The sequence below is a fragment of the Butyricicoccus sp. AF18-9LB genome (assembly GCF_027684505.1).
GTDB classification, from domain to species: Bacteria; Bacillota; Clostridia; order Oscillospirales; family Butyricicoccaceae; genus Agathobaculum; species Agathobaculum butyriciproducens.
On record NZ_JAQCWA010000002.1, the window covers coordinates 57,672 to 173,014 of the forward strand.

General features: G+C 56.0%; 113 protein-coding genes, 1 pseudogene and 1 other annotated feature (2 of these 115 cut by a window edge). Of the genes and pseudogenes, 88 read left to right on the top strand and 26 right to left on the bottom strand.

Annotation, left to right across the window (positions count from 1 at the left end):
• The 4 genes from PGY33_RS02170 to PGY33_RS02185 form a co-directional block, all read left to right on the top strand.
• Positions 1-1,076 carry the 3' portion of an NAD(+) synthase gene (locus PGY33_RS02170; protein ID WP_270477117.1) on the top strand. 850 nt of this gene lie to the left of the window's left edge, so the window shows 1,076 of its 1,926 coding nt (coding positions 851-1,926); the start codon falls outside the window, past its left edge; the stop codon is at positions 1,074-1,076.
• A 66-nt stretch (positions 1,077-1,142) separates the two neighbouring features.
• Entirely contained in the window at positions 1,143-1,796 is a 654-nt protein-coding gene (locus tag PGY33_RS02175) for a VanZ family protein (protein WP_270477118.1), read from the top strand.
• A gap of 106 nt (positions 1,797-1,902) precedes the next feature.
• Positions 1,903-2,739 (top strand): prephenate dehydrogenase, encoded by an 837-nt coding sequence (locus PGY33_RS02180; protein WP_270477119.1) that lies wholly within the window; start codon positions 1,903-1,905, stop codon positions 2,737-2,739.
• A 262-nt stretch (positions 2,740-3,001) separates the two neighbouring features.
• Complete coding sequence (locus tag PGY33_RS02185) at positions 3,002-4,402, top strand: uracil-xanthine permease family protein (RefSeq protein WP_118753466.1); 1,401 nt, start codon at positions 3,002-3,004, stop codon at positions 4,400-4,402.
• Positions 4,403-4,885: 483 nt separating this feature from the next.
• On the opposite strand, the gene PGY33_RS02190 is transcribed toward PGY33_RS02185, so the two are convergent.
• On the bottom strand, positions 4,886-5,566 hold the full coding sequence (locus PGY33_RS02190; protein WP_270477122.1) for a nucleotidyltransferase family protein: 681 nt from the start codon (positions 5,564-5,566) through the stop codon (positions 4,886-4,888).
• Entirely contained in the window at positions 5,493-5,834 is a 342-nt protein-coding gene (locus PGY33_RS02195; RefSeq protein ID WP_119189248.1) for a winged helix-turn-helix domain-containing protein, read from the bottom strand. The genes PGY33_RS02190 and PGY33_RS02195 overlap by 74 nt, the downstream gene beginning before the upstream one ends.
• A gap of 137 nt (positions 5,835-5,971) precedes the next feature.
• On the opposite strand from PGY33_RS02195, the gene PGY33_RS02200 reads away from it, so the two are divergent.
• From PGY33_RS02200 to PGY33_RS02210, 3 genes are read left to right on the top strand one after another with little or no spacing between them, the layout of a single operon-like run.
• Entirely contained in the window at positions 5,972-6,736 is a 765-nt protein-coding gene (locus PGY33_RS02200; RefSeq protein WP_118360064.1) for an FAD binding domain-containing protein, read from the top strand.
• A gap of 12 nt (positions 6,737-6,748) precedes the next feature.
• The gene (locus PGY33_RS02205) at positions 6,749-7,222 is read left to right on the top strand and encodes a (2Fe-2S)-binding protein (protein ID WP_270477123.1); all 474 of its coding nucleotides are present in this window, start codon (positions 6,749-6,751) and stop codon (positions 7,220-7,222) included.
• A complete protein-coding gene (locus tag PGY33_RS02210) occupies positions 7,219-9,513 on the top strand; it encodes a xanthine dehydrogenase family protein molybdopterin-binding subunit (RefSeq protein WP_270477124.1) in 2,295 nt (764 codons plus the stop codon). Before PGY33_RS02205 ends, PGY33_RS02210 begins: the two co-directional genes overlap by 4 nt.
• A gap of 156 nt (positions 9,514-9,669) precedes the next feature.
• Here the strand turns inward: PGY33_RS02210 and PGY33_RS02215 are convergent, their stop codons facing one another.
• The 4 genes from PGY33_RS02215 to potA are packed head-to-tail and all read right to left on the bottom strand — an operon-like array spanning position 9,670 to position 13,410.
• Entirely contained in the window at positions 9,670-10,707 is a 1,038-nt protein-coding gene (locus tag PGY33_RS02215; protein ID WP_270477126.1) for an ABC transporter substrate-binding protein, read from the bottom strand.
• The gene (locus PGY33_RS02220) at positions 10,704-11,513 is read right to left on the bottom strand and encodes an ABC transporter permease (protein WP_270477128.1); all 810 of its coding nucleotides are present in this window, start codon (positions 11,511-11,513) and stop codon (positions 10,704-10,706) included. Before PGY33_RS02220 ends, PGY33_RS02215 begins: the two co-directional genes overlap by 4 nt.
• Positions 11,510-12,361 (bottom strand): ABC transporter permease, encoded by an 852-nt coding sequence (locus PGY33_RS02225; protein WP_270477130.1) that lies wholly within the window; start codon positions 12,359-12,361, stop codon positions 11,510-11,512. Before PGY33_RS02225 ends, PGY33_RS02220 begins: the two co-directional genes overlap by 4 nt.
• Positions 12,358-13,410: a spermidine/putrescine ABC transporter ATP-binding protein gene (gene potA / locus PGY33_RS02230; RefSeq protein ID WP_270477131.1), complete on the bottom strand. Its 1,053-nt coding sequence runs from the start codon at positions 13,408-13,410 to the stop codon at positions 12,358-12,360. Before potA ends, PGY33_RS02225 begins: the two co-directional genes overlap by 4 nt.
• A 190-nt stretch (positions 13,411-13,600) precedes the next feature.
• Between potA and PGY33_RS02235 the strand changes: the two genes are divergently transcribed.
• From PGY33_RS02235 to PGY33_RS02295, 13 genes are all read left to right on the top strand, one after another.
• Complete coding sequence (locus PGY33_RS02235; protein WP_270477133.1) at positions 13,601-13,726, top strand: hypothetical protein; 126 nt, start codon at positions 13,601-13,603, stop codon at positions 13,724-13,726.
• Positions 13,727-14,094: 368 nt separating this feature from the next.
• A complete protein-coding gene (locus PGY33_RS02240; RefSeq protein WP_270477135.1) occupies positions 14,095-15,015 on the top strand; it encodes an FUSC family protein in 921 nt (306 codons plus the stop codon).
• Between the two features lie 765 nt (positions 15,016-15,780).
• The gene (cysS, locus tag PGY33_RS02245; protein ID WP_118564226.1) at positions 15,781-17,196 is read left to right on the top strand and encodes a cysteine--tRNA ligase; all 1,416 of its coding nucleotides are present in this window, start codon (positions 15,781-15,783) and stop codon (positions 17,194-17,196) included.
• 342 nt (positions 17,197-17,538) lie between these two features.
• Positions 17,539-18,924: a citrate/2-methylcitrate synthase gene (locus tag PGY33_RS02250; protein ID WP_118760762.1), complete on the top strand. Its 1,386-nt coding sequence runs from the start codon at positions 17,539-17,541 to the stop codon at positions 18,922-18,924.
• Positions 18,925-18,978: 54 nt separating this feature from the next.
• Positions 18,979-19,142: a sequence feature (ribosomal protein L10 leader region), on the top strand.
• Positions 19,143-19,152: 10 nt separating this feature from the next.
• Complete coding sequence (gene rplJ / locus PGY33_RS02255; protein WP_308744113.1) at positions 19,153-19,722, top strand: 50S ribosomal protein L10; 570 nt, start codon at positions 19,153-19,155, stop codon at positions 19,720-19,722.
• A 78-nt stretch (positions 19,723-19,800) separates the two neighbouring features.
• Positions 19,801-20,172, top strand: a complete 372-nt coding sequence (rplL, locus tag PGY33_RS02260) for a 50S ribosomal protein L7/L12 (protein WP_116704748.1) — start codon at positions 19,801-19,803, stop codon at positions 20,170-20,172.
• A gap of 166 nt (positions 20,173-20,338) precedes the next feature.
• A complete protein-coding gene (rimO, locus tag PGY33_RS02265; protein ID WP_270477139.1) occupies positions 20,339-21,673 on the top strand; it encodes a 30S ribosomal protein S12 methylthiotransferase RimO in 1,335 nt (444 codons plus the stop codon).
• Between the two features lie 6 nt (positions 21,674-21,679).
• Positions 21,680-22,339: a CDP-diacylglycerol--glycerol-3-phosphate 3-phosphatidyltransferase gene (pgsA, locus tag PGY33_RS02270; RefSeq protein WP_270477142.1), complete on the top strand. Its 660-nt coding sequence runs from the start codon at positions 21,680-21,682 to the stop codon at positions 22,337-22,339.
• A 363-nt stretch (positions 22,340-22,702) separates the two neighbouring features.
• Positions 22,703-23,830: a Gfo/Idh/MocA family protein gene (locus PGY33_RS02275; RefSeq protein ID WP_118360053.1), complete on the top strand. Its 1,128-nt coding sequence runs from the start codon at positions 22,703-22,705 to the stop codon at positions 23,828-23,830.
• 116 nt (positions 23,831-23,946) lie between these two features.
• Positions 23,947-24,840, top strand: a complete 894-nt coding sequence (locus tag PGY33_RS02280) for a TIM barrel protein (protein WP_118360052.1) — start codon at positions 23,947-23,949, stop codon at positions 24,838-24,840.
• Between the two features lie 203 nt (positions 24,841-25,043).
• A complete protein-coding gene (locus tag PGY33_RS02285; protein ID WP_270477145.1) occupies positions 25,044-26,063 on the top strand; it encodes a sugar ABC transporter substrate-binding protein in 1,020 nt (339 codons plus the stop codon).
• A 206-nt stretch (positions 26,064-26,269) separates the two neighbouring features.
• Positions 26,270-26,401, top strand: a complete 132-nt coding sequence (locus PGY33_RS02290) for a hypothetical protein (protein ID WP_270477147.1) — start codon at positions 26,270-26,272, stop codon at positions 26,399-26,401.
• Between the two features lie 4 nt (positions 26,402-26,405).
• Positions 26,406-28,001, top strand: coding sequence for a solute:sodium symporter family transporter (locus PGY33_RS02295; protein ID WP_118477990.1), 1,596 nt, complete (start codon positions 26,406-26,408; stop codon positions 27,999-28,001).
• Between the two features lie 273 nt (positions 28,002-28,274).
• On the opposite strand, the gene PGY33_RS02300 is transcribed toward PGY33_RS02295, so the two are convergent.
• Together PGY33_RS02300 and PGY33_RS02305 are read right to left on the bottom strand one after the other, a co-directional pair.
• Positions 28,275-29,126 carry an AraC family transcriptional regulator gene (locus PGY33_RS02300; RefSeq protein WP_118477992.1) on the bottom strand — a complete coding sequence of 284 codons (852 nt, stop codon included), beginning with the start codon at positions 29,124-29,126 and terminating at the stop codon, positions 28,275-28,277.
• Positions 29,127-29,239: 113 nt separating this feature from the next.
• On the bottom strand, positions 29,240-30,418 hold the full coding sequence (locus PGY33_RS02305; RefSeq protein ID WP_118477994.1) for an iron-containing alcohol dehydrogenase: 1,179 nt from the start codon (positions 30,416-30,418) through the stop codon (positions 29,240-29,242).
• A 120-nt stretch (positions 30,419-30,538) separates the two neighbouring features.
• On the opposite strand from PGY33_RS02305, the gene PGY33_RS02310 reads away from it, so the two are divergent.
• The 4 genes from PGY33_RS02310 to mfd all read left to right on the top strand — a co-directional run bounded on the left by PGY33_RS02310 (position 30,539) and on the right by mfd (position 37,241).
• On the top strand, positions 30,539-31,534 hold the full coding sequence (locus PGY33_RS02310; RefSeq protein ID WP_118477996.1) for a putative ABC transporter permease: 996 nt from the start codon (positions 30,539-30,541) through the stop codon (positions 31,532-31,534).
• Positions 31,535-31,764: 230 nt separating this feature from the next.
• Positions 31,765-33,006 carry a cysteine desulfurase family protein gene (locus tag PGY33_RS02315; RefSeq protein ID WP_110435446.1) on the top strand — a complete coding sequence of 414 codons (1,242 nt, stop codon included), beginning with the start codon at positions 31,765-31,767 and terminating at the stop codon, positions 33,004-33,006.
• 117 nt (positions 33,007-33,123) lie between these two features.
• Entirely contained in the window at positions 33,124-33,558 is a 435-nt protein-coding gene (gene nifU, locus PGY33_RS02320; RefSeq protein WP_118477998.1) for a Fe-S cluster assembly scaffold protein NifU, read from the top strand.
• Between the two features lie 218 nt (positions 33,559-33,776).
• Positions 33,777-37,241, top strand: a complete 3,465-nt coding sequence (mfd, locus tag PGY33_RS02325) for a transcription-repair coupling factor (RefSeq protein ID WP_118478000.1) — start codon at positions 33,777-33,779, stop codon at positions 37,239-37,241.
• Positions 37,242-37,688: 447 nt separating this feature from the next.
• On the opposite strand, the pseudogene PGY33_RS02330 reads toward mfd, so the two are convergent.
• The 4 genes and pseudogenes from PGY33_RS02330 to PGY33_RS02345 form a co-directional block, all read right to left on the bottom strand.
• Positions 37,689-38,495: pseudogene (locus PGY33_RS02330) on the bottom strand (PSP1 domain-containing protein); the annotation flags it as partial.
• Between the two features lie 29 nt (positions 38,496-38,524).
• Entirely contained in the window at positions 38,525-39,406 is an 882-nt protein-coding gene (locus PGY33_RS02335; RefSeq protein WP_270477153.1) for a hypothetical protein, read from the bottom strand.
• Positions 39,403-39,726 carry a cyclic-di-AMP receptor gene (locus tag PGY33_RS02340; protein ID WP_110435421.1) on the bottom strand — a complete coding sequence of 108 codons (324 nt, stop codon included), beginning with the start codon at positions 39,724-39,726 and terminating at the stop codon, positions 39,403-39,405. The genes PGY33_RS02335 and PGY33_RS02340 overlap by 4 nt, the downstream gene beginning before the upstream one ends.
• Before the next feature lie 61 nt (positions 39,727-39,787).
• On the bottom strand, positions 39,788-41,233 hold the full coding sequence (locus PGY33_RS02345) for an aminotransferase class I/II-fold pyridoxal phosphate-dependent enzyme (protein WP_270477156.1): 1,446 nt from the start codon (positions 41,231-41,233) through the stop codon (positions 39,788-39,790).
• A gap of 341 nt (positions 41,234-41,574) precedes the next feature.
• On the opposite strand from PGY33_RS02345, the gene serC reads away from it, so the two are divergent.
• From serC to PGY33_RS02365, 4 genes are all read left to right on the top strand, one after another.
• On the top strand, positions 41,575-42,666 hold the full coding sequence (serC, locus tag PGY33_RS02350) for a 3-phosphoserine/phosphohydroxythreonine transaminase (RefSeq protein WP_270477180.1): 1,092 nt from the start codon (positions 41,575-41,577) through the stop codon (positions 42,664-42,666).
• Between the two features lie 104 nt (positions 42,667-42,770).
• Positions 42,771-43,922 carry a 3-phosphoglycerate dehydrogenase family protein gene (locus PGY33_RS02355; RefSeq protein WP_118478010.1) on the top strand — a complete coding sequence of 384 codons (1,152 nt, stop codon included), beginning with the start codon at positions 42,771-42,773 and terminating at the stop codon, positions 43,920-43,922.
• A 197-nt stretch (positions 43,923-44,119) separates the two neighbouring features.
• Positions 44,120-45,154 (top strand): tyrosine-type recombinase/integrase, encoded by a 1,035-nt coding sequence (locus PGY33_RS02360; RefSeq protein ID WP_158574617.1) that lies wholly within the window; start codon positions 44,120-44,122, stop codon positions 45,152-45,154.
• A 164-nt stretch (positions 45,155-45,318) separates the two neighbouring features.
• The gene (locus PGY33_RS02365; protein ID WP_118478014.1) at positions 45,319-47,586 is read left to right on the top strand and encodes an S-layer homology domain-containing protein; all 2,268 of its coding nucleotides are present in this window, start codon (positions 45,319-45,321) and stop codon (positions 47,584-47,586) included.
• Positions 47,587-47,763: 177 nt separating this feature from the next.
• Here the strand turns inward: PGY33_RS02365 and PGY33_RS02370 are convergent, their stop codons facing one another.
• Positions 47,764-48,840, bottom strand: coding sequence for a DUF4179 domain-containing protein (locus PGY33_RS02370; RefSeq protein WP_118478016.1), 1,077 nt, complete (start codon positions 48,838-48,840; stop codon positions 47,764-47,766).
• Positions 48,824-49,315 carry an RNA polymerase sigma factor gene (locus tag PGY33_RS02375; RefSeq protein WP_118478018.1) on the bottom strand — a complete coding sequence of 164 codons (492 nt, stop codon included), beginning with the start codon at positions 49,313-49,315 and terminating at the stop codon, positions 48,824-48,826. The genes PGY33_RS02370 and PGY33_RS02375 overlap by 17 nt, the downstream gene beginning before the upstream one ends.
• 496 nt (positions 49,316-49,811) lie before the next feature.
• Between PGY33_RS02375 and PGY33_RS02380 the strand changes: the two genes are divergently transcribed.
• Together PGY33_RS02380 and PGY33_RS02385 are read left to right on the top strand one after the other, a co-directional pair.
• Complete coding sequence (locus tag PGY33_RS02380; protein WP_270477298.1) at positions 49,812-51,335, top strand: 4Fe-4S dicluster domain-containing protein; 1,524 nt, start codon at positions 49,812-49,814, stop codon at positions 51,333-51,335.
• Positions 51,336-51,447: 112 nt separating this feature from the next.
• Complete coding sequence (locus tag PGY33_RS02385; protein WP_442865559.1) at positions 51,448-51,786, top strand: TIGR04076 family protein; 339 nt, start codon at positions 51,448-51,450, stop codon at positions 51,784-51,786.
• A 40-nt stretch (positions 51,787-51,826) separates the two neighbouring features.
• Here PGY33_RS02385 and PGY33_RS02390 read toward each other — a convergent pair whose 3' ends face one another.
• From PGY33_RS02390 to PGY33_RS02400, 3 genes are all read right to left on the bottom strand, one after another.
• Complete coding sequence (locus tag PGY33_RS02390) at positions 51,827-52,870, bottom strand: alcohol dehydrogenase (protein ID WP_270477183.1); 1,044 nt, start codon at positions 52,868-52,870, stop codon at positions 51,827-51,829.
• Positions 52,871-52,945: 75 nt separating this feature from the next.
• Complete coding sequence (locus tag PGY33_RS02395; RefSeq protein ID WP_118478024.1) at positions 52,946-53,689, bottom strand: DUF554 domain-containing protein; 744 nt, start codon at positions 53,687-53,689, stop codon at positions 52,946-52,948.
• 69 nt (positions 53,690-53,758) lie between these two features.
• The gene (locus PGY33_RS02400) at positions 53,759-54,925 is read right to left on the bottom strand and encodes a tRNA(Met) cytidine acetate ligase (RefSeq protein WP_270477185.1); all 1,167 of its coding nucleotides are present in this window, start codon (positions 54,923-54,925) and stop codon (positions 53,759-53,761) included.
• Between the two features lie 165 nt (positions 54,926-55,090).
• On the opposite strand from PGY33_RS02400, the gene PGY33_RS02405 reads away from it, so the two are divergent.
• The 53 genes from PGY33_RS02405 (at position 55,091) to eno (ending at position 100,115) form a co-directional block, all read left to right on the top strand.
• Complete coding sequence (locus PGY33_RS02405) at positions 55,091-56,302, top strand: acetate/propionate family kinase (protein ID WP_270477187.1); 1,212 nt, start codon at positions 55,091-55,093, stop codon at positions 56,300-56,302.
• A 75-nt stretch (positions 56,303-56,377) separates the two neighbouring features.
• On the top strand, positions 56,378-57,271 hold the full coding sequence (locus tag PGY33_RS02410) for a CPBP family intramembrane glutamic endopeptidase (RefSeq protein ID WP_270477189.1): 894 nt from the start codon (positions 56,378-56,380) through the stop codon (positions 57,269-57,271).
• A 12-nt stretch (positions 57,272-57,283) separates the two neighbouring features.
• A complete protein-coding gene (locus PGY33_RS02415) occupies positions 57,284-58,087 on the top strand; it encodes a PHP domain-containing protein (protein ID WP_270477191.1) in 804 nt (267 codons plus the stop codon).
• Between the two features lie 19 nt (positions 58,088-58,106).
• Positions 58,107-59,009: a 4-(cytidine 5'-diphospho)-2-C-methyl-D-erythritol kinase gene (gene ispE / locus PGY33_RS02420; protein WP_270477193.1), complete on the top strand. Its 903-nt coding sequence runs from the start codon at positions 58,107-58,109 to the stop codon at positions 59,007-59,009.
• A gap of 64 nt (positions 59,010-59,073) precedes the next feature.
• A complete protein-coding gene (locus tag PGY33_RS02425; RefSeq protein ID WP_119214600.1) occupies positions 59,074-59,292 on the top strand; it encodes a hypothetical protein in 219 nt (72 codons plus the stop codon).
• A gap of 68 nt (positions 59,293-59,360) precedes the next feature.
• The gene (locus PGY33_RS02430) at positions 59,361-59,867 is read left to right on the top strand and encodes a DUF4330 domain-containing protein (RefSeq protein WP_116704737.1); all 507 of its coding nucleotides are present in this window, start codon (positions 59,361-59,363) and stop codon (positions 59,865-59,867) included.
• 5 nt (positions 59,868-59,872) lie between these two features.
• Complete coding sequence (locus PGY33_RS02435) at positions 59,873-61,471, top strand: O-antigen ligase family protein (RefSeq protein WP_270477194.1); 1,599 nt, start codon at positions 59,873-59,875, stop codon at positions 61,469-61,471.
• 922 nt (positions 61,472-62,393) lie between these two features.
• Entirely contained in the window at positions 62,394-63,296 is a 903-nt protein-coding gene (locus PGY33_RS02440) for a substrate-binding domain-containing protein (RefSeq protein ID WP_270477195.1), read from the top strand.
• 65 nt (positions 63,297-63,361) lie between these two features.
• Entirely contained in the window at positions 63,362-64,228 is an 867-nt protein-coding gene (pstC, locus tag PGY33_RS02445; protein WP_270477196.1) for a phosphate ABC transporter permease subunit PstC, read from the top strand.
• Positions 64,229-64,260: 32 nt separating this feature from the next.
• Positions 64,261-65,106: a phosphate ABC transporter permease PstA gene (gene pstA, locus PGY33_RS02450; protein WP_270477300.1), complete on the top strand. Its 846-nt coding sequence runs from the start codon at positions 64,261-64,263 to the stop codon at positions 65,104-65,106.
• Between the two features lie 13 nt (positions 65,107-65,119).
• Entirely contained in the window at positions 65,120-65,872 is a 753-nt protein-coding gene (gene pstB / locus PGY33_RS02455; protein WP_442861199.1) for a phosphate ABC transporter ATP-binding protein PstB, read from the top strand.
• The gene (gene phoU / locus PGY33_RS02460; protein ID WP_270440403.1) at positions 65,872-66,540 is read left to right on the top strand and encodes a phosphate signaling complex protein PhoU; all 669 of its coding nucleotides are present in this window, start codon (positions 65,872-65,874) and stop codon (positions 66,538-66,540) included. Before pstB ends, phoU begins: the two co-directional genes overlap by 1 nt.
• Before the next feature lie 20 nt (positions 66,541-66,560).
• Positions 66,561-67,244, top strand: a complete 684-nt coding sequence (locus PGY33_RS02465; RefSeq protein ID WP_270477197.1) for a winged helix-turn-helix domain-containing protein — start codon at positions 66,561-66,563, stop codon at positions 67,242-67,244.
• Positions 67,241-68,890 carry a sensor histidine kinase gene (locus PGY33_RS02470; RefSeq protein ID WP_270477198.1) on the top strand — a complete coding sequence of 550 codons (1,650 nt, stop codon included), beginning with the start codon at positions 67,241-67,243 and terminating at the stop codon, positions 68,888-68,890. The genes PGY33_RS02465 and PGY33_RS02470 overlap by 4 nt, the downstream gene beginning before the upstream one ends.
• A gap of 1,137 nt (positions 68,891-70,027) precedes the next feature.
• The gene (gene rpsH / locus PGY33_RS02475) at positions 70,028-70,426 is read left to right on the top strand and encodes a 30S ribosomal protein S8 (protein ID WP_110435396.1); all 399 of its coding nucleotides are present in this window, start codon (positions 70,028-70,030) and stop codon (positions 70,424-70,426) included.
• Between the two features lie 14 nt (positions 70,427-70,440).
• Positions 70,441-70,986, top strand: coding sequence for a 50S ribosomal protein L6 (rplF, locus tag PGY33_RS02480; RefSeq protein WP_117489841.1), 546 nt, complete (start codon positions 70,441-70,443; stop codon positions 70,984-70,986).
• A gap of 21 nt (positions 70,987-71,007) precedes the next feature.
• Positions 71,008-71,367: a 50S ribosomal protein L18 gene (gene rplR / locus PGY33_RS02485; protein WP_110435394.1), complete on the top strand. Its 360-nt coding sequence runs from the start codon at positions 71,008-71,010 to the stop codon at positions 71,365-71,367.
• A gap of 17 nt (positions 71,368-71,384) precedes the next feature.
• Entirely contained in the window at positions 71,385-71,888 is a 504-nt protein-coding gene (gene rpsE / locus PGY33_RS02490; RefSeq protein WP_054326956.1) for a 30S ribosomal protein S5, read from the top strand.
• Between the two features lie 17 nt (positions 71,889-71,905).
• Positions 71,906-72,088 carry a 50S ribosomal protein L30 gene (gene rpmD, locus PGY33_RS02495; RefSeq protein WP_110435393.1) on the top strand — a complete coding sequence of 61 codons (183 nt, stop codon included), beginning with the start codon at positions 71,906-71,908 and terminating at the stop codon, positions 72,086-72,088.
• Between the two features lie 3 nt (positions 72,089-72,091).
• Complete coding sequence (rplO, locus tag PGY33_RS02500) at positions 72,092-72,532, top strand: 50S ribosomal protein L15 (protein ID WP_110435392.1); 441 nt, start codon at positions 72,092-72,094, stop codon at positions 72,530-72,532.
• Position 72,533: 1 nt separating this feature from the next.
• Positions 72,534-73,835 (top strand): preprotein translocase subunit SecY, encoded by a 1,302-nt coding sequence (gene secY / locus PGY33_RS02505; RefSeq protein ID WP_118478046.1) that lies wholly within the window; start codon positions 72,534-72,536, stop codon positions 73,833-73,835.
• A gap of 19 nt (positions 73,836-73,854) precedes the next feature.
• Positions 73,855-74,484 (top strand): adenylate kinase, encoded by a 630-nt coding sequence (locus PGY33_RS02510; protein ID WP_270477203.1) that lies wholly within the window; start codon positions 73,855-73,857, stop codon positions 74,482-74,484.
• A gap of 1 nt (position 74,485) precedes the next feature.
• Positions 74,486-75,250 carry a type I methionyl aminopeptidase gene (gene map, locus PGY33_RS02515; protein WP_118478048.1) on the top strand — a complete coding sequence of 255 codons (765 nt, stop codon included), beginning with the start codon at positions 74,486-74,488 and terminating at the stop codon, positions 75,248-75,250.
• On the top strand, positions 75,250-75,528 hold the full coding sequence (locus PGY33_RS02520) for a KOW domain-containing RNA-binding protein (RefSeq protein WP_110435388.1): 279 nt from the start codon (positions 75,250-75,252) through the stop codon (positions 75,526-75,528). Before map ends, PGY33_RS02520 begins: the two co-directional genes overlap by 1 nt.
• A gap of 19 nt (positions 75,529-75,547) precedes the next feature.
• Positions 75,548-75,766, top strand: a complete 219-nt coding sequence (gene infA, locus PGY33_RS02525; protein WP_110435387.1) for a translation initiation factor IF-1 — start codon at positions 75,548-75,550, stop codon at positions 75,764-75,766.
• A 129-nt stretch (positions 75,767-75,895) separates the two neighbouring features.
• The gene (gene rpmJ, locus PGY33_RS02530) at positions 75,896-76,009 is read left to right on the top strand and encodes a 50S ribosomal protein L36 (RefSeq protein WP_031472205.1); all 114 of its coding nucleotides are present in this window, start codon (positions 75,896-75,898) and stop codon (positions 76,007-76,009) included.
• 317 nt (positions 76,010-76,326) lie between these two features.
• A complete protein-coding gene (gene rpsM / locus PGY33_RS02535) occupies positions 76,327-76,695 on the top strand; it encodes a 30S ribosomal protein S13 (protein ID WP_031472203.1) in 369 nt (122 codons plus the stop codon).
• 16 nt (positions 76,696-76,711) lie between these two features.
• The gene (gene rpsK / locus PGY33_RS02540) at positions 76,712-77,116 is read left to right on the top strand and encodes a 30S ribosomal protein S11 (RefSeq protein ID WP_031472201.1); all 405 of its coding nucleotides are present in this window, start codon (positions 76,712-76,714) and stop codon (positions 77,114-77,116) included.
• A gap of 18 nt (positions 77,117-77,134) precedes the next feature.
• Complete coding sequence (gene rpsD, locus PGY33_RS02545; protein ID WP_110435386.1) at positions 77,135-77,728, top strand: 30S ribosomal protein S4; 594 nt, start codon at positions 77,135-77,137, stop codon at positions 77,726-77,728.
• Between the two features lie 84 nt (positions 77,729-77,812).
• Complete coding sequence (locus PGY33_RS02550; protein ID WP_110435385.1) at positions 77,813-78,760, top strand: DNA-directed RNA polymerase subunit alpha; 948 nt, start codon at positions 77,813-77,815, stop codon at positions 78,758-78,760.
• Positions 78,761-78,939: 179 nt separating this feature from the next.
• Positions 78,940-79,284: a 50S ribosomal protein L17 gene (gene rplQ / locus PGY33_RS02555; RefSeq protein WP_110435384.1), complete on the top strand. Its 345-nt coding sequence runs from the start codon at positions 78,940-78,942 to the stop codon at positions 79,282-79,284.
• 185 nt (positions 79,285-79,469) lie between these two features.
• The gene (locus PGY33_RS02560) at positions 79,470-79,847 is read left to right on the top strand and encodes a DUF2500 domain-containing protein (protein WP_442865557.1); all 378 of its coding nucleotides are present in this window, start codon (positions 79,470-79,472) and stop codon (positions 79,845-79,847) included.
• A gap of 101 nt (positions 79,848-79,948) precedes the next feature.
• Entirely contained in the window at positions 79,949-80,179 is a 231-nt protein-coding gene (locus PGY33_RS02565; protein ID WP_270477215.1) for a hypothetical protein, read from the top strand.
• A 123-nt stretch (positions 80,180-80,302) separates the two neighbouring features.
• Complete coding sequence (locus PGY33_RS02570; RefSeq protein ID WP_270477216.1) at positions 80,303-81,001, top strand: copper amine oxidase N-terminal domain-containing protein; 699 nt, start codon at positions 80,303-80,305, stop codon at positions 80,999-81,001.
• 34 nt (positions 81,002-81,035) lie between these two features.
• Positions 81,036-81,209 carry a hypothetical protein gene (locus tag PGY33_RS02575; protein WP_270477218.1) on the top strand — a complete coding sequence of 58 codons (174 nt, stop codon included), beginning with the start codon at positions 81,036-81,038 and terminating at the stop codon, positions 81,207-81,209.
• Between the two features lie 199 nt (positions 81,210-81,408).
• Positions 81,409-81,873: a ribosome maturation factor RimP gene (rimP, locus tag PGY33_RS02580; protein WP_242988106.1), complete on the top strand. Its 465-nt coding sequence runs from the start codon at positions 81,409-81,411 to the stop codon at positions 81,871-81,873.
• Positions 81,874-81,894: 21 nt separating this feature from the next.
• Positions 81,895-82,959 carry a transcription termination factor NusA gene (gene nusA / locus PGY33_RS02585; RefSeq protein ID WP_110435381.1) on the top strand — a complete coding sequence of 355 codons (1,065 nt, stop codon included), beginning with the start codon at positions 81,895-81,897 and terminating at the stop codon, positions 82,957-82,959.
• A gap of 22 nt (positions 82,960-82,981) precedes the next feature.
• Complete coding sequence (gene rnpM / locus PGY33_RS02590) at positions 82,982-83,263, top strand: RNase P modulator RnpM (protein WP_117489855.1); 282 nt, start codon at positions 82,982-82,984, stop codon at positions 83,261-83,263.
• Positions 83,253-84,065, top strand: a complete 813-nt coding sequence (locus tag PGY33_RS02595; RefSeq protein WP_270477220.1) for a ribosomal L7Ae/L30e/S12e/Gadd45 family protein — start codon at positions 83,253-83,255, stop codon at positions 84,063-84,065. Before rnpM ends, PGY33_RS02595 begins: the two co-directional genes overlap by 11 nt.
• A gap of 211 nt (positions 84,066-84,276) precedes the next feature.
• Positions 84,277-86,586 carry a translation initiation factor IF-2 gene (infB, locus tag PGY33_RS02600; RefSeq protein WP_118478056.1) on the top strand — a complete coding sequence of 770 codons (2,310 nt, stop codon included), beginning with the start codon at positions 84,277-84,279 and terminating at the stop codon, positions 86,584-86,586.
• A 250-nt stretch (positions 86,587-86,836) separates the two neighbouring features.
• Positions 86,837-87,208, top strand: coding sequence for a 30S ribosome-binding factor RbfA (gene rbfA / locus PGY33_RS02605; protein ID WP_270477222.1), 372 nt, complete (start codon positions 86,837-86,839; stop codon positions 87,206-87,208).
• A complete protein-coding gene (locus PGY33_RS02610) occupies positions 87,205-88,164 on the top strand; it encodes a DHH family phosphoesterase (protein WP_270477223.1) in 960 nt (319 codons plus the stop codon). Before rbfA ends, PGY33_RS02610 begins: the two co-directional genes overlap by 4 nt.
• Positions 88,151-89,068, top strand: a complete 918-nt coding sequence (gene truB / locus PGY33_RS02615; RefSeq protein WP_118478060.1) for a tRNA pseudouridine(55) synthase TruB — start codon at positions 88,151-88,153, stop codon at positions 89,066-89,068. Before PGY33_RS02610 ends, truB begins: the two co-directional genes overlap by 14 nt.
• Before the next feature lie 151 nt (positions 89,069-89,219).
• Positions 89,220-90,128 carry a riboflavin biosynthesis protein RibF gene (gene ribF / locus PGY33_RS02620; RefSeq protein ID WP_118478062.1) on the top strand — a complete coding sequence of 303 codons (909 nt, stop codon included), beginning with the start codon at positions 89,220-89,222 and terminating at the stop codon, positions 90,126-90,128.
• Positions 90,129-90,258: 130 nt separating this feature from the next.
• The gene (locus tag PGY33_RS02625) at positions 90,259-90,780 is read left to right on the top strand and encodes a hypothetical protein (RefSeq protein WP_118478064.1); all 522 of its coding nucleotides are present in this window, start codon (positions 90,259-90,261) and stop codon (positions 90,778-90,780) included.
• Positions 90,781-91,438: 658 nt separating this feature from the next.
• The gene (locus PGY33_RS02630) at positions 91,439-92,005 is read left to right on the top strand and encodes an RNA polymerase sigma factor (protein ID WP_118478066.1); all 567 of its coding nucleotides are present in this window, start codon (positions 91,439-91,441) and stop codon (positions 92,003-92,005) included.
• Positions 91,926-92,846: a hypothetical protein gene (locus tag PGY33_RS02635; protein WP_118284635.1), complete on the top strand. Its 921-nt coding sequence runs from the start codon at positions 91,926-91,928 to the stop codon at positions 92,844-92,846. The genes PGY33_RS02630 and PGY33_RS02635 overlap by 80 nt, the downstream gene beginning before the upstream one ends.
• A gap of 175 nt (positions 92,847-93,021) precedes the next feature.
• Positions 93,022-93,507 (top strand): tRNA (uridine(34)/cytosine(34)/5-carboxymethylaminomethyluridine(34)-2'-O)-methyltransferase TrmL, encoded by a 486-nt coding sequence (gene trmL / locus PGY33_RS02640; protein WP_270477224.1) that lies wholly within the window; start codon positions 93,022-93,024, stop codon positions 93,505-93,507.
• Positions 93,508-93,518: 11 nt separating this feature from the next.
• A complete protein-coding gene (locus tag PGY33_RS02645; RefSeq protein WP_118360007.1) occupies positions 93,519-94,397 on the top strand; it encodes a DegV family protein in 879 nt (292 codons plus the stop codon).
• A gap of 223 nt (positions 94,398-94,620) precedes the next feature.
• The gene (locus PGY33_RS02650; RefSeq protein WP_118360006.1) at positions 94,621-95,811 is read left to right on the top strand and encodes a phosphoglycerate kinase; all 1,191 of its coding nucleotides are present in this window, start codon (positions 94,621-94,623) and stop codon (positions 95,809-95,811) included.
• 112 nt (positions 95,812-95,923) lie between these two features.
• Positions 95,924-96,694 carry a triose-phosphate isomerase gene (gene tpiA / locus PGY33_RS02655; protein WP_110435367.1) on the top strand — a complete coding sequence of 257 codons (771 nt, stop codon included), beginning with the start codon at positions 95,924-95,926 and terminating at the stop codon, positions 96,692-96,694.
• 116 nt (positions 96,695-96,810) lie between these two features.
• On the top strand, positions 96,811-98,544 hold the full coding sequence (gpmI, locus tag PGY33_RS02660) for a 2,3-bisphosphoglycerate-independent phosphoglycerate mutase (protein WP_270477225.1): 1,734 nt from the start codon (positions 96,811-96,813) through the stop codon (positions 98,542-98,544).
• A gap of 251 nt (positions 98,545-98,795) precedes the next feature.
• The gene (eno, locus tag PGY33_RS02665) at positions 98,796-100,115 is read left to right on the top strand and encodes a phosphopyruvate hydratase (RefSeq protein WP_117489732.1); all 1,320 of its coding nucleotides are present in this window, start codon (positions 98,796-98,798) and stop codon (positions 100,113-100,115) included.
• Between the two features lie 350 nt (positions 100,116-100,465).
• On the opposite strand, the gene PGY33_RS02670 is transcribed toward eno, so the two are convergent.
• The 9 genes from PGY33_RS02670 to PGY33_RS02710 all read right to left on the bottom strand — a co-directional run bounded on the left by PGY33_RS02670 (position 100,466) and on the right by PGY33_RS02710 (position 108,650).
• Positions 100,466-101,512 carry a hypothetical protein gene (locus PGY33_RS02670; protein ID WP_118478072.1) on the bottom strand — a complete coding sequence of 349 codons (1,047 nt, stop codon included), beginning with the start codon at positions 101,510-101,512 and terminating at the stop codon, positions 100,466-100,468.
• Positions 101,513-101,528: 16 nt separating this feature from the next.
• Positions 101,529-103,349, bottom strand: a complete 1,821-nt coding sequence (locus PGY33_RS02675) for a hypothetical protein (RefSeq protein WP_118478074.1) — start codon at positions 103,347-103,349, stop codon at positions 101,529-101,531.
• Positions 103,349-103,717: a hypothetical protein gene (locus PGY33_RS02680; RefSeq protein ID WP_110435363.1), complete on the bottom strand. Its 369-nt coding sequence runs from the start codon at positions 103,715-103,717 to the stop codon at positions 103,349-103,351. Before PGY33_RS02680 ends, PGY33_RS02675 begins: the two co-directional genes overlap by 1 nt.
• A gap of 119 nt (positions 103,718-103,836) precedes the next feature.
• Positions 103,837-104,868: an FN3 associated domain-containing protein gene (locus PGY33_RS02685; RefSeq protein ID WP_117751069.1), complete on the bottom strand. Its 1,032-nt coding sequence runs from the start codon at positions 104,866-104,868 to the stop codon at positions 103,837-103,839.
• 48 nt (positions 104,869-104,916) lie between these two features.
• Entirely contained in the window at positions 104,917-105,408 is a 492-nt protein-coding gene (locus PGY33_RS02690; RefSeq protein ID WP_118478076.1) for a hypothetical protein, read from the bottom strand.
• Positions 105,377-106,942, bottom strand: coding sequence for a hypothetical protein (locus PGY33_RS02695; protein ID WP_118478078.1), 1,566 nt, complete (start codon positions 106,940-106,942; stop codon positions 105,377-105,379). Before PGY33_RS02695 ends, PGY33_RS02690 begins: the two co-directional genes overlap by 32 nt.
• Entirely contained in the window at positions 106,932-107,123 is a 192-nt protein-coding gene (locus PGY33_RS02700; RefSeq protein ID WP_117489718.1) for a hypothetical protein, read from the bottom strand. Before PGY33_RS02700 ends, PGY33_RS02695 begins: the two co-directional genes overlap by 11 nt.
• 19 nt (positions 107,124-107,142) lie before the next feature.
• Positions 107,143-108,417, bottom strand: a complete 1,275-nt coding sequence (locus PGY33_RS02705) for a phage terminase large subunit (RefSeq protein ID WP_117489716.1) — start codon at positions 108,415-108,417, stop codon at positions 107,143-107,145.
• 20 nt (positions 108,418-108,437) lie between these two features.
• Positions 108,438-108,650: a hypothetical protein gene (locus PGY33_RS02710; RefSeq protein WP_118478080.1), complete on the bottom strand. Its 213-nt coding sequence runs from the start codon at positions 108,648-108,650 to the stop codon at positions 108,438-108,440.
• 163 nt (positions 108,651-108,813) lie between these two features.
• On the opposite strand from PGY33_RS02710, the gene PGY33_RS02715 reads away from it, so the two are divergent.
• From PGY33_RS02715 to ppdK, 5 genes are all read left to right on the top strand, one after another.
• Positions 108,814-109,635, top strand: coding sequence for a Cof-type HAD-IIB family hydrolase (locus PGY33_RS02715; RefSeq protein WP_118478082.1), 822 nt, complete (start codon positions 108,814-108,816; stop codon positions 109,633-109,635).
• Between the two features lie 150 nt (positions 109,636-109,785).
• Positions 109,786-112,353 carry a DNA translocase FtsK gene (locus PGY33_RS02720; RefSeq protein WP_270477228.1) on the top strand — a complete coding sequence of 856 codons (2,568 nt, stop codon included), beginning with the start codon at positions 109,786-109,788 and terminating at the stop codon, positions 112,351-112,353.
• Between the two features lie 97 nt (positions 112,354-112,450).
• The gene (locus PGY33_RS02725; protein ID WP_118564200.1) at positions 112,451-112,945 is read left to right on the top strand and encodes a flavin reductase family protein; all 495 of its coding nucleotides are present in this window, start codon (positions 112,451-112,453) and stop codon (positions 112,943-112,945) included.
• A 124-nt stretch (positions 112,946-113,069) separates the two neighbouring features.
• On the top strand, positions 113,070-114,785 hold the full coding sequence (locus tag PGY33_RS02730) for a trypsin-like peptidase domain-containing protein (RefSeq protein ID WP_270477229.1): 1,716 nt from the start codon (positions 113,070-113,072) through the stop codon (positions 114,783-114,785).
• A gap of 220 nt (positions 114,786-115,005) precedes the next feature.
• On the top strand, positions 115,006-115,343 hold the start of the coding sequence (gene ppdK, locus PGY33_RS02735) for a pyruvate, phosphate dikinase (protein WP_118478090.1). It continues 2,296 nt past the right edge of the window; 338 of the gene's 2,634 nt are visible here — the first part of the coding sequence; it begins with the start codon at positions 115,006-115,008; the stop codon falls past the right edge of the window.

The window sequence follows — 115,343 nt, forward strand, 5'->3', positions numbered from 1 at the left end:
AGCGCATGAACACATTCGAGTCTATCGAGGGCAGCGTGTTCTCGTTCTCGCTCGAGCCGGTGGAGAACGACCTTGTTGACCGGACCTTCCCGCGCACGCCATTCGTTCCGGCGAACAAGGCGCTCCGCGACGAGCGCTGCGAGGAGATTCTCACGCTTCAGGCCACCGGTCTGGCGACCCGTCTGCGCCATACGCACGCGAAAACGGCGGTCGTCGGCCTGTCCGGCGGACTGGATTCCACACTCGCGCTCATCGTGCTCGTACATGCGTTTGATATGCTCGAACTCGACCGCAAGGGCATTCTGGCTGTCACCATGCCGTGCTTCGGCACAACCGCCCGTACCAAGGGCAACGCAGAAAAGCTGGCGGAAGCCTACGGCGTTACGCTCGAGACCGTGGACATCAAGGCGGCGGTCGATCAGCATTTCATGGATATCGGCCAGTCCAAGGACGATCTGTCTGTCACCTTTGAGAACGGTCAGGCGCGCATGCGCACGCTGGTACTGATGAACCTCGCCAACAAGAACGGCGGCATGGTTGTCGGTACGGGCGACCTGTCCGAGCTGGCGCTCGGCTGGGCGACCTACAACGGCGACCATATGAGTATGTACGGCGTGAACGGCTCTATCCCGAAAACGCTGGTGCGCTACCTTGTCGCTTACGAGGCAGACCGCACCCTCGGTGAGCTGTCCGACGTGCTGCAGGATGTGCTCGATACCCCGGTATCACCCGAGCTGCTGCCGCCTAAGGACGGCGAAATCAGCCAGAAGACCGAGGATCTGGTCGGTCCGTACGAGCTGCACGACTTTTTCCTGTATTACATGCTGCGTTTCGGCTATCCGCCGCGCAAGATCTTCCGTGCCGCACACAAGACCTTCGAGGGCGTGTACGATGACGCGACCATCAAGAAGTGGCTGACGACCTTTATGCGCCGCTTCTTTACGCAGCAGTTCAAGCGCTCCTGCCTGCCGGACGGCCCGAAGGTCGGTACCGTAACGCTTTCGCCGCGCGGCGACTGGCGTATGCCGTCGGACGCAGTGTCCGCGCTGTGGCTCAGGGAAGCGGAGAGCCTGTAACAGAATTTTTGACATAGGGCGGGTACTCCCGCCCTATGATATTCCAACACAAAGGAGAATCTCCTTTTGAAGAATTTAATTCGCGGCATAGCGGTACTGCTGACAGCGGTATTTCTGTGCTTCAACATCTATTATGAGTTAGCACCCGGAATCACCGTTGCACCCGAGCAGAAATTCGTGTTTGCAGCGATTTTTGCGGTACTTTTGCGTGCTGCGCTGTTCTGCGGCGTGCCGGACAATACGCGTCCGATACGGCGGCGGCTGTACATGCTGGCGCTGTTTCTGTACTACATATGGGTGCTGCTGAATGTGCTGTTTTTCGATAACGCGTTCGGCCGCGGATTTGGTCATACCTCGCTCGATATGGTGAATCTGGAGCCGCTCCGTACGGTGAAAAATTACCTGCTGGCCTACGGCTACGGCAATATCTCGCTGCGGCTTGTGGTGCTCAATCTGGCAGGCAACCTGATCGCGTTTGCGCCGATGGGCGTATTTCTGCCCGCACTGTTCCGCTGGCAGAGAAGCATTTTCTTTTTCACGGCGTCGCTCACGCTGAGCATCACGGCGGTGGAAGTGCTGCAGGTGTACACCGGAACGGGCTCGTGCGATGTGGATGATCTTATCCTCAATCTGGCAGGTGCGCTGCTCGTGTTTATTATCTGCCGGATTACGCCGTTGTGGCACCGGATTTGCAGTGTCAATCCAAGACCGAAGAAATAATGAAATGACAACCGGCTGCAAAGGCAGTCGGTTTTTCATTGACAAACCCTGTCTGCCGTTATAAACTTTAACTGAATAAAAAACAAAAGACAGGGGGAACCCATTTATGTTTGATACCGTACTCATCGCCGGTCTGGGCCTGATGGGCGGCTCGATGGCGAAAACCATCAAGGCGCGCACGCTCAGCCGCGTTTTGGGCTGGAACCGTACGCGTGCAACTGCAGAGCAGGCACTGGCTGACGGCTCGATTGACGCGATTGCGACCGAAGCGCTGTACAAGGAGGCTGACCTTGTTATCATCGGTCTGTACCCGCAGGCAACGGTAGACTGGCTGCTTGAGAACATGTCGAAGATGAAAAAGGGCTGCGTGATCGTGGATATGGTCGGCGTCAAGCAGTTTATGGTCGATCATCTGGAGCAGGCGGCGCTCGACGCCGGTGTGCACTACGTCGGCGGCCATCCGATGGCGGGCCGTGAGTTCTCCGGTCTGGATTTTGCCCTGTCGACCCTGTTTGACGGTGCGAGCATGATCTTTGTGCCGACAAAGAGCAGCACCGAGCGTGTGCTTGAGCAGCTGGAAGCGTACTTCATGTCGCTCGGCTTCGGTCAGACCGTGCGCTGTACCGCGCAGCAGCACGATCACATGATCGCGTTTACCTCGCAGCTGGCGCATGTGGTTTCCTCGGCGTACATCAAAAGTCCGGAGGCGGACAAGCACAACGGCTATTCGGCGGGCAGCTACAAGGATCTGACGCGTGTTGCCAAGCTGAATGAGACCATGTGGAGCGAGCTGTTCCTGTGCAACGCAGAGCCGCTCGCGGAGGAGATTGATGAGGTTATCAAGCACCTTGACGAATACCGCAAGGCCATCCGTGCAGGAGACCGCGAGGAACTGACCATTCTGCTGAGAGACGGACGTGAGCGCAAGGAAAGACTGGGTTAATCAGGAATTCGGAACGATACGAAAGGGACAATGCCTGTGTGCGTTGTTCCTTTCCTTTTGCGCAGATTCGGGAAATTGTTAAGGAAACAGGTCGCAGAACGTAAATTTTTGCGCATACCTCCAAAATCCTGCGGCTGTCCGCGCAATCCATTTACATAGGAATTTGTTTTTGTTATAATTTATTTGCATGAAATCAGAAAGTGTTTTGCTAAGGGGAATGAATGGCACGGCACTTTACAGGACAACACAAAGGAGTGTGGGTATGCAAGAGAAAATTTCTATGGACGCAGCGCACGATTTTGAGGCAAAAATGCCTCTATCGCGCAAGATTCCGCTGGGACTGCAGCACGTTTTTGCGATGTTCGTCGGCAACCTGACACCGCTGCTCATCATCATGGGTGCGTGCGGCATTGCAGGCGGCGAGTTCGCGGACCTGCAGGTAAGCGTTCTGCAGAACGCGATGTTTGTGGCCGGCGTGGTAACGCTGGTGCAGCTGTTTTCCATCGGCCCGATCGGCGGCAAGGTGCCGATCATCATGGGTACAAGCTCGGGCTTTATCGGCGTGTTCAACAGCGTTGCGGCTACCATGGGCGGCGGTGTGATTGCCTATGGCGCGATTATGGGCGCGTCCATTCTCGGCGGCCTGTTTGAGACGGTACTCGGCTTTTTCCTCAAGCCGCTGCGCAAATTCTTTCCGGCGGTCGTTACCGGCACGGTCGTGCTGAGTATCGGTCTGTCGCTGATCTCGGTCGGCATCAATTCCTTCGGCGGCGGCAACTCCGCGAAGGATTTCGGCTCGATGGAAAATCTGCTGCTGGCGCTGTTCGTGCTGGTGGTTATTCTGGTCGTCAAGCACGGCTGCAAGGGCTTCCTTGGTTCGTCCGCGATCTTTGTCGGCATTATTGCAGGCTACATTGCGGCAATCATCATGGGTTTTGTTCTGCCGACCACCGCAGTTGATGCGGACGGTGTAGAATTCACCAAGGCATGGGTACTCAACTGGGACAAGGTAGCACAGGCCGGCTGGTTTTCCATCCCGAAGCTGATGCCGGTAAAGCCGGTGTTTGATCTGCGCGCCATCCTGCCGGTGCTGGTTATGTTTATTGTTACCGCAGTCGAGACCGTCGGCGATATTTCGGGCGTTATGGAAGGCGGCATGGGCCGTGAGGCAACCGACAAGGAGCTGTCCGGCGGCGTAGCCTGCGACGGTATCGGTTCGTCGTTTGCGGCGCTGTTCGGCGTACTGCCGAACACCTCGTTCAGCCAGAACGTAGGCCTTGTTACCATGACCAAGGTCGTCAACCGAGGCGCACTGGCCGTCGGCGCGATCTTCCTCATTCTGTGCGGTCTGATTCCGAAGCTGGGCGCGATCGTGTCCATTATGCCGCAGTCCGTGCTCGGCGGTGCGGCTGTTATGATGTTCTCGTCCATCGTTATCAGCGGTATCCAGCTGATCACCAAGGAGGAGATGACGCCGCGTAATCTGACCATCGTGTCGGTTGCTCTGGGTGTCGGCTACGGCATGGGTGCCAATATGACCATTCTGGCACAGGCGCCGCAGGCGGTTCAGCTGATTTTTGGCGGCTCCGGTATTGTACCGGCAGCATTTGTTGCGATTCTGCTCAATATCGTGCTCCCGAAGGATAAGAAAACCGAAGCATAATGCAAAACCCCGGAAAGAAGTTCTTTCCGGGGTTTGAGACTGTCGAAAAACTAACGTTTTCCGAGCAGTCTCTCGCTCGAAACCACGCTTTCGAGCGAATTCCGAAGAAAAACCGCGCCCTGACGGGCACATTTTTTCTTCCCTTGTATAAATTCCGAGATACATGCTCCCGGAATTTATGAATTTGCTTCGCAAATTCTATTTTATGCGTGCTGCCGCACGAAGCGTAAAAATTAAAATAATACTTTTTTGACAGACTGAAACCCCGGAAAGAAGCTCTTTCCGGGGTTTTTAATTGCGAATGGAGAATTGAGGATGGAAAATGATTGTAACGGTCAACCATTCGCCATTCCGATTGAGCGAGACGTAAAATGATACTGCAGGGTGCGACGGGCCGCGGCGCACCGTGTAAACTGACTGCACAGACGTAACCGTAGGGGCGCACAAGGTGCGCCCATGTAACGCCACATCAAATGGTTGGCATTACCGATAAAATGAATCGTTTTGAAAAATCATTTTTAATTCTGCGAGAACGTCCGGTGTATCCGCGTCCATCAATTCCGCCGGATGCTTTGCGGGAAACAGCGTAACCTGTTCCGCATGCCGTTTGACAACTACGCCGCCGCCCTTGCCTTCGGGAAGAGAGCGCAATTCCTCAAAATAATCCGCGCCGAACAGCACGGGACTGCCCGGCGTGCCGCTTTGCGGTTCGCACAGACGAAAAATCCGTGATCGTTTCCTCGGTTGCGCGCAGAATGCCGATATCATATCGCAGAGCGTTTTCCTCGTCAGCAGCGGCTGATCGCCCGGCAGAAACACGCAGCCGGACATGGACGGAAACCGCGGCAGCAGGTACTCCAGTCCCAGCCGCACGGTGTCGCTGCGAAAGGAAAGGGCATGGTGCAGGACGGGAATGCCGCATTCTTCACACAATGCCTGCACCTCGGTCGAGCGGGTAACGACCACGCGGTGCAACCCCTCTGTCACGGCAAACGCACGGCAGAGCAGCGGTTTTCGGTCAAATTCGGCGAGCAGCTTGTTGGAGCCAAACCGTTTTGCCAGGCCGGATGCCATGATCACACATCCGATTTCACTTTTCATCGGGGAAAAACTGTGGATAGAGCTGTTTTCCTGCCTGTTTGCAGGCGTCACGATACTGCTCATAGCGATAGAGAAACTCCTTTGCCTCGTCGGTGAGTATGCTGCCGCCGCCGCCTTTGCCTCCGATTTTGCGCTCGGTGAGCGCAAAACCGAGCACCTGCTCAGCATGACGGACGAGTCCGAGCGCCTTGGTATATGCCATCTGCATGGACTGCGCGGCGGCGCGAAGCGATCCGGTCTGCTCGATGGCATGCAGCAGGCGGCACGGTCCCTCACCGAAAAAGCGTTCGCCGTCCTCATCGAACAGCATCACGCGGATATTTGGCTGCATGGCGGCTCCTTTCCCACAACTTTTTCTTTTCGTTGTATTTTGATATTCACAACGGCATTATAGCAGATTTTGTGGTAAAATAAAAGTAGTATACTGAAAAGATAACACATTCCCCTGAAAGAGAGAGGATATAACGTATGTTGACGATACGGGAATACAAAAAAGCCGAGTCGCTCGAGGAAGCGTATGCGCTCAACCAGAAAAAGTCCAACCGTGTGATCGGCGGCATGATCTGGCTCAAAATGGAGACGCTGAATGTCGGCACGGCAATCGACCTGTCCGGTCTGGGACTGGACACCATCGAGGAGACCGACACCGAGTTCCGGATCGGTGCGATGGCCTCGCTGCGCGCGCTGGAGCTGCACGAAGGACTGGCAGCCTACACGAACGGTGCGATGCGCGAGTCTGTGCGCCATATTGTCGGCGTGCAGCTGCGCAATCTTGCGACGGTCGGCGGCAGCCTGTACAGCCGGTTCGGCTTTTCCGATGTGCTGACCATGTTCCTCGTGCTGGATGCACAGGTAGAGCTGTACAAGGGTGGCATTGTGCCGCTTTCCGAGTACGCCGAAAGACCCAAGGACCGCGATATTCTGGTGCGCGTGATCGTTCCCAAGCGAAAGGCGAAGTTCAATTACCAGTCTGTGCGCATCAGCCAGACCGATATTCCGGTGCTGACCTGTGCGTCTGTCAAGGATGAGAACGGCTATCGGTTCGCCATCGGTGCCCGTCCGGCGCGCGCACAGATTTATGCACAGCCTGTGGATAAAACGGCGGAGCAGATGGCGGAAGCCGTTCGGGCGGAAATCAAGACCGGCAGCAGTCTGCGCGGCAGTGCGGAATATCGCAGACACCTCGCGGGTGTGCTGGTGCGCCGCGCGGCACACGCGCTCGATGCAGAGTAAGGGGGAACGGATATGCTGATCACAATGACATTGAATGGAAAGAAAGTAGCAGACGATGTGGCGGCGGACACGCTGCTCATCGACTTTGTGCGGGAGCATGGCTGCCTGAGCGTCAAGCGCGGCTGCGAGACCGCAAACTGCGGTCTGTGCACCGTATTTATGGACGAAAAGCCGGTGCTGTCCTGCTCGGTGCTGGCAGCGCGTGCAAGCGGACATACGATCACGACCTTGGAGGGCTTGCAGGGCGAAGCCGCCGAATTCGGCGCGTTCATCGCGGATCAGGGGGCGGAGCAGTGCGGCTTCTGCAATCCCGGCTTTATGATGAACGCGATCGCGCTGTTCCGCGAAAAGCAGGACCCGACCGATGAGGAGATCAAGGAATATCTGGCGGGCAATCTGTGCCGCTGCTCGGGTTATGAGGGACAGCTGCGCGGTATCCGCGCCTATCTTGACTGGAAAAAGCAGAGAGAGGAGGACGCACAGTGAAGGTAGTCAATCAGCCGCTCCGCAAAAAGGATGCGATGCAGCTCGTCACCGGCCAGCCGGTGTATGTGGACGATGTAACGCCGCGCGACTGCCTGTGCGTCAAGCTGCTGCGCTCGCCGCACGCGAACGCCATCGTCAAGTCTATCAACAAGACCGCCGCGATGAAAGTCCCCGGCATGGAGGCCATCTTCACATGGGAGGACGTAGACCAGGACGGCCGCCGCTACACACAGGCCGGTCAGACCTATCCGGAGGCCAGTCCGTATGACCGCCTTGTTATCGACCGCCATGTGCGCTTTGTAGGCGATGTGGTTGCCATCCTCGCCGGTGCGGACGAAAAATGCGTTGATAAGGCGATGAAGCTGGTCAAGGTGGAGTACGAGGTGCTCGAGCCGGTGCTCGATTTCCACACCGCAAAGGACAATCCGGTGCTCGTGCATCCGGAGGACAACTGGGAGAGCCTTGCGCCGGTCGGCGCGGACAACAGGCGCAACCTGTGCGCGCACGACGAGTGCGGCAGCGGCGATATCGATGCGGTCCTCGCGGACTGCGATGTCGTTATCGACCGCGTGTACCACACGCAGGCATGCCAGCAGGCGATGATGGAAACCTTCCGCACCTACTGCGAGATCGACACCTACGGCCGTCTGCACATCATCAGCTCGACCCAGATTGTGTTCCACACCCGCCGAATCGTGGCGAACGCACTGCATATCCCGAAAAGCAAGGTGCGTGTCACCAAGCCGCGCATCGGCGGCGGCTTCGGCGCCAAGCAGACCGCGGTCAGCGCGGTGTATCCGGCGTTTGTCACCTGGATGACAAAGAAGCCGTCCAAGATCATCTTCAGCCGCGTGGAGAGCCAGATTGCCTCCTCGCCGCGTCACGAGATGGAAATGCACGTTCGTCTGGGCGCAAACAAGGACGGCATCGTGCGCGGCATCGACCTGCACACGCTGTCCAACACCGGCGCGTATGGCGAACACGGCCCGACAACGGTCGGTCTGTCCGGTCATAAGTCGATTCCGCTGTACGGCAAGGCCGAGGCGTTCCGCTTTACGAGCGACGTTGTGTACACCAATCACATGTCGGCGGGCGCGTACCGCGGCTATGGTGCGACGCAGGGCCTGTTCGCGGTGGAGAGCGCGGTGAACGAGCTGGCGAACATTCTCGGCATGGACCCGTTCAAAATCCGAGAGATGAATATTACGCACGAGGGCGAGATCATGCCCGCGTACTACGGCCAGCTGAACACAAGCTGTGCGCTCGACCGCTGTCTGGCGCGCGTGCATGACATGATCGACTGGGATAACAAGTATCCGTGCCGGGACATGGGAAACGGCAAGATTCGTGCGGTCGGCATGGGCATGGCAATGCAGGGCTCGGGCATCACGAGCATGGACGTCGGCAGTGCGACCCTCAAGGTCAACGATGAGGGCTTTTACACGCTGCTCATCGGCGCGGCGGATATGGGCACCGGCTGTGATACCACGCTTGCGCAGATTGCGGCAGAGGTGCTTGAGTGTCCGCTTGACAACATCACCACGCTGAGTGCGGACACCGACTGGTCGCCGTATGATTCCGGCTCGTATGCCTCGAGTACAATCTATGTCACCGGCAAGGCGACCGAGAAGTGCGCGCTCGAGCTGCGCGGCAAAATCTGTGCGCTCGGTGCAAAGCTGCTCGGCTGCGACAAGGCGCAGGTCAGCTTTGACGGAAAGGAAGTCCGCGTAGAGGAAGGCGAAAATGCAGGCAAGACCATTAACCTGAGTGATATTGCGACGGCTTCCATGAACGGCAACAGCATCGAGCTGCAGGCAACGGTTACGCATTCGTCCGAGATTTCGCCTCCGCCGTATATGGTCGGTGCGGCTGAAATCGAGGTGGATACCGAAACCGGCGAGGTAACCCTGCTGGATTACGCTGCGGCAGTGGACTGCGGTACGCCCATCAATCCGAACCTGACGCGCGTGCAGGCCGAGGGCGGCATTGCGCAGGGCATCGGCATGACGCTGACCGAGAGCGTCACCTACGATGACCGCGGCTATCCGATGGAGAATTCGCTTTTCCAGTATAAGATTCCCGCACGCGTGGATATCGGCAAAATCCGCGTGGAGTTTGAGAACAGCTACGAGGGCGAAGGCCCGTTCGGCGCAAAATCCATCGGCGAGGTTGTTATCAATACACCGCTGCCGGCGATTTCGGATGCAATCCGAAATGCCGTAGGCAAGCGGTTCTATGAGCTTCCCATCACGCCGGAAAAGATTGCGATGGCAGCGCTGGAGCAAAAGTAAGTGCAAAAAAGAACGTATCCGATCGGATACGTTCTTTTTCTTTGCCGCAGATGTCAAAATCTGTAGGGCGCGACGACTCGGCGCGCCGTTGTAACGGGTTGCAGATGGTTTACACGGCGTGCCGAGGTCGTCACGCCCTACGGCAAACATATTAAATCACGTTAAAATATCAACCCAAAGGTCGTTGTAATACTGGTTGATTTCCGTCGGCAGGTTGGTATAGGCCTCGGTCGGATACTGCGTAATATCTGGGAAATACAGCGGGTCACTGGTGATTTCCTCGTCCAGTTCGTTATAGACCTCAGTCTGCGGGCTGGAATAGCCGACATACTCCCAGTTTGCCATCGCCGCCTCGGTCGAGCACATGAAGTTGATGAACTTCTCCGCGCCCGAAACGTTCTTCGCGTTCTTCGGGATACACATGGCATCTACAAACAGGTTGGTGCCCTCCTTCGGAACGTAGAATGCGAGGTCGGGATTTTCGTCTATCATCGTGACGGCATCGCCATTATAGTACGGTGCGGCCACAATTTCCTCACTCGGCAGTTTTTCGAGAATCTGGTCCATCCAGATGCCCTGATACACCGGCTTCCCGGCGATAATGAGGTCGGCTGCCTGCCGAAGCTCAGCCTTATCGGTGGTATTGAGGGAGCAGTCAAGATACATCAGCGCAATGCCGAGCGCATCACGTGAGTTGTTGAACATCGCGGTGCGGTTGGTGTACTTGGGATTCCACAGCAAATCCCACGAGCCAATATCCGCTTTATCAACGTACTTGGTGTTGTACACGATGCCGACCACGCCCCAGGTGTAGGGCACGGAATACTTCTGCTCGGGATCGAAGTCCAGATGGGTGTATTTCTCGTCGATCAGCTTCATGTTGGGAATGTGGTCGTAGTTGAGCGGCTGAAGCATATCCTCGTCGATAAAGCGCGAAATCGCGTAGTCGGACGGGATAATGACGTCGTAGCTCGTGGTCTGGATGCGCGAATACAGGTTTTCGTTGGAATCAAAGGTGTTGTAGATAACCTTGATGCCGGTTTCCTCCTCGAACCGGTCGATAAGGTCGGTGTCGATGTACTCGCCCCAGTTATACACGTTGAGCACCTCCGCCGAGGATGCATTGCCGCAGCCGGAGAGAAGTCCGGTGCACATCGCGCCGCACAGCAGCAGGGAAAGCATACGTTTTTTCACGGCTGCATCGCTCCTTTCCGACGGGCGGCTTCGCGGCGTTTCTCGTCGCGGGACTGGCGCATATTGATGACGAGGAGCAGCACCAGCACGATCAGAAACAGAATGGTCGAGATGGCGTTGATCTTCGGTGTCATGCGGTGGCGCGTCATGGAGTAGATCACGACCGACAGCGGCTGACTGGTCGTGCCGGCGGTAAAGTAGGACACCACGAAATCGTCGATCGACATGGTGAATGCCATGATAGCGCCCGTGACGATGCCCGGCATAATCTCCGGCAGGATGACCTTGTGGAGCGCCTGATGCGGTGTAGCGCCGAGGTCGAGCGCGGCCTCATAGGCGTTTTTATCCAGTTGGCGCAGTTTGGGCATGACGTTGAGCACGACATACGGCGTGCAGAACGTAACGTGCGCGAGGATAAGGGTCAGGTAGCCCTTGTCCAGACCGATGGCGGCAAACAGCAGCATGAACGTTACACCCATGATGGTATCCGAGGAGGACATCGGGATGTTGTTGACGGTCAGGTAAGCCGCCTTGGCTCTGCGGCCCATGTTGTGGATGCCGATGGCGGCAATCGTGCCGAGCACGGTTGCAATCGCGGCAGCGGCAACAGCCACGAGCAGCGTGACATACAGCGAATGGAGAATATCCGCATCCTGAAACAGCTCGACGTACCAGCGGGTCGTGAAGCCGTTCCACAGGCGGCGCGACTTGGAATCGTTGAACGAAAAAATCATCAGCACAACGATAGGCGCGTACAGGAACAGGAAGATCAGCAGCAGATAGAAGTTCTTGAAAAACTTTTTCACAGCAGCAGCCCTCCTTCCTCGGAGGAGCCGTCATCGAACTTGTTCATGATCCACATGCAGATGAAGATGAGAATGATCATCACGAGCGCGATAGCCGAGCCGAGATGCGGGTTGTACGCACCGCCCATGAACTGAAGGTCGATCAGGTCGCCGACGAGCAGGTTTTTGCCGCTGCCGAGCATCTGCGAAATAACGAAGGTGGAGACAGACGGCACAAATACCATTGTAATGCCGGAAATCACACCGGGAATGCTCAGCGGGAAGATTACACGGCGGAATACAAGGTGCGTCGGCGCGCCGAGGTCCTGTGCGGCTTCGATCAGCTTGCGGTCGAGCTTGATGAGAACGGTGTAGATCGGCAGCACCATGAACGGCAGAAAGTTGTACACCATGCCGAGCACAATCGCGCCCTGCGTGTTGATGAGCGGAATATAATCCAGCGAATAGCCGAAATGGCTCTGCAGGAACGAGATAAGTCCGATGGAGCGGAAAAACTGGTTGATAAAGCCGTTGTTCTCCAGAATGGACATCCATGCGTAGGTGCGGAGCAGGAAGTTTATCCACATCGGGAGCATGATGAGCATCATGCACAGGCTTTGGCGGCTGGCGGACAGGCGGCTCATCAGATACGCCATCGGGTAGCCGAGCACGAGGCACACCACCGTTGAGAGAAACGCCAGCCAGAACGACCGTCCGAAAATCGGCAGGAAGCCGGGCAGATAGCTGAAATTATGCAGGGTAAAGCCGCCGTCCGCGTTAAGGAACGCATAGACAACGACCATGAGTATGGGCGCGAGGATGAACACCGCCAGCCACACGCCGTAGGGATAGGCAAAGGATTTTTTCACGCTTCCGCCTCCGCACTCTTGTGCATGATGTGGATGTCAAACGGAATGACGGACAGACCGACCGTCTTGCCGACCGACTCCGCCATGGTGGAATGCACCATGAAGGTGAAGAACTGGGTGCGAACCATCATCTCGTAGTGCACGCCCTTGAATACGATGGACTCAACAACGCCCTGCAGCAGACCGTCACCGGCGTAAACGATTTTAAGATCCTCCGGACGGATAACGACATCGACCGGCGCATTCGTCTCGAAGCCCTTGTCCACGCACTCGAAGGTGCGGCCGCAGAACTCGACCTTGCAGTCCTCGAGCATCACGCCGTCAATGATATTGGATTCGCCGATGAAATCTGCGACAAAGGCGTTGACCGGCTCGTTGTAGATGTCGGTCGGGCTGCCGACCTGCTGGATAACGCCGTGGTTCATAACGACAACGCGGTCACTCATCGTCAGCGCCTCTTCCTGGTCGTGGGTGACGTAGATAAAGGTGATGCCGGTACGCTGCTGAATGCGCTTCAGCTCGATCTGCATGTCCTTGCGCAACTTGAGGTCGAGGGCACCGAGCGGCTCGTCGAGCAGCAGCACACGCGGCTCGCACACCAGTGCACGCGCGATGGCGACACGCTGCTGCTGACCGCCGGAAAGACTGGTCACATCGCGGTTTTCAAAGCCGCGCAGACCAACCAGCTCGAGCATTTCTGCGGTTTTGCGCTTGATGTCTGCGCGGTCCAGCTTTTTGATGTGCAGACCGAAGGCAATATTCTCCGCAACATTCAGGTGTGGGAACAGCGCATAACGCTGGAATACGGTGTTGATCTCGCGCTGATACGGCGGAACATCGTTCAGGCGCTTGCCGTCAAAGAATACATCGCCGGAATCCGGCTGCTCAAAGCCGCCGATGATGCGCAGTGTGGTCGTTTTGCCGCAGCCGGACGGACCGAGCAGGGTCACAAACTCGCGGCGCTTGATGGACAGCGAAATGCCGCGCAGCACAGGCGTTCCGTCAAATTCTTTTTTCAGGTTTTGCAGATCGACCAGATTTTGATTCAATCCTCATCACTCTCCCCAAACAGGTAGCAGCCCCAAACCGAGCGGGTCAGGCTCGGTTTGGGGTCGCGCTATATATTGTAGCAAATAAATTTTTATCATATAATAGTATAGGGAAATGTCGTAAAAGTCAAGGTGATACGCAGATTCTGCTCGCAAAAAAGCAGGGAAATTCGAGGGGAGGATGCTCGATTTGGAGGATTTGCCAGATTTATTATATAAAGCGTACAAGCTGAAATGGTTTGATTTGTACACTTCGCAAACTGATACTGTTGAATATGCACAAAAAGATGGTGCTTCGATTGGTGAAGGTTCATAAAATATGGCTCTTGTAACAGAGGCGGTTATCGTGTATTATAATACCTGTGATCAGGAAATGATCCAAACACAAAAACGTAATTTAGTCATTAACTTTTAAGGAGTTGTATATATCATGATGAAGGGTTTCTTTAATGGTCTGGTAAGCGCACGCATGATGGAGCTGGATAGCGGCCGTGCTTTCGCTAAGGCTCGCAAGGCTGAGCGCACTGCTAAGTAAGCGGTAATCAAACCGAATTTATAAAGGCTTCCCGGAACAGATGGCCGGGAGGCCTTTTTTCTTTGTGTGACAGGATTGTGTTGGCTTTTACCGATAGAATGTGGTACACTTAAAAACATACGGTATTCAGGGGTAAAGGGGATAGGACGTTGCAGTTTATCAAACGGTTTCGGGTAGGTCAGCGCGCCATCAAGACTGCGATATCGGTCGGTCTGGCGCTTGCACTGGCGATGGTGCTGGGTTCGAGCCTGCCTATTTTTGCAGCCATCGGTGCGATCTCGGTGATGAGCCGTACCTGGGTAGATTCGCTCAAGGAGAGCCTTAATCAGATAGCGGGTACATTTCTCGGCTATCTGATCGCATGTGTGTTTGTTACCGTGCTGCCCAATCCAACGTTTTTCGTGTGGATGGCGCTCGGCGTGCTGTGTGTGATTTCACTGTGTATCGGTCTCAAGCTGAATTTTGCGATTCCGCTGGCGAGCATTGTGTTTGCGGATGTGTGCCTGTATACCGGCGGAGATTCAATTGTGTACGGCTTCCACCGATTTACCGATACACTGGTCGGTCTGGTCGTGGCGCTGCTCGTCAATGTGGTAATCCGGCCGTATAACAACCGTCAGAAGATCATCAATATGATGAACGAGATTCAGAAAATGTTTCTGCCGCTGCTGCAGTCGCGTGTGCTCGAGCATCGTTATCCGGATCTGACGCCGCTGACAGAGAAAATGACCTCGCTTGCGTCCGAGCTGCGTATTTTCGAGAAGCAGCCGGTAGCGCTGTGGCAGCATGCCGTGCGTGTTGCCGCCCGACGGCAGGAGGCTGCCTATCTGCGCGGCTGCGAGCAGCTGCTTGCCAAAATGTGCGGTGAGCTGGCGGCGCTGTGCAATATGGACTCCAATCCGGCACCCGGAGAGGAGAGTATAGAGCGGCTGGAGGCACATGGTCTTACCGCGCCGGAAAACCTTAAGGATTACTGCCGGTGCTCGCCGGTGGATGCACAGGTTATGGATTTTCATATCGGCAATCTGCTCGATGCGTATGATTTTCTGACTGCGTTTCATCATGTGTAAAAATATACCGCAGGTGCACGAACTGTTAAAATCGTGCACGCTGCGGTGTTTTTATAGTTATACAGCGCATAGACAAAATACGCCTTAATCTGCTATACTGTTGTTTAAGGATATATACACGCTGTTTTTGTATGGCGGTCAGCCCTTTCTTTCCCCGCGGTCTGCGGTGGAAAGGAGGTGGGCGCAGATGAAGAAGAAAGCACTTCAGCTTTTTATTTGTGCGGTCATTGTACTGTACATTTTCTTCGTAAAAGCGCGATGACCGCTCGGCTGGTCCCCGAACGGTCATTAGCATAAAACTTTTGATTCGATAAAGGGCTGACTGCATAGACAGCGTCCCTGTATATCCATAGTATACCGCGGAAAGCGCTGTTCGTCAAGATGGTGCTCTCTGCGGTGTATTTAATTTTGCGGAAAGCTGTGGTCTGCACCGATCGGCTTGACTTCTCCTCACAAAATGGTTATAATAAAATCATTATAATCGTTATTTATGCGATGACGCAGGAAAAGTAACCGGATCGCCTTGCGCGAAAGAGAGAAGCTCCTCGGCTGAAAGGGCTTTGCGCGGGAAACGGTGAAGTGCGCCTGCCGAGCAACAGGGTCAAACGCCCTGCGGAAAGTGCCCGTTACCGCACTGCACGAGCGAAAAATCGGAGTGGAACCGCGTTTGTACGCCTCCCGAGGGAAGAATATTCCTTGGGAGGCTTTTTTATTCCCGAAACTCCGCATAGCTTTCCTGAAAACCATCAAAAGGAGATAAAAATCATGAAACTCTACAACACGCTGACCCGTCAGAAGGAGGAATTCGTTCCGATCACGCCGGGCGAGGTAAAGATGTATTCCTGCGGTCCGACGGTATACAACTATTTCCATGTCGGCAACGCACGTCCGTTCATCATTTTCGATCTGCTGCGCCGTTACTTCGAGTACCGCGGCTACAAGGTTGAGTTCGTTCAGAACTTCACCGACATTGACGACAAGGTAATCAACAAGGCGAACGAGGAAGGCGTGGACTTCAACACCATCGCTGAGCGTTATATTAAGGAATATTTCGTTGATGCACAGGGTCTGGGCGTCAAGAAGGCGACCGTGCACCCGCGTGCGACCGAGACCATGGACGCTATTATTGATATTGTTGAGCGCCTGATTGAGAACGGTCACGCTTATGTTGCTGAGAACGGCGACGTATACTTCCGCACCAAGTCCTTCCCCGAGTATGGCAAGCTGTGCCACCAGCCGATGGAGGAGCTGCAGGCCGGTGCCCGCATCTCGGTCGGCGAGGTAAAGGAAGATCCGATGGACTTCGCGGTCTGGAAGGCTGCAAAGCCGGGTGAGCCGGCTTGGGATACGCCGTGGGGCAGCAAGGGCCGCCCGGGCTGGCATATTGAGTGCTCGGCTATGGCGAACAAGTACCTCGGCAAGACCATCGACATCCATTCCGGCGGTCTTGATCTGATTTTCCCGCATCACGAGAACGAGATCGCACAGTCCGAGTGTGCAAACGGCTGCACCTTTGCGCATTATTGGCTGCACAACGGCTTCCTGACCATCGACAATGAGAAAATGTCCAAGTCCAAGGGCAACTTCTTCATGGTCCGCGACGCAGCAAAGCAGTTCGGCTATGAGACCATCCGCATGTTCATGCTGAGCGCGCACTACCGCACTCCGCTTAACTACTCCGCTGAGTCGCTTGAGATGAACAAGGCCTCGCTTGCCCGTCTGTACGAGGCCCGTAATAATATGGAGTTCCGCATCGAGAAGGCATCCGGCGACACCATGACCGCCGAGGAGACCGAGAAGCTGGAGGCTCTGAAGGGCTACAAGCAGAAGTTCATCGATGCAATGGACGACGACCTGAACACCGCAGACGCACTGTCCGCTATCTTCGAGCTGACCCGTGAGATCAATGCGTACAACGGTGCACATCAGGATGCAACCAAGGCATTCCTGACCGCAGCGCATGATCTGTTCATGGAACTGACCGGTGTGCTCAATCTGGTGCAGAACCGTGACGATGCGGTTGATCCGGACGCAGAGAAGATCGAGGAGCTGATCGCGCAGCGCGCCGCAGCCAAGAAGGAGAAGAACTTCGCTGAGGCAGACCGTATCCGCGGTGTGCTGGCTGATATGGGCGTTACCATTAAGGATACTCGTCAGGGCACGCAGTGGAGCCGCAATTAAATTGCGAATCCCGACTATTTGATAGAGAAAGTCCTCTGTTCGTGTGTGAATAGAGGACTTTTTGCGTGTTTTCGCACTGGCAGAGCATCTTGCTGACGCAGCCCGCGTGTACCGGTCAACCGGTGATAAGGCAACACTGCAGGCGACTTTTTCACTTCAAATTGATAAAATCTTTGCACGCCGCGCACAAAAAACTTGCGTGCTATCAGGATGAACAAGCGGAAAACCTGCGAAAAAGCGGTTTTTGTCGGTTTATACAAGTGTCGTTGATTGACATTTTTGCAGGATTGCGGTACAATATATTCATTATCTGATTTATTGGGACGGAAAGGAGAAGGCGGAATGACGATTCAGCCTGATTATGTAAAGGAAGAACTTTTGCATGAACTGAGTGAGAGCTTTCGTATGCACAACCAGCTCCCACCTGATCTGTTTACGCGCTACCGCATCAAGCGCGGCTTGCGTAACGCGGACGGTACCGGTGTTCTGGTCGGTGCTTCTCATCTGGGCAATGTACACGGTTATATCGTCAACGAGGGCGAGCGTGAGCCGATCGAAGGCCGCCTGACCTATCGCGGATATAATGTATATGACCTGATTCACGGTCTGGAGCAAGAAAACCGCTTCGGCTTTGAGGAGATCGGTTATCTGCTTATGTGCGGCAAGCTGCCGAGCCGCCGTCAGCTGGCGGAATTTCAGCATACCATTGGTCTGGAGCGTGCCCTGCCGGACAACTTCACCGAGGATATGATCATGCGTGCGCCGAGCCGCGACATCATGAACAAGCTGGCAAGCGCAACGCTGGCACTGTATTCCTATGATACGAATCCGGATGAAACCACGGTCGAGAACATCATGCGTCAGGGCATCAGCCTGATGGCCAAGTTCCCGGTTATCATTTCGCACGCGTATCAGGCAAAACGCCGCTACTTTGATAATGATTCCATGTTCCTGCATGTGCCGGATTCGAACCGTTCGACTGCAGAGAATATTCTGCACCTCATCCGTCCGACCGGCGAATTCAACGATGACGAGGCTAAGCTGCTCGACCGCTGTCTGATCCTGCATGCCGAGCATGGCGGCGGTAACAACTCGTCTTTCACCGTGCGTGTTACTTCTTCGTCCGGTACGGATACCTATTCGGCGATCGCGGCTGCGGTTTCCTCGCTGAAGGGCCCGCGCCACGGCGGTGCAAACCTGCGTGTCGTCAAGCAGTTTGAGGAGATGAAGGAGAATATCCACAACTGGAAGGATGAGACCGAGGTCGGCAATTATCTGCGTAAGATTTTGAATAAGGAAGCCGGTGACGGCTCCGGCCTGATCTACGGCATGGGCCATGCGATTTACACCTTGAGCGACCCGCGTGCCGTTGCACTGAAGAAGGCTGCTCGTCCGCTGGCGGAAAAGACCGGCTATTCGGACGAAATGGATCTGATCGAGCTGGTAGAAAAGCTGACGCCGGGTGTCTTTGCCGAAATCAAGGGCAGCGACAAGCCGATGTGCGCGAATGTCGATATGTATTCCGGCTTTGTTTACAAAATGCTCGGACTGCCCAAGTCGCTGTATACGCCGCTGTTCGCTACCGCGCGTATCGTCGGCTGGATGGCACATCGCCTTGAGGAAGTTACCACCGGCGGTAAGATCATCCGTCCGGCGTATAAGCCTGTTGCGAAGAATGTCGAGTACGTTAATATTGATGAGCGGAATGACGGTCCAATCAATGATTGATTTTTAATTTTTAGTTTTTTTGAAAAAAGTGTTGACAACCTGCTTTATATGCGTTATACTAAATGAGCTTGGTCAAAGACAGCTGGTGCCGCAAGGCTTAAATGGCGATTTGTTCGCCGCCCGCCGAGGTCAACACGGACATGTTATTATCATATTTGATTATGTTTTCTGTGTACCCTCCCTGTGTCTTTGCACCGGGAGGGTATTTTTATTTTACAGGAGGTGAAAATGATGCCGAACGCAAAGATTCTGGAAGAGAAGAAGGCTCTGGTCGCTTCCCTGGTAGAGAAGATTAAGAATTCTCCGGCAGGTGTACTGGTCGACTATAAGGGCATCAACGTAGAGGATGATACCAAGCTCCGCAAGCAGCTCCGTGAAGCTGGCGTTGAGTATGCTGTCATCAAGAACACTCTGATCCGCTTTGCAGCTAAGGAACTGGGTTTTGACGAGCTGGATGCGTGCCTGCACGGTACCACCGCTCTGGCAATCTCCACCACCGACGACGTTGTCGCTCCGGCGAAGATCCTGGCTGACTTTGCTAAGACCCACGAGAACTTCACCCTGAAGGCTGGTTACCTGGAAGGTAAGGCCATCGGTGAGGACGAGGTCAAGAAGCTGGCTGCTATGCCGAGCAAGGAAACCCTTATCGCTCAGGTACTGTACAGCTTCAACTACCCCATTATGCAGCTCGCTATTGCTTGCGATGCTATCGTTAAGAAGGCAGAGGGCAATGAGGAAATGAAGGTTGCTGAACTGGTAGCCCCGAAGGAAGCTGCAGCAGAAGAAGCTGCTGAGTAATTTCCCCGCACTGACTGATTTATTCGGTCAGGAACACATTTTAACTTAAAAATTATCTAAAATTGGAGGTTTAATCCCATGACTGTTGCTGAGATTATGGAAGCTGTAAAAGAGCTCAAGGTTATGGAGCTCTCTGAGCTGGTAAAGGCTCTCGAGGAAGAATTTGGTGTATCCGCTACGCCGGTAGCTGTTGCAGGTGCTGTAGCAGGCGGCGACGGCGCAGCTGCTGCTGACGCTAAGACCGACTTCGACGTAGTTCTGGTTGACGCTGGCTCTTCCAAGATCAACGTTATCAAGGCTGTTCGCGAGATCACCGGCCTGGGCCTGAAGGAAGCTAAGGAGAAGGTTGACACCGCTCCGCAGACCATCAAGGAGGCTGCTCCGGAGGCTGAGGCTAACGAGATCAAGGAGAAGCTCGAGGCTGCTGGCGCTAAGGTTGAGCTGAAGTAAGGTTTCCTTACCGAACCAACTGCTTGCAATCAAGCAATTCCAAAGACGCAGAGTGTTTGCTCTGCGTCTTTTTCTATGCCAAATTTTCCGTCAGTCAGTGGTGACAAACCCGAAATTGTGCGGTATAATAAAATAGAATAATAATGTGGACAAGAAGGAGAATCTCATGCCGAAATTAGGACTTATTTCGCTCGGCTGCGCGAAAAACCTCGTGGACAGCGAGCACATGCTGGCCCGGCTGCGGGACGCAGGCTGGGAGATCACCGAGGATATGACCGAAGCAGACGTTGGCGTTGTCAACACCTGCGGCTTCATCGAAGCCGCTAAGACCGAGGCTATCGAAACCATTCTGGAGACCGCCCAGAACAAGCAGACCGGCAATATGAAGGGTCTGGTCGTGACCGGCTGTCTGGTGCAGCGCTATGCTGACGAGATGCGCGCTGAGCTGCCCGAGATCGACGTATTCTGCGGAACGGGCAGCTATGATGACATTGTGGACGCGGCCAATGCGGCGCTCAAGGGGCAGCAGGCGGCGTACATGGCCGATATGACCTCTGCTGCACTCGACGGCAGCCGTGACCGCCTGACACCCTCGTACACCGCATACTTTAAGATTGCGGAGGGCTGCTCGAACACCTGCGCGTACTGTATCATCCCCAAGCTGCGCGGCCGTTACCGCAGCCGTGAGATGGCATCGCTGCTCGAGGAAGCGCGTACGCTCTCTGACGCAGGCGTTAAGGAGCTGATCGTCATCGCGCAGGACATCACCAAGTACGGTATGGACCTGCCCGAGCACAAGCGTCTGCTGCCCGAGCTGCTGCGCGAGCTGTGCAAGATGGACTTTACTTGGATTCGTCTGCACTATCTCTATCCCGACCAGATTACGGACGAGCTGATCGACGTGATTGCGGATGAGCCGAAAATCGTAAAGTATCTGGATATTCCGCTGCAGCATGTCTCTAAGCGCATTCTGCGTGCCATGCACCGTCCGGGTGACGGCGCGGAATTTACCAGGCTGATCGAGGATATGCGCGAGCGTATTCCGGGTCTTGTACTGCGTACAAGCCTGATCGTCGGTCTGCCGGGCGAGACCGAGGACGAGTTTGCCGAGCTGTGTGAGTTTCTGCAGAATGTCGGCATTGAGCGCGTCGGTGTGTTCGAGTATTCGCCGGAGGAAGGCACGGAAGCTGCAGAGCTGCCCGACCAGATCGACGACGAGACCAAGCAGAACCGCCGCCTGATCGTCGAAGAGCTGCAGTCCGGTGTGCTTGACGACTACAATACCTCCCGCCATGGTGAGGTCATGCAGGTGCTCTGCGAGGGATTTGACGAGGAGCAGGGCCTGTGGTATGGCCGTACCTACGCGGATTCGGTCGAGGTAGACGGCCACGTCTACTTTGACGCGGCGGATAACGAACCGGCGGAAGGCGATTTCGTGTCCGTGCTCATCACTGAAAGCCTTGGCCCCGACCTGCTCGGTGTCCGTCAGAAGGAGGCATAATTTCCTATGACAACCGCAAATAAAATCACGCTGACCCGCATTGCGATGATCCCATTCTTCATCTATTTTGCGGCGCAGCCTATGCTGAATGCGGATACGACCGCTGCACAGGTGTCGTTTCCGACCTGCACGCTGATTGCGCTCATTCTGTTCTGCGTGGCATCGTTCACGGATTTTCTGGACGGCTATGTGGCGCGAAAGTACAATCAGGTGACGGATTTCGGCAAATTTGTCGATCCGCTGGCTGATAAGCTGCTCGTAGCCTCCGCGCTCATCCTGTTCGTGGAGCAGAAGGCAATGGCAGGCTGGATGGTCTGCGTTATCCTCGCGCGTGAGCTGATCATCACGTCTCTGCGCGTGGTTGCAGCCAATAAGGGCGTTGTTATGGCTGCGACGTGGACGGGCAAGGTCAAGACCTGTGTGCAGATTGGCGGCATCATCGTCATTTATCTGTATTATATCATCATGGGTGCGCTGGCAAACGGTATCGCCTTCGCGGACGGCGATGGTGTTACCGCTGTTATGTTCATCCCTCATGCGGATGGTATGCCGCTGCTGCTGACCATCGTCGGCTGGGTGGTAACGCTGGTTACCATTTACTCCGGCTATGATTATCTCAAGAAGAACTGGGATCTCATCAAGGACGGCGCGGTAAAGGCAAAGTAAAACCGCATACTGTTTCAGCCTCAGAGGTGCACTTCGGTGCACCTCTTTTTTATTATTTCCTCTGGTGCGGGAACAGGACATATGTGAAAATTTTCTTATTTTGAAAGACTTTTCTACGCTAAATCGGTATTCGTTCAAGGTGTGCAAACGCACACATCCGGCTCTGTGCAAGCTGTACAAGAGGGAAAATAAAAGAGTAATTTTTGTATAGAACAGAGTTACACAGTGCATTGTGATATAACCTATTCGCGGATATAATATAGTCAAACAAACGAAAACACCGAAAGTTAAAACAAAACAAAAACTTCTGGTAAATCGTGAAAAGAGTATGTCTAAGACTTAAATGTCAAGGAGGAAATTATCATGAAAGAAATCCGTATTGGTCTGGTAGGTTCCGGCTGGATGGGCAAGGCTCATTCCTCTGCACTGGCTGACGCTGAGATGCTGTTTGGCCCTGACTACGGCACCGCATCCTTCGAGATCGTAGCTGACGCTAACGAAGAGGCTGCAAAGTCCGCTCAGAAGAAGATCGGCTTCAAGCGCATCTCCACCGATTGGCACGATGTAGTTACCGACCCGAACGTAGACCTGGTTGATATCGCTACCCCGAACGCTTTTCACTATGTAGTTGCTAAGGCTGCTCTGGAGAACGGCAAGAACGTATACTGCGAGAAGCCGCTGTCCATCTCCGCTGAGGAGTCCAGAGAGCTGGCTGAGCTGGCTGCCAAGAAGGGCGTAGTTAACTACGTTGGCTTCAACAACACCCAGAACCCGGCAAACGCTTACGTTCGTGAATTGGTTCAGTCCGGCGCTCTCGGTAAGATCATGCGCTTTACCGGCACCTACGATCAGGACCAGCTGCTCGACGAGTCCCTCCCGATCACCTGGCGCCACATCAACAAGCTGGCTGGCTGCGGTGCTCTGGGCGACCTCGGTTCCCACCTGCTGTCCATCTCTCAGTTCATCATGGGCGACATCACCAAGGTAAACGCAGTTGCTACCACCGTATTCCCGAAGCGTCCGAAGTCTGCAGGCTCCACCGAGATGGTTGACGTTGAGAACGAGGACATCATGACCTTCATGGCTGAGTATGCTAACGGCGCTATCGGCCAGATTGCTTGCTCTCGTGTTGCTACCGGCCGCAAGAACTACCTGACCTACGAGATTCAGGGTACCAAGGGCTCTGTTCGCTACGATCTGGAGCGCATGGGCGAAGTTCAGGTTTACTTCCAGTCTGACAACGAGCGCGACCGCGGCTTCCGCACCGTACTGCTCAACCCGCTGATGAAGGGTTACTCCGCATTCCAGCCGGCAGGCGGCATCTCCATCGCTTACAACGACATGAAGATCCTCGAGGTTCATGCTCTGTTCGACGCTATCACCAATGGCGCTGACTATGTAACCGACTTCGAGTTCGGCTACAAGATCGACCGCACCGTAGCTGCTGTTATCGAGTCCTCCAAGACTCACGAGTGGGTTGACGTTAAGTAAGTTGCCCGTTTACATCAATTAAAACATAATGCCGAAACGGTCTCCGGCGGGAGTGATTCCGCCGAGACCGGAAAGGCTGACAGTTTCCTGAATAATTTGACAGGGAGGATAAAATTATGGCTATCAAGATTGGTATTGCACCGGACTCCTGGGGCGTCTGGTTCCCGGCAAGTGATCCGAACAATGCAAAGCAGCCCCAGTGGTGGCGCTGTCTGGACGAAATGAAGGTTGCCGGCTACGAGGGCTGCGAGATCGGTCCGTGGGGCTATATGCCGAACGACGATCCCAAGGTGCTCAAGAACGCTATGGACGCGCGCGGCCTGACTCTGGTAGGCGCTACCGAGGGCGGCAACTTCCTTGATGACGCGGCTGTTGAAGGCATGCTCAAGGACATCGACGATATCTCCAAGCTGCTGAAGGCTTTCCCGAGCGCGAAGTATATCGTTCTGCTGCCTCCGATGTACACCAACCTCGCTACCGGTGAGCTGGAGATGAATCCGGAGCTGACCGACGAGGAGTGGTCTACTTACTGCAAGAACGTGCAGAAGTGCGCGGACCGCTGCGCAGCGAACGGCTTTATCGGTCTGTTCCACCCGCATGTAGACAGCCACGTTCAGACTGAGGAGCAGATCGAGCGCTTCCTGAACGACACGACCGTCGACCTGTGCTTCGACACCGGTCACCATGTGTACGGCGGCGGCGAGCCGATTTCCTTCTACAAGAAGTGGGCGAAGCGCATCCCGTACATCCACTTCAAGGACTGCGATCTGGCAGTCAAGGCTAAGATGGACGAAAACAAGTGGTCTTTTGCCAAGGCTGTAACCGAGGATATCATGGTTGAGCCGGGCAAGGGCAGCATCGACTTCACTGCAATGCATAAGGCACTCGACGAGTGCGGCTATGACGGCTGGTGCGTTGTTGAGCAGGACCTGTTCCCGGTAAAGTCCTTCGACGTACCGCTCGAAAAGGCGACCATCGGTCGTGAGAACCTCCGCAAGGCGGGTTTCTAATTAAGTAGTAATCGCAATACCCATTTTACAATCGCATCTACACCATTCCCGTTTTCATTATTTTGTTATCCGGTCCCTCTTGAATTTCCGCTCCAACAGAAAATCAAGAGGGACTGCTGATAAAGAGTACACGCAAGTGCGAAATACACAAGCGTAAAAGGGCGCTGAGAGAGCAGGGCCCGGAAAAAGAAAGGAGAAAAATTATGAACAAGAAGAGAGTGTTAGCGATGTTGCTGGCAGGTGCGATGGCATTATCGATGACCGCATGTGGCGGCGGTAATTCTGCCTCGACCGATGGCAGCAGTAATGACGGTGGCGCATCCGCTTCCGGCGGCAGCTACAAGGTCAGCGTTATCCTGAAGACCCTGGCGGCCGAGTACTGGCAGTATGTAAAGTCGGGCGCTGAGGACTATGCTTCCGAGCATTCGGGCAAGGTTACGGTAGAGGTTAAGGGTCCAAGCTCTGAGACCGCTTTCGATGAAATGCAGAACATGATCGAGACCGACCTCAGCTCCGGCAGCTATGACGGCGTTATTATCTCTCCGCTGCAGTCGGATACCGCGGCGCAGCTCGTCAGCGGCACCAAGCTGCCGATTGTTGCTATCGACACCAACTTCACGGCACCAGAGGTTAAGTCCTTCGTAGGTACCGGTAACGAAGCTGCTGCCAAGAAGGGCGGCGAGGCTGCTGTAGAGGCTGCCAAGGCTGCCGGCTGGACCGATATCAAGTGCATTGAGATCGCAGGCGTACAGGGCGACCAGACCAACACCGCTCGCATGAACGGCTACAAGGCTGGCGTTGAAGAAGCAGGCGGCACCTTCCTGAGCGACGAAGTACAGTACGCAGACGCAACTGCTGACCGCGCTACCACCGCTATGGAAGCTATCATGCAGACACATCCGGAAGGCATCGCAATCATTTGCGCAAACAACGACGATATGGCTATGGCAGCAGCCCGTGCAGCGCAGGGCCATGACGCATACAAGAACACCATCTTCCTCGGCTTCAACGGTGACCGCGCTGCTTGTGAAGCAATCCTGGCCGGCCAGATGACGATGTCTGTTGCCCAGATGGCTTACGAGATGGGCTACAAGGCTGTTGAGACCATGGTTCAGGTTCTGGACGGCGAGACCGTTGACGAGTTCGTTGACTCCGGTTCTGACGTAGTTACCCCGGACAACGCGCAGGAGCGCCTGGGTACCCTGAAGACGCAGCTCCACTAAGAAAACTGCATTCCGCATAAACGCAGATTGTGCGATAATGTTCACGCGTAAGATCCTCTCTCCGGATCGGCAGGAAAACGCTCCAACGTTCTGCCAATCCGTAATGGATAAACGCAAATTTCAAAGATCCTTTCTCTCATTCTATTTCTCTATATGGTGGTGCCCCCTGCTCCTGCCCAAGCAGGATCAGGGGGCATTGCTATGGAATGAAGTTGGATGAGATAGACAAAATTAGCAATTCTGTACAGATTATCCTGCAGGCTGCAGAGAAAAAGAGGGACACGCTGCTGCAAACACCCGTGGCAGCGTATTTACACAGCAAACAAGAGGGGGTTTAAGAAAATGGTATTTACACTGGGTTCATTTGTGCTTGTCACCGTAGCGGTGGCATTCGTAAGCTGGCTTAAAACCAAGGGAACGGACGAGACCAGCAAAGACGGTTACTTCCTTGGAGGCCGAAGCCTGAGCGGTCTGGTTATCTTTGGTTCTCTGATGATGACCAACCTGTCCGCGGAGCAGCTGGTAGGCCGCAACGGTCAGGGCTATGCAGCCGGCATGACTGCAATGGGCTGGGAGACCATGTGCCCGATCGCATTGACGCTGATGGCACTGTTCTTCATCCCGAAGTATTTCAAGCTCGGCATTTCCACTATCCCGGAATTTCTGGAAAGCCGCTTTGACCGCGCAACCCGCGTCATTGTATCGTTCATTTTCCTTGTCGCTTATATTGTAACCATGCTGCCGCTGGTGCTGTACGCAGGCTCGGTAGCGATGGAGCGTATCTTCGGCATTACCGCACTGATGGGCGGCAACCGTTTCATGGCAACCACCGTAATGTGCGTTGCACTCGGCATAATCGGCGGTATCTATGCAATCTTCGGCGGCCTGAAGGCCGTAGCCGTATCGGACTCTCTGAACGGCATCATCTTTATCATCGGCGCGGTCATCCTGATCCCGGCTCTGGCATTTATCGCACTGGGCGACGGCAGCATCGCAGAAGGCATCCGCATTTTCGCTACATCCTCTCCGGAGCACCTGAATGCGATCCAGCCTGCTGACGCACAGCCGCCGTACATTCCGTGGCCGATGATCGTACTTGGCTGTGGTATCAACCACATCTCTTACTGGTGCACCAACCAGTCCATCATGCAGCGCGTACTCGGCGCTAAGAACCTGAAGGAAGCACAGAAGGGCTCTCTGCTGACCGGTCTTACCTGCGTATTCTGCCCGATCTTTCTGGTAGCGCCCGGCGTTATCCAGTTCATCCGTGACGGCGGTGTACTGACCGACTTCGATATGGCGTACCCGTCTCTGATCAAGGACATCCTGCCGACTCCGGTACTGGGCTTCTTTGCAGCAGTCATGTTCGGTGCGATCCTGTCCTCCTTTAACTCGGTACTGAACAGCTCCATGACGCTGTTCACCCTGGACATCCTTCCGGTTATCTCCAAGAAAAAGCGCACGGACGCGCAGCTGATCACCATTGCAAAGCGCTTCGGCATCGTGCTGTGTCTGGCGTCCATCGTCATCGCACCGTTTCTGCTGTATCTGCCGGCCGGCATCAGCACCTTCCTCAATCAGATGTGGGGTTACTACGGCGTTCCGGTTCTGGTCATCGTTGTTATGGGTATTTTGGCTCCGCGCATGCCGAGCTTTGCGCCGAGGGCTGCCATCATTGTCCATATCGTATGCTATGGCCTGATGATGAACCTTCTGCCGTTCCACTTCCTGTACTTTGAAGTAGGCGCATTCGTAATTGACCTGATCCTGATGGCGATTCTGACCAAGGCTGCACCGCGCAAGGAAGCATATGTACTGCCTGATCTTGAGGTTGTTGATATGACCCCGTGGAAGTATCGCAAGCCGGTCATTGCAGTTACGTTCATCCTGCTGGTAGGCATTCATGTGCTGTTCTCTCCTCTGGGTCTGGGCGGCTAAAGGCTTCGCCTCGATTGAAACCACGGTTTCAATCGAATTTCGACGAAAAACCGCGTCCTGCGGACACATTTTTTCGTCCCTTTATAAAAAGGCAGGCGCTATCCTTGCGCGACTTCTCGGTCGCGCTGCGCGTACACGCCTCGCCTTTTTATGAATTTGCTTCGCAAATTCGATTGAATGCGTGCTGCCGCACGAAGCACATTGCGGACAGCCGGAATTACGATTTACAAGAAGAAAAGACAGACCGTTTTGCGGTCTGTCTTTTTTGTGCGTTTAGAAGGAAATTGCGCGGAATGCCGTTGGAGAGATATCGGTTTCCTGCCGGAATGCCCGCGCAAAGTGCGACGCACTGTTGAAGCCGCAGTCCTCGGCAATCTGCTCAACGGTCAGGTCACTGGACAGCAGCAGACGCTTGGACTGACGCAGACGGTATTGCAGCAGATACTCATGCGGCGTACAGCCGACGTATCGCTTGAAGCTGCGGATAAAGTGGGATTTGCTGATGCCGCACATCTCGGCAAGGTCGTTCAGCGAAATGTCATCGGCAAAATGACCGTGAATGTACGCCAGTGCCGGTGCAAGCAGCTCACTGATGACGGTGGTTCGCACGGTCTGCGATGCCAGACCGCCCAGAATGCTGTGGACGGCAATGGAAATCTGGTGCTCGTTCATGGAGGCAAACTGCGTGCTCATGCCGTACTGCGCCGAGTGCACAACCGTGCGGAACTGGTCCTTGAGCGACAGCATCGGCTGCTTTTCGTGCACAAGGCCAAAGCGCTCGGTCAGATATTCGGTGTACTGCTTGCTGCTTGCACCGTTGAAGTGAAACCAGTAGAAGTCAACCTTGTCCGGACACCAGTAGCAGTGCGGCTTGCGGCAGTCGAACAGCGCTATTTCGCCCTCATGCGCCTCAGCGGTCATACCGTCTGTGCGGATGCAGAGCGAGCCGCTGTTGATGTAGATCAGCAGGTATTGGTCAATGCCGTTTCGTTCGATCCGGTAATCGCTGTTGCAGATGAACTGACCGAACTGCGGGCAGTAATACAGCGCACTTTTCGCAAATTCGGACGGCAGTGAGAAGTCCATGAAGGACGGAGTCAGTACGCCGGTATCTACAATTTGCATAAAATCCCTGCTTTCATTTGGTCTCGATAGCGATGAGATACAGGGGGCGGCTGCTGCACAGCCTTCCCTTCGCAGCTGTTACGCTTATTGCGCTGCCTTTGTCACAGGCGGTTTTACTCCGCCAGCTTATAAATCTCGATGATAGCCTGTTCATCAAGTGCGGAATAGCTCTTGACCGGACCCTGGACCGTGCGGACGGTATTTGCGGCCAGCTGTGCGTAATTCTCCGGTTTGATGCCAAGCTGCGACAGATGCGTCGGCATGCCGATCTCCTCAAAGAAGCGCTTCATGGTCAGGATGCCTTCGCGTGCGGTGCGCTCAGGATGGTGGAAATCCATCTCCACGCCAAATACGCGGTTCGCCAGCTGAGCAAAGCGCGGAAAATCGTTCTTCATCTCGTACAGCGCCCAGGCTGGGAACAGCACGGACAGACCGGCACCGTGTGCAATTTCATCGCGGAACGCGGACAGCTCATGCTCAAGCTTATGCACCGGGAACAGGCGCTTGCGGCCGCAGCCGGTGTAATCGTTATGCGAAACGCTGCCGGCCCACATCAGGGACGCACGCGCCTCATAATCGCGCGGATTGGCGATTGCCCGGCGGCCGGCATCGCGCACGGCAATGAGCAGACCTTCGGCAATGCGGTCGGTCATGTCGCTTTCGCCGCCTTCCGGCGTGAGGTAACGCTCGAGCGTGTGCATCATGATGTCCACAATGCCGCAGCCGGTCTGGAATTTGGACACAGTATAGGTGTTCTCCGGATCAAGGAAGCTGATGCGCGGACGGTTGGTCTCGCTCGTGATACCGCGCTTCTCCTTGGTCTCCTCATTGGTGAGTACGCAGGAGTTGCTGCTTTCCGAGCCGGAGGCTGCCAGCGTCAGTACAGTGCCGACCGGCAGGGTGGTATCCGGCTTTGTGCCGGTAGATGCAAACTGCCACGGATCAGTTTTGGTGGCAACGCCCATGGCGATGGCCTTCGCCGAGTCGATTACCGAGCCGCCGCCGACTGCCAGCACAAAGTCGATGCCCTCTCGCTCTGCCAGTGCAATGCCCTTGCGGACAAGCGATACCTTCGGGTTCGGCGATACACCGCCCAGTTCAACAAAGGCAAGACCCGCCGTAAACAGGCTCTTTTCCACACGGTCCAGCAGACCGGTCGTGCGTGCGCTCGAGCCGCCGAAGTGCACTAAAATGCGGTGCACTCCCAGCTCTTTCAGACGCGGGCCGATCTGTTCCTCAATATCTTTACCAAATACAATCTCAGTCGTGGTGTGCAGATTAAAATTCAGCATTAGGCGTTCCTGCCCTTCCTATTAAAATAGTATGATTCTATTATATCGTTCCCCTTGCAAAAAGTCAAAAAATTCGATAAAATAGATAAATACGAAATCCGAATCGTGAGGAGTGAGAGCGTGTATTACAGTTATTCCGCCGCCCAGTGGCTGCTGGTTTTCTACCTGTACTGTATGCTCGGCTGGTGCTTTGAGTCCACCGTGGTCTCGGTAGGACAGCGCAGACTGGTCAACCGCGGCTTCCTGCGCGGCCCCATGCTGCCGATTTACGGCTTCGGCGCCGTGATCCTGCTGCATGTTTCGCTACCGTTAAAACAGCATCCGGTGTGGCTGTATCTGGCGAGCATGATCGCGGCGACCGTGTTTGAATACATCGTCGGCGTGGTGATGGAGAAGATATTCAAGGTAAAATACTGGGATTACTCCAAGCAGAGATTCCAGTTTCAGGGCTATATCTGCCTGCGCTCGTCGCTATGCTGGGGCTTTCTCGGCCTGATCCTGACGAGCGTCATTCATCCGCCGATTGAAAAGCTGGTGCTCGGTCTGCCGTTTATCGGACTGATCGTGATCGACGTGCTGTTTTCGGCGGCATTTATCAGCGATGTGATCGTATCCGTACGCAGCGCACTCGATCTCGCCAAGGTGCTCGAGGAACTTGACCGTCTGCGCGAGCAGGGAGCCGAGCTGCGTCAGCAGCTGTCCGAGACTGCGCTTGTCGGTCTGACCAACCTGTCCTACCGTGTAGAGGAAGCGCACGGCGAGTTCACCGAGAAGGTGGGCGAGGCGAAGGCGCAGTTCTCCGAGAAAATAGATGATGCGAAGGAACAGCTTGCCGACGCAAAAGCGCAGCTCTCCGAAAAAATGGACGATGCAAAGGAACAGCTTGCCGCCGTGCATGAGATGCGCTCCGACGAGCGCAGGGCGCAGACCGCAGCTGCACGCGAGCAGCTGCAGGCTAAGCTCGACGAGCTGCAGCGCCGCTTTGACGAGCGGGCAGCCGCACTCGGCCGTACCCGCAAGAGCCTGCTGCGCGGCAACCCGACCGCCCGCTCCGAGCGTTACACTGAGGTGCTCGAACGGCTGAAAAAACGCCTCGATACACACACGCACCGGTAAAACACAGCTAACTTCCTTATAAAACTACACAAAATGCACAAACTAATGCAAAATGCAGCAGGATATGCTTGCTGTTTCGTCAGTTTTTCACTTGCTAAAATACCCGTTTCGGGTGTATATTAGTAGTACCCGCTGAACCTATCATTTTACTCGGGTTTTCGCGCGTCGAAAACCGCCTGTTCAGCTTGTATTTAAGACAACCTTTTTGGACAAAGAAAGGCAGATATACTATGGAAAAGAGATTCGTATATGCGGATAACGCGGCGACGACCCCGATGTCCGAAACTGCGTTCAACGCTATGAAGCCGTGGCTGACCGAGAACTACGGCAACCCGTCTTCGCTGTACCGCATCGGCCGTGCGGCAAAGGAAGCGCTTAACGATGCGCGCACCGTTGTCGGCAAGTGCCTGAACGCGGCAGAGCCGGTAAACGAGAAGAACGACTATGCACCGGGTGAGATCGTATTCACCGGCGGCGGTTCGCAGGCGGACAACCTTGCGATTCGCGGCTTTATGCACGGTCCGTCCTCCAAGGGCCGCAAGCACATCATCACCTCCAAGATCGAGCATCATGCAGTGCTGTACACCTGTGAGGCGCTTGAGAAGGAGGGCTACCGCGTTACCTATTTGAATGTGGATAAGGAAGGCCGTGTAGATCTTGAGCAGCTGAAGGCAGAGCTGTCCGAGGACACCGCACTGGTTTCCGTTATGGCGGCAAACAACGAGATCGGCACGATTCAGCCGATCAAGCAGATTGCCGAGCTGGCGCATTCGGTTGGCGCAAAGTTCCACACCGACGCGGTTCAGGCTGTCGGCCATATGCACATCGACGTACAGGAGATGGGCATCGACATGCTGTCCCTGTCCGGTCATAAGTTCCGCGGTCCACGCGGCACCGGCGTGCTGTATGTGAAGAAGGGCATCACCCTTGAGCCGCTGGTATACGGCGGCGGCCAGGAGCGCGGTCTGGTTTCCGGCACCGAGAACACCGCAGGCTGCATCGGTCTGGCAGCAGCGATGAAGGAGGCCGTTGAAGGTCTGGATGAGAAGATGGGCTACGTCAAGAAGCTGACGGACAAGCTCGTTAAGGGCATTATGGAAAACATTCCGTACTCCCACTATACCGGCGATCCGGTAAACCGTCTGCCGGGCACCGCTTCGTTCGTCTTTGAGGCGATTGAGGGCGAGGGCCTGATCCTGCGACTGGATAACGCAGGCGTATGCGGCTCCACCGGTTCGGCATGCTCCACCGGTTCGCTCGATCCGTCTCACGTTCTGATGGCGATCGGTCTGCCGCACGAGATCGCGCATGGCTCTCTGCGCCTGACCCTGGGTGAACAGAACACCGAGGAGGACGTTGATTATATCATCGAGACGGTTACCGATGTTGTTAAGACCCTGCGCTCGATGAGCCCGGTTTGGGAGAACGGTCATCCTAACCTGACCGCTGCAACCGAGCTGCACGCACATTAAGATAAACGGAAACGTATCCCGTAGGGCGCGACGACTCGGCGCGCCGGGGTCGTCGCGCCCTACGATTGATTTTCCTGCAATATATTCATTTGATTGGACAAAAAGGAGATAGATTTTATGCAGTACAGTGAAAAGGTGCTCGACCACTTTACGCATCCGCGCAATGTTGGCGAGATTGAGGACGCAAACGGTGTCGGCGAGGTCGGCAACGCAAAGTGCGGCGATATTATGAAGATTTACCTCAAGGTGTCGGACGACGGCATCATCGAGGACGTTAAGTTCAAGACCTTCGGCTGCGGTGCAGCGATCGCAACCAGCTCGATGGCTACCGAGATGGTAAAGGGCAAGAGCCTGGAGGAAGCGCTCAAGCTGACCAACAAGGCCGTTGCTGAGGCTCTGGACGGTCTGCCGCCGGTAAAGATGCACTGCTCCGTGCTGGCAGAGGAAGCGCTGCGCTCTGCAATTTCCGACTATTACAAGCGTCTGGGCAAGGATCCGTCTGAGATTCTCGGCTGCGATGCAGACTGCGAGACCTGCCACAAGGCAGACTAACACGCATATTTCGCAAAAAATACGCATAACATTAGGGCAGATTGAGAAATCTGCCCTTTTGGTGTCTCAATAATTAAGAATGGAGAATTGAGAATTAGCGCTATCCTTGCGCAGACTTCAGTCGCGCTGCGCTGGTATCTTGCTTTGCGCAATTATTCAAATAACCGCCTTTACAGGCGGACTCCTCCATTTTCCATTATGAAAGGGAGGTGAACCTCTTGAACGAAATTACAAAAAGTATAACTTATCTAAAAGAATACAAACAGTTAAAACAAGCCGTTGATGAGGGCAAATCTCCGGTGCTGGCGGTCGGTCTATCTGCCATCCATAAGGCGCACCTCGCGGCGGCTCTGGGTCTGGACACCGGCCGTCCGGTGCTGGTGCTGACCGATGACGATAACGCCGCGAACCGCTTTGCCGCCGACCTGCGCGGCTTTGCCGAGCGTGACGTCGTGCTCCTTCCCTCGCGCGAGCTAGTTATGGCGGACGTGGTCGGAGTGTCGCGCGGCTACGAACAGCGCCGACTTGCCGTACTGGACGAAATGCGCGAGGCGCGTTTCGCGGTCGCGTCCGTGCAGGCGGCAGCACAGCGCACCATGCCGCCCGAACTGCTCGTGCAGTCGGTTGTCACCCTCGCGGCCGGTGAAACTGCGCCGTTGGACGAACTGGCGCAGTCGCTCACGCGCGCAGGCTACGAGCGCTGCGTACAGGTCGAAGGCACCGGTCAGTTTTCCATTCGCGGCGGTATCCTCGATGTGTTTCCGCCGCAGGCGGAGCACCCGTACCGCGTGGAATTCTGGGATGATGAGATTGACTCGATCTCCACGTTCGACGTCGGCAGTCAGCGCCGATTGGAGCAGTGCGAGTGCCTGCGCTGTCTGCCGTGTATGGAATCCATTCCGGCACTGGCGAAGGGCGGTGCGGCAGGACTGGCAAAGGCTGTTCTGGCACTCACCTCGACCCGCCGGAAGAAGCAGCACGCAGATTTGCAGGCTAATCTCGAACGGGACGCGGAACGTCTGCGCGAGACCGGTTCGCTGCCCGCAGCGGACAAGTATATGCCGCTCATTTGTCCCGAGATGGCGACCGCGTTCGACTATCTACCCGAAAATGCCATCGTCATCATCGAGGACACGCCCCGTCTGCGCGACGCGGTGCGCGATTTCCACGCGCGTGTAGCCGACGACGTAACTGCTCTGCTCGAGCGCGGCGAAATGCCGCCCGCCCTCGGTGAGTATGCGCTCGATTTTGTCGGCGTATGCAGCGTGAAGCGCCAGATTCTGCGTCTGGACAGCTTTCTCAACAACGTAGCCGAACTGACACCGCAGCATCTGGAAAACTTTATCGCCAACCAGATGAACGCCTACGGCGGCAATCTCGACATGGCGTCTGCCGACATCCGCAGCTATACCGAGCAGGGACGCGCGGTGGCGGTCGTGTGCGGCAGTGCGCTGCGCTGCCGGAACATGCTGGATGCGCTGACCGACACCGGTCTCAACGTAAAAATCAGCGATCTGCTGCCCAAGGGCGGCTGTGTCAACATCATGGAGGGCACGCTGTCCGCCGGCTTTGAGTATCCCGATCTCGGTCTTGTTGTCATGACCGAGGGACAGGTTCTTGCCCGGCGGAAGAAAACGCAGGTCAAGAAGTCCAACCGTGATAAGGTGAAGTCGTACACCGACCTGACACCGGGTGATCTGGTCGTGCATGAGCACCACGGTATCGGTCGGTTTATCGGTATGGAGCGCATGACGGTGGACGGTTCCGAGCGCGATTTCATCAAAATTGCGTTTGCGGGCACGGATTTTCTGTATGTTCCGGCAACCTCGCTCGACCTCATCTCCAAATATATCGGCGGCGGCGACAACGAGCGCGTGCGGCTGAACAAGCTCGGCGGCGCGGACTGGAGCAAGGCGAAAGCACGCGCCAAGGCGGCGGCAAAAGAGCTGGCCGAGGGTCTCATCAAGCTGTATGCCGAGCGCGCCAAGGTCAAGGGTTACGCCTTCCCGCCGGATGACGCGTGGCAGCGCGAGTTCGAGGAGGATTTCCCCTACGAGGAGACCGACGACCAGCTGCGCTGCATTGCCGAGATCAAGGACGATATGCAGTCCGACCGCCCGATGGACCGCCTGCTGTGCGGCGATGTCGGCTTTGGCAAGACCGAGGTCGCGCTGCGTGCCGTGATGAAGTGCATTCTCGCGGGCAAGCAGGCGGCTATCCTCGTACCGACGACCGTGCTTGCGCGGCAGCATTACCTGACCGCGATGCAGCGTTTTCAGGGTCACCCGATCACGATCGAGCTGCTCACGCGCTACAAGACCGGCTCGGAGCAGACTGCGCTGCTCAAAAAGCTGGAGGCGGGCTCGGTCGATCTGGTTATCGGCACGCACAAGCTGTTCAACAAAAAGATCAAGTTCAAGGATCTCGGTCTGCTCGTCGTGGACGAGGAACAGCGGTTCGGCGTCGGGCACAAGGAAACGCTCAAGGAAATGAGCAAAAACGTGGACGTGCTCACGCTGTCGGCAACGCCGATCCCGCGCACGCTCAACATGGCGCTGTCCGGCATCCGCGATATGTCCTCCATCGAGGAGCCGCCGCAGAACCGCCATCCGGTGCAGACGTTCGTGCTTGAGCAGAACGACGGCGTGCTGCTCGATGCCATCCGGCGTGAGCTGGGACGCGGCGGGCAGGTGTACTACCTGCACAACCGTGTGGAGTCCATCGAGCGATGTGCGAACCTGTGGCAGCAGCGGCTTCCGGATGCGCGAATCGGCATCGTTCACGGCAAAATGGGTCAGAAAGAGATTGCAAAGGTTATGAACGAGATGGCAGACGGCGAGATCGATATTCTGGTCTGCACCACCATTATCGAGACCGGCATTGATATCCCGAACGCGAACACGCTCATTATCGAGAACGCAGACAATATGGGTCTGGCGCAGCTGCACCAGATTCGCGGCCGTGTAGGCCGCTCGTCGCGCCACGCCTACGCCTACCTGTGCTACCGGCACGGCAAGGCGCTGAGCGAGATCGCGCAGAAGCGGCTCGGTGCGATTCGTGAGTTTGCAGCGTTCGGCTCGGGCTTCAAGATTGCCATGCGTGATCTGGAAATTCGCGGTGCCGGCAATGTGCTCGGTCCCGAGCAGTCCGGCCACATGATGAGTGTCGGCTATGATCTGTACCTCAAGCTGCTCGAAGAGGCTGTGCAGGAGGAGAAGGGAGAAACACCCAAGCCGCGTGTCGATTGTGCGGCCGAACTGCTGATTTCTGCCAACCTTCCCGCCGATTATGTTGCGGATGCGGGGCAGCGTGTCGATCTGTACCGCCGTATTGCGCTCATCCGAACGGACGAGCAGCGCAGTGATATGCTTGACGAGCTGATCGACCGCTTCGGTGAGCCGCCTGCGGAGGCTATCGCGCTGCTGGATATTGCGCTGCTGCGTGCCAAGGCCAGCGAGCAGGGGATTGCGGAGATCAAGCAGCAGGACGGACGGCTGCTGCTCACCTTTTCCGAGACCGATTTCGCGCGCCTGTCCTCGCTCTGCGGTGACAGTGAATTCAAGGGCCGCCTGCTGCTCAACGCCGGTTCGACACCGTATCTGTCGCTGCGTCTGAATAAGGGCGAGACGGCGATGGAAATGGCACAGACGCTGGTTGATAAGTACGCTGCCACGGCAAAATAAGCAGGAGAATGATAGAAAGCATGATTCACTGAAGCCGATTTTCTTCACTGAGCTTGCAGATAGGGGAGCGGCTGTATTTGCGCAAAAAAAGAGCGAAACCATGCGGTTTCGCTCTTTTTCTCATTCTTCGCCGGAATTCTGTTCCGGAGCACCGTTTTCGCCATTCGGCTTGCGGCGGCGTCTTCCGCCTCTGCGGCGGCGACGGCGCGGCGCACCTTCACCGTCCGGAGACAGCTCATTCTGAGCATCTTCGGGCAGTTCGTCTGCGGCAGTCTGCTGCGGGGCAGGCTTGCGCGGCGAACGCGGCTGCTGCGGCTTCTGATGCGGAGCCTCGCTCTTTTTCGGTGCATCCTTTTTGGGTGCGGGAGCGGCAGCATCCTCCTGCTCCTCGCGCTTACGGCGTTCCTCGGCCATAGCGGCGGCATTCTGACGGTTGCGGCACGCACCCTTTACCATGCAGCACTGCGTGCACTGGAACTCGGTCAGCGAGTGCTCTGGACTGTCGTCCAGCTGCACCTTGCAGGTGCCGCGCAGCATCTGGGTGGAAACTACCTTGCCGCGGCCTTCCGGCGTATCGACCACGCTGCCCTGACGCGGCGTGACCTTCTGCAGCTCGGCGTAGGCCTCATGCTCATACTTGAGACAGCACATCAGACGGCCGCACACACCGGAAATCTTCGCCGGATTGAGCGACAGGTTCTGATCCTTTGCCATATTGATGGAGACCGGATGGAAATCATCGAGATACGAGCTGCAGCACAGCTCGCGGCCGCAGCAGCCCAGACCGCCGATCATCTTCGCCTCATCGCGCACGCCGATCTGGCGCAGCTCAATGCGGGTACGGAACACGCTCGCAAGGTCCTTAACCAGCTCGCGGAAGTCCACACGACCGTCTGCGGTGAAGTAAAACAGCAGCTTGTTCATGTCAAAGGTGCATTCCGCGGTGACAAGGTTCATTTCCAGACCGCGGTCCTCGATCTTCTGCTTGCAGATAATAAACGCCTCGTCGGCACGCTTTTTGTTGCGCTCGAGCGTTTTCATATCGGTCTCGGTTGCCACACGGACCACGCGCTTGAGCGGCTGCACGACCTGCTGATCGGGCACATCGGTGTTGCCCTGCACGCAGTCGCCGTATTCCACGCCGCGTGCCGTCTCGACGATCACACCCGTACCGGGTGCGATTTCCAGCCCCTGCGGGTCGAAATAATACATTTTTCCGTTCGCTTTGAAACGAACTCCGATTATTGTTGTCAAAAAGTTTTCCTCCTGTATGATGGAAACGCTTAGGAAGCGTAACAGATGCGGTAGATATCGCTTGTTAATGCACAGGTGACAGCCGCGGATGCCGCGTTGCGCGACACACGGTCGATCAGCACATCAATAAAATCGTAGACCGCCAGCAGACGTTCCGTACTGACGGCGCCGGCGAGTGCCTGCGTCTGCTTGCGGAGTGCCGGCTGCAGCGGCTTTTGCGGCAGAGCCTTTGAGACGAAAATCGCGTCCCGGACAGCGGCCTGCAGAATGCCGAGCACGCCTAACAGTGCACGGCGCGGCGTTTTTTCCAGACCCATTGCACCGAGCATCATGCGGTCCTCACGCCGTTCGGCAACCGCAGAGAGATAGGGTGCAAGCAGGCTTGCCGCCTCCTCGTCCGACACCGCCGCATGCGACGGCTCGAGCGCAAATTTAGTGCAGCGCGAGCGCACGGTCTGCAGCAGAGAATCCGGCTGCTCGGCGGTCAGAATGAAGAACGCATACGCAGGCGGCTCCTCCAGCTCCTTGAGCAGCGCGTTCTGCGCCATGGGATTGAGATTCTGCGCATGGTGAATGACTGTCACACGGCGTTCTCCGTCGTTCGGGATAATGGCGTTTTCCGCCTTGATCTGACGCGCTAGATCGACCTTGAGTTCGGCCTCTCCTTCGTCCACGATCATCAGATCCGGGTGCACACCCTGCTCCACCTTGCGGCACGGCAGACAGCTTCCGCACGGATGACTGCCCGCGCCTTCGCATAAAATACCGGCTGCAAGCACATTCGCAAGGGTTTTGAGCGCCGTCGGATCGTCACCGGACAGCAGCACGGTCTGCGGAAATCGCTCGTTCAGCGCATGCTTCAGGCTGTTTTTGAGCGCATTGTTGCCCGCAAGTGCGTCAAATGAAATCACAGCTTTTCAAAACGCTCGACGTTGAGTACAAATACGGTTGCGCCGCCGACTTCGACCTGCACCGGCGTGGACGGGAAAAAGCCCATGCCGAGCTCAGCGGTTGCCGGCATGATCTGCTTGCGGGAGGAGGAGTGCTCGCGGATGATGTCAAAGCACTCATCCAGCTTGCTTTCGTCCAGACCGATCAGGATCGTGACGTTGCCTGCTTTGAGGAAACCGCCGGTGGTCGCCAGCTTGGTGATGGAGAAGCCTGCTTTCATCAGGCTGGAGATAACATCCTGCGAATCATCGTAATTGATGATAGCCAGTACCATTTTCATAATAGTAACCCCCTATTCGCATTGCTGCGCGGAAACATATCGTTTGCTTGGATGAGATGCGTTATTGATGGACAACAACGGTTATTTCATCTATTGTATTGTACCATCTTTCACGGATAAGTGCAATGTGCGCTCCTGTAATTTTCTCGCCGGGCCAGAGCAGCGGCACACCGGGCGGATACGGCGTGACCGGACGGGCGCAGACCAGACCCTCGGCAGCGGCAGGCTGGACTCTGCCGGTCTGTGAGAACCATGCGTCGCGCACGCTCATCACGCGCTCGGCGGGCGGAAACGGTGCGGACAGGGACGGCAGGGGAATCAGCTCGCGCCGTCTGGAAATGCGCCGCAGACCGCGTTTCAGACGGTTGATCGCACCGTTCGGGTCGGAGCCGGTGAGGATGAACACAACATTGCGGTTGTCCGCCATCTCGCACGCCACGCCGCATTCGCTCCACAGCGTATCGGCCAGCTGGTGACCGGTGATGTCGGTTCCGGCGGTGCACACCGTCAGACGGCATGGGTCAAGCGCAGGAAAATGATCCTCGGTCAGTGCGGTGAACATGGTTCGGTGCTGCACATAGGCACGCAGTTCGGCACAGGTTTCTGCCGAGCGGCGGTACTCCGCGTGACCGGGCCCCTCGGTGTAGGCACGCGCAAGGTCAATGGACGCCATAATGGGATAGGACGGACTGGATGTGCCGAACAGCATGGTGTTTTCGCGCAGTGCGCGGCGGTCCACGCCTGCCGCGGAGAGCAGAACGGCGCCCTGTCCCATGCACGGCAGCGTTTTGTGCATGGAGAGAACGGCCATATCCGCACCTTCCGCGACCGGCGTCGGCAGGCCGACGGCAGGAAAGTGTGCACCGTGTGCACCGTCTACGAGCAGCAGTTTGCCGTGCGCGCGGCACAGATCGGCAAACTCGGGAATCGCCCGCCGGATGCCGTAATAGGTCGGAGAGGTCAGAAGGATTGCCTTGATCTCCGGATGCGCGATCAGCTGTGCTTCCGCATCCTTGACCGGAAGCGCACCGGAAACCGCGAATGGCTCGATCAGCGGTGCAGAAAAGAAATACGGCGTAATGCCGAGCAGCGCGCAGCCGTAGCAGACGGACTTGTGTACCTCACGGTCGAGCAGGACAGCGCCGCCGCGTCCGACCGCTGTGCCGAGCATGGCGAGAATGCCCTGTGTCGAGCCGCCGGTCAGAAAAAAGCAGTCCTCCGAGCCGAAATACCGCGCGGCGGCAACCTCCGCATCGCGGATAGGGCCTTCGCCGGTGTACAGGTTGCCGGTGCCGTAGGTTTCGGTAAAGTCGATGGCAAAAATATCCGCGTATGTGTTGAAAACCGGCTCACCCTTGTGCCCGGGCATGTGAAACCGCGCGGAGTCGCCGGTCTCGAGCAGCTGCAGAGCATGGAACAGCGGCGCCGTTGTGAACGGCATCAGGCGGTTGATCTGTCTGTGATTGGGACGGTGGCTGTGCGGCGCAGCCGGTCGGCGGTGGTGCATAATACAGTTGGCTCCTTACATTATTGTGCTATAATACAGTATAACACATAATTAGGAATTAGGAATTAGGAATTGCCGTGATTCACAGGTATGCATTTACCTATCACAAAAAATTACTGATTTTTGATTACGCATTACTAATTTTCATGAACTATCCACAATGTGCAGACATTCGTTTATTCATTACGGATTTTTTGGGACATTTTTCGGTAGCCAACGGCAGGGCTTTGTATTATAATAAATAATATGTTCCATTCATAAAAGTAATATCACCGCGACAGACTGTGATATGTAAACCGGGAACGTCTTTACGCTTATATTTGAAAGGCAGGCTATTCACTATGGCAGACAATCGTATCTACAATTTTTCCGCAGGTCCCTCCATGCTTCCGGTTCCGGTGCTTGAGCGCTGTGCAGCCGACATGCTGAACTATCAGGGCTCCGGTATGTCAGTCATGGAGATGAGTCACCGTTCAAAGGTATATGACGGCATCATCCAGGAGACTGAGGCTACTCTGCGCCGCGTACTCTCCATTCCGGATAACTACAAGGTTCTGTTCCTGCAGGGCGGCGCTACCACCCAGTTTGCAGCGATCCCGATGAACCTGCTGAAGACCGGCAAGGCTGACTACGCGCTGACCGGCAGCTTCGCTTCCAAGGCCTACAAGGAAGCACAGAAGTTCGGCGACATGCACGCTGCATTCTCCTCCAAGGAGACCAACTTCGACCACGTTCCGACGCAGGATGAGCTGGATATCCGTCCGGATGCCGACTACTTCTACATCTGCGCCAACAACACCATCTACGGCACCGAGTATCAGTACGATCCCGAGACCCCGGCAGGCGTTGAGCTGGTAGCGGATATGTCCTCCAACATCCTGTCCAAGCCGGTTGATGTTTCCAAGTACGGCGTCATCTACGCCGGCGCACAGAAGAACATGGGCCCGGCCGGTGTTACCGTTGTTATCGTCCGCGAGGATCTGCTCGGCAACTATCCGCTCGAGAAGTACCCGGTTATGCTGGACTGGAAGACCATGGCTGACAAGGATTCCATGTACAACACGCCTCCCACGTACGGCATCTATGTACTCGGTCTGGTTGCCAAGTGGGTTGAAGACATGGGCGGCGTAAAGGCTATGCAGGAGCGTGCTGAAAAGCGTTCCTCCATGCTGTACGATTACCTCGATTCTCAGGACTTCTACAAGACTGTAGCCGCAAAGGATTCCCGCAGTCACATGAACGTAACCTTCCGCACCGGCAACGACGAGCTGGACGCAAAGTTTGCCAAGGAGTCCATGGCAGCCGGCATGTCCAACCTGAAGGGTCACCGTTCGGTAGGCGGCATGCGTGCTTCCATCTATAACGCAATGCCGATCGAGGGCGTTGAGAAGCTCATCGACTTCATGAAGAAATTCGCTGAAGAAAACAAGTAACAATAATTGAGAATTGATAATGGAGAATGGGAAATTGCGGTATCGAGCAAGGATAGCGACATTTTCCATTTTCAATTCTCCATTTTCTATTGGAGGATAATCCCATGTATAACGTAAAACTCTACAACAAGATCTCGAAGGTAGGTCTGGACGATCTCGATCCGGCAAAGTACACCTGCTCTGAGGATTTCACCGATTATGACGCCGTTCTGGTTCGTTCTGCCAAGCTGCATGACGTCGAGTTCCCGAAGAACCTGCGCTGCATCGCGCGTGCAGGTGCCGGTGTCAACAACATTCCGATCGACCGCTGCTCCGAGGAAGGCATCGTAGTCTTCAACACGCCGGGTGCAAATGCTAACGCCGTTAAGGAGTTGGTTATCTGTGCACTGCTGCTGGCTTCCCGCAAGGTGGTACAGGGCGCAAACTGGGTTAAGGGCCTCAAGGGCACGCCGGATATCGGTCCTGCTGCAGAGAAGGGCAAGTCCACCTACGCAGGCCCGGAAATCGCCGGCAAGAAGCTGGGCATCATCGGTCTGGGTGCGATCGGCGTTAAGGTTGCAAACGCGGCTGTTGGCCTGGATATGGAGGTCTGGGGCTATGACCCGTACCTGTCGGTTGACGGCGCACTCAAGCTCGACCGCTCGGTCAAGCACGTTACCGAGCTGGACGAGATTTTCGCAAACTGCGACTACATCACCATCCACGTTCCGCTGAACGCTGACACGAAGAACACCATCAGCGCAGAGGCGATCGAGAAGATGAAGGACGGCGTTCGCGTCATCAACCTCGCGCGCGGCGAGCTGGTTGACACCAAGGCAATGGCGAAGGCACTCGAGAGCGGCAAGGTTGCAGCATATGTTTCCGACTTTGCTTCCGACGAGATCCTCGAGCAGGAGAATGCCATCACGCTCCCGCATCTGGGTGCGTCCACGCCGGAGAGCGAGGACAACTGCGCTAAGATGGCCGTTTACGAGATCACCGAGTACCTCGAGAAGGGCACCATCCGCAACTCTGTCAACTTCCCGAACCTCAAGGTTCCGTACGAAGGCGGCTACCGCATCTGCATGATCCACAAGAACATCCCGAACATGATCGCGTCCATCACCTCCGCTGTTCGCTGCAACATCGAGAATATGGGCAACCGTTCCAAGGGTGACTATGCGTACACCATCATCGACACCGCAGAGGCTCCGACCGAGGCCAACCTCGACGAGCTGCGCGCGATCGAAGGCATGATCTCTGTCCGCACGATCTGATTGCCATAAAACTGATAAAACCGCTCTGAATGCAGATTCAGAGCGGTTTTTTGTTGCTTTTCTGTGCAAAATGAATATTGTCGAATTTGGTCGAATTTTCGTAAAATATGGAAATGCAGGACAAGACAGCACCGCAGCTTTCATTGTGCAGTGCTGCCGAATACTGCAGGATGACTATTTTTACAGGAGGCTTCTCAATGGAGAACATACGCATTTACGAGGAGGACGGCTACATTCACTTTATTATGCGTCCGGAGGACCTGATGCGGCTGCGCTACTCGACCGAAGCGAAAACGCCGTTTGCAGACTTCATGGACCGCTGGCTGACCCAGATGAAAACGCAGGTGCGCGAAAACACGATGGACGGCTACCGCTACGCATTTGAAAAGCATATCAAGCCGTTTTTCACCGCACGAGGGACAACGCTTGCTACGGCACGGCCGATGGATTTTCAGGATTTTGTCAACCTGAAATTCGATCAGGGGCTTTCACCGACTTCGATCGTTAAGTTCCATTCCATTATGCACAAGTGCCTGAAATACGCGGTAGCACTGCAGATTATCCCGACGAATCCGTCGGATAATGTCATGCTGCCCAAGCGGACGCGCTTTCGAGGACAGGTGTACGACCGGACGCAGATCAACATTTTTCTGGCAGCGGCGCTGCAGTCGCCGGCAGAGGCGGCGTTCGTGCTGGCGGCAACCTATGGTCTGCGCCGCAGCGAGTGCGCCGGTCTGCGCTGGTGTGCCGTGGATTTTCGGGCACGGAGCATGATCATCAATCATACGGCGGTGCTGTCCTCCGGACGTGTGATCTACGCGGACAGTGTAAAGACCAAATCCAGCTATCGGACGCTGCCGCTGTCCGACTCGCTCCGGCGGTATCTGACCGATCTGCGCCGCAGACAGAACGCCAACCGCAAAAAGTACGGCAAAGCCTACTGCCAGAGCGATTACGTCTGCTGCCGTGAAGATGGTTCGCCGCTCCGGCCGGATTACATTTCGCGTGAGTTCGAGCGGGTGTGCCGCCGCGCGTGCCTGCCGCGCATCCGGTTTCACGATTTACGGCATTCGGTTGCAACGATTCTGCTGCAGCAGGGCTTTTCGCTCAAGCAGATTCAGGACTGGCTGGGGCATTCCGACATCTCGACCACAGCCAACGTTTACGCACATGTGCCGTATGTGGAAAAGGTATCCATCGCCAAGAGCGCAACACCGATTATCGGCAACTGATGTGCATTCTGGGAATGTAACATAATCGTAACATTCCGGCGGGTTGTTTCACCATTGTTACACTTTGCCGCCTGACCTTGTATGAGAGTGCGTGAGTGCTTATAATGTATATTGTATAAGAATAACAAGGATAGAGAACTTTACACAATATACAGGTGAAGCATATGTTCAAAAAAACACTTTCCGCGCTGGCGGTTGCGTGTGTGATGCTGGTGAGTGCGGCTGCGGCCGGCACCATTTTTCCGGCAGAGTACACCGACATTGACGGCGTGACACGCGCAGGCTATCTAGATGAGGACGGCATGACCGTTCTTCCGTTTGCCTACGCACAGGCAGGAGATTTCGCGGACTGCGGACTCGCTGCCGTAGAAAACGAGCAGTGGCAGACGGCGGTGATCGACCGCACGGGAAAGCTCGTCATTGCATACACGGATTCGCCGGTTTCGGTGGATTTTTCGGATACGATAGTTGCGTATCGTTACACTGACCACAGCGTGTATTATGCGACTGACGGCAAGCGCATTGGCTCATATCCGGGCGCGGTCGGCTTCTTTGAGGACGGACTGCTGCTGTGCAGAAATGCGGATACCGGTCTGTATTCCTATGTCAAGCAGGATGGTTCGACTGCCTTTTCGGGCAGCTACCGTAAGGCTGGCGCGTTCTCAAACGGCAGAACGCTTGTGCAGACGCAGGACGGCGATTATCAGGCAATCGACACCGAGGGCACGGTGCTGTACACTCTGCCGAATGACGTAACGCCTTCCTACATGGCGATTTACGGCGAGAGCACGGTGGTCGTCACCAACGGCACCAATCAGGCGCTGTATTCGCTTTCGGAGGGCAAACTGCTGACCGAGTTTCTGTACAACACCATCTCGGAGTTTCACGATGGCGAAGCCATGGTTCGTCAGATCAACCGCTGGGGCATTATGGATACCACCGGCAAGCTGCTGACGGCGCCGACGTATTACTATCTGTCCTACATGGGCGAGGGCCTGTACGCGGCCCGCAGCGAGGACGGTTCGGTTTCCGCGGTGGATGCGGGCGGCAGCCTGTCTTACCGCACACTGAGCTACATCAGCGGCTTCTCCGAGCTGCGCTACGGTCTGTCGTGGCACAACACCGCAGACGGCACACTGATTTTCTTCCGCAAAAACGGCGGCTTTGCAGCGTCCGTTAAAGAGGCGGAGAACCCGACCATTCTGACCGAAAACGTGGTCTGCGTCACGCAGGACGACACCCGCAAATATATTGATCTGCGCAGCGGCAAAACGCTGTTCGAGCAGCCGAAGTCGTTCGACCTTGGCGGCGGCATCACCGCAAGGACTGTGCATTACGAAAAGTTCATGGGCTATCAGCAGGACGGCACGGAGCATGGCTGGGATGTCGATTTTCCGGAGATCAGCGGTCTGAGCGACAAAAAGGTGCAGAGCACCATCAACAGCGAAATCCGCTCGTTCTTCCTCAAGGGACCGTCCGTTACCGCCGAGTATGATGCGCTCGAGGGCAGCTACGGTGCGTCCGTGGAAGGCTCGGTGCTCGTTGTCTGGGCCAACTGCGTGAGCGGCAAAGGCGCCGGTTCGTCGGTCTGGAATAACTGTCTGGCGTTTGATCTGCACACCGGCACGCAGTACACACTGAACGACCTGCTGACCGGTGACTACATCGAGACGGTCAAGCAGCTGCTGCCGGACGATCATGCGATTTATCTGTACAGCTATCCGCGCATCAGCACGAAAGGCGTAACCTATTTTTACAACGAATACGAGAGCGCTTCCCGCAGAGCATACACAGAGGAATATCTGCTGACGTTTGAGCAGCTTTCCGATGTGCTGAACCGGAACAGCGCATGCTATAAGGCACTGCTGACACCGTATTCGCCCAAAGTTTCGGCTGCTGCGACCGGCTACAGCGATGTGAGCAGTACCTGCTGGGCACTGCAGTATATCAATACAGTGACCGAGCGCAAGCTGATGACCGGCGCGAACGGTAAATTCCGTCCGAACGATAAGATCACGGCGGCTGAGGTCTGCACGACCATCGCGCGTCAGCGCGGTCTGTCCGGCAGCGGCGCACTGCCCGCAGACGTTCGCGCAGGCGAGTGGTACTCGGAGGCGGTCAGCGCGGTGTACGCAAACGGTCTGCTCGAGGGCCTGAATGACTTCCGGCCGACGGCTGCCATGACCCGCGAGGACGCGATGCAGCTTTTTGCAAATCTGCTGCAGGCGGACGGCACAGCAGCCATGAGTGATGCGGAAACGGCACAGACGCTGGCGTCTGTCAAGGATGCAGACTCCATCTCGGCAGACCGCCGAAATGCGGTTGCGCTGTGTATGCAGAAGGGTCTGGTGCAGGGCTTCAGCGACGGCACGATCAAACCGCAGGGTACGTTCACTCGTGCGGAGTTCGCAAAGCTGCTGACGACGATTTGATTGAAAATGAAGAATGGAGAATGGAAAATGCTCATGCAGCATTCCATTCTCCATTTTGTTTAGGATGAGAAAACCCCGGAGAATGTACCCTCCGGGGTTTTCTACGCCTATGGATAATGTGTTATCGTTTGAATATAGTATCGCACCGATCTTGCGATAATGCAAGCACTCCGCCGATTATTCTACCGGAATTGTAGTATCACCGATGGTGACGGACGCCACTTCATCAAGCGGGAGAATGGTATCGAACGTGCCCTGGCGGGTGCAGACGGTGTTGCCGTCATGCGGGTCCATGCTGCCGCCGTTGCCTGGCACGTCGATTACAGTGCCGTCCTTCTTATTGATAAGCAGTTTTGCGGAAAATGCGTCCCATGTATCGCGGTGGCTGGCGGGTTCCTGACCGCTTTCGGCATTCTCAAACGGTGCTTTGCCATCAACCGTGTAGACAAAGTTATAGCCGATAGGCGAGAGCAGGACTTTATTGATCGTTGCGGTTTTGCCACCTACTTGAATAGACTGACCGGCAGGCAGTTCAACCGCGCTGTTATCGGCCTCCAGCTTGAACTTGAGATGCCAGGTACCGTCGGCGATGGTTTTGGTTTCAGCGCCGTTATCAGTTACTGCTGTCAGGTCGCCGAGCATAATCTTTGCTGTACCACCGGTCGTAACTGCGTCAGTGTACGACATGGTTTCAACATACTGAATGGCATTATCATTCGGATTTTCGTCATAGAAATAGCTACTGCCGATTGCGCCTTGCGCATTCAGGCCGATATTGCTGTCTGCACGATTCCAGTACACATTCAGCAGACCGGTATCCGGGTTTTTCGTGCAGTCGAACGCCGAACCGTCCTCCTTTTCGAGCGTGTAGGAGATAAGGTAGTTGTAGCCATCAAACAGAATCGCATCCGCGGTGACGGTCACGCCGCCCGCCGTATCGCTCGCGCCGATTGGGCGGCCGATCTGGTCGATGATTTCGGTGTCTGCTGTTGGACCGAATACGCCGGCAAATGCGTCGCTCGCGGACTTGAATACGCCTGTTGCACCCGCACCGATGCTCAGCACCAGAGCGGCAGCCACGCCGACCGCCGTAATGCGCGGGAAACGGCGTACACGATGAATGGCAACCGGATGCTCCGGCTGCTCGGCGGCAGTCATCAGGCGATCAACCATGCGGCTTTTCGCTTCTTCGGAGAAGCAAAGCTCGTCCAGTGCAGAATTATACATTTTGTTATCATTATACTCTCTGTTCATAAAGATCCCCTCCCAAGGTGGTGCGCAGGCTTTTGCGCCCGCGGCTCAGGTGTGCGGAAACGGCAGACTCGCTCTGACCGAGCAGAGACGCGATTTCGCGCACGGAATAGCCCTCGTAGTAGTGCAGATAGACCGCTTCACGGTATTTGCGCGGCAGCGCCATCACCGCATCGAGCACATCGGAATCCGGTGCGGCAGGTGTGGGTGTCGCGGCAGCGGCTTCCAGACCGACATTGCGCCGGTGCGCGGCGCGCAAGCTGTCCTTGCAGGCGTTGGCGGTCGCGCGGATGATCCACGCTTTTTCGTGCGCCGGACTGTCAAAGGTTTGACCGCCGGTCAGCAGCTTGAGGAAGATATTCTGGCAGATGTCCTCGGCATCGTGCGTGGACTTCAAATAGGTGTAAGCCAGCCGCAGGATTAGGTCGGAGTACGTCTGCACCAGACGTTCGGCGTCCGCCCTGTTAAATTGTTTCATTGGTCTCAGCTCCTTTGGAAAGCAACGTTGTTTCACCTATAATACGATTGAGGATTGCGTATCCTGACAGAGAGGATAAATTTATTATAGGTAATCCCGCATAATTGAACAAGAGCGATTTACGAATACATTTTGTGTTCTGATTGAATTGTGCGGTGTTGCCTATAACATAATTCGTTAGCGGGTACCGTTCCCGCGCGCCGCAGCGTACATCGCCCGCTTTTCGTCAAGCGTAAAACCTTCGATTTTGCAAGGGATAGAAAGACACCTGTCCGTCTGCGCGTTGTTTTTCAACAGAATGCCCAAAAAATGCAGGTAAAATTGTAACAAAGTAATTGTTAAAAAATCTACAAATACTCTTTGCAGAAAGCCCTGTTTATGGTATCCTGTTAAAAGAGCACATGCGCTCTGCCGGGAGCGCTCATAAGATAGTATAAAGGGAAGACCCGCTCAATGGGTCGCAAAGGAATTTAGGAGGATAAAACAAGCTATGGCTATGAGAGGTGTAGAAACCCGTATTCAGGAGATCCGCCACCGCATTTTCACCGAGGTTGCCCGTATGGCGTACCATACCGAGTGGCCGACCGACCGCCGTATCGAAGCACTGCCGTACGATATCATGCCGGGTGAGGTTGGCAACATCCGCAATGATATTTTCCTCGAGCGCGCTATCGTAGGCGAACGCCTGCGTCTGGCGATGGGTCTACCGTGCCGCAGCGCCGCCGAGCACGCGCCGCTGTCCGACAACATCGAGGCTGCCACCCGCGAGGAGACCTACTACACGCCGCCGCTGATCAACGTCATCAAGTTCGCATGCCATGCCTGCAAGGAAAATGAGGTCATGGTCACGGACGGCTGTCAGGGCTGCATGGCGCATCCGTGCGTTGAGGTATGTCCCAAGGGCGCAGTATCGCTCGATCGCTTCAACGGCCGTTCTGTTATCGATCAGGAGAAGTGCATCAAGTGCGGCCGCTGCATGGATGTCTGCCAGTATCACGCCATCATCCGTCAGGAGCGCCCGTGCGCGGCAGCCTGCGGCATGGATGCCATCCACAGCGACTGCAATGGCAGAGCAGATATTGATTACGAGAAGTGCGTTTCCTGCGGTCAGTGTCTGGTAAACTGCCCGTTCGGCGCGATCGCAGACAAGTCGCAGATCTTCCAGATGATCCGCGCCATTCAGGCGGGCGAGCGTGTCTACGCCGCTGTCGCACCGGCGTTTGTCGGCCAGTTCGGCCCGAAGATGACACCGGGCAAGCTGCGTGCCGCGATGAAGCGCCTCGGCTTTGCGGATATTATTGAGGTCGCGATCGGCGCGGACCTGTGCGCCGCACAGGAGGCCGAGGACTTCGTTAAGGAAGTACCGGAAAAACTGCCGTTCATGGCAACATCCTGCTGTCCGGCATGGTCCGCAATGGCGAAAAAGCTGTTCCCGGATCAGGCAAACTGCATCTCGATGGCCCTCACCCCGATGACGCTGACCGCTCGACTGGTCAAGCACCATCAGCCGGGCGCAAAGGTTGCGTTTATCGGACCGTGCGCGGCAAAGAAGCTCGAAGCAATGCGTTCGGACGTACGAAGCGAGGTCGATTTCGTGCTGACGTTCGAGGAGATGACCGGTATTTTCGCCGCACGCCATATCGACGTGGAAAATCTCAAGGAGGACCCGCACGGCATCAACGATGCATCCACGGACGGCCGTAACTTTGCGGTATCCGGCGGTGTAGCAAATGCGGTTGTCAACGTCATCAACGAGAAGCACCCGGACCGCGAGATCAAGGTGGCAAACGCCGAGGGTCTGCGCGACTGCCGCAAGCTGCTGATGGCCGCCAAGGCCGGCAAGTACAACGGCTATCTGCTCGAGGGCATGGCGTGCCCGGGCGGCTGTGTAGCCGGTGCGGGCACAATGCAGTCCATCAAGAAATCCGCTGCGGTAGTCGGCATGTATGCCAAGCAGGCGGAACACCAGACTGCAACCGGCACGCATCATGTTGCCGAGCTGGATAAGCTGGTTGATTAAAAAATAATGCTGTAAAAGCCACTGTATCGACTGATATGGTGGCTTTCTCTTGAATAGAGCAGATGAATGGTGATGAACAAGTAACTGTTCTGGACAAAAACTGTATCCGGAGCTGCAGCAGTATTGCGCCGACCCGTCCTCCGGCGTGTGCCCCTGTTACAACGTGGGAGATGAATTTGAATTCTACCGCGATGATGTGCGGGACGATTTCTGGCACATGGGTATCAACACGCTGACCCAAACCACCGGTGATGCTGATGCCGTTGCAGGCGGTCCGAAACTGCCGTTCTGCTTCGAGGTCTGGGATGCGATTTCGTGCTGTATCTATACTGGACTGCAGGGCGGCTCGATTATGAAAGGCTGGAGGAAGCGCGAAAACGAGATGATAACCTGCTGTTCGGACGAAGCGCGGCCGGTTATCTTCAACATCGAGAGAATCGACTGCGAATAAAATGCAAAAGCGGCAGAGGCTGTGCCTCTGCCGCTTGTTTTTACTTCTCCGGAGGCGTAATTGCCACCTTCATTACACCGTCGCGGCGCTTCTCAAACAGATCGTACGCCGCTTCAATCTCATTCAGCGGGAAAATATGCGTGATGAGCGGTGTGGTATCCAGCTGACCGTTTTCGATCAGCCGCAGGATTTCTGCGGTGTCGCAGCCATCCACGCCGCCGGTCTTGAAGATCAGGTTTTTGCCGTACATATCGGGCAGGGGAAGCACCTGCGGCTTGTCATACAGTGCAACAACGGTGACAACGGCGTTCGGACGGGCGCACTCCCATGCAAGACGGAAGCTTTCGTTCGAGCCTGCCACCTCGCAGACCACATCCGCGCCGCCGTGTGGGCTGTTCAGCTGCACGAACTCCTGCGCGTGGTCGGGCGTGATGGTGAGCACATCGGGATAGCGCTCGCGCACAAAGCGCAGCCGCGCCGGATCGGGGTCGCAGATGATGATCCTGTGTGGGTGATGCAGCATGGCGCACAGCATGGTGCAGATACCGGTCGGCCCGGCACCGAGGATAAGCACGGTGTCGCCCTGCCTGATCTCGGAAATCCTGGCGGCCCAGTAGCCGGTGGCGAGCACATCGCCGGCAAACAGCGCCTGCCGGTCGGAAACGCGATCGGGAATGACGGTCAGACCCTGATCGGCATACGGTACGCGGACGTACTCCGCCTGACCACCGTCAATCCGGCAGCCGAGTGCCCAGCCGCCGTTGGGATCGGTGCAGTTGTTGACAAAGCCGTGCTGACAGAAAAAGCAGTGTCCGCAGAACGTCTCCACGTTGACGGCTACACGGTCGCCGGGTTTGACGGTTTTGACTGCCGAACCGACCTGCTCGACTACGCCGACCATCTCATGGCCGACCGTAATACCGGGTACGGCACGCGGCACCGAGCCGTGCTTGATGTGCAGATCGCTCGTGCAGATGCTCGACATGGTAACGCGCACTACCGCGTCTCCTGCATGCGTGAGAACGGGTTCCGGCTTGTTCTGCAGGGCAAACTCACCCTGTTTTCGATAAGTGTAAGCGAGCATAGTTTACGGCTCCGTTTCGTTAAATGTTATATCCATTATACGGGAGGGCGAAAAGAAAGTCAAACTGTGTCGATTTTATAAGGTGCCGAGAGTCGGGAAAAACCGCGCCAGAAAGAAAAACAGCACCGGCAGGAAGATCGCAGGCAGCAGGTTGCCGACACGCAGCTTGCTGTTGAAGATAAGATTCAAGCTAATGGCAAAAATCAGCACGGAGCCGACACACGACATTTGACCAATCAAGACATCGGTCAGCCAGGGACGGATGAATCGTGCCATCAATGTAATGCCGCCTTGATAGAAGAAAATCGGCACAATAGACAGGTATACGCCCTTGCCGAGAGATGCGGCGAAGAGAATCGAGGCAACACCATCCAGAATAGCCTTGGCAATCAGCATGGTTGGGTCACCATTCAGACCATCGTTTAATGCACCGACAATTGCCATTGCACCGACACAAAACAGAAGAGATGCGGTAACGAAGCCTTCAACAAATCGGCTGTCCCCTTTGGCAGCAAAGTGTGATTGACAGAATGCACCGAAATCCTCCAGTCGCTGCTCGATATTCAGCGCTTCACCGATGACAGCGCCGAGTGCCAGACAGAGTATAAGCAGCATGGTATGCTGGGTGCCGATTTCGCCATCCTGTATGGTCAATACTTCGCTGAGTGTTCCGCCTATACCGATAAAGCAGGTGGTTAGTCCCAGTCCCTGCATGACCGTTTTTTCAAAGCGTTTCGGCAGACCGTTTTTTAACAGTATACCGATAGTAGTGCCTATAAGCACCGTGCCAACATTTACAATGGTTCCAAGACCAATCATAAAAAAATCCCCTCGTTTCACTTTACAACGCTAAAGTTTATTGTAAAGCAAAATGAGAGGATTGTCAATTCAGCGCAGACAGAACGGCGTTTTGCGGAAATGCCCGCCGCCGATTCTCCGTTCGGGATCGGGAAGTGCAAGCGCAAACAGGTCGTCCGCGAAGGCATCGCGGCAGAGTGCCGCTTGCAGATTTGCGGGCAGCCGTTTTTCCGTTGCCGGCTTGACGATAACGGGCAGAGCAGCCTGCTTGAGCGCCGCCCGTCCGCGCACGCCGAGTGCCAGTACGCGCAGATAAGCAGGGGAGACGGGCGCGTCTGCCTCCACACCGAGCACGGACCGCAGGAGCGCACGGCGCACACGAGCCGCCGGAAACCGCCGCGTTCGAGCCTTTTCTACAGCATCCGAGAACGAATGTGCCGTATAGACCGCCTTGCGGAGCCGCTCGTCAAAGCCGTCTGCCGAGCCGCTCTGCATTCTGCCCTGATAGAGTGCCGTCCGCAGCAGCGCGAGCAGTGTGTCCTCCGGCAGAGCGACCGGCGCTTCACCGCAATCTGCGGCCTTCTTCCATACAGCGCGAGCCGCAGGCGGCAGGAACGGCGCACAGAACGCGAGATCTCCGGCTCTCAGGTGCGTTCGCAGCAGGCTGGCCGATGCAAAGCCGCTGTTCGACGTCTTTGCATCGTGCGCCGCGCCCTGCCGGAGCACCGCAAGCGGGCGCATCCCGAGCGGGAGCAGGAAGCGGCAGTATTCCACGGCGAGCGTGTTGTTCGGGTTATCCAAAAGAACGGCAGCCTGTTTGTTGACTTTGCTGAGTTCTTCCTGCCGTCTGGCGGCGTAGGACAGGTGCGGAGAGCCGGATTCACCCTCCATCGGCAGGCTGTTCAGGAGTTCTGCCGCCTGTAAAAGCAAATCCGCATCCGCAGTCTCCGCGCCGAACGACACCATGCCGCACCCGAGTGCGTGCAGCGTCTGCACCGCACCCTTGGCGAAGCCCTCCGCCGAGGACAGCGCCGCCGCAAGCGGCAGTTCAACCACGAGGTCAGCGCCGCAGCGCACGGCCATTTCGGCACGCGCGTACTTATCCAGCACGGCAAAATCGCCGCGCTGGACGAAATTGCCGCTCATCACGCACACAATCACGGCGTTTTCGCCGAGGCTGCGCCGGGTTTCGGCAATATGGTGCAGATGCCCTGTGTGAAACGGATTATACTCGGCGGTGATGCCGCATACGGTCATGACGGTGCTCCTTTCAGTGAGATGACAGCGGTCTGCAAGGTAAAAACCTCGAAAAAGGGGTTGTACATTTGCAAAGAATCGTGTAGAATAAAAATATAGCATTATTATATAGGCTTCCGCGGCTTTATGCAAGCCGCCAAATACGGCATAAGGGAGTTTTCACAAATGAAAGTATTGGTAATCAACGCTGGCAGTTCTTCGCTGAAGTACCAGCTGCTCGACACCGAGTCGGGCGAGGTAATGGCGAAGGGCCTGTGCGAGCGCATCGGCATCGACGGTGTGCTGACCCACACCGGCAACAAGTCCGATGAGAAGTTCAAGTTTGACATCGCAATGCCCACCCACAAGGAAGCGATCCAGTCTGTTATCAACATTCTGCTCGATCCGGAAAAGGGTGTAATCTCCTCCATGAGCGAGATCGACGCAGTAGGTCACCGCGTTGTACACGGCGGCGAGTTCTTCTCGGACAGCGTTATCATCACCGAGAAGGTCATCAAGGCTATCGAGGACTGCGTACCGCTGGCACCGCTTCACAATCCGCCTAACCTGACCGGCATCCAGGCTTGCCGCGAGGTTATGGGCCCGGACGTTCCGATGGTTGCAGTATTCGATACTGCATTCCACCAGACCATGCCGCAGTCCCACTACATGTACGCTGTACCGTACGAGTACTACGAGAAGTACAAGATCCGTCGTTACGGCTTCCACGGCACCAGCCACAAGTACGTTTCTCAGCAGGCTGCTGAGATGCTCGGCCGTCCGCTCGAGGAGCTGCGCCTGATCACCTGCCACCTCGGCAATGGTTCTTCTATCTGCGCAATCAACGGCGGCAAGAGCTTCGATACCTCCATGGGCTTCACTCCGCTGGACGGTCTGCCGATGGGCACCCGTGCCGGCAACATCGACCCGGCTATCATCGAGTTCCTGGCTGAGCACGAGCACATGGATGCACATGAAGTCATCAACATCCTGAACAAGAAGTCCGGTATGCTGGGTATCTCCGGCGTATCCTCCGACTTCCGTGATCTGGACGCTGCAGTTGCTGACGGCAACGCGCGTGCTGCTCTGGCGAAGGATATGTTCAACCTGTCCGTTAAGAAGATCATCGGTTCCTACGTTGCTGAGATGGGCGGCGTAGACGCTATCATCTTCACCGCAGGCGTAGGTGAGAACGACCGTTCGGTTCGCTGGGATGTCTGCGAGCACCTCGAGTACCTCGGCATCAAGATCGACCCGGAGAAGAACAAGTACCGCGGCAAGCAGATGGATATCTCCATCGACTGGGCACGCGTTCGCGTTCTGGTTATTCCGACCAACGAGGAGCTTATGATCGCCAAGGATACCGAGCGTCTGGTAAACGAGGCCAAGGCTCAGTAAGTCTTTCGTCAATTAGACAAATATGGGGGCGGAGCATAGGCTCCGCCTCTGTTTTTGCCCGGAGAGGAAACTTTTATGGAGCAAATTGATATCCCGCAGGAGCGCCGCTACTGCTCGAAGCTGGGATTTTCCGCGCTGGCGATCATGCTGTGGTCGATCTTCTGGCAGTTCGGCCTGTACTGGCTGGACGGCTGGATCCTGCCGTTCCGCATGCCGGAAACGCTGTATTATCTGCTGCTGCTCGTCGGACATTATGCAGTATCGCTGCCGATTGTGTTCTGTTTATGGCGCAAAACACCGCCGATGCCGTTCTGCAGGGAGCGGGCAGGCGCAAAGCGCATGGGCCGCTGGTTTGTCATCGGCTGTGCGCTGATGTGGCTCGGTTCGCTCATCGGCACGAATATCAACGACATGGTCTACGCTCTGACCGGACGCGATCCGGTCGGCATGGTGGACGAGAGCTTTTCGCAGATGCCGATGGCGGCGGTCGTTCTCGGTGCGTGCTTCATCGGTCCGCTGTGCGAGGAGCTGGTGTTCCGCGGTCTGCTGGCCGGCCGTCTTGCGCGGTACGGGCAGAAGCCGGGCGCCTTCATTTCTGCACTGCTGTTCGGCCTGTATCACGCCAATCTGGAGCAGTTTTTCTACGCCTTTACGCTCGGTCTGCTGCTGTCCTACGCGTACTACCGCACCGGACTGCTGCGCACCTCGGTGCTGCTGCACATGCTGTTCAACATCATCGGCTCGGTGGTGCCCATGCTGCTGCCGGATACCATAGCCGCGCAGTCGGCGCTCGGTCTGTTCTGGATGGCAATGCTGGTGATCGGCATGATCCTGCTCGTTCGCGGCAGAAAACAGCAGGTCTGGCTGCACGGACCCTGTGCGCCGTCGCTCAAAGCCGTTTTGCAGAATGCAGGCATGTTTCTGCTGATCGTCGCCTGCTTTGTGCAGACCGTGTTCAATTATCTATAAGGAGGAACGTCCATGCGGGTAGACCTGCATATGCACACCGGATATTCGGCCGATGCCCAGTATCCGCAGTCCATCGACGATAAAATTCACGCCTGCGAGCAGGCCGGACTGGATATCATCGGCATTACCGATCATCTGGATTTTCTGCGTTCGGGCGGCACGCGCGACAACCGTGACCCGGAAGCATGTGCGCGCGAGGTATGGGAAAAGCGCCGTCCGGCAGGGAACGGAGGTATTGAGGTTCTGGCGGGCATGGAGATCGGCCAGATGCACGCCACACCGGACGCGGACGATTTTGTCCGCACGCATCCGTTCGATATGGTCATCGGCTCGCTGCATGCTATGCCGAACGATCTGGATATCTACTTTCACGACTTTCCGAATATGGACTGCGACAAGTTCCTGCACGAGTATTTCGATCAGCTGCTGCTGCTCGAGGAGCACGGCGGCTTTGATGTGCTGGCGCATATTGACTATCCGCTGCGCGTGATGAAGCACGGCGACTATATCCCGTCGTTTGACAATTATATGGACCGCGTACAGCAGGTGCTGCGCTCGTGCATCGACCACGGCTATGCGCTTGAGCTGAATGCTGCCGGCATTGCGGGCTGGCAGAAAAAGGTTGGTCCACCGCAGAATATTCTGTACGAATACAAGCGCATGGGCGGCGAGCGCATCTCGATCGGCTCGGATTCGCATACGCTGGACACCGTGGCACGCGGCGTAGACGACTGCGTGAAGAATGCACTCGACGCAGGCTTTACCCACGTTACCGTGTTCCGAGAGCGCAAACCGGTGCAGATCGCACTGAAATAAATGTAGAGGCTGAAATAACATGTTTTTTGGAAGAAAGCAGGAAATTACACACGCGGATACGACCGTTCGTGCCCGTGCAAAGATCAACTTGACGCTCGACGTCACCGGACGGCGGGAGGACGGCTACCACACGGTGGAAATGGTCATGCAGTCGATCGCACTGCACGATACCGTGCGCGTTACCACCATTCACGGCGAGAAAAAGCCGCGCGGCATCGTGCTGAGCTGCAGCCTGCCGTTTCTGCCGACCGACGAGCGCAATCTGGCGTACCGTGCGGCGGAGCTGTTCTACAAGGAGACCGGCGCACTGCTCGAAACCTGCGAGATTCACATCGAAAAGCGCATTCCGGTTGCGGCAGGTCTGGCGGGCGGCTCGACGGATGCGGCGGCTGTGCTGCGTGCGCTCAACGCATTGCATACAGCCGGTCTGACCGACGACGAGCTGTGCGAGATGGGACTTAAACTGGGTGCCGATGTGCCGTTCTGCCTGCGCGGCGGCACCATGCTGGCGCAGGGCATTGGCGAGGAGCTGAGCCTGCTGCCCGATATGCCGCACTGCTGGGTCGTGCTGTGCAAGCCGCCGTTTGCGGTGCCGACCAAGGCGGTCTATCAGGAAATCGACAGCGTGGATATCCTCGAGCATCCGGACAACAAGGGCATGATGGCTGCACTCGATCAGGGAGATTACGAGGGCGTGTGCGCGTACCTGTCCAACGTGATGGAGACCGTTACGGCGGCAAAACGCCGTCAGATTGGCGAAATCAAGTCGTTTCTCGCAGAAAACGGTGCGGACGGTACGCTGATGAGCGGCTCCGGTCCGACCGTGTACGGCCTGTTCTCGGATGAGAGCCGCGCCAAAACGGCAGCGAAAATGCTGCGTCGCCGTTTCGCAGATACATTCCTGACGGAAACCTGCAATTAAACGGGTATAGAAAGCCGCCTTTCGGGCATACTGGGTACACCGGATGCAGAAAGGCGGTTTTGTTATGCAGAAACAGGATAGAAAGGCACTCGCGGCAGTGCTGACAGCGGTTTATGTGCTGTTCTGGTCGGCGTTTGCGCCGCAGAGTCCTCGTGCGGCATGGTGGTGTACGGCGTTCTCCATCACCTGCGAGGAGGCGGCAGGTGAGAGCAGAACAGGCAGCGACCGGGTGGAATTTCGGTCACTTCTGGCAGACTTGCTGCTTCACAAAGATAACACTTAACTTTTCAGTCGCTCTATGGTATAATGACACAGTGAAACACGAAATTCATTTGCCAACGGAGGAAATTTATGAAGATCATTAACGAAAAGGGCAAGCTGTTCGGCATCATCAATGTTGTCGATCTGCTGGTGCTGGTCGCTGCGATCGCTGTCGTAGCCGGTGTCGGCTACAAGCTGTTTGCCAAGCAGATCAAGGAGGTTGCGTCTCCGCAGGTCTCCCTGACGATGACCGTCCGCGTACGCGGTGCAACGCCGTTTCTGGTAAACGAGGTGCAGCGCAACAGTCAGGTAGGCAAGTCGCTGGTAAACGGCAACAGCTATGTCAATGCGCAGATCACTGATATGAAGATCGAGGATTACAATCAGCAGGTTACCACCGCTGACGGCCGCATTGTAACGGCAACCGATCCGGAGAAGAAGGATCTGGTATTCACCATCACGACCAAGGTTTCCAAGGGCACGCCTGCACCGGCCATCGGTACGCAGGAGGTGCGTGCAGGCCGTACATTCATTGTAAAGACCAACGATTTTGAGACGACCGGCAACATTGATTCGGTCGATATTGCGGATAATTAAAGCCTATGAAAGCGTTATTTGAAAACAGTCTGTTCGTGCGGCTGCTGATGTGTCTGCGCGCATGGTACCACGAGGGCGCTATCGCGGGATTCTTTAACCGTATCCGGCAGGCGTACCCAGGCTCGGTATTCTGCCGTCTGTGGAATAAATTCTGTGCGGCACCGATATGTACAGCGGCGAACAGCACCTATGCGCGGATTCTGGCAGCGCTGCGCCGGTTTGTCGAAAAACTGGGCGGAATTGCGGCAAACAGCCTGATCTACCGCATCTGCCTTGCCGTCTGGCGGCCAATCGAGCGTGTCGCAGGCGGCGGCCTGATCGGCAGAGCCTGCAGGTTCGTAGGCATGCGCGGTCTGCTGCTGATTTGTCTGGCGATGTATCTGCCGCTCGATTCCGCTGTCCGCTGGGTGTCGGACGCCGGTTATCTGCCGTCGTTTGTGGCATCCGTGTGGGATGAGTGTCTGATGCTTGCTGCATTTGCGTACATCCTGTGGCACATGGCGATGAAGCGTGCGCCGCTCGGCTCGCGTGCTACGCCGGTGGACGCATATCTGCTGCTGTTCATCGCGGTCGGCTTTTTCCTGATGTGTGCGGTTTCTCCGAATACGCATATCGCGGTAGCGGGCTACCGTGCGGTTGTGGAGTACCTGTTCTGGTTCTTCCTCGTCACCCGCCTGATTGAGAACGACCGCGATTTCGCGGTATTCTACGGTGCGCTCGTCGTGATGGCACTCTGCATTGCGGCGCACGGCATTTATCAGTATATCGTAGCCGCGCCGATCCCGTCGAGCTGGGTCTCTCAGACCGAGGCCAGCGTGCGTACGCGTGTGTACTCGCTCACCGGCAGCCCGAATATCATGGGCAGTCTGCTGGTGCTGTTTGCCCCGATGGTGGCAGGACTTGCATATTACAGCAGTAAAATGTGGGTCAAGGTGCTGGCTATCTGCGCGACCGGCATGATGTGCCTGAGCTGCATTTTCACCTTTTCCAAGGGTGCCTGGGGCGGTCTGGCAGTAGCCGTTGTGATCTTCGCCATCTTTCTGGACCGTCGTTTGATCGCTCTGATGGGCGTGGCCGGTGTCGGTGCACTGCTGGCAATCCCGTCTATTGCGAACCGCATCACTTATCTGTTTACCGCGGATTACCTTGCGGCAAGCCGCCGTGCAGGTCGTGTTATTCGCTGGTCCAAGGGTCTTAAGCTGCTGCAGGAAAGCGATCCGGTGCTCGGCTTCGGCCTCGGCCGCTTCGGCGGCGCGGTTGCCATGCAGAACAAGGTCATCGAGGAGACCAAGGATTTCTCCTACTTCTACATGGATAACTATTATCTGAAAACGCTGGTCGAGATGGGTTATCTCGGTCTGGCGTTCTTCATCCTGCTGCTGTTCGGTCTGGTGCTGTGGAGCCTGCGCTCGATCGGCCGTACCGGCTACACCAAGGGCGACCGCACGCGCGTGCTGGCGGTTCCCATGTTCGCAGGTATGTGCGGCGTGCTGGTGCACTGCTACTTCGAGAATATCTTCGAGGTGCCGTATATGATGGCGTATTTCTGGAGCATGGCGGCAGCGGTTATGTACCTCGGGTACTTCCGAAAACGAAAAACCTGATTTTTTAGAGAACCTTCGTGAGAGGGTTCTCTTTTTTTCTCGGCACCGACTCAGCGGGGCACACGAACCGCGCAGGCGGTTCGCTCCTAACGGGCGGGGAGTTTTTCGCTGAACCTCAGCAAGGGGAGTACGCCGTCTGCGGACGGCGGGGACGTTGCGGCGCCCGCCGCGGGGGCAAAAAGGAAGGGACACCTGCGGTTTCCCTTCCTCTTTGAACTCCTACCTTTCCCTTGTTGGGATAGCTTGGGTGCAGACGGTAGACTGCGTAAGCAGGAAAAGGATGCGGCAGTCGGGTTACTCTTGCGTGCCTTTCTCCGCCTTTTCGCAGTTCACAGACAGCGTACTGCTACACAGACGGTTTACTTCCAGCAGAGCGCGGCATAACCGTGCCGCGCAAATCCTTGGCACGTTGTAACGCACGGCATCTGCGAATTTAGATGTTTGGTATCATTTATCCTGCGTAGGTGCTGTCCGTAACCTCCGGACTAACGAATTGCGCGACATGGGTATGTTGCGCCTGCTGGAAGTAGCCGACCTGTGTAGCAGAACACTATCCGACCCTGCGAACAGGTCACGAAAAACACGGAAGAAAAAATCCTCTGCCGTTCCCCTGTTTCGCAGCGGTCACATGTCGGTAATCTGCGTCAAATTAGGAAGCAAGGGAAAGGTAGGAGTCCAAAGAGGAAGGAAAACCGCAGGTTGTCCTTCCTTTTTGCCCCTGCGGCGGATGCCGCACGTTCCTGCGTTCCGCAGAGCACAAATCCCACTGAATCGCAGGCGAAAACCTCGATTTAACATAGATTTTACTCGAAAACACACACTTTACCTAAACTTAACGAACTCTCGCTTTTGCATTTTACAAAACTTCCGTAAGATAATCTTGTAACAAAAAATGAAGACGAATGTAAAAGGAGAACAAATTATGAAAAAGAGCATTTCCATGCTTCTGGCAGCACTGATGCTGACCGGTGCACTGAGCGGCTGCGGCGGCAGCTCCTCTTCCGATTCTTCGGATTCCCAGGCAAGCGGTAATGACAGCGGCGTATCCGGTGCGATCACCGTTATCTCACGTGAGGATGGTTCCGGTACGCGCGGCGCGTTCATCGAACTGACTGGTGTAGAGGAGAAGAACGACGCAGGCGAGAAGATCGACAATACCACCGCGGATGCCGAGATCGCCAACAAGACCGATGTTGTACTGACCAGCGTAGCAGGCAACGAGAAGGCTATCGGCTACATTTCCCTCGGTGCGCTGAATGACACCGTAAAGGCTGTCAAGGTAGACGGCGCAGAAGCTACCGTAGATAACGTAAAGGCAGGCACCTACAAGCTGTCCCGTCCGTTCAATATTGCAACCAAGGGCGAGCCGACCGGCGTAGCCAAGGATTTTATCAACTTCATCCTCTCCAAGGAAGGTCAGGCTGTTGTAACTGATAACAAGTACATCGCTGTTGACGACAATGCAGCAGCCTTTACTTCCGACGGTTCTTCCGGACAGATCGCAGTCGGCGGTTCCTCCTCGGTATCCCCGGTTATGGAGAAGCTGATCGAGGCGTACAAGGCTGTAAACCCGAACGCAAGCATCGACCTGCAGACCTCTGACTCCACCTCCGGCATGACCGGCACGATGGACGGCACCTTTGCCATCGGCATGGCATCCCGCGAGATGAAGGACGACGAGGCTGCACAGCTTACCGGCACCGCCATCGCACTTGACGGCATCGCAGTAGTCGTAAACCCGGCGAACACCATTGACGACCTGTCTATGGATCAGATCAAGGGTATCTATGTCGGCGACATCACCGACTGGGGCGACCTCGCGTAAGCGAATTCACAGACTGATAAAACAGGGCGAAGCGATTCGCCCTGTGCCTGTATAGGAGAAAGATTATGAAAAACTTTCGGGAAAACCTGATGCACATGGTGTTTTTTCTCTGTGCACTGACCTCCATCTTTGCGGTGGTGCTCATCTGTATTTTCCTGTTTGCGAACGGTGTGCCTGCCATGAGGGAGATTGGCCTGCTGGACTTCCTCACAGGCGCGAAGTGGAAGCCGGGCAACGACATTTACGGCATCCTGCCGATGATCCTCGGCAGCCTGTACATCACCGCCGGTGCGATCGTTATCGGCGTGCCGATCGGTCTGCTGACCGCGGTATTCATGGCATTCTACTGTCCGAAAAAACTGTACGGTCTTCTCAAGCCGTGCACCGAGCTGCTGGCCGGTATTCCGTCTATCGTATACGGCTTCTTCGGCATGGTCATTATCGTACCGGCAGTTCGTGTGGTGGCAGGTGTGTTCGGAGCGGATATTTCTGGCTCGTCCATTCTGGCGGCGTCCATCCTGCTCGGCATTATGATTCTGCCGACCATCATCGGCGTGTCCGAAGCGGCGCTGCGTGCGGTTCCGATGAGCTACTACGAGGGCGCCGTCGCCATGGGCGCACGGCATGAGCGCGCGATATTCACGGTTATGGTACCGGCTGCCAAGTCCGGCGTGCTGGCCGGCATCGTGCTCGGCATCGGCCGCGCCATCGGCGAGACCATGGCGGTTATCATGGTAGCGGGCAACCAGCCGCGACTGACCGGCAGCATGCTCAAGGGCATCCGCACCATGACGGCAAACATCGTGCTTGAGATGGGCTACGCCACCGGCCTGCACCGTGAGGCACTTATTGCGACCGGCGTTGTGCTGTTCGTATTCATTCTGCTCATCAATCTGGCATTCTCGGTTCTCAAAAGGAGGAAGGAAGCATGACAAGAGAAGCTGTCTCTGCTGCAAAACCGGCAATGCGCGCACAGGCAAAGACCGAAAAGGTGCACGGCGCCGCATCTGCGGCTGTGCTCAAGGGTCTGGTGTACGGCGCGGCTGTGCTGACCTTTGCGGTGCTGCTGTTCCTGCTCGGCTATATTCTGGTGACGGGCATCCCGCATCTCAAGCCGTCGCTGTTTCAGTGGGATTATACCTCTGAGAACGTCTCGATGATGCCTGCCATTCTCGCTACGGTTGAAACGACCGCGCTGGCACTGCTGCTGGCCGTGCCGCTCGGCCTGTTCACCGCCGTGTACCTGAATGAGTATGCCAAGCGCGGAAACAAGCTGGTAAACGTCATCCGCATCACGACTGAGACGCTTTCCGGCATTCCGTCCATCGTATACGGCCTGTTCGGCATGCTGTTCTTCGTCACCAAGCTACACTGGGGATACTCGCTGCTGGCCGGTGCGATGACGCTGGCGATCATGATCCTGCCGCTCATCATGCGTACCGCTGAGGAAGCACTGATGGCGGTTCCGGATTCCTACCGCGAAGGCTCGTTCGGTCTGGGCGCCGGACGTCTGCGCACGGTATTCCGCATCGTGCTGCCTGCTGCGGGTCCCGGCATCCTGTCCGGTGTTATCCTCGGTATCGGCCGCATCGTCGGTGAGACCGCGGCGCTCATCTTTACCGCAGGCACCATGGCACAGATTCCCGGTCTGTTCCAGTCCGGTCGTACGCTGGCCATCCACATGTATGTGCTCTCGGGTGAGGCGCTGCACATGAACGAGGCAAATGCTACCGCAGTCGTTCTGCTGCTGGTGGTCCTGCTGATGAATACGCTTTCCGCTCTGGCAGCGAAAAAGCTGACCAAGAAGTAAATGGAGAATGAACATGGAAAATAAGATCGAAATTCACAATATGAATCTGCATTACGGCGATTTTCACGCCCTGCACGATATCAATCTGGATATCAAGGAGAAGGAGATCACTGCATTCATTGGACCGTCCGGCTGCGGCAAGTCTACGCTGCTGCGTTCGCTCAACCGCATGAACGATCTGGTGGAAAACTGCCGTATCACGGGCGACATCATGCTCGATGGTCAGGATATCTACAAGAACTGTGACGTCAATCTGCTGCGCCGCCGTGTCGGCATGGTATTTCAGAAGCCGAACCCGTTCCCGATGTCGATTTATGATAACATCGCCTATGGTCCGCGCACGCACGGCATCAAGAGCCGTGTGCAGCTTGACGAGATCGTTGAAACCTCGCTCAAGCGTGCCGCTATCTGGGAGGAGACCAAGGATAACCTCAAAAAATCCGCGCTGTCCATGTCCGGCGGTCAGCAGCAGCGTATCTGCATCGCGCGTGCGCTTGCCGCAGACCCGGAGGTGCTGCTGATGGACGAGCCGACCTCTGCACTTGATCCGATCTCCACCGCGAAGATCGAGGACCTTGTGCTCGAACTCAAAAAGGATTATACTATCGTTATGGTAACGCATAATATGCAGCAGGCCACCCGTGTTTCGGATACGACTGCGTTCTTCCTGCTTGGCGACATGATCGAAGTGGATGACACCGAAAAGCTGTTCTCCATGCCGTCGGACAAGCGCACGGAAGACTACATTACGGGGAGGTTCGGCTAATGAGAAACCGTTTTGACAATCAGCTTGCGGAGATGAACAATGAGCTGATCTCGATGGGAGCACTGTGCGAAAACGCAATCGCCAGTGCGGTAAAGGCTCTGCTTGAGGGCGATATCAAGCTGGCGGCTGCCGCCATCCGCATTGATCAGGAGATCGACCGCAAGGAACGCGAAATCGAGTCCATGTGCCTCAAGCTGCTGCTGCAGCAGCAGCCGGTTGCAAGCGATCTGCGTCTGATCTCGTCCGTGCTGAAAATGATCACGGATATCGAGCGCATCGGTGACCAGGCAAGCGATATTGCGGAGATTGTAACATATCTGTCCGGCGTGTGCGGACACAACGCGCACATCGACCGCATGGCGCAGGCGACCATCAAAATGGTAACCGACAGCCTGGATGCGTTTGTCCGCCGTGATCTGACCCTTGCATGGAGCGTTATTGAATATGATGATGTGGTGGACCGCCTGTTTGACGAGTGCAAGAGCGACCTTATCGCGGAGATCGCGCAGAACCCGGAGGACGGCGAGCGCGTACTCGATGTGCTGATGATCGCCAAGTATCTGGAGCGTATCGGCGACCACGCGACCAATATTGCCGAATGGGTGGAGTTTTCCATCACCGGCTCGCATAAAAGTGCAATGCACGGCGCGGAAGCGGCGGCACGCTGACAGAAATCGGAGTGTAATATATGATATACTGTGTGGAAGATGATGCGGGTATCCGCGAACTGGTGGTGTATACACTGCGCAACACCGGTTTTGAGGCTGACGGCTTCGAGGACGGTGAGGCGTTGACGGCTGCTCTGAAAAAATGCAAGCCGCAGCTGATTCTGCTGGATATCATGCTGCCCGGCGAGGACGGCATCACCATTCTGCGTCGTCTGCGCGCAGCACCGGATACGGCGAGGGTTCCGGTCATTCTGCTGACTGCGAAAAACACGGAGTACGACAAGGTAGTCGGTCTGGACACCGGTGCGGATGATTACATTCCCAAGCCGTTCGGCATGATGGAGCTGATCGCGCGCATTCGTGCGGTCCTGCGCCGCACCGAGGATATGCAGGACAAGAATGAGCCGCGTCCGCTGGTAGCCGGCGGCATCTGTGTGGATGAGCGTGCTCACACCGTATTCGTTAACGGGCAGGAGGTGCAGCTGACACTCAAGGAGTATCAGCTGCTGTGCCTGCTGATGAAAAACCGCGGTGCCGTGCTCACGCGCGATGTGCTGCTCGAGAATATCTGGGGTTATAATAATGAAAGCGAAACCCGTACGGTCGATGTGCATATCCGCACGCTGCGGCAAAAGCTGGGCGCGGACGGTGCGCTGATCGAGACTGTCCGCGGTGTCGGCTACCGCATGGGGGAGCACACATGAGAAAGCGCGTATTCGGCAGCATTTTCCTCACGTCGCTTGTCACGCTGCTGCTGACGACCGGGCTGCTGCTGCTGGCAGTTCACGCCGGTCTGACCGATGACATGCGGCAGCGGCTGGTGACGGAGAGCAGCTACCTGTCTGCGGTGGATGACATTCGGGAGGAACTGGAGGAGTGCGGCTCGGTGTACGCCGACCGTTTGACGTTGGTCGCGCAGGATGGTACTGTGCTGTACGACAACCGCACGAATGCCTCCGAGATGGAGAACCACGCCGTCCGTCCGGAGATTGCGGCGGCAGAGAAGAACGGCACGGGCGAGGACAACCGTCTGTCCGAAACATTCGCTGAGCAGACGTTTTATTACGCGGTCCGTCTGAAAAACGGCGATATTCTGCGTATTTCCGCAACTGCGGACAGCGTGTTCGGCGCACTGTCGAATGCGTCACCGTGGATTGTGCTGATCATCCTGCTGACGCTGCTGGTTGCAGCTGTGCTGGCAGGCTGGCTGACCGGTCTGTTCCTCAAGCCGATCGAAGCACTCGACCTGCATGATCCGATGAAGGGCGAAGCCTATGACGAGTTGTCGCCGCTGCTGCACCGTATGGACAAGCAGAACCGCAAAATTCAGGCGCAGATGGACGAGCTGCAGCGCCGTCAGGCCGAGTTTGACGACATTACGGCCCGCATGGACGAAGGTCTGGTGCTGTTTTCCGGCAAGGGCATGATTCTGTTCGCCAATCACGCTGCGCGGGCGCTGTTTCCGCATGACAGTGCGGAAGGCAGCTATCTGACGTTGTGCCGCGATGCGAATTACATTCAGGTGGTCGAGCAGGCGCTCGACGGCAAAGGCGCGCACGGAAAACTCGAGCGGAACGGCCGCATTTATGAACTTACGGCAAGCTCGGTGGGGGAGAACAGCGCATGGCACGCGGCCGTGCTGCTGATCGTGGATATTACCGAGCGCGAGCGTGCCGAGCAGCAGCGGCAGGAATTTACAGCCAACGTGTCGCATGAGCTGAAAACGCCGCTGACCAGCATCATGGGCTACGCGGAGATCATCGCGGGCGGCATTGCCAAGCCGGAGGACGTAGCGCCGTTTGCGGGCAAGATCCGCACGGAAGCGCAGCGGCTGCTGGCGCTCATCGAGGATATCATTCACCTGTCCCGGCTGGATGAAGGCGGAGAAACGGTGTCCTTTGAGCCGGTGGAGCTGTCCACCCTCTGTGATACTGTGCGCGACCGCCTGCAGAGCAAGGCAGCAGGCAAGGGCATCGCGCTGCGCATCGAGGGAGAACCGGCTGCGGTTTCCGGTCAGCGCCGCACGCTTGAGCAGATGATCTTCAATCTAACGGATAACGCCATCAATTATAATAAGCCGCAGGGCAGTGTGACGCTTGTGACCGGCACAGAGAACGGCCGGCCGTTCGTGCAGGTGGCGGATACCGGCATCGGTATCGCGCCGGCGGACCAGCAGCGCGTGTTTGAGCGGTTCTACCGCGTGGATAAAAGCCACAGCAAGATGACCGGCGGCACCGGACTGGGGCTTTCGATTGTCAAGCATGGTGCGGCGCTGCATCGTGCGGAGGTTGAGCTGAAGAGTGCGCTCGGCGAGGGGACTTGCATTACTTTGCGGTTTCCTAAAGAATGAAATGCGCTCTGCGGAGCGTGGGAGACTGCCGCATCCGCGGCGGGGACAAAGAGGAAGGGACACCTGCGGTTTCCCTTCCTCTTTGAACTCCTACCTTTCCCTTATTTGATAGCCCGGCGAAAATCAGAGAGCGGCGACTGCTTCGAAATAAGGGGAACGGCAGAGGATTCTTTCTATCGTAGGGGAGCACAGTGTGCTCCCATTTCTTGCCCTATTCGCAGTGTCAGATAATGTACTGCTACACATACGGTTAAATCTACGCAGGCGCGACATGCCCGTGTCGCGCAACCCTTTGGTGCGTTGTAACGCACGGCACCTACGGATTAGGCGTTTGGTACAAGTTATTTTCGCAGGCCCTGTCTGTAACAACGCGCTCACGAATTGTGCGGCACTGTTATGCCGCACTCAGCGTAGATTTAACCGTATGTGTAGCAGTACGCTATCTGTGAACTGCGAAAAGGCGGAGAAAGACACGCTGTGGTAACCCGACTGCCGTTTCCCATTTTCGCAGCGGTCACATGTCGGCAATCTGCGCCAGACCCTCTAAGGGAAAAGGGGAGATTTACAAGAGGGTGGAAAACCGCAGGTTGTCTACCCTCTTGTGCGCCCGCGCGGCGTCAGCGCAGTTCCGTTCGCCTCGCAGGCGAAATCCCATCGAAAAAGAAATTTCAAAAAAATAAGAAATTTTGAAAAAAACACTTGCGCGATACACCCGGTGTAGTGTATACTAATTACAGTTGCGCAAATGCGTAACCGAATTGCCGCGCAAAGGAGTTTCTCCTGCGCACGCCCATCGGCCATCAACCGGATTTTCCCGGCGTGGTCCCTGGTGCGGTCCAAAAACGGCCGACCTGCCGTTATACCGGGTAATCAAGCAATTTGACTGCAAAACAGGCTAAAACTGCGTAAAAATCAGCACTTTTTCCGATTGCAGCCATTGGTTTCTCGTGCTATAATTAACGCTGGTCTGGTTGAGTACTGGACCGGCGATTTTTTATCCCCGCCGCTGTCCGTGGAAGGGCCACGAACAGTGTAAAGAAAAGTGGAGGGCAAACAGACAAATCAGAACCGGATTAACCCACCGGCGCTCGATTGCTGCACTACCCCCAAACTTCTTATATTAAAGGAGAGCATTTTATGCAGATCACTGATCCTATCGCGGATATGCTGACTCGTATCCGCAACGCTGGCAATGCTCGTCATGCCAGTGTGGATGTACCCGCATCCAAGATGAAGAAGGCTATTGCCCAGATCCTGCTCGACGAAGGCTACATCAAGTCTTTCGAGGTTGTAGAGGGCAACACCCAGGGCATTATCCGCATCGCACTGAAGTACGTTGATAACCGCCAGAAGGCTATCACCGGCATCAAGCGTGTGTCCAAGCCGGGCCTGCGTGTATACGCTGGCGCACAGGAGCTGCCGAAGGTACTCCGCGGCCTTGGTATTGCCATCGTTTCCACTTCCAGAGGCGTCATGACCGACAAGAAGGCTCGCGAGCTGAATGTCGGCGGTGAAGTTCTCGCATTTGTATGGTAAGGGAGGTATAAACAATGTCTCGTATTGGTAGAATGCCGATTGCCATCCCGGCCGGCGTTGAAGTCAAGATTGACGGCAGCGTTGTTACCGTGAAGGGCGCTAAGGCAACCCTTACCCGCGAATTTCATCCGAACATGACCATCGCGGTAGAGGGCAACGAAATCCTCGTAACCCGTCCGAACGACGACAAGCACAACCGCGCACTGCACGGCCTCACCCGCAGCCTGGTTCACAACATGGTTGTTGGTGTTACCGATGGCTTCAAGAAGGAGCTGAGCGTTCAGGGCGTTGGTTACCGTGTCGCTAAGCAGGGCAAGGATCTGGTTATGAACCTCGGTTACTCGCATCAGGTTACCATGAGCGAGGTAGAGGGCATCACGATCGACGTTCCGAACCCGAACACGATCATCATCTCCGGTCCTGACAAGCAGAAGGTTGGCCAGTTTGCAGCGGAAGTCCGCGAGAAGCGTCCGCCGGAACCCTATAAGGGCAAGGGCATTCGCTACGCTGATGAGTATGTCCGCCGCAAGGAAGGCAAGACCGGCGCTAAGAAGAAGTAAGGAAAGGAGAGGCGAAAATAAATGGTTTCGAAGAAGGATTCCAACAAGGCGCGCCTTCAGCGCCACAAGCGCGTACGCGCTAAGATCAGCGGCACCGCTGAGCGTCCCCGTCTGGACGTATTCCGTTCTGCAAAGAACATCTATGCACAGGTTATTGACGATGTAGCCGGTGTAACCCTCGTATCCGCCTCGACTGCAGAGAAGAGCTTTACCGAGTACGGCGGCAACAAGGAAGCAGCCAAGAAGATTGGTCAGATCGTTGCCGAGCGCTGCAAGGCTAAGGGCATTGAGACTGTCGTGTTTGACCGCGGCGGCTATGTGTTCCACGGCCGCGTGAAGGAGCTCGCAGATGGCGCCCGTGAGGGCGGCCTGCAGTTTTAATCGGGAGGAGGTAAAACATGGCTCAGTTTAACAGAAACGATAAGCGTGAGGACGAGTTCTCCGAGAACGTTGTAGCGCTCAACCGCGTTGCCAAGACCGTTAAGGGCGGCCGAATCTTCAAGTTCGCAGCTCTGGTCGTTGTAGGCGACGGCAAGGGTACTGTCGGTTTCGGCCTCGGTAAGGCTTCCGAGGTTCCGGACGCTATCCGCAAGGGCATCGAGGACGCCAAGAAGAACCTCGTTAAGATTTCTCTGAAGGGCACCACCATCCCGCACGAGGTTATCGGCGAGTTCGGTGCAGGCCGCGTTCTGCTCAAGCCTGCTGCTCCCGGTACCGGCGTTATCGCCGGCGGCGCTGTTCGTGCAGTAGTTGAGGCTGCCGGCATCAAGGACATCCGTACCAAGTGCCTGCGTTCCAACAACCCGCAGAACGTTGTTACCGCAACGATGGAAGGCCTGAAGAGCCTGCGCGACGCAGCTCAGGTAGCTGCTGTACGCGGCAAAGCCGTAGAAGAACTGTAAGAAAGGGGTAACTGACAATGGCTAACATGAAGATTACCCTGAAAAAGAGCCTGGCTGGTCGCTTGGAGAAGCACATCGCAACGGCTCATTCTTTGGGGCTTAAGAAGATCAATGACGTAACCGTTCAGCCGGACAACGCGCAGACGCGCGGCAAGGTAAAGCAGATCGGTTACCTGCTCGAAATCGTAGAGGAGGCGTAACCCATGAAGCTGCATGAATTGACGCCTGCCGCAGGCGCTACCAAGCCGGCATACCGTAAGGGCCGCGGCGCTGGTTCCGGCAATGGCAAGACCGCAGGTCGCGGTCATAAGGGCCAGTGGGCCCGTTCCGGCGGCGGTGTCCGTCCGGGCTTTGAAGGCGGCCAGATGCCTCTGGCACGTCGTCTGCCGAAGCGTGGTTTCCACAACATTTTCGGCACCACTTACGCACCGGTCAATGTTTCCGCACTGGAGAAGTTTGAAGACGGCGCTGAGGTAACTGCAGAGATCCTCTGCAATGCCGGCATCGTTAAGAATGCTCTCGACGGCATCAAGATCCTCGGCACCGGCACGCTGACCAAGAAGCTGACCGTTAAGGCAGCTGCTTTCTCGGCTTCCGCAAAGGAGAAGATCGAAGCCGCAGGCGGAAAGGCCGAGGTGGTTTAAGGTGTTTCAAACCCTTAAAAACGCCTGGTCTATGCCCGAACTGCGCAAGAAGATGCTGTACACTCTGTTCATCATCCTGATCTTCCGCTTTGGTTCGTGCATTCCGGTTCCGTTTATTGATACCGCGCTCCTGTCTCAGTACTTTGAGCAGGCATCGGTAAACGGTTCAATGCTTGGTTATCTGGATATGTTCACCGGCGGTGGTCTGTCTCGTGCGACCATCTTCGCAATGTCCATCACCCCGTATATCAATGCATCCATTATCCTTCAGCTGCTGACTGTTGCCATCCCCGCTCTTGAGCGCATGGTAAAGGACGGCGGCGAGGAAGGCCGTGAGAAGATCGCAAGCTGGACCCGTTACCTCGGCGTTCTGCTCGGTCTGCTCCAGGGCCTGTCCTACTACGCACTGCTCCGCAACGGTTTCGGCGGCAAGACTATGCTGTCTAACACCGGCGCGCTTGCAGCCGTAACCATTATCGTAACTTTCACCGCAGGCACCGCGCTGATCATGTGGATGGGCGAGCATATCACCCAGAAGGGTATCGGCAACGGCATTTCGATCATCCTGTTCGCAGGTATCGTTTCCCGCGGTCCGTCGCTCATGCGTACGCTGGTTAACCTGTTCCAGACCGGCACGAGCGGCATCGTTTCCGGCATTGCAATGATTATCGTCGGTCTTGCGATCGTTGTATTCATCGTTTATATGTCGAATGCAGAGCGCCGCATCCCGGTTCAGTACGCAAAGCGCGTAGTTGGCCGCAAGATGTACGGCGGTCAGTCCACCCACCTGCCGATCAAGGTCAATGCGTCCGGCGTTATGCCGATCATCTTCGCATCGTCCATCCTGTCCCTGCCGCAGACCATTTCGATGTTCTGGCATCCGGAGAGCGGCTCGGTTGGTGCGCACATTCTTAACCTGTTCTCTCAGACCAGCGTGTTCTACATTGTACTGTACGCACTGCTGATCCTCGCATTTGCATACTTCTATGCATCCATCCAGTTCAACCCGATCGAGATCGCCAACAACCTGAAGAAGAACGGCGGCTTCATCCCGGGCTTCCGTCCCGGCAAGCCGACCAGCGACTTCATCACCAAGGCACTCGGCAAGGTCACCTTTGTTGGTGCGCTGTTCCTCGCTGTTGTAGCACTGCTCCCGCTGATCGTAGGCGCAGTAAACTCCAGCCTGAGCAACGTAGCACTGGGCGGCACCTCGGTTATCATCGTAGTAGGCGTTGCGCTTGATACGGTGAAGCAGATGGAAGCACAGATGCTGATGCGTCATCATAAGGGATTCCTGGAATAATTCTGGAGGCTGTGTTCAAATGAATTTAATTCTGCTGGGCGCTCCGGGCGCCGGTAAGGGCACGCTTGCTTCTTACCTGATCGAGCAGATGGGTGTACCGAGCATTTCCACCGGTAACATCCTGCGCGAAGCGATTAAGAACAATACTCCGCTCGGCCAGTCCGCTAAGGAGTATATGGACGCCGGCAAGCTGGTACCTGATGAAGTGGTTATCGGCATGCTGAAGGAGCGTATCGCTAGGCGCGACTGCAAGAGCGGTTTCATCCTCGATGGTTTTCCGCGTACGATTCCGCAGGCGGAAGCACTCGACGAGATTGCTCACATCGACTGCGCTCTGTCCCTTGAGGTTGCAGACGACGTCATCGAAAAGCGCATGACCGGCCGCCGTGTCTGCCTGCGCTGCGGTGCAACCTATCACGTTGAGGCAAATCCGCCGCGCGTGAAGGACGTTTGCGACATCTGCGGCGATAAGCTGGTCATCCGCAGCGATGATCAGGCTGAGGTCGTTCGTCATCGTCTTGAAACCTACCATGAGCAGACTGAGCCGCTCAAGGGCTACTATGAAGCCCAGGGCAAGCTCAAGAGCATCGATGGTGCTCAGGGCATCACCGCTACCGAAAAGTTTGCAGTAGAGGCGCTGGGTCTGTAATATGATTCATATCAAGACGGAAAAAGAGCTTGAAAAAATGCGTGTTGCCGGCCGCCTTACCGCTATTGCGCGTAAGGCGGCGGCAGACGCCGTAAAGCCGGGTGTTACCACCTGGGAGATCGACCGCATCGTCCGCAAGACGATTGAGGATGCCGGCGCCAAGCCGTCCTTCCTCGGCTACGGCGGCTTCCCGGGCAGCGCCTGCGTATCGCTGAATGACCAGGTCATCCACGGTATTCCTTCCAAGCATGCAGTTGTCAAGGAAGGCGATATCGTTAAGGTTGACGTTGGTGCGTACATCGGCGGTTTCCACGGCGACTGCGCCTGCACGGTTCCGTGCGGTGAGGTAAGCGAAGAGGCAAAAAAGCTGATCGCTGTAACACGTCAGAGCTTCTTTGAAGGCATTAAATTTGCCCGTGAGGGCTACCGCGTATCGGATATCGGCGCAGCCGTTCAGGCTTACGTCGAGGCCAACGGCTTTTCTGTCGTGCGCGACTACGTCGGTCACGGCGTAGGCTCTGCGCTGCACGAGAGCCCGGAGGTTCCGAACTACGGCAAACCGGGCCACGGCATTCGCCTGCAGCGCGGTATGGTCATCGCGGTAGAACCGATGGTCAATGTGGGTGTTTACACGGTCAAGGTCCTGCCGGATGGCTGGACGGTTAAGACCAAGGACGGCAAGCTGTCCGCTCACTACGAAAACACCATCGCTATTACGGATGGAGAGCCGGAGATTCTTACGAATATCGACGGCGAAGTGCTGTAATGGCAGAGATTCGTACCGCCGACATTGTGCTGTCGCTGACCGGAAGGGACAGAGGACAGCTGATGCTGGTCGTCGCAGAGGAGGGGGATTTTCTTCTGCTGGCGAACGGACGTGCGCGCCGGGCCGAAAACCCGAAGCGCAAGCGCCGCAAGCATGTGAGCCTGCAGGGCCCATGCGACGAGCGCACACGGCTTAAGCTGCAAAGCGAAAGCCGGCTGACAAACAGCGAGATCCGCAAGGCGCTCGCCCTCTGGACAGGGGACGAGAACGCAAATTGACCGAGGAGGATAAACCACAATGGCAAAAGATGATGTGATTGAGCTCGAGGGTACCGTCGTAGAGGCGCTGCCCAATGCAATGTTTCAGGTAGAGCTTCCCAACGGCCATAAGATTCTGGCGCATATCTCGGGCAAGCTCCGCATGAACTTTATCCGCATTCTTCCCGGCGACAAGGTCACCGTTCAGATGTCGCCTTACGACCTGACCCGCGGTCGTATCACTTGGCGTTCCAAGTAAGATAAAAAGCGGGCGGAGGTACGCATGTGACCTGCGCGCCAGTGGTCGCCGGACAGGTTTCCGGTGTCCCATCCCACCAAAAGAGGAGCCGTTTACGGTTCCGCAAAATCTTGATGGAGGTAAAATAACATGAAGGTAAGACCGTCTGTAAAGCCGATCTGCGAGAAGTGCAAGATTATTCGCCGTAAGGGCAAGGTTATGGTTATCTGCCAGAACCCGAAGCACAAGCAGAAGCAGGGCTAAGAGCACCTGACGGTGCTTATAGGGACTTTCAAAAAGTCCTTATATACGAAAATCAGTTCCAGTAGAAACTGATTTTCGATACCGAAATGACGCGATCCAAGATCGCTGAGTCAAGGTATAAAATGAACGGGCAAATCTCGTCCATTTTATGATGACTGCAAGCAGTCATCGAATAAATGCGCACCTTGGGGTGCGGATCATGGTTTACGCGAGCACGACAAGCACGCACGGCGAGTGCGGCGCTGCAGGAGCGGAGGCGGCTCCTATACTGTGTTTGCAAACACGCCTCAGTGTGTAACTATGGAGGTTATAATAGTATGGCACGTATTGCCGGTGTTGACCTTCCCCGCGAGAAGCGCGTGGAGATCGGCCTGACCTACGTTTTCGGCATTGGCCGCAAAACGTCCAACGAGATCCTTGCTAAGACCGGTATCAATCCGGATACCCGCGTTAAGGACCTGACCGAAGAAGAGGCTGCTAAGCTGCGTGAAGTCATCGAGCGCGACTACAACGTCGAGGGTGACCTGCGCCGTGAGATCGGCCTGAATATCAAGCGTCTGGTTGAGATTGGCTGCTACCGCGGCCTGCGCCATCGCCGCGGCCTGCCGGTTCGCGGTCAGCGCACCAAGACCAATGCTCGTACCCGCAAGGGCCCGAAGAAGACCATTGCGAACAAGAAGAAGTAAGGAGGGGAACGTATAAATGGCTAAGGTACAGAAGAAGGGCGCTGCGACCCGTACTCGTCGTCGTGAGCGCAAGAACATTGAAAAGGGCGCGGCACATATCCGTTCCTCTTTCAACAACACGATCGTTACCATTACCGACCTGAACGGTAACGCTATTTCCTGGGCTTCCTCCGGCGAAATGGGCTTCCGCGGTTCGCGTAAGTCCACTCCGTTCGCTGCTCAGACTGCGGCTGAAACCGCTGCTGCTGCTGCAATGGAGCACGGTCTGAAGACTGTTGAAGTATACGTTAAGGGCCCGGGTTCCGGCCGTGAGGCTGCAATCCGTGCACTGCAGGCCGCTGGCCTCGAGGTTACTATGATCAAGGACGTAACCCCGATCCCGCACAACGGCTGCCGTCCGCCCAAGCGTCGTCGAGTTTAATAGAGGAGGAACCAATAAATGGCTAAGAATACCCAGCCCGTTCTCAAGCGCTGCAAGACGCTTGGTCTTTCCCCTGCGGTACTTGGTTACTCCAAGTCCACGAAGCGTCAGCCCAAGCAGAGCCGCCGCAAGCAGTCCGAGTACGGCATGCAGCTGAACGAAAAGCAGAAGGTAAAATTCATCTACGGCGTACTCGAGAAGCAGTTCCATGCTTACTACGAGAAGGCTGAGCGCAAGCAGGGCATCACCGGTGAGATCCTGCTGCAGGAGCTCGAGCGCCGTCTGGACAACGTAGTTTTCCGCATGGGCTTTGCTAACACCCGCCGTGAGGCTCGTCAACTGGTTAACCATGCACACTTCACCGTAAACGGCAAGCGCGTTAACATTCCGTCTTACCAGGTTAAGCCGGGCGACGTAGTTGCAGTTTCCGAGAAGTCCCGTTCTACCACCAAGTTCAAGTCTCTGCTGGAAGAGAACGGCAAGAAGGCTTGCCCGAAGTGGATCGAGAAGGCTAACGATTCCTTCGAGGGCAAGATCGTTGCGATGCCTGCACGTGACGACATCGACTATGATGTTGCCGAGCACCTCATCGTCGAGCTGTACTCGAAATAATAGACCCTCGCTTTTGGAACAGGCGCGGCGTCTGCTTCGCCTGTTCTATCTTAAGTTTCCAACCAACGTGAAGGAGGGTACCACATGATCGAAATCGAAAAACCGCGTATTGACTGTGAACAGCTCGCGGAGGACGGTTCCTACGGCAAGTTCGTCGTAGAGCCTCTTGAGCGCGGCTACGGCACCACGCTGGGCAACTCTCTGCGCCGCATCCTGCTGTCGTCTCTGCCTGGCACGGCAGCGTCCAGCATCAAGATCGCTGGTGTGCAGCACGAGTTTTCTACGATTCCGGGCGTTAAGGAAGACGTTACCGAAATCGTGCTGAATGTTAAGGGCATTATTGCCAAGCTGCATTGTGATGGTCCCAAGACGGTCTACATCGAGGCCGCCGGCGAGGGCGAGGTCAAGGCTGGCGATATTCATGCAGACGGCGAGGTTGAGATCCTCAACCCGGATCTGCACATCGCTACCCTGATGAGCGACGCGCGTCTGTCCATGGAGATTACGATGACTTCCGGCCGCGGCTATGTTCCGGCTGAGAAGAACAAGCAGCATCAGACCTCCATCGGCGTCATTCCGGTGGATTCGATCTACACGCCGGTTTACAAGGTAAACTACACGGTTGAAAACACCCGTGTACGCGACCTGACCGACTATGATAAGCTGACACTCGAGGTATGGACCGATGCAACCATCAACGCACGCGATGCGGTTTCGCTCGGTGCGAAGGTTCTGCGCGACCACCTCGATCTGTTCGTAGACCTGTCCGAGGAAATCGGCTCCAAGTCCACCGTTGTTGAAAAGGCTGAAGCGCAGCACGATAAGGTGCTTGAAATGACCATTGAGGAGCTTGACTTCTCCGTGCGTTCGTTCAACTGCCTCAAGCGCGCAGGCATCAACACGGTTGAGGACCTCATCAACACCTCTGAGGAGGACATGATGAAGGTTCGTAACCTGGGCCGCAAGTCCCTGGAAGAGGTTATCGGCAAGCTGGAGGCAATGGGTCTCCACCTCGCCAAGTCCGAAGAATAATCTGCGTCTTTCCGCCCGCAGCTTCGTCAGAAGCACGATTGCGTACCTTTGTACGCGGCACGCGCTTCTTCCTTGCTGTGAACGAAAATACTTGATTATTTCAAAGAGGAATTACTTGAACTGTTGCGGCGGTACGATTACCGCGCCGCCGCTTTACTTTAATTTGGAGGTAAACTCACATGGCTAACAATCGCAAGCTCGGCCGTGCTACGGATCACCGTATGGCTATGCTGCGTGCGCTGGTAACCTACCTGCTGGAGAACGGCAAGGTTGAGACCACGCTCGCTCGTGCCAAGGAAGTAGGCCCGCTGACTGAGAAGATGATCACCCTGGGCAAGAAGAACACCCTGGCATCCCGCCGTCAGGCTATGGCTTTCGTAACCAAGGAAGCTGTTGTTGCTAAGCTGTTCTCTGAGATCGCTCCGGAGTACGCTAACCGCAACGGTGGCTACACCCGCATCATCAAGACCGGCCCGCGTCGTGGCGACGCAGCTGAAATGGCGATCATCGAGCTGGTTAAGTAAGTTAAATTTTAACTTCTGACGACTCGATCTGTTCCAAAACAGAAAAATGATCCTAAAAAGGTTATCCAGTAGCGTGCTTATTGGATAACCTTTTTCTTTTTGCCTTTTTGGAATACCTATGATACTATGTAGGTAGAACGTAAATTGTCCGATCGAAAATTGGAACGTCGAAGGAGGGCCGGAAGATGTTTGTAATGTTTGATATATTGAGCTTCATCGTCCCCATCATGTTTATTGTCGTATTTGGCATCATCATTTTTTCAATCATACAGGGGATAAGCACATGGCATAAGAATAACAATTCGCCCAGATTGACCGTACCGGCGGTGATCGTTGCAAAGCGGACAGATGTATCACATCACCAGCATGCCAATGCAGGCGACATGAGCGGAGCGCACGGCTTCCACACAACGTCGAGCACGACCTATTATGTCACGTTTCAGGTGGAAAGCGGGGACCGGATGGAGCTCCATGTTTCCGGCTTGGAATACGGTATGCTTGCAGAGGGTGATACCGGCAGACTGACCTTCCAAGGGACGCGGTATCTGTCGTTTGAGCGATAGTTTTTATTCGAGAGGGGCTTGCGTACGCCGGAAAATATTCAAATAATCTGTTTGGTGCGGCTGTCTGCGGTCTGCTGATCGGTGTGGAGCGGCGAGAAAAAATGCAGGTGACCGAGCTTGCGGTCGGTCTGACAGACGGCAAAGGCGAACTTGTGCGTTTGTACGACTGGCTGGCACAGAGGAAAATCACCGTGCGCGAGATCGATCTCAAGCGGCAGGAAGGCAGTTCGGTAAAAATCGTGCTGTACATTGCCATGCCGCGGCATTTCGATAAAGCGGATTTTCTGCGGCTGCAGGAGGATATCCCGGGTGTGCAGTCGGTTGAGATATAAATGGAATAGCAAAGCCGTTCGGCAGAAATGCCGGATGGCTTTTGTGCTTATTCGATAATAAGGCGTTGAAATATCAGGATTTGTTTGGTATACTGTAACAAATAAATAAAGGGAGGTCCCGCTATGAAAAAGAGAATCCCCGCAATCATCCTGATGTTTGCCCTGTTTCTGACCACATCCTATGCGGCGAACACCTATCGTAAGACGATTGCCGTCACGTCCGGCGTCAATGTGGAATTTAACAACGAAGCAATCGACATGACAGACGCCAACGGTAAAGCGGTCGAGGCGTTTATCTACAACGGCACGACCTATGTGCCGATTCGTGCGGTGTCGAATGCGTTCGGTGCGGATATCGGCTATGACCGCAATACGCAGACGATTTCGATTTATGATGATTTCACAGAAATTGTTACAGCAGCGTATAAGTTGGAGCGTACAATTACCATATGCAGAGGAGAACTTGATCTTTATAATGAATCAATCAACGCGAATTTATTTACAATAAATCCAGCAACAAGAAATCCGGATAGTGAAGCTCTTATTAGCCGGAACGAGAAAATGTTACAGACATTGCAAAAGGAAAATATCAACTATTCGCTTTTGGAAGAAGAACTATTGCCGCTTTATAATGAGTTTATTCCGGCATATAGAAATGCAGTAAAGAATTATACAGCAATGTATAATCAAAAGAGTTATTCTAATATGAATTTGTGGAGTGCTTTTTCTCGTAGTGAAAACGAAGCAAATGTAAATGGTATTAGTTATAGTGTTGAGTTGGAATCTTTTTATGATTCGTTCAACTGGCGTGAATTTAAGTAATTGGCAGTTGGAATAAAAAAAGGAGATAGAGATTATGTACCTGAAAGCGACCTTACTCACCATATTAGGCTGGTTTATCGGCCTGATACTGGATGCAAACATCGACTTCGGTGACCCAATGGGTTTCCTCAGTCTGCGCATCCTGTTTCCCATCTTGGCCATGGGACTGTGCATCCTGCATGAGCTGAGACACGGCAGCAGCCGCTAATCTGCAAAATTTGCGGCTCACACGCCTAAATTTGTGCATTTTCACGGTAAAAACGGATATTTTTATTGCAAAAACGCTTGCAATGTACGGCAATGCGTGATATACTATCAGTGTAAGATGATAAGTAACCGTAAGGAGTGGCCAAGTGCCACTCCTTACGCTTTGCTCGGAGAAAATTTTTCAGTAAGGAGGGACGGCTTTGCAGGCAAAGCAGATCGTAGCCCGCGTAGAGGAACTGGTAAAGCCTTTGTGTGAACAGGCTGGTGTTTCCCTGTGGGATGTGGAGTTTGAAAAAGAGGGCGGACAGTACATGCTGACCGTCACCGTGGATCGTCCGGAAGGCGTTAATATCGACCAGTGCGAGCAGGTTTCGCGCGCACTCGATCCCATGCTGGATGAAAAGGAATTTGACGATATGCCGTCCTACACGCTGTGTGTTTCCTCGGCCGGTATGTCGCGCCGCCTCAAGCGCCCGGAGCATTTCCAGGCGTTCATGGGTCAGACCGTCGAAGTCGGCTTCTACAAGCCGATGAACGGTATGAAGCAGATCGAGGGCACACTCGCCGGCTATGACAACGGCGCTGTAACACTGGAAGTGAACGGCGAGACCACTGTATACGAACCCAAAGACATTGCCGCAGTTCGACTGGCGGTAGAGATATAAGAAGGAGCTGAATAGGAAAAAATGGTTAACGCAGAATTTTTTGACGCGCTGGAACAGCTGGAAAAGGAAAAAGGCATTCCGGTAGACTATATGCTCGACCGTGTAGGTCAGGCGCTGATCACCGCCTACAAGCGCGATAACGACGGCATGACCGACAATGTTTATGTTGAGCCGGACCGCGACAAGAAGACCATTCACATGTTTGTCCGCAAGACGGTTGTCAAGGCGGAGGACCTGTACGAGCCGTACGAGGAGATCACTCTCGAGGAGGCTGCTGAGTACAAGAATAACCCGATGGTAGGCGATATCATTGATATCGACATCCCGACCAAGTCCTTCGGCCGCATTGCTGCCCAGACTGCAAAGCAGGTTATCATCCAGGGCATCCGCGAGGCAGAGCGCGGCATGGTTATCTCCGAGTTCGAGAGCAAGGAGCACGAGATCCTGAACGGCGTGGTTGCCCGCATCGATCCGCGCTCCGGCACTGCTTATCTGGATGTTGTTTCCGGCGGCGAGAAGAGCGAGGCTGTTCTGGCCGCTTCCGAGCAGGTGCGCGGTGAGGTTCTGACCGAGGGTCAGCGCCTGAAGGTTTACCTCATCGAGGTTCGCCGCGGCACCCGCGGCCCGCAGGTCGTTGTTTCCCGCACCCATCCGGGTCTGGTTAAGCGTCTGTTTGAGCTGGAGGTGCCGGAGATCCACTCCGGTATCGTCGAGGTCAAGTCCATCGCGCGTGAGGCAGGCAATCGCACCAAGATCGCTGTTGTTTCTCACGATGAGAACGTCGATCCGATCGGTGCATGCGTTGGTACCCGCGGTGCGCGTGTTGCCAACATCACCGGCGAGCTGAACGGCGAGAAGATCGATATCATCAAGTGGAACGAGGATATGGCGCAGTTCGTTTCTGCGGCACTCGCTCCGGCTGATGTTATCAATGCCACCATGCAGGCGGACAACAAGTCCTGCCGCGTCATCGTTCCGGATGATCAGCTGTCCCTCGCCATCGGCAAGGAAGGCCAGAACGCGCGTCTGGCTGCCAAGCTGACCGGCTGCAAGATCGATATCGCTCCTGAGTCTCAGGGCGAATAAGCAAGCGGAGGTGCGGCAGAATATGGTACAGAAGAAGATTCCCATGCGGCAGTGCCTCGGCTGCCGTGAAATGTTCCCGAAACGGGAGCTGATCCGCGTGGTGCGTTCGCCGGAAGGTGAGCTTTCGCTGGATTTCAAGGGCAAGGCACCCGGCCGCGGCGCATACCTGTGCGGCAAGCCGGAATGTCTGAAAAAGGCCCGCAAGAGCCGTGCGATCGAGCGTGCGCTCAGTGTAGAGGTGCCCGAGTCGGTTTACGATCAGCTTGAGCAGCAGATGGAACAGGAGGGTGCAAATGGCAACTGATCCGGTTCTGAGAATGCTCGGTCTGGCACGCCGTGCCGGCAAGCTGGCCTACGGTGACGAGCTGGTGCGTGAAGCGTGCTTCGACCACAAGACCCGCTGTGTGTTCATCGCGGGCGACGCAGGCGCAAATGCAGCGAAAAAGGCCGCATTTTACGCCGATAAGGCCAATGTTCCGTGCGTGACGCTGCCGCACGGCAAGCTGGAACTCGGCAGCGCGATCGGCAAGGCAGGCTGCGCGATGTGCGCGGTAGCGGACATCGGTATGGCGGCGGCAGCTGTAAACAAGCTGGCGGAGCAGGATCCTGCATACACCGAAGTGGCGCAGCAGCTTAGCGAAAAAAACGCAAAGATCCAGTCCCGCAGGGGCATCAAAAAGCATAAGGATAAGGCGGAAAAGACTGAGGAAGCGCCGGTCAAGACCGAAAAATCGGCAGAGGAGAAGCCGAAGCGCACCTACCGTAAGCCGTCCGGAGAGAAGCGTCCCTATCGGAAGAACGATGAGAATAAGCGTCCTTACCGTAAAGCCGACGGCGATAAGCGCCCGTACCGCAAGGAAGGCGACCGTTCGTATCGCAAGAACGACGGCGAGAAGCGCCCGTTCCGCAAGGACGGCGAATATCGTCCGTATCGCAAGAACGACGGCGATAAGCGTCCGTACCGTAAGGAAGGCGACCGTCCGTATCGCAAGAACGACGGCGAGAAGCGTCCGTTCCGTAAGGATAGCGACCGTCCGTTCCGTAAAAGCAGCACAGGTAAGCCGAGCTTCAACAGCGGCAAGCGCAGCTTCCGCAATAAAACCTGATTCCCGCGCGAAGCGCGTATATAAATAGCAAAGCGCAGCTTTGCATCAAATGTGCGAGCTTTGCCCGTGCATTTGATACCAGAAAGCAGTTTTGTGTGCCGCGCAGCGACGCGCAAAACTGCGCCAAGGCTTTGTCCGCGCGTTAGCGCGGCACAGCCTACTCTCGATTGAAACCGTGGTTTCAATCGAAGTCAAAAGGAGGTTATTGCCCATGGCATTAGACAATAAATATCGGGTACACGAGGTTGCAAAGGACTTCGGCGTATCCACCAAGGAGATCACCGAAATCCTGACGAAGTATCGCTCTGCACCGAAGAATCACATGCAGGTGCTTGACGATACCGACCTGTCGGTCATTTTCGAGTATCTCACCCAGCATAATCAAGTAAGAGACATGGAAGGTACGCTGAACGCACAGGGCGCATCCCGCAAGAAGCCGGAGCAGTCCAAGGCGGAAACCAAACAGCAGACCGAGTCCAAGAGAGAGGAGCCTATCGTGCAGCAGCAGCCGACACAGAGCAAGGTAAAGCAGGTTCACCGCATTGATACCCGCGGCACCGGCGACGTAAACCTTGCAAAATATGATGATCATGTAGATAAGCTGGTTGACGCAAAGGCCGAGCGAATGGAGTCCAAGGGCAGCAAGAAGCAGAAGCTGACCAAGAAGTCCGACCAGCGCTCCAAGCCGTTCGGCAACAAGCGCCGTCAGGAGGAGCAGGAGAAGATGCGCCGCCTGCAGCGTCAGCAGCAGATGGCAGCACTTAAGAAGATTCCGGTTAAGGTAATGATTCCGGAGGAGATTTCCGTCGGTGAACTGGCTTCCCGTATGAAGCGCACCGCAGCGGATGTTATCAAGGGTCTCATCAAGCTGGGCGTTATGGCGTCCATCTCTGAGGTGATCGACTACGATACCGCAGCCATCGTTGCAGAGGAAATGGGCTGCAAGGTTGAGAAGGAAGTACACGTTACCATCGAGGAGCAGCTGTTCGACGAGCACGAGGACAAGGAAGAGGAGCTGCAGCCGCGCGATCCGGTCGTTGTTGTTATGGGTCACGTTGACCACGGCAAGACCTCTCTGCTCGACGCGATCCGCAAGACCAAGGTCATCGAGGGCGAGGCCGGCGGCATTACCCAGCACATCGGCGCATACCGCGTTGAGGTTGACGGCAAGCCGATCACCTTCCTCGATACCCCGGGTCACGCTGCGTTTACCTCCATGCGTGCACGCGGTGCGCAGGTAACCGATATCGCCATTCTGGTCGTAGCAGCCGATGACGGCGTTATGCCGCAGACCATCGAGGCTATCAACCACGCCAAGGCGGCAAACGTGCCGATCATCGTTGCCGTAAACAAGATCGACAAGCAGGGTGCAAACCCGGATCGTGTTCTGCAGCAGCTGACCGAGTACGAGCTGGTACCGGAGGAGTGGGGCGGTCAGACCATCGTCTGCAACATCTCCGCAAAGTTCGGTCAGGGCATTGACAACCTGCTCGAAATGGTACTGCTTACTGCTGAAATGGCTGACCTCAAGGCAAACCCGAACCGCAAGGCGCACGGTACCGTCATCGAGGCAAAGCTGGATAAGGGCCGTGGCCCGGTTGCAACCCTTCTGGTACAGAACGGCACCCTGCATGCAGGCGATACCGTTATCGCGGGTACCTCTGTCGGCCGCGTTCGCGCAATGACCAACGACGACGGCAAGAAGATTGAGTCCGCAGGCCCGTCTGTTCCGGTCGAGATCATCGGTCTGGCTGAGGTTCCGGGTGCAGGCGACATCTTTGACGCCGTAGACGACGAGAAGATGGCTCGTGAGCTGGTTGAGCAGCGCAAGGACAAGGAGAAGGAAGAGCGCAACAAGCTGTTCCACAAGGTAACGCTCGATAACCTGTTCGATTCCATCCAGCAGGGCGAGATGAAGGAGCTGAATATCATCGTCAAGGCAGACGTTCAGGGCTCTGTCGAGGCGGTTCGTTCCTCTCTCGAGAAGCTGACCAACGAAGAGGTTCGCGTGCGCGTTATCCACGGTGCCGTTGGCGCCATCAACGAGTCCGACGTTATGCTGGCTGCTGCTTCCGGCGCGATCATTGTTGGCTTTAACGTTCGTCCGGACCGCACCGCTACCGACTCCGCTGCACAGCAGGGCGTTGATATGCGTATGTACCGCGTTATTTATGATGCCATCGAGGAGATGGAGCAGGCCATGAAGGGCATGCTCGAGCCGAAGTTCAAGGAAGTTGTTCTCGGCCACGCAGAGGTTCGTCAGGTGTTCAAGATCACCGGCGCAGGCGCGGTTGCAGGCTGCTATGTACAGGACGGCAAGATTCAGCGTAACGCTGAGGTTCGCGTAGTCCGTGACGGCATCGTATTCCACGAGGGCCACCTGAATACCCTCAAGCGCTTCAAGGACGATGTGAAGGAAGTTGCAACCTCTTATGAGTGCGGCATGAGCATCGAGAACTACAATGATATCAAGGAAGGCGATATCATTGAGTGCTTTGTTATGGAAGAAGTGAAGCGGTAAAACCGCTTCTTCTAAGGGGGACGCTGTCCCCCTTAGATACCAAATTGGTTCCCAAGGAAACCAATTTGGATAACCCCCTCTCGTCCGCACGGCGGACGAGGCCGCGCCGCTGCGGCACGGGCAGTGGTATAAACATCGGGCAAAGCTCGATGTTTATAGGGAATTGAATTACGCACTGCGGTGCGTGTGAAAATGCTTATCGCATTTTCTGTACAAGCAGATTTTAATCAATCCTCAAAGGAGGAAAGTTATGTCTACTCGAATTGATCGTATTTCCGAAGAAGTGATGAAGGCTCTGGCGGAGGCGATGCGCTCTGTCAAGGACCCGCGTGTGCAGGAGGCTATGGTTTCTGTGGTACACTGCGATATTACCAACGATCTGCGTTATGCGAAGTGCTATATTTCCGTACTCGGCAGTGAGCAGCAGACCAGGGACGTGATGAAGGGCCTGAAGTCCGCTGCAGGCTGGCTGCGCCGCGAGGTTGGCCACAAGGTACAGCTGCGCTACGCGCCGGAGCTGGTATTTGAGCTGGATCAGTCCATCACCCACGGTGCACACATCTCCGAGGTGCTGCACGAGCTGAAAAATGAAGGCAAGCTGGGAGAGGAGGACGCAGAATGATCGTTGACGTTGCTGGCGCTGCTGCTGCGCTGCAGGCAGCGGACGACATTCTCATCCTGACTCACCGCAGACCGGACGGCGATACGGCAGGCTGTGCCGGTGCGCTCTGCCGCGGTCTGCAGCAGATTGGCAAGCGCGCATATATTCTGGAAAATCCGGAGATCACCAGGCGTTATGCGCCGCTGATCGTGCCGTATTATCCGCCGGAGGATTTCGTTCCGGCGTATGTGGTTTCGACTGATATCGCTGAGGAGAAGCTGTTTCCGGACACGGCCGAGAGGTACAAGAGCAAGGTCGATTTGGTCATTGACCATCACGGCTCGAACGACGGCTTCGGCAAAAAAAACCTCATCCGGCCGGATGCAGGCGGCTGTGCCGAGGTGCTGTACGATGTGCTGACCGCGCTCGGCGTTAAGTTCACAGCCGATATTGCAGAGTGCATTTATATCGGTGTTTCGACCGATACGGGCTGCTTTAAGTTCTCCAACACGACCGCGCATTCGCATGCGGTAGCGGCGGCCTGCTTGACTGCCGGTATCGACGGCGGTGAGATCAACCGCGTGCTGTTTGAGACCAAATCGCGTCCGCGGTTTGAGATGGAGCGCATTGTATTTGATACGATGGAGTTCCATGAGAACGGCGCGATCGCGGTTGCCGTGCTCTGGCGCAGGGATATCGACCATGCAGGCGCGGATATGGACGATCTGGACTCGATTGCATCGCTCACGCGCCAGATTGAGGGCGTACAGATCGGCATCACGCTGACCGAGAAGCCGGACGGTACGGTTCGCGTTTCCGTCCGCACCACCAAGGAGATGGACGCGGCTGCTATCTGCAAGAAGGTCGGCGGCGGCGGTCATGTCCGTGCGGCAGGTGCAAGCTTCACCTGCGGCATGGCGGAAGCCAAGGCTGCTATGCTGAAGGCGGCAGAGGAGCAGTTTCATGCAGCAAAGTGACCTGAACGGCATCCTGCTGATGAACAAGCCGCAGGGCTTTACCTCACATGACGTGGTAGCCAAGCTGCGAGGCATTCTGCATACGCGCAGGATCGGTCACGGCGGCACACTGGACCCAATGGCGACCGGTGTTCTGCCGGTATTTGTCGGCGGTGCGACCAAGGCGGCAGATTTTGCCGCAGCGCAGGATAAGGAATACGTTGCCGGGTTTACGCTCGGCTACTGCACAGATACACAGGATGTCACCGGCGAAATGCTCCAGACCAGCGAACGCTACGCCGCGGAATACGCAGTAAAGCAGATGGTACGGCGCTTTGTCGGCCCACAGCAGCAGGTACCGCCCATGTATTCGGCGGTCAAGGTGAACGGCCAGAAGCTGTACGATCTGGCCCGCAAGGGCAGGGAAGTCGAGCGTCCGGCACGCGATATCATTGTGCACGAAATGGACCTGCTCGACTTCGACGAGAATGCCCAGAAGGGCACGCTGCGGTGTAAGGTCAGCAAGGGCACCTATGTCCGCACACTGGTCAATGACCTTGGCGAAAAGCTGGGCACGCTGGCCGTGCTGCACAGTCTGGAGCGCACCCGTTCGGGCGCATATGAGCTGGCGCAGTGCCATACCTTTGCCGAGTGTGAGCAGGCAATGGCAGAGGGCACCATGCAGCAGCTTCTGCTGCCGACCGACAGCCTGTTTACCGATAGACTCGCTGTTTCGCTCACCGACGAGGGCGCGGAGCGCATTGCGAGAGGTGCAGTTGTGTTTCCGCGCCAGACCGACAGTCTGCCGGAGACCGCAGATACCATCTGCCGTGTGTACCATCAGGACAGGTTCCTTATGCTCGGTCAGGTGAGAGAGCTGGATAAGGGCGGTTTAGGTCTGTTTGTATACAAAAACTTCCGATAAGTTTTTGCATACAAGCAGAAATGGAGAATTGAAAATGGAAAATGGATAATGAAGGTATCGCGCCTTGCGCGATGATTTAATAAGCGCGAAGCGCCACATTCATTCTCAATTCTCAATTTTCAATTATCAATTTTTTCAGGGGGATTCCCTTATGATAGAAGTTACAAAGCCGCGTGCCATCGCGCTCGGCTACTTTGACGGTGTGCATCTGGGCCATCGGGCGCTCATGCAGCGTGCGGTCGAGCGTGCCAAGCAAATCGGCGGCACGAGTGCGGTTTTTACGTTTGATGTGCATCCGGATTCGGTCGTTATGGGCCGTCAGGTGCCGCTGCTGACCGCAAATGCATATCGCACCGAGGAGATCAAAAAGCTCGGCGGTGTGGACGAGGTTATTTTCGGCCACTTTGACCATGAAATGCAGCACATGGACTGGCGCGACTTTATCCACAAGCTGCTCATCGGCCGCTTTAACGCGGGCTGGATCATCTCGGGGCGCAATAACCGTTTCGGCTATAAGGGGCAGGGCAACGCAGAAGGCATGGCTATTGAGTGTGAAAAGGCCGGCATCGGCTATGACTGCATTGAGGATGTCAAGATTGGCGGCATTGTGGTGTCCTCCACCTATATTCGTCAGCTGATTTCGCAGGGCGATATGGAAGGTGCGGCTAAGTTTCTCGGTCATCCGTATACGGTTTCCGGTATTGTGGAGCACGGACGGCGTGTCGGCACAAGCGTGCTGCAGGTGCCGACGGTCAATCTGCGTCTGCCGACCGAAATGGCGCTGCCGCCGTACGGTGTGTACGCAACCCGCGTTCTGGTGGACGGACAGAGCTATATCGCAGCGACCAATATCGGTGTAAAGCCGACATTTTTAGACGGCGGTGCACCGACCATCGAGCCGCATCTGCTTGACTTTGCGGGCGATCTGTACGGCAAGATGATCCATGTGGAGCTGCATAAGTTCCTGCGTCCGGAAATGCAGTTTGAATCGGTGGAGGCGCTCAAGACCGCCATCGAGGAAAATGTGCAGCAGACCAGAGAATTTTTCAAAGAGAAATAAGAAAAGGCGGTATCGCTGCATAGCGGTACCGCCTTTCTGTATCTCAGGGAACAATTTGGTTGACAATCAAGGGATCGTTCGGTATCATCAAGGTACAAGAATAAGGATAGAGAATCGGGAGGAAGACAATATGAAGAAATCGGTCAAATGTGCAGTGACAGCGGCGCTGCTCCTTCTGCTTTGTGCGGTTGGGATCTATGGCATATTCTTTGCACCACGGAAGATCGGCTGTGCAGTCGATGATTCGTTTTCGTGGAAGGCGTACAGCTATACGCCGGTGACGAGCAAAACGATTTATAACTATGCGTTCCCGTCCGAAGAAATTACACTTTCTGCGGAAAATCGGGAGACGATCGTGCAGCTGCTTGCAGACAGTAAGGGCAAGCGGCGCTTTCCGGGCAGATGGACACCGTACGGCACGAATACCAGGATTCCGTGCGTCGTTGCAGTGCAAATAGACAGCGCGGAAGCAGATTATATGCTCTTTCTGTGCAGGAATGATTCGGAAGAATTGCTGCTGCTGAAAACAGAACTACATGGCAAGGACAGATGGTATACGCTGGAGAGTCCGGCGCTTGCGGCGGCTCTGAATACCCTGTATCCGTATGATACCACAGGCAGCGCTGTAACGCATACTGTCGGAACAAACTAAAAAAGCTGCGGTTAAACCGCAGCTTTGAGGCTGTCGAAAAACTCCGTTTTTCGAGCAGCCTCTCGATTGAAACCACGCTTTCAATCGAATCTTGACGAAAAGCCGCGCCCTACGGGCACAATTTTTCGTCCCTTGTATAATTCCCGAGGTACACGCCCCCGGGAATTATGAATTTGCTGTGCAAATTCTATTTTATGCATGCTGCCGCACGAAAAGTAAAAACGATAGATTGACTTTATCGACAGACTGAAAGCTGCGGTTAAACCGCAGCTTTTTTGCCGCAAGGCGGAAAAAAGCCGCCTGATGAATCAGACGGCGATTTTCCCTCAAAGAGCAGGTAAAGAGTAAAGAAAGAAAAAAGAAAAAAAGAGAGCAAATGAAATATAAAAACCAATGTGGTTGTTGGTTATTGTCGATTTGTTGTGTTCCTTAGAACAATTATTATTATAGTCGTTTTAGATAAAAATGCAATAGATTTTTTGTTTAATGTTCCAGAGAAAACGCGAAAGTTTTTGTGCATATATCACAAGAATAACCTCTGTAAATTGTAGGCAAACACAAAGCAAAGGGAAAATAGGCCGAAATCTCAAAAAATCCGGCGGCAGCGGGAACGATTTGCCGCTGCAAAACGTGTTGGTGGTGAAAGGAGGAGAGAGCAATGCAGACAACACTCAGGTCAGACGCATTTCTGCAGCAGGCGATGGTCACCTGCGGCGACGCGGTCTACCGCTTAGCTTTGTGCAGACTGAACAGCCGTGCGGACGCAGAGGACGTCTATCAGGAAGTCTTTCTCCGGCTGCTGCGGGACGACACCGATTTCCGCGACACCGAGCACCTGAAAGCATGGCTGCTGCGCGTAACGCTCAGCCGGTGCGCCGATCTTCGCCGGTCGGCGTGGTTTAAGCGCACCGCACCGATGGAAGCTGCCGCGGATGCTGCCGCTCCGGAACCGGAAAGCAGCAGCGAGCTGTGGCAGGCGGTACACGCGCTGCCGGACGATCAGCGAATCGCGGTGTGGCTGCACTATGTGGAGGGCTACCGTACAGAGGAAATCGCGGAAATGGTCGGATGCCGTCCGGCAACGGTACGCACGCGGCTGCATCGCGCAAGAAAGCAATTAAAGCTGGATTTGGAGGGATCTTACGATGAAGAACAACTGGAACGAACTGAAGGACATCAAGGCTCCGCAGGAGCTCAAGGAGCGCACGCTGGCAGCAGCTCGTGAAGCGCGTAAGCTGACGAACGAACCGCTGCATGCGGTGCCGCGCCATCCGTGGGGAATGGCAAAGCGCCTTCTGGCGGCAGCCTGCGCGTTCGGTATTGTGCTGGGCGGTACGGCGGTTTATCGCACGCATAATGGCACCGCGCAGACCGGCAGTGCAGTCGTAGCGGATGCCATCAGTCACACATTCGGCTTTGCGGCCTATGCCGCCGACACCGGCGAGCTGCGTCAGCCGAAGGACAGCAAAATCGTGTTCGACACCGGCAGCGGCGCAGACGATCCGGAAAAGGGTTTTTACTCCGGCTGTCTGTTCAAAGTCACCGGTGAGAATATCAAGACCGTATCCGCGACCATCGACAAGGGCGCAGTCTACCGCACGAAAACCGTCAAGGATACATCGGCCGACCGTGACGAGTGGGTGCGCTCGATGCATCAGGGCACGAACCCCGAACTCGACGGTGCAGACCGGATCATGGTCTGGGGCAGTGACGAGATGCATATGTACGCCGACCTGTGCTGGAAGCTGGACAACGGCTTCACCGACGAGTACGACCCGGACGCCGGCTACGGTCTGTGGCTGCCCAGCCAGCCGGAAACTACGGACGATGATCTGCAGGATTCGTGGCACGCGGCCGTGGACGGCTTTGAGGGCGCAAAGCTGACCGTTACCATCACCTTTACTGACGGCTCGGAGCAGACCCGCTCGATGACGCTGCACACCGGCAAGCTGGGCGTGGAATACAAGGACGATACGTCCGGTCCGAGCCTTACCGGCGAAGTGCTGACCGATGAGCAGGCTGCAGCGGAAGGCTATATCTATGGCGTCTATGCGGATATTGAGTAATTGAAGATATGTGCCGTTCGTTCAAAATCATCAAAAATTAGTATAGTGCATGAAAATTTCCTCTGAATCTTGTGTTCAGAGGAAACTTTTTTGCGGAAAAATGGGAATATACCTTGAAAAATACGGTGTTATCGCATAAAATAGAAGAAGTTTAGTTCGTAAATGAGGCGAAAGTATGCTCAACATTGTTTTGGTCGAGCCGGAGATCCCGCAGAACACCGGCAACATTGCCCGCACCTGTGCGGCGACAGGTTGTGTGCTGCATCTGGTCGAGCCGCTCGGCTTTGCTATCGACGATAAGCGCATGAAGCGTGCCGGTCTGGACTACTGGCATCTGCTCGATGTGCGTATGTATAAAAATCTGGATGAATTTTTTGAGAAAAATCCGGACGGCCGCTACTTCTATGCGACAACAAAGGCGCCGCACGCCTATCATGAGGTGGAATACCGCGACGGCGACTACCTGATGTTCGGCAAAGAGACCAGCGGTCTGCCGGAAGCGCTGCTCATCGAGCACCCGGAACGCTGCATCCGCATTCCCATGAGAGAGGGCGCGCGCAGCCTTAATCTGTCTAACTCGGTCGCTGTTATCGTGTTTGAGGCACTGCGGCAGACCGGCTTTGAAAATCTGAGACTTGCGGGACCGTTCCCACAGGCATAAAGGAGTAAAGAATGGAAAAGATTCATATTTTGACCGATTCCTCGTCGGATATCCCACACGAGCTGGTGGAAGCCCACGGAATCGAGATCGTTCCGATCATGCTGACGCATGAGGGACGCAGCTTCCGCGAATATTACGACATCACATCCGAGGACTACTGCAGGCTGCTCGAGACCAGCAGCGAGATTCCCGGCACGGCCATGACTACGCCGACTGTATTCCTCGAGTCCTACAACCGTGCATTTGAGCGCGGCTGCACGCATCTGCTGGCAGTGCTCATCAACGGCGGCGGATCGGGTACTTATCAGGCGGCGTGCCTTGCAAAATCCATGTTCGAGGAGGAGCAGGGGGAAGGCAAAATGACCATCGAGGTCATCGACTCCAAGACCTACACCTACATTTACGGACACATTGTTGTCAAGGCTGCCGAAATGCGCGAGCAGGGCGAGAGCTTCGACGCGATCGTCAGCGTGGTAAAGAGCCGTCTGAACCGCGTGGAAGCCTACCTCGGTGTGTACAGCCTCAAGTTCCTCAAGAAGTCCGGCCGTATTTCGGGCGGCGCGGCCTTCGTGGGTGAGGCGCTCGGTCTCAAGCCCATCAGCCATGTGTATGACGGTGCTGTAAAGGTGTGTGACAAGGTGCGCGGTGAGAAGGCACTCGTTGCCGGAATGAGCAAAAAAGTCTCCGCCCGTGTGGTGCAGCCGGATAAGCAGACGGCTATCCTGCTCTACGGCGACGTACCCGCCGAGCGTCTGGATGAAATGGAAAAGCGTCTGCGTACCGAAATTGGATTCCGCGATGTGGAACGCGTAGTGATCGGTCCCTCGGTTCTGACAAATACTGGTCCGCTGGCGATGGCTGTAGCGTATTATGGAACGCCGCGGGATTGATGCAAAAATTGTGAATGTTGTTTAATATTTCGCAACTTTTTGGCGAAAAACGCAAAAATCCTCTAAAAGCGAGTTGGAATGTGATGATTTTCACAATTTTGCTTGCGAATGGCACGAATTACGAGTATAATTCTGTATTGGAAACGGAATTATTTAAGTAATAAGTTCGTGCTTTTGTTCCTTATCGTAACTTTATAATACATCTTAAAGGAGAGGGATATTTATGCAGTATAACAAGAAGAGCGTTGAGGATATCGACGTATCCGGCAAGAAGGTAATTGCCCGCTGCGATTTTAACGTACCGCAGGACGAGAACGGCAACATCACCGATGACAAGCGCATCCGTGCTTCGCTGGAGACCATCAACTACCTGCTGGATCACAACGCTGCTGTAATCCTGTGCTCGCACCTCGGCCGTCCGAAGGGCGAAGTAAACATGAAGTATTCGCTGGCTCCGGTCGCTAAGCGCCTGAGCGAGCTGCTTGGCAAGGAAGTCAAGCTGGCAAAGGACGTTGTAGGCGAGGACGCTAAGAAGCTGGCCGCTGAGGTTAAGCCGGGCGAGGTCGTTCTGCTTGAGAATGTTCGCTTTGAAAAGGGCGAGACCAAGAACGACGCTGCGCTGGCAAAGGCTATGGCTGACATGGCTGACATTTACGTCAACGACGCATTCGGCACCGCACACCGTGCACACGCTTCCACCGCAGGCATCGCAGATTACCTGCCGGCTGTATGCGGCTTCCTGATCAAGAAGGAAATCTCCATCATGGGCAAGGCTCTGAGCGACCCGGCTCGTCCGTTCGTTGCAATCCTGGGCGGCGCTAAGGTTTCCGACAAGATCGGCGTTATCGAGAACCTGATCGACAAGTGCGACACCATCATCATCGGCGGCGGCATGGCCTACACCTTCTCCAAGGCAAAGGGCGGCGAGATCGGTACCTCTCTCTGTGAGGAAGACAAGATCGAGCTGGCACTTGGCCTGCTCAAGAAGGCTGCTGACAAGGGCGTTAAGCTGCTTCTGCCGGTTGATACCGTTTGTGCAGATCACTTCGGCGCGGACGCTGCTCCGGTCGTATACGAGGCTGGCAAGATCCCGGCTGACATGATGGGCATGGACATCGGCCCGAAGACCGTAGAGCTGTTCTCCGAGGCTGTCAAGGACGCAGGCACTGTTGTTTGGAACGGTCCGATGGGCGTATTCGAGTTTGACACCTTCGCAGTCGGCACCAAGGCTGTTGCCAAGGCAATCGCTGAGAGCAAGGCTGTTTCCATCATCGGCGGCGGCGACTCCGCAGCTGCTGTTGAGAAGCTGGGCTTTGCTGACAAGATGACCCACATCTCCACCGGCGGCGGCGCTTCTCTGGAGTTCCTCGAGGGTCTGGAGCTGCCGGGCATCGCATGCCTGCAGGACAAGTAAGTCCATTAGGAACGCTTTATATCGGAGCGCGTTCTGTTGAGCGCTCCGTATAAATACATAAAGATTTAAGACGGAAATGTCCGTCCGAATGTTTGAAAGGGGTAAAACCAACATGAATCGCAGATATCGTAAGACCATTATCGCCGGCAACTGGAAGATGAACAAGACTCCGGCAGAGGCAAAGGCTCTGATCGAAGAGATGAAGCCGCTCCTGTCCAAGACCAAGTGGTGCGAGATGGTTCTTTGCGTACCGTTTACCGATATTCAGGCTGCTGTAAAGGCTGCTAAGGGCTCCAAGATTGCAATCGGCGCTGAGAACATGCACTTCGAGAAGTCCGGCGCGTTCACCGGCGAGATCTCCGCTGACATGCTCAAGGAGCTGGGCGTTAAGTACGTTATCATCGGCCACTCCGAGCGCCGTCAGTACTTCAACGAGACCGACGAGGCTTGCGGCAAGAAGGTTCAGGTCGCTCTTGAGAACGGTCTGCGCCCGATCCTGTGCGTAGGCGAGTCTCTGACCGAGCGCGAGCAGGACGTTACCATGGAAGTTATCCGCAAGCAGATCAAGATCGCTCTGCAGAACGTAGCTGTTGAGGACATCAAGAAGGTCGTTATCGCTTACGAGCCGATCTGGGCAATCGGTACCGGCAAGACCGCTACCGCAGAGCAGGCTAACGAGGTTTGCTCCGCTATCCGTGACTGCCTGCGCGAGAAGTACGGCGCACGCGCTGCACGCGGCATCACCATCCAGTACGGCGGTTCTATGAACGCGAAGAACGCTTCCGAGCTGCTGGCTCAGCCGGACGTTGACGGCGGCCTGATCGGCGGTGCCTCCCTGAAGAGCGCTGACTTCGCTACCATCGTAGAAGCAGCTAACCAGTAAGATAAGGATACGGGAAAGGGAAACGCTCCCTCACCGTTTTGCGGAGGGGGACATGGTGCATATCGTGTCCCCTTTTATTCTCTTATCGTTCGCTTCTGTAAAGGAGTTTTATCAGTATGAAAAAAACCACTATGCCGGGCATGCCGGAGGTAGAGGTAGTCGAGATCAAGACTTCCGCACCGGTTAATGTTCTGGCAGATCCGGCTCCTGCAAAAAAGCCGGCGGCAAAGCGTACTCGCAAGACGGCTGCTAAGACTGCCGAGGAGAAAAAGCCGGCAGCAAAGCGCGGCCGCAAGCCCAAGGCAGCCACCGCTGCTGCCAAGAAGGCAGAGGGCCCGAAGAAGCCGACCGCTCTGATTATCATGGACGGCTTCGGTCACCGCGAGGAGACCAAGGGCAACGCCATCGAGGCTGCTAAAAAGCCGAATCTTGATAAGATTTTCGCAGAGAACCCGCTCACATATATCGGTGCATCCGGTCTGGACGTTGGTCTGCCGGACGGCCAGATGGGCAACTCCGAGGTTGGCCACACCAACATCGGTGCAGGCCGCATTGTATATCAGGAGCTGACCCGCATCACCAAGGCCATCCAGGACGGCGATTTCTTCGAGAATCCGGCTCTGATGAGCGCGATCAACCAGTGCAAGTGGTTCGATTCCACCCTGCACATTTTCGGTCTGCTGTCTGACGGCGGTGTGCATTCCCACATTGACCACATGTTCGCGCTGCTCGAGCTGGCACGCCGCAATGGTCTGCGCAAGGTTTGCTTCCACTGCTTCATGGACGGCCGCGACACGCCGCCGCAGTCCGGTATCGAGTATATCGACCGCCTGCAGGCTAAGATCGACGCTGTCGAGGTCGGCTGCATCGCAACCGTATCCGGCCGTTACTATGCAATGGACCGTGATAACCGCTGGGATCGTGTGCAGAAGGCGTACAACGCCATTGCACTCGGCGAGGGCGAGCACGCTGCTACCGCACACGAGGCCATGGAGCAGTCCTACGCAAACGGCGTAACCGACGAGTTCGTTGTTCCGGTTATCGTTACCGAGGGCGCGACCGTCAAGGATGACGACGCGATCATCTTCGCAAACTTCCGTCCCGACCGTGCACGTGAGATCACCCGTGCATTCGTTGATCCGGAGTTCACCGGCTTTGAGCGCGTACAGCCTAAGATTCACTACGTCTGCATGACGCAGTACGATGCTACTATTCCGGGCGTGGAAATCGCCTTCAAGCCGCAGAGCCTGAAGAACACGTTCGGTGAATATATCTCCGATCTGGGTATGACCCAGCTCCGCATTGCCGAGACCGAGAAGTACGCACACGTTACGTTCTTCTTCAACGGCGGCGTTGAGAAGGAGTACCCGGGCGAGGATCGTGCTCTGATCCCGTCCCCGAAGGTCGCAACCTACGATCTCCAGCCGGAGATGAGCGAGCCTGCCGTTACCGAGGAGTGCGTAAAGCGCATCCTGTCCGGCAAGTACGACGTTGTTATCCTCAACTTCGCAAACTGCGATATGGTCGGTCACACCGGCGTATTCGAGGCTGCCGTAAAGGCGATTGAGGCTACCGATGACGGTGTAGGCAAGGTCGTTGATGCCATCCTCAAGATGGGCGGCCAGTGCCTGATCACTGCCGACCACGGCAACGTCGATCAGATGCTCGATGCCGATGGTGTTACTCCGTTCACCGCACACTCCACTAATCCGGTGCCGCTTGTAATGATCGGTCACGAGGGCAAGCTGGCAGAAGGCGGCGTACTGGCTGATCTGGCTCCCACCATGCTGGATATGATGGGTCTCAAGCAGCCGGAGGAGATGACGGGTCACTCGCTGCTCGTAAAGTGAGCCTCTAAGAGGGACGCTGTCCCCCTTAGATACCGAAAAAGTTCCCAAGGAAACTTTTTCGGATATCCCCCTCATCTTTGCACGGCAAAGACGGTTCGGGACATGTGTTCCGAAGCAGTGGTATAAAAGTCCGGCAGAGCTGGACTTTTATGGGGAATTTTATCGCCGCGTGCGCGCGGCGCAGCAAAAATGTGATTTTTGCTGTTTCGTTAGCCAACCATTTTATTTTATAATAAGAAGGAGAAAGAATTATGAAGGGCTACATTGAAATTGTTGATGTAATCGGCCGCGAAGTTATGGACTCCCGCGGCAACCCGACCGTTGAGGTTGAGGTTTACGTTGAGGGCGACACCGGCGCATACATGGGCCGCGCTGCTGTTCCGTCCGGTGCTTCCACCGGTATCTTCGAGGCTTGCGAGCTGCGTGACGGCGACAAGTCCCGCTACAACGGCAAGGGCGTACTCAAGGCTGTTGACGCTGTAAACGGCGAGATCGCTGAGGTTGTTATCGGCATGAACGCTCTCGACCAGCAGGCAATCGATAAGGCTATGATCGAGGCTGACGGCACCCCGAACAAGACCAAGTTCGGCGCAAACGCTATCCTCGGCGTATCCCTGGCTGTTGCCAAGGCTGCTGCAGAGGCTCTGAGCCTGCCGCTGTACAACTACATCGGCGGCTGCAACGCTAAGACCCTGCCGATGCCGATGATGAACATCCTCAACGGCGGCGCACACGCTACCAACAACGTTGAGATTCAGGAATTCATGATCATGCCGGTTTCCGCTCCGTCCTTCCGCGAGGCTCTGCGCCGCTGTGCAGAGGTATTCCATCAGCTGAAGACCACCCTGAAGGAGAACGGCACTCCGGCAGCAGGTGTAGGCGATGAGGGCGGCTACGCTCCGAACCTGAAGAAGGACGAGGATGCTCTGAAGGTTATCGTTCAGGCAATCGAAGAAGCTGGCTACAAGCCGGGCGAGGACTTCATGATCGCGATCGACGCTGCTTCCTCCGAGTGGTGGAACGACGAGGAGAAGTGCTATATCCAGCCGAAGTCCGGCAAGAAGCTGACTCAGCAGCAGCTGGTTAAGATGTGGAAGAACTTCGCTGAGAAGTACCCGATCATCTCCCTCGAGGACGGCATGGCAGAGGAAGACTGGGAAGGCTGGGCTATGCTGACCAAGACTCTGGGCGACAAGATCCAGCTGGTTGGCGACGACCTGTTCGTAACCAACACCGCTCGTCTGTCCAAGGGCATCGAGCTTGGCGTTGCTAACTCCATCCTGATCAAGGTTAACCAGATCGGCTCCCTGACCGAGACCCTGGATGCTATCCAGATGGCTAACCGTGCCGGCTACACTGCAGTTGTATCCCACCGTTCCGGCGAGACCGAGGATGCTACCATTGCTGACATCGCTGTTGCACTGAACGCTGGCCAGATTAAGACCGGTGCTCCGTCTCGTACCGACCGCGTTGCAAAGTACAATCAGCTGCTCCGCATCGAGGAAGAGCTGGGCGAGGATGTTGCACAGTTCCTGGGCAAGAAGGCTTTCTTCAACCTGAAGAACAAGTAAGTCTCCGTCCTTACCGTTACTGCAATATGAGAAAACCGCACGCTTTTGCGTGCGGTTTTTTTATGGCTCAATCATAAAAGCTGTGGGATGAAGGATTTCTGATGTAATGATTGAGCCTTTTTATATAGAAATTTCTTGCGAATATATAGTAAATTCTTGCGCTTGGGTTGACGGACGGACAAACCTGTGCTATCATAACTGCAGTAACATAGCGAATTCTCTGTGCTGAAACGGAGAATCTGGCTGTTTTGGTTAAAATTGCTCACATTTTCATTTCTTTATCATAAATCACCTCTGCACCTTGTGTGCAGAGGTGATTTGTTTTTTCGGATAGACGCGACTTGAGAAAATCAACCGCCGTAGCCGTTCTTCCATCGCTGCAGCGCAAGTGCTGCGTTCTTGTAGCTGACATCGGCGGTCGGCGTTCCGGCAGGCACACCGAGGATCGCCGCGTCACCCTGCCGTACGTAGCCGCTGGTTTTCCAGCGCTCAAGCGCCTGCTCGTAGGCACGGGTCTGTGCATTCGCCGCCGCACTGCTGACATTCAGCTGATAATTGCGCCAGTTCAGTGTCGGCGTGCCGTTCAGGAAGCCGGTCAGACCGGCTACGGACAAGCCGTAATCGCGGTCGGCGTTAAACTGGCTCAGCGCCGCCTGTGCCTGCTGGAGCGCTGCATTTTCCGATGCGGTATAGTAGCTGCTCTCGGCGGCTGCGGTCTGTTCATCGGCAGCATTCTGCGCCGCCGCACGCGCGGACAGACGCGCCTGGCCGAGCGCATTCAGGTCGCTGCGGTACCGGTTGTCCACCGCGATACGGCTGGTCTCCGCCATGCCGCTGGTGGTCGCCTGCTCTCGTGCGCCCATGTTAAGTCCGAGCGCCGCCAGCTTTTCCTCGTTATTCACTGCGGACTGTCGGGCATTGATATCGGTCTGACGCATACCGGCGGCGTAGTCGTTCTCGATGGATGCGAGATTGCTCTCCAGCTGCCTTGCAATGCGGCTGCGGGCGGTCTCAAATCGCTTGAAACGGGCATTTTCCGCCGCATCATACAGGCTGCTGACGCGGTTTGCACCGGTTGTTGTGCTTGAAACCGAGTACGGACGGTAGGTGCCGTTCCACGTCGAAACCGCGTCGTTGGATGCAACCTTGCCGCCGAGACCGAGTGAGTCAATCTTGTTCTGGCGTTCGCTCAGCAGCTGCTGGCGTTTCGCTGAATCAGTCGTGCCGGCGATCGCCGCCGAGTAGTCAAAATTGTCGCGGTAGCCATTGGAATTGAGCGTGCCGGAGGACTTGCTCGACGTCGATTTGCTTGTCGCCGTCTTAGTCGAAGTGGACTTGGATGCGGTTGACTTTATCGTTGATGTTCGGCGTGTGGAAGTTGATTTGATGATTGCCAAAGGGGAATCCTCCTTTCTAAATTACGGTCTGACCCTGTGTCCAGCGGATGGTGAGCGCGAGCAGACCAAACGGCTCATCCGGCCGGTCGTTGCCGATGCGCACGGCAAACAGCGGACTGCGGTGCTGCTTCCATCGGGTGCGGTACGTCACCGCACCCGGAATGCACCGGAAGGAGAACCGCGAAAAATCCAGTGTGCGGAAGGAAAACAGGTCCATATTGCGGGAAAGCGCAAGCTGGGCACCGTTTTCGTTCTCGTACTGCACGGTCGCGCCCGAGCGCGAATGCGGCATGAGCGTCGGAATCACGTCCCGCACGGTCTTGAAGCGGCTCCAGTCGGAGAGCGGCAGGGTAGGCGTGCGCCAGTACGCGGCAATCGCCGCCGTGTCATCAAGATAGGCGTGCTCCTCCTCGCTTTTGGCAAAGCGGCACAGCCGGCCGTCTGCCGTGCCGAACCACAGCTGACCGTTCAGCACCGCCAGACACTGTGCAGGCACATTGACCCAGAAAAACCACGCCGGATCGCCGTTTTCCTCGGTCAGAGAGCCGTCCGCGACATAAATGTGTCCGTTTACTGCCAGATAATATTTGCCCTCAAATACCACCGCACAGGCGTTTTGGAGGTCGGCCTCCTGCGATAATTTCGGCACAATGGCATCGGATACCGAGCGGATCGTCCGCTGTTCGGCAACGGCGGTGCCGTACACGCCCTGCACACCTCTTGCCGAGAGATACAGCGGCAGGTCGTTCAGCACGGCGAAGCAGCGGCTCGAAATCGCGCCTTCACCTTGCGCGCCCTGCTTGAGCGGATACAGCGCGGAACCGTCATCCGCCATCATGTAGGTGCGCAGATAGCTGGTCGCCTCTTGTGCGCCGCCGGACTTGACCACGACCTGACTTTCGTACTGCTTGAGATAGCCGACGATCGCAGATGCGTCCGTGCCCATGCGGGTGTAGCCGGTGTCCGGAAAGTAGGTCGGGTCGTATAGGCCGCTCTGCCAGTCACAGTCCGGCTCGTCCGGGTTGCCGGAGAGGAACACGCGCGTGTCGTTTTTGCCGCCGTACAGCCCGGCAAAGCGGCATTTGTTGATCTTGTCCGCATGCCCGCTGACGGTTTTGGCAAACGCGATGGACACATTTGCCAGACCGTTTCCGTTTGCCGGAGCAGCGGCCAGCGTTACCAGACCGGTCGAGCGGTTGACCGCCGAAACGGTAACCGCCGAGCCGTTTACCTCAGCCGTGACAGCTGTTGCGTCGAGGTCGGTCGCGTCCACCTTGAACTGGGTCGCCGTGCCGTCCCCGATAAAGGTGTTGATGCGCTTAGGCGTCAAGAGATTTACTGCCTCGTAGCTGGTGCCGCCGCCGGTCGGCGCCGCAGAGATGGTCGTGGTCGGCACATAGGCTGTGCCGGATACGGAAACGGCTTCCCAGGCCGTATTTTTGCTGCTTTTGCGCACCGCACGATAGGTTTTGCCGTCCATCAGATAGAGTACACCCTTCATCGTAAACGACTGGGAAAACGCCTCGTTCATGTCTGCGCACAGCTCGGTCTGCGTGCCGTCCGGCGCCCGAAAATACAGCTTTGCACCCGCATGAACGGCACAGCCCACACCGTCCGGCATGGCGAATAACCCGTAGATGGGTGCGTTAAACTGCGCCTGTGTGCGCCATCCGGTGCGCTTTACCAGAAAATCGTTCTGGTCGCAGATCATGTTCTGCATATCCGGCGAGCGGGAGAGGGAAACCTTGGTCGGATGCGTGCGGCAGTCGATGCCGCCGAACCGGCTGACCACGGTCTGCTGCTCGGCCTCCGGATAGGGAAATTCATAGCTTCGCATTAAATCATCTCCTGCACGGCGGTAAACTGCGCGGGACAGTGACTCAGCAGGCGTTCGCTGTACTCGGTTGCCGCCCAGTTAAACTTGGCCTTGTCGTCATCCGCGACAAGCAGCGCCGCCAGTCCGTACGGAAAACATTCGCGCGCCAGCCAGTCGCCGGCGGGCAGCTCCTCGGTCAGCGCCGTCATGCGCGGCGGCACAAGCAGCACGTCTTTGCCGTCAGACGCACGTTCTGCGTTCATCTCGCGCAGGCTGTTCGCTAACAGCTGGTTGAGCGCACCGAGCGCAAACTGCTCGTAATACACGCCGCTGTCCGGTGTTTCGGATAAAATATTCAGCGCTGCACGAAAGCATTCGGTTCCGGTCATAGGGTTACCTCCTTTGTGATGGGTTCATTGGATACAGTGAGAAGTTAGGAGAAGGAGTGAGAAGTAAACGAAGAAAAACTCCTATATCCTCACTCCTAACTCTTATCTGCTATTTGAATTTAGCCTTCCGCTACCTCGGACGGATACGCGCCGGACTGCACGCAGTATGCGCGGATCTTGCAGCCGGTTTCAGGCGTCAGCACGGTGCCGGCAACATAATCCTTCGCGGAATCCGAGTAGCGCGGATCCGAGCCGTCCAGGGTGTAGCGCACCTTGCCGAACGCGGTGATCTTGCCCTGGCTGATGGTCGGTGCGCTCGAGCGGCAGTCCTCATCGACCAGTGCATATACGCCGCCGCACTTTGCGCCGAGCACATACGCGTCGTAGTAGTGACGGCCCTCGATCAGCGCACCGGATACGCCGACCGGGTCCTCGTGCACCTTGGCATCCGCGATCTTGTACGGCATGAGCACGGCATCCTTGTGTGCAACGAGGAAGTACACGTCCTCCGGCAGATAGCTCTTGGGAACGCGGACGACATTCATGCCGAATACCTCGCCGCACACGCCCTTGGCGATGGACTGACGCGCCAGCACGTCCACACCGGCAAACTCGTCCGAGGTGCACACCAGCTTGTACATTTCGCTGGTCAGGTACAGATAGCGGTTGTCGTCCGGCACAAGCGCATCGTCAAGTGCCTGCGACGCATCCGCAATCTTGCTGATGATATTCGCCTTGGTCGGCTTTGCACTTTCCACAATGCTGCCCGCCATGGTGACAAAGCGCTTGAATGCGTACTTGTCCGCCGCCGGCGTGGACTTCTCATTCAGCTGCAGGCGCAGCATGTCGGCGGCGTTCTTGACCAGATTCTGATCGAGGTTGTTGCCCTTGTCGATGGTCAGGGTGAACGCCTTGTCCTGCGTCATGGTCAGTTCCTGCACCACGTCCTGCATTTCGGTCACATCGCCGTAGCGCTTGAGACCGCCGTCACGGTCGTAATCGACCTCCTCCACCGTGATCGGGGTGTAAACCTTGAGCGTTTTCACGCCGGTCAGGTCATACGTCTCCGCGGTTTTGCCCTTGATGAAGGACGCACGGGTGAATACCTCCGCAATCTGGTCGGAATACTTGCTTGCGAGATTGATAGCCATAAAAATTTACCTCCTATATAAATGTTAAATCGTGAAGTAATGAGAATGTTACTTGCCGAGCAAAGCGAGGGTGACCGGATCCGCTCCCGTGGGTTCCCCGTCCGACTGCGCCGGACCGACCGCCGCACGGCGGTTCTTCTGGTTCATCTCGAGGGCGGCGAGTTCGTCTCTCAACTCGGCAATCTCCCACTTGCGGTACGCGGATACGAGCGAGCCTTCCTGCTGCGCCCACTCCCATACCTGCTGCGGAATGTCCTCGGGACGGACATCGGGATATTCCTCGACGAATGCGGCGTAGATCTGGCCGTTCGGCATGGCGTTTGCCGCGCGGTTGCGGCGAATGTACGCGTTGCGCTTGGAAAGTCCCTGTGCGGCTGCGTCAATCAGCTCTTCGAGCGTCAGTTCGACGATATCGCCATCCACCTCGACCGGATAGGTCTGTGCATTTTCCTGCGGCTGGATTTCCGCCGCCTGCTCCTGCGCGAACGGATTGACCGTCATTTCCTGCTCAGGATTGGGATTCACTGTGGTTTTCTGCATTATTGTTTGCCTCCTTTTGCTGCTGTTGCTGTACGCGGAGTGCGTGCAGCAGGTCGTGTTTGCCGCGTACCTGATAATCCGGTACGTTTTCCAGATATACGAGCGGGTCGGAAATAACGCCGCTCTCCAGCAGATGATCGTTTGTCATCGTCTGCATGGTTTCGGACCAGTAGCTTGCCGCGCCGACATCCACCTGCAGGCGCATGTCCTGTCCGGCGAGTGCGGAGAAGTCGAACGTGCATTTTTCGGGTTCGCCGCCGTCCTCGTTCGGCAGAACGAGCGTGCGCACACCGTAGTGAGCGCCCATCAGATCGAGAAACACGCGCGCCCAGTCTTCGGTAAAGCGGTAGAACTCCATTTTTGTCAGCTCGAGCGGAGCCGCCGTTGCGTTCTGCACCGCGATAATTGCCGAGGTGTTGTCCGGATTGACCGTGCCGAGTGCGGCTTCGCTTGCGCCCATGAGTTCCGCGGTATCGGTCATCATTTGCTTGAGCAGCTGCAGCACCTGCGCCGAGATATCCGGTGCACGGAACGCCGCCGCGATGGCGTCGTTCGGGTTGCCGCGCATGCCGATTGCCTTGCCGACGTCATTCGACCAGCCGTTCGGGAACCGCGTCATGTCGTACACGATCTTAGGGAACGCCACCTGCTTGATGCACTGGACGTACATCGAGTACAGCTTGTTGATGGCGATCTGGTTCGGAATGGCCTCGGTCAGCGGACTTTCGCCGTGGCACGAGCCGCGCACGCGGTTCCAACACAGATGCGTCACCGGATACAGCCGATAGGGAAGCACCTTTTCGGGCATGACAACGGCATTCCGCGTGGTCTTGCAGAAGGCAATGCCGTTCTCGGTCCTGCGCATGTGCAGGAGTAAGGTCACGCGCTCGCCGTCCGCCGAGGTACGGTAACGGTGGTATTCGCCGCTGTCATCCGGCCGGATGGCTTCGATCTCGTCCGCGGAGAGTCCGTTCTCCCGCGCTTCGCGGCGCACCTCGTCCGCATCGCGCCGCATGGCAATGATAATGTACGGCTGGCGCTGTACCTCATCGCAGGCGGCGTTGCCGAAGCAGATGTTCGTGGAATCGATCAGCTCCACCGCAATATCGCCCTTAACCGCCTGACCGGTCTCAAGCGCCGGATCAAAGTGCATGTAGAAGCAAGCATCACCGTCCACACAGGCGTTTTTCAGCAGCGGGCGGCCGAGTGCCTTGACACCCGAACGCTCGATCGCGGATGCAAACGCGCGTTCGAGCACATGCGCGGTCTGCCGCCCGTCCTCATCCATGTCAAACGGCTGGGCGCGTACCGCCACATCGTCGGAGACCAGCATGGCCACAAACAGGTTGACGCAGCGGCGCAGCACGTTGAAGATCAGCGGGTCGAGCGACTGCACGCGCAGCCCCTCCCACTGCCTGCCGAGGTAAAACGCCTCGTTGCGCCGAACACGGTCGTATAAACCGATTGAGCGCTTGTAGTCGCGGTCGCGCTCATATTTCTTCCAGATTGCCGTCGGTGACGGATCAAATTTCATCGTTGTCCTCCTCTCGTCCGTAGTTCATCAGCGCCGCCAGATCGCGGCTGAGCGTATCCTCCGGCGTAGATTCTGCCGTGTGCTCCTTTGGCAAACGCCGCGGCAGAACCACACCGCCGGAGATGATTGCACCGGTCAGGACCAGTATCGCCGCAGACAGCGTGTAACATAAAATTTCCATCAAATCCTCCTTTGCTGTGCTAAAACCTGAGAAATTCGCCTACCTCGCAGTCATACGCTGACTGAGGGACAGCCTTAACCGGCTCGTACACGGTCGCGGCGTACCCGCGGAGCGCATCCGGCGCATGGGTCAGCTCGTGCGGCGTGTTCGCTGTGTCGGACGGATTGCGTTTGTCGTGCTGCAGTGCAGGCAGCGTGCGGATCAGATTGCGGCAGGTGTCGAAAATCGTCAGTCTGGGACGAACGGCGCCGTCCGTATCCTTGCGCGGCATGAGCAGCTCGTGCAGCGCCAGCCATCCGGCGACGCGTTCATTGCTGCTTTTAACAAAATCCAGTCCGCTGTCCGCGAACAGCTCTACCGCGCTTCTGCCGGTTTCCTGCCGTCGGTTCCACAGATCGGGCGGCGCGAGACGGCAGTCAATGTGTTCTCCGGCCGTCTCACAGGCAAGTATCTGCGCCGCTGCATCCGAAATGATGAGTCCCGGACGGTAGAGCTCGCGGTAGACCACGCTGTGTCCGTCCGGACTTTGCGCAATCCATAGCGCTGCCAGCATGTCCAGACCGTAGTCAATGGTCAGGCAGCGCCGCCAGTCATGCGGGATGGCATACGGCTTTACAACATGCAGGTCGCGCGAAAATTCGCTGAAATACTGTCCCTCGTTCAGTTCCCACACGCCGTCGAGCAGTGCTTTCCGATCGGTGGGAGAGAGCAGCTTCAGGCGTTTCTCGTAGCCTGCATCCGCCTTGCGGAGAAACGGGTTGTCACCCAGTCTTGCGGGCAGAAACAGCCGCGTGCCGCCGTCGAACTCGCGCACGGTGTCCGGCGGCATGGAGTCGATAAAACGGCTCTTCACCCACTGGTGACCGACACCGCCGGGATTGGTCGTCGCCTTGACCTGCTTGGGGAATCCGTTCGTGCCGCGGATACGCGACAGCAGATAGGTGAACTGGCTTTCGGTGAAATGTGTCAGCTCATCGAACCGGATGACATCGTATTCCGCGCTCTGGTACCTGGTCACGTCGCTTTCCGCGTCGCAGTACCCGAATTCCAGCGCTGAACCGTTTGCAAAATCCCACCGGTGCTCACTCACCTTGTACTTTGCAATGCACTGCGGATACAGCCGCAAAGCCGCCGGTACAAGCGAGCGCTCCAGCTCCGGCATGGTCCTTCGCAGCATGAGCTGCCGTGAACCCGGATAGCACACCGCAAACCGCAAAGCATCGAGCAGCTGACCGTGGCTTTTGCCGCCGCCTGCCGCGCCGCCGAACAGCGTTTCAAGCGTGTCCGACTGCATGAACGCCGCCTGCCGCCGTGTTACGGGGAATTCGTATCGTCTACGATCCGAAACACGATCTCCACTGGCTGAGCTTCGGTCTGCTCGCCGCCCAGCATCACGCCCTTGCCGACCGTCCGGTCGAGGATTTCCTTGATCGCGCTGAGCCGGCTGTTCGCGGGTGCTTCCGCATCGTCTGCGATGTCGTACAGCATGCGGATCAGCTGATCCGGCTTTTCGTTTTCGCTGCACATGGCCTCACCTCCTTTCGATGAGCCATAGAATAGGAGCAAAATCCGAATTTGTCAAGAACAAATGTTCGATTTTTTATTTGCTTGCAATTTTTGCCCAGCTGCGGTATGCTGAATAAGATGGGAAATATGCGGCGCAGCAGCGCCAGTATCAGGAGGAAAGAAGATGAAAAAAATCGACCTTATCGCGCTCGATTTAGACGGAACCGCGCTCAATCCGCAGAATCAGGTCTCTCCGGCGACCGCCGATGCCGTGCGCCGTGCCCGCGAGAGCGGTATTCATGTTGTGGTCTCCACCGGACGAATCTGCGGTGAGGCACGCGACTTTGCACTCATGCTCGGCACGGATGACCAGATGGTCACCTCGGGCGGCGCGACGCTGTCGAGCGTGTCGCAGGAGCGCTGCACCATGCGCATGTCCATGCCGTGGGAAGCTGCTGTGCGTGCGTCTGCCGTGGTGGAGCGCATCGGCATGATCACAATGGTGTATGCAGGAGAGACGCTGCTCATTACCCCGTATGATGATATTGAATTTGGCAAATATAAGTCGAATGAAGGCTATTTAAGCTCGAAAAAGGTTGTGCCGTCTGTTGCGGAATATATTGCCACAAACCATGTTTCGGTCGATAAAATGTTCATCCGCAGCCATGACCCGGTCATGCTCGTGCGCGCCCGTGCGCAACTGGAACAGATTCCGGGTATCCGCGTGATGAGCAGCGCGGCTGACAACCTCGAGGTCATCACGCCGGCCGCGGACAAGGGCGTTGCTCTCGGCATGCTGTGCCGAGAGCTGGGCACCGACCTCGACCACGCCGCGGCCATCGGCGACAGCGAAAACGACCTCGAAATGCTGAACGCCGTAGCCCTCCCGATTGCGATGGGAAACGCAAGCGCAGCCGTTAAAAATCTGTGCCTGCGCGAGACGCTCACCAACGCACAGGACGGCGTAGCAGCCGCCATCGACCGCATCATCGCGGAGAACGGCTAAACGAGCAGACCGGCCGCTGTTTTCCGGAAAAACAGTGGTAAAAATCGGATTTCTATGCTATAATATACTTGCAGAGTATCCGCAGAAAGCGGAAAAACGGCGCAGAACGCCGTCAGATTGAATCACAAAGAAAGTTGAAGGATAAAAGTTTTGGCTGCAAGGAAAACCACAACTAAAAAATCGACGAAAAGCGCACCCAAGGGCAAGCGTGCGGCACAGCCGCAGCCGGAGGAACTCGGTCCGATCCTGTCCCGTCCGGTCTGGGGCGCAATCTGGGGCATTGTCGGTCTGCTGTGCCTGCTGTCGATCCTGCCGATCGACGGCGTGCTGCTCAAGTGGCTGCACCGCGGCATCGGTGCGCTCATCGGCAAGGGTGCGTATGTCATGCCGTTTGCGCTGATCGGCATCGCCGTGCTGCTGTTTGCGCGTCCCAAGGGTCCCGTGCGTCTGCGCGGAACGTGTATCGCGCTCATGCCGCTGCTGATCGGCAGTATCATTCACGCCTTTTCGTGTGCAAATGAGTACGACCTGTCCATGAGCACGCTCAGCGGTCTGCTCTCTACCGGTATGGAAGGCTCGTCCGGCGGTCTGCTGGGCGGCGGTCTGTACATCCTGCTCGAGTGGGCGCTCTCGTCCATCGGCGCACTGCTCATCCTGCTGGTGCTGTTCATCGTGACTTTGCTGGTGGCCTGTCGCATCACGCCGCAGGCGCTGTACGACATGGTTCGTCCGCCTGAGTATGAATACGAGGACGAGGAGGAGCGTGAGCGCTACGAAGCGCCTGTTCAGCTGCCGAACATCCACGAAGCGGCAGCTGCGCATGCACAGCGCCGAGAAGAGCGCCGTGCACACCGTAAATCCGACTTTGACATCCCGATCGACGCCGATCCGCCCGGAGAGGATAAGCCGGGCGAGGAATTGATCGACCCGAACAAGCGCCACGGCAAGGCAATCGCGCCGGACGAATATCTGCGCTCACTGCGCGATAACGTGAAGAAAAAGGCCGGAAGCATTATGGATCTGGTTGAAAACAAGCAGCCGGAGGAAGAACCGACGCACGCTTCCGAGCCGGAGCCCGAGCATGAGGCGGCTCCCGCGCCGGCATCCAAGCCGAAAAAGACCGAGAACATCTCGGAAATCGAGCAGGCGGCCATGAACGAGCAGATCGACGAGAGCCAGAAGGCCCCCGCGCCGGTGTACGACTACCCGCCGATCGACCTGCTGACGCAGGGCAAGCACGCTTCGGTAGCCGGTGCGGAGACCGAGCTGCGCGAAAGCTCGGCGTGCCTGCTCGATACGCTCGACTCGTTCAACATCGAGGCGCAGATCATCGGCATTGTCCGCGGACCGTCGGTCACCCGCTTTGAGCTGACCATCCCGCGCGGCATCAAAATCTCGCGCATCACCGCACTGGCGGACGACATTGCACTGTCGCTCGGCGCGGCAAACGTGCGTATCGCGCCCATTCCGGACAAGGTCGCGGTCGGCATCGAGGTGCCGAACAAAACCGTCAATACGGTCTTTATCCGCGAGTGTATCGGCTCGCCTGCGTTTGCCAACGCGAAAAGCCGCCTGTCCTTTGCCGTCGGCAAGGACATCACCGGCAAGCCGGTCATCGGTGACATTGCCAAGATGCCGCACATGCTGATTGCCGGTACCACCGGCTCCGGTAAGTCGGTGTGCATCAACTCCATGCTGATCTCGCTGCTGTACAAGTCCACGCCGGAGGAAGTCCGCCTGATTATGGTGGACCCGAAGATGGTTGAGCTGGGCAACTATAACGGCATTCCGCACCTGCTGATTCCGGTTGTTACCGATCCGAAAAAGGCCGCCGGTGCGCTCAACTGGGCGGTTGGTGAGATGGAACGCCGCTACAAGCTGTTCGCAGACCATCAGGTGCGCAATCTGGTCGGCTATAACGACCTCATGCGTTCCGAAAAGGCCAAAGCCGAGCAGACCGAGGACGGTCATCCCGAGCAGTATCAGGTGCTGCCGCAGATCGTCATCGTTATCGACGAGCTGGCTGACCTGATGATGGTCGCCGCCAAGGAAGTCGAGAACTCCATCTGCCGTATCGCACAGAAAGCACGAGCCGCAGGCATGCACCTTGTTGTAGCAACGCAGCGTCCGTCGGCTGACGTTATCACCGGTATTATGAAGGCAAATATCCCGTCGCGTATCGCGTTTGCGGTAGCCAGCCAGATCGAGTCGCGTATCATTCTGGACACGACCGGCGCAGAAAAGCTGATCGGCAAGGGCGATATGCTGTATGCACCGCTCGGTGAGGGCAAGCCGACCCGTGTACAGGGCTGCTTCATCTCCAACGAGGAGATCGAAGCTGTTATTGCCCGCATCAAGGAGACCAGCACCGCCGAGTACAGCGAGGAAATCCTTGAGCACATCGAGCAGCAGGCCGAGCAGGTGGGCAATAACAAGGGCGGCGGCAGCAGCGGCACGAACGATTTGGGCGACGATGAGGATGAACTCATCGAGGAAGCCATTGAGGTCATCATGGACTGCCGCCAGGCATCCACATCCATGCTGCAGCGCCGTCTGAAGCTGGGCTATTCGCGTGCCGCGCGTATTATCGACCAGATCGAGGACCGCGGTATCATCGGCCCATCCGAAGGCTCGAAGCCGCGCCAGATACTCATTTCGCGTGAGGACTGGCAGGAGATGAAGCTGCGCCGCACAATGCCGCTCGACAAGCAGCAGTAATGGAAAATGAACGCTATCTTTGTGCCGTTCTATAATTCTCCATTCTCCATTTTCAATTCTCAATTTGCTAAACAATTCTCTCAGGAGGTAACATATCATGAAGAAGATCAACATTGCCGAAAAGTCTTTCAATCCGTTCGAACTGATCGGTCAGAAGTGGATGCTGATTTCCGCAGGCACCGAGGACAAGTGGAATACCATGACCGCAAGCTGGGGTGCTGTAGGCGTTATGTGGGGCAAGCCGAGTGCGACCTGCTATATCCGCAAGAGCCGCTTCACCAAGGAGTTTGTAGACGCGGGCGAGTATTTCACCCTGACCGTGCTCAAGGACGGCAACCGTCAGGCACTGAATACCCTCGGCTCCAAGTCCGGCCGTGACATGGATAAGATGCACGAGAGCGGTCTGACGCCGGTATTCGTAGAGGGTCAGCCGACCTTCGAGGAGGCTGAGCTGGTACTCATCTGCCGCAAGCGCGGTGTGACCGACATCGCACCGGACGATATGGCTCAGGAAGTGCAGGACAAGTGGTACGGCGATCACGACTACCACACCATGTATATCGGCGAGATCGTAGCCGCTTACGAGAACTGATTTCACAGAAAATTCACCAATTCCTCACGGTTTTGGTGTATCATCAAGAAAGAAGTACAGGGTCGCTCTGCGGCCCTGTATCCCAATCCACAAACCCACGCCTCAAAAGGGAGGAATGCAATTCGTGAAAAAACGATTGCTCAGTCTGATCACAGCGGCTGCGCTGATGGTCGGCATGCTGCCTGCGGCTTTTGCGGGCTATGAAAACTTTACTTCGAAAACAACGTATCCTGCCGGACAGTTCACCGACGTGCCCTCAACCGAGTGGTACGCGCAGAATGTTCAGGCGGCGTATGAATACAAGCTGGTGGACGGCGTAAACGCCACCCAGTTCAAGCCGAACAGCAACCTGACGATTGCTCAGGCAATCAAACTGGCGGCTTGCCTACATAGTATATATGTTAACGGCAGTGCGGATTTTGACAAAGTCCGTCCGTGGTATCAGCCGTATGTGACGTATGCATTGGAAAATGGTATTATTAACACGACTTATGTGAATTACGATCAGCCGGCGACCCGAGCACAGTTTGCGTCCATCTTTGCAAACGCGCTGCCGGAGGACGCCCTGACCGCGATCAACGACATTGCGGACGGTGCGATTGCGGATGTTGACATGTCGGCAGGCTATGCCGCTGATGTGTACCGTCTGTACCGGGCGGGCGTACTTACGGGCAGCAACAACGCGCATGATTTCAAGCCGAACACCAACATTCGCCGCAGCGAGGTTGCGGCTATCGTCACCCGTATGGCAAAGCCGGATCTGCGGCAGAGCTTCACTGTGGCAGCACATGTCGGCATGACGGCGGACGAGGTGTTCAGTGCCTGTGTACCGGCGATTTTCAAGCTGTACGCCTACGATTACAAGAACAACATCCTCGGCATCGGCAGCGGCGTTGTGCTCAGCGCACGCGGCGACGCGGTGACCTGCGGACACCTTGTCAACGGCGTTTACCGCCTTGTGGCCGAGATGTACGACGGCACCAAGCGTGAGGTCACGATCTACAACTTTGACGCGGACGCGGACATCGCGCATATCCGTGTAGTCGGCAGCACGCTGCCGTACCTCGGTGTTACCACCGAGGTCGAGAAAGGCGACACGGTCTACGCGCTTGGTTACCCGGGCGGCGGCGCCGCAACGGTCACGACCGGTAAGGTGACCGACCCGGAAAACGACGATTACCTTGCACCGATGATCGAAAGCACGGCGCAGGTCATCAGCGGCAATTCCGGCGGTGCGCTCATCAACGATGAGGGCAAGGTTGTCGGCATTACGGTCAGCAGCCATTCCGGCGGCGTACCGTCTTACTCGGTGCCGATCCGCTACCTGAACAACCTGATCGGAGACGGTACGGCGTACTCTCCCGGCGAGTATAACCGCAACCACAAGCCGGATGCGTCGCGCTGCTACAGCAAGCACTATCCGGTGCCGGATTTCGGCACGGTGACCGGTGTTGCGCTGCTTGGCACCATCCGGGAGGGCACCACGACCACCTACTACTACGACAGGGGAGAGGTAGAAGCCGGCGACAAGATTCTGCTCCGCTACTATGCCGCACTGGGCGAAAATACCTTCTACCAGTTCACCGGCGGCTCGTTCACCTCGTCCTCGACGTATCCGTATTCGGTCAAGCTCTACGAGACCAGCTACGACGGCATCCCTGCGATCAGTGTCGTGGTTTCCAGCAATTCCTTCGCTTCCATCGGCGGTCTGCCTCAGACCGCCGATTTTCTTTGCAGGAATTTGTGCATTACGCCTAATGAAATGAAGGCTGATGGGCATGAAACGTATTTACGCCCAAAACACCGTAAAAATCGAGAAAAACAGGAAAAGATAAAATAAAAATCGGACAAAATTTCTGATAAATTAAAAAGATGGATTTTACGCAAACGTTTGAGTTTTGGTTAAAAATACATAATTGGTCAAAGTGCACAATATATTCGTGGGAAATCGGTATAATACTACAATGGAATATTTCACCGCTAACGTGCTATAATGTGCTTGCGTGATAAAGAGAATGAGTATTAGAGAGAGCATCAATCGAAACGGAGGAAATACCCAAATGAAAAAGTATGTTTACATGTTCCCGGAGGGCAACGGAAAAATGCGTGAGCTGCTTGGCGGCAAGGGTGCCAATCTGGCTGAAATGACCGGACTGGGCATGCCTGTGCCGCAGGGTTTCACCATCACCACCGAGGCCTGCACCCGTTATTATGAGGACGGCAAGACTATTTATCCGGATATTCAGGATCAGATTCTGGAGTACCTCGATAAGCTCGAAAAGACCACCGGCAAGACTCTCGGCGATCCCGAGCGCCCGCTGCTCGTATCCGTTCGCTCGGGTGCGCGCGCATCCATGCCCGGCATGATGGATACCATCCTTAACCTCGGCATGAACGA

Coding starts and splice junctions, on each gene's coding strand:
- PGY33_RS02180 (WP_270477119.1), top strand. CDS start 1,903: ATGTTTGATACCGTACTCATCGCCGGTCTGGGCCTGATGGGCGGCTCG.
- PGY33_RS02185 (WP_118753466.1), top strand. CDS start 3,002: ATGCAAGAGAAAATTTCTATGGACGCAGCGCACGATTTTGAGGCAAAA.
- PGY33_RS02190 (WP_270477122.1), bottom strand. CDS start 5,566: ATGAGCAGTATCGTGACGCCTGCAAACAGGCAGGAAAACAGCTCTATC.
- PGY33_RS02195 (WP_119189248.1), bottom strand. CDS start 5,834: ATGCAGCCAAATATCCGCGTGATGCTGTTCGATGAGGACGGCGAACGC.
- PGY33_RS02200 (WP_118360064.1), top strand. CDS start 5,972: ATGTTGACGATACGGGAATACAAAAAAGCCGAGTCGCTCGAGGAAGCG.
- PGY33_RS02205 (WP_270477123.1), top strand. CDS start 6,749: ATGCTGATCACAATGACATTGAATGGAAAGAAAGTAGCAGACGATGTG.
- cysS (WP_118564226.1), top strand. CDS start 15,781: ATGAAACTCTACAACACGCTGACCCGTCAGAAGGAGGAATTCGTTCCG.
- PGY33_RS02250 (WP_118760762.1), top strand. CDS start 17,539: ATGACGATTCAGCCTGATTATGTAAAGGAAGAACTTTTGCATGAACTG.
- rplJ (WP_308744113.1), top strand. CDS start 19,153: ATGATGCCGAACGCAAAGATTCTGGAAGAGAAGAAGGCTCTGGTCGCT.
- rplL (WP_116704748.1), top strand. CDS start 19,801: ATGACTGTTGCTGAGATTATGGAAGCTGTAAAAGAGCTCAAGGTTATG.
- rimO (WP_270477139.1), top strand. CDS start 20,339: ATGCCGAAATTAGGACTTATTTCGCTCGGCTGCGCGAAAAACCTCGTG.
- pgsA (WP_270477142.1), top strand. CDS start 21,680: ATGACAACCGCAAATAAAATCACGCTGACCCGCATTGCGATGATCCCA.
- PGY33_RS02275 (WP_118360053.1), top strand. CDS start 22,703: ATGAAAGAAATCCGTATTGGTCTGGTAGGTTCCGGCTGGATGGGCAAG.
- PGY33_RS02280 (WP_118360052.1), top strand. CDS start 23,947: ATGGCTATCAAGATTGGTATTGCACCGGACTCCTGGGGCGTCTGGTTC.
- PGY33_RS02285 (WP_270477145.1), top strand. CDS start 25,044: ATGAACAAGAAGAGAGTGTTAGCGATGTTGCTGGCAGGTGCGATGGCA.
- PGY33_RS02290 (WP_270477147.1), top strand. CDS start 26,270: ATGAAGTTGGATGAGATAGACAAAATTAGCAATTCTGTACAGATTATC.
- PGY33_RS02295 (WP_118477990.1), top strand. CDS start 26,406: ATGGTATTTACACTGGGTTCATTTGTGCTTGTCACCGTAGCGGTGGCA.
- PGY33_RS02300 (WP_118477992.1), bottom strand. CDS start 29,126: ATGCAAATTGTAGATACCGGCGTACTGACTCCGTCCTTCATGGACTTC.
- PGY33_RS02305 (WP_118477994.1), bottom strand. CDS start 30,418: ATGCTGAATTTTAATCTGCACACCACGACTGAGATTGTATTTGGTAAA.
- PGY33_RS02315 (WP_110435446.1), top strand. CDS start 31,765: ATGGAAAAGAGATTCGTATATGCGGATAACGCGGCGACGACCCCGATG.
- nifU (WP_118477998.1), top strand. CDS start 33,124: ATGCAGTACAGTGAAAAGGTGCTCGACCACTTTACGCATCCGCGCAAT.
- PGY33_RS02340 (WP_110435421.1), bottom strand. CDS start 39,726: ATGAAAATGGTACTGGCTATCATCAATTACGATGATTCGCAGGATGTT.
- PGY33_RS02345 (WP_270477156.1), bottom strand. CDS start 41,233: ATGCACCACCGCCGACCGGCTGCGCCGCACAGCCACCGTCCCAATCAC.
- serC (WP_270477180.1), top strand. CDS start 41,575: ATGGCAGACAATCGTATCTACAATTTTTCCGCAGGTCCCTCCATGCTT.
- PGY33_RS02355 (WP_118478010.1), top strand. CDS start 42,771: ATGTATAACGTAAAACTCTACAACAAGATCTCGAAGGTAGGTCTGGAC.
- PGY33_RS02360 (WP_158574617.1), top strand. CDS start 44,120: ATGGAGAACATACGCATTTACGAGGAGGACGGCTACATTCACTTTATT.
- PGY33_RS02365 (WP_118478014.1), top strand. CDS start 45,319: ATGTTCAAAAAAACACTTTCCGCGCTGGCGGTTGCGTGTGTGATGCTG.
- PGY33_RS02370 (WP_118478016.1), bottom strand. CDS start 48,840: ATGAACAGAGAGTATAATGATAACAAAATGTATAATTCTGCACTGGAC.
- PGY33_RS02375 (WP_118478018.1), bottom strand. CDS start 49,315: ATGAAACAATTTAACAGGGCGGACGCCGAACGTCTGGTGCAGACGTAC.
- PGY33_RS02380 (WP_270477298.1), top strand. CDS start 49,812: ATGAGAGGTGTAGAAACCCGTATTCAGGAGATCCGCCACCGCATTTTC.
- PGY33_RS02390 (WP_270477183.1), bottom strand. CDS start 52,870: ATGCTCGCTTACACTTATCGAAAACAGGGTGAGTTTGCCCTGCAGAAC.
- PGY33_RS02395 (WP_118478024.1), bottom strand. CDS start 53,689: ATGATTGGTCTTGGAACCATTGTAAATGTTGGCACGGTGCTTATAGGC.
- PGY33_RS02400 (WP_270477185.1), bottom strand. CDS start 54,925: ATGACCGTATGCGGCATCACCGCCGAGTATAATCCGTTTCACACAGGG.
- PGY33_RS02405 (WP_270477187.1), top strand. CDS start 55,091: ATGAAAGTATTGGTAATCAACGCTGGCAGTTCTTCGCTGAAGTACCAG.
- PGY33_RS02410 (WP_270477189.1), top strand. CDS start 56,378: ATGGAGCAAATTGATATCCCGCAGGAGCGCCGCTACTGCTCGAAGCTG.
- PGY33_RS02415 (WP_270477191.1), top strand. CDS start 57,284: ATGCGGGTAGACCTGCATATGCACACCGGATATTCGGCCGATGCCCAG.
- ispE (WP_270477193.1), top strand. CDS start 58,107: ATGTTTTTTGGAAGAAAGCAGGAAATTACACACGCGGATACGACCGTT.
- PGY33_RS02425 (WP_119214600.1), top strand. CDS start 59,074: ATGCAGAAACAGGATAGAAAGGCACTCGCGGCAGTGCTGACAGCGGTT.
- PGY33_RS02430 (WP_116704737.1), top strand. CDS start 59,361: ATGAAGATCATTAACGAAAAGGGCAAGCTGTTCGGCATCATCAATGTT.
- PGY33_RS02435 (WP_270477194.1), top strand. CDS start 59,873: ATGAAAGCGTTATTTGAAAACAGTCTGTTCGTGCGGCTGCTGATGTGT.
- PGY33_RS02440 (WP_270477195.1), top strand. CDS start 62,394: ATGAAAAAGAGCATTTCCATGCTTCTGGCAGCACTGATGCTGACCGGT.
- pstC (WP_270477196.1), top strand. CDS start 63,362: ATGAAAAACTTTCGGGAAAACCTGATGCACATGGTGTTTTTTCTCTGT.
- pstA (WP_270477300.1), top strand. CDS start 64,261: ATGCGCGCACAGGCAAAGACCGAAAAGGTGCACGGCGCCGCATCTGCG.
- pstB (WP_442861199.1), top strand. CDS start 65,120: ATGGAAAATAAGATCGAAATTCACAATATGAATCTGCATTACGGCGAT.
- phoU (WP_270440403.1), top strand. CDS start 65,872: ATGAGAAACCGTTTTGACAATCAGCTTGCGGAGATGAACAATGAGCTG.
- PGY33_RS02465 (WP_270477197.1), top strand. CDS start 66,561: ATGATATACTGTGTGGAAGATGATGCGGGTATCCGCGAACTGGTGGTG.
- PGY33_RS02470 (WP_270477198.1), top strand. CDS start 67,241: ATGAGAAAGCGCGTATTCGGCAGCATTTTCCTCACGTCGCTTGTCACG.
- rpsH (WP_110435396.1), top strand. CDS start 70,028: ATGCAGATCACTGATCCTATCGCGGATATGCTGACTCGTATCCGCAAC.
- rplF (WP_117489841.1), top strand. CDS start 70,441: ATGTCTCGTATTGGTAGAATGCCGATTGCCATCCCGGCCGGCGTTGAA.
- rplR (WP_110435394.1), top strand. CDS start 71,008: ATGGTTTCGAAGAAGGATTCCAACAAGGCGCGCCTTCAGCGCCACAAG.
- rpsE (WP_054326956.1), top strand. CDS start 71,385: ATGGCTCAGTTTAACAGAAACGATAAGCGTGAGGACGAGTTCTCCGAG.
- rpmD (WP_110435393.1), top strand. CDS start 71,906: ATGGCTAACATGAAGATTACCCTGAAAAAGAGCCTGGCTGGTCGCTTG.
- rplO (WP_110435392.1), top strand. CDS start 72,092: ATGAAGCTGCATGAATTGACGCCTGCCGCAGGCGCTACCAAGCCGGCA.
- PGY33_RS02510 (WP_270477203.1), top strand. CDS start 73,855: ATGAATTTAATTCTGCTGGGCGCTCCGGGCGCCGGTAAGGGCACGCTT.
- map (WP_118478048.1), top strand. CDS start 74,486: ATGATTCATATCAAGACGGAAAAAGAGCTTGAAAAAATGCGTGTTGCC.
- PGY33_RS02520 (WP_110435388.1), top strand. CDS start 75,250: ATGGCAGAGATTCGTACCGCCGACATTGTGCTGTCGCTGACCGGAAGG.
- infA (WP_110435387.1), top strand. CDS start 75,548: ATGGCAAAAGATGATGTGATTGAGCTCGAGGGTACCGTCGTAGAGGCG.
- rpmJ (WP_031472205.1), top strand. CDS start 75,896: ATGAAGGTAAGACCGTCTGTAAAGCCGATCTGCGAGAAGTGCAAGATT.
- rpsM (WP_031472203.1), top strand. CDS start 76,327: ATGGCACGTATTGCCGGTGTTGACCTTCCCCGCGAGAAGCGCGTGGAG.
- rpsK (WP_031472201.1), top strand. CDS start 76,712: ATGGCTAAGGTACAGAAGAAGGGCGCTGCGACCCGTACTCGTCGTCGT.
- rpsD (WP_110435386.1), top strand. CDS start 77,135: ATGGCTAAGAATACCCAGCCCGTTCTCAAGCGCTGCAAGACGCTTGGT.
- PGY33_RS02550 (WP_110435385.1), top strand. CDS start 77,813: ATGATCGAAATCGAAAAACCGCGTATTGACTGTGAACAGCTCGCGGAG.
- rplQ (WP_110435384.1), top strand. CDS start 78,940: ATGGCTAACAATCGCAAGCTCGGCCGTGCTACGGATCACCGTATGGCT.
- PGY33_RS02560 (WP_442865557.1), top strand. CDS start 79,470: ATGTTTGTAATGTTTGATATATTGAGCTTCATCGTCCCCATCATGTTT.
- PGY33_RS02565 (WP_270477215.1), top strand. CDS start 79,949: ATGCAGGTGACCGAGCTTGCGGTCGGTCTGACAGACGGCAAAGGCGAA.
- PGY33_RS02570 (WP_270477216.1), top strand. CDS start 80,303: ATGAAAAAGAGAATCCCCGCAATCATCCTGATGTTTGCCCTGTTTCTG.
- PGY33_RS02575 (WP_270477218.1), top strand. CDS start 81,036: ATGTACCTGAAAGCGACCTTACTCACCATATTAGGCTGGTTTATCGGC.
- nusA (WP_110435381.1), top strand. CDS start 81,895: ATGGTTAACGCAGAATTTTTTGACGCGCTGGAACAGCTGGAAAAGGAA.
- rnpM (WP_117489855.1), top strand. CDS start 82,982: ATGGTACAGAAGAAGATTCCCATGCGGCAGTGCCTCGGCTGCCGTGAA.
- PGY33_RS02595 (WP_270477220.1), top strand. CDS start 83,253: ATGGCAACTGATCCGGTTCTGAGAATGCTCGGTCTGGCACGCCGTGCC.
- infB (WP_118478056.1), top strand. CDS start 84,277: ATGGCATTAGACAATAAATATCGGGTACACGAGGTTGCAAAGGACTTC.
- rbfA (WP_270477222.1), top strand. CDS start 86,837: ATGTCTACTCGAATTGATCGTATTTCCGAAGAAGTGATGAAGGCTCTG.
- PGY33_RS02610 (WP_270477223.1), top strand. CDS start 87,205: ATGATCGTTGACGTTGCTGGCGCTGCTGCTGCGCTGCAGGCAGCGGAC.
- truB (WP_118478060.1), top strand. CDS start 88,151: ATGCAGCAAAGTGACCTGAACGGCATCCTGCTGATGAACAAGCCGCAG.
- ribF (WP_118478062.1), top strand. CDS start 89,220: ATGATAGAAGTTACAAAGCCGCGTGCCATCGCGCTCGGCTACTTTGAC.
- PGY33_RS02625 (WP_118478064.1), top strand. CDS start 90,259: ATGAAGAAATCGGTCAAATGTGCAGTGACAGCGGCGCTGCTCCTTCTG.
- PGY33_RS02630 (WP_118478066.1), top strand. CDS start 91,439: ATGCAGACAACACTCAGGTCAGACGCATTTCTGCAGCAGGCGATGGTC.
- PGY33_RS02635 (WP_118284635.1), top strand. CDS start 91,926: ATGAAGAACAACTGGAACGAACTGAAGGACATCAAGGCTCCGCAGGAG.
- trmL (WP_270477224.1), top strand. CDS start 93,022: ATGCTCAACATTGTTTTGGTCGAGCCGGAGATCCCGCAGAACACCGGC.
- PGY33_RS02645 (WP_118360007.1), top strand. CDS start 93,519: ATGGAAAAGATTCATATTTTGACCGATTCCTCGTCGGATATCCCACAC.
- PGY33_RS02650 (WP_118360006.1), top strand. CDS start 94,621: ATGCAGTATAACAAGAAGAGCGTTGAGGATATCGACGTATCCGGCAAG.
- tpiA (WP_110435367.1), top strand. CDS start 95,924: ATGAATCGCAGATATCGTAAGACCATTATCGCCGGCAACTGGAAGATG.
- gpmI (WP_270477225.1), top strand. CDS start 96,811: ATGAAAAAAACCACTATGCCGGGCATGCCGGAGGTAGAGGTAGTCGAG.
- eno (WP_117489732.1), top strand. CDS start 98,796: ATGAAGGGCTACATTGAAATTGTTGATGTAATCGGCCGCGAAGTTATG.
- PGY33_RS02675 (WP_118478074.1), bottom strand. CDS start 103,349: ATGCGAAGCTATGAATTTCCCTATCCGGAGGCCGAGCAGCAGACCGTG.
- PGY33_RS02680 (WP_110435363.1), bottom strand. CDS start 103,717: ATGACCGGAACCGAATGCTTTCGTGCAGCGCTGAATATTTTATCCGAA.
- PGY33_RS02685 (WP_117751069.1), bottom strand. CDS start 104,868: ATGGCTATCAATCTCGCAAGCAAGTATTCCGACCAGATTGCGGAGGTA.
- PGY33_RS02690 (WP_118478076.1), bottom strand. CDS start 105,408: ATGCAGAAAACCACAGTGAATCCCAATCCTGAGCAGGAAATGACGGTC.
- PGY33_RS02695 (WP_118478078.1), bottom strand. CDS start 106,942: ATGAAATTTGATCCGTCACCGACGGCAATCTGGAAGAAATATGAGCGC.
- PGY33_RS02700 (WP_117489718.1), bottom strand. CDS start 107,123: ATGGAAATTTTATGTTACACGCTGTCTGCGGCGATACTGGTCCTGACC.
- PGY33_RS02705 (WP_117489716.1), bottom strand. CDS start 108,417: ATGCAGTCGGACACGCTTGAAACGCTGTTCGGCGGCGCGGCAGGCGGC.
- PGY33_RS02710 (WP_118478080.1), bottom strand. CDS start 108,650: ATGTGCAGCGAAAACGAAAAGCCGGATCAGCTGATCCGCATGCTGTAC.
- PGY33_RS02715 (WP_118478082.1), top strand. CDS start 108,814: ATGAAAAAAATCGACCTTATCGCGCTCGATTTAGACGGAACCGCGCTC.
- PGY33_RS02725 (WP_118564200.1), top strand. CDS start 112,451: ATGAAGAAGATCAACATTGCCGAAAAGTCTTTCAATCCGTTCGAACTG.